General features: G+C 67.6%; 117 protein-coding genes and 1 riboswitch (2 of these 118 only partly in view). Of the genes, 66 read left to right on the top strand and 51 right to left on the bottom strand.

Annotated features, from left to right (window positions below):
* A protein-coding gene (gene zwf, locus MFM001_RS12840; protein ID WP_116375646.1) for a glucose-6-phosphate dehydrogenase crosses the window boundary here: on the top strand, positions 1–606 show its 3' end. 864 nt of this gene lie to the left of the window's left edge; the window shows 606 of its 1,470 coding nt (coding positions 865–1,470); its start codon lies beyond the left edge, outside the window; its stop codon occupies positions 604–606.
* Positions 607–670: 64 nt separating this feature from the next.
* Here the strand turns inward: zwf and MFM001_RS12845 are convergent, their stop codons facing one another.
* Both MFM001_RS12845 and MFM001_RS12850 read right to left on the bottom strand, forming a co-directional pair.
* The gene (locus tag MFM001_RS12845) at positions 671–2,674 is read right to left on the bottom strand and encodes a glycoside hydrolase family 15 protein (RefSeq protein ID WP_116375647.1); all 2,004 of its coding nucleotides are present in this window, start codon (positions 2,672–2,674) and stop codon (positions 671–673) included.
* 80 nt (positions 2,675–2,754) lie between these two features.
* Positions 2,755–3,492, bottom strand: coding sequence for a FadR/GntR family transcriptional regulator (locus MFM001_RS12850; protein WP_116375648.1), 738 nt, complete (start codon positions 3,490–3,492; stop codon positions 2,755–2,757).
* A 23-nt stretch (positions 3,493–3,515) separates the two neighbouring features.
* Here MFM001_RS12850 and MFM001_RS12855 point away from each other — a divergent pair, with 23 nt between their 5' ends.
* Together MFM001_RS12855 and MFM001_RS12860 are read left to right on the top strand one after the other, a co-directional pair.
* Positions 3,516–5,003 carry a carotenoid oxygenase family protein gene (locus MFM001_RS12855; protein ID WP_202864138.1) on the top strand — a complete coding sequence of 496 codons (1,488 nt, stop codon included), beginning with the start codon at positions 3,516–3,518 and terminating at the stop codon, positions 5,001–5,003.
* Positions 5,000–6,148: an acyl-CoA dehydrogenase family protein gene (locus MFM001_RS12860; RefSeq protein ID WP_116375649.1), complete on the top strand. Its 1,149-nt coding sequence runs from the start codon at positions 5,000–5,002 to the stop codon at positions 6,146–6,148. Before MFM001_RS12855 ends, MFM001_RS12860 begins: the two co-directional genes overlap by 4 nt.
* Before the next feature lie 75 nt (positions 6,149–6,223).
* Here the strand turns inward: MFM001_RS12860 and MFM001_RS12865 are convergent, their stop codons facing one another.
* On the bottom strand, positions 6,224–6,958 hold the full coding sequence (locus MFM001_RS12865) for a hypothetical protein (RefSeq protein ID WP_116375650.1): 735 nt from the start codon (positions 6,956–6,958) through the stop codon (positions 6,224–6,226).
* A gap of 80 nt (positions 6,959–7,038) precedes the next feature.
* Here MFM001_RS12865 and MFM001_RS12870 point away from each other — a divergent pair, with 80 nt between their 5' ends.
* The 5 genes from MFM001_RS12870 (at position 7,039) to MFM001_RS12890 (ending at position 11,077) form a co-directional block, all read left to right on the top strand.
* Complete coding sequence (locus MFM001_RS12870) at positions 7,039–7,851, top strand: MBL fold metallo-hydrolase (RefSeq protein ID WP_116375651.1); 813 nt, start codon at positions 7,039–7,041, stop codon at positions 7,849–7,851.
* Positions 7,852–7,891: 40 nt separating this feature from the next.
* The gene (trxA, locus tag MFM001_RS12875) at positions 7,892–8,257 is read left to right on the top strand and encodes a thioredoxin (RefSeq protein WP_116375652.1); all 366 of its coding nucleotides are present in this window, start codon (positions 7,892–7,894) and stop codon (positions 8,255–8,257) included.
* On the top strand, positions 8,254–9,087 hold the full coding sequence (locus MFM001_RS12880; protein ID WP_371685534.1) for an enoyl-CoA hydratase: 834 nt from the start codon (positions 8,254–8,256) through the stop codon (positions 9,085–9,087). The genes trxA and MFM001_RS12880 overlap by 4 nt, the downstream gene beginning before the upstream one ends.
* Positions 9,088–9,161: 74 nt before the next feature.
* Positions 9,162–10,790, top strand: a complete 1,629-nt coding sequence (locus tag MFM001_RS12885; protein WP_116375786.1) for an ABC-F family ATP-binding cassette domain-containing protein — start codon at positions 9,162–9,164, stop codon at positions 10,788–10,790.
* 92 nt (positions 10,791–10,882) lie between these two features.
* Positions 10,883–11,077 carry a helix-turn-helix domain-containing protein gene (locus MFM001_RS12890; RefSeq protein ID WP_116375654.1) on the top strand — a complete coding sequence of 65 codons (195 nt, stop codon included), beginning with the start codon at positions 10,883–10,885 and terminating at the stop codon, positions 11,075–11,077.
* Positions 11,078–11,154: 77 nt separating this feature from the next.
* On the opposite strand, the gene MFM001_RS12895 is transcribed toward MFM001_RS12890, so the two are convergent.
* Together MFM001_RS12895 and MFM001_RS12900 are read right to left on the bottom strand one after the other, a co-directional pair.
* Entirely contained in the window at positions 11,155–11,718 is a 564-nt protein-coding gene (locus MFM001_RS12895; RefSeq protein ID WP_116375655.1) for a TetR/AcrR family transcriptional regulator, read from the bottom strand.
* On the bottom strand, positions 11,718–14,528 hold the full coding sequence (locus tag MFM001_RS12900; protein WP_192886926.1) for an aconitate hydratase: 2,811 nt from the start codon (positions 14,526–14,528) through the stop codon (positions 11,718–11,720). The genes MFM001_RS12895 and MFM001_RS12900 overlap by 1 nt, the downstream gene beginning before the upstream one ends.
* Positions 14,529–14,691: 163 nt before the next feature.
* On the opposite strand from MFM001_RS12900, the gene MFM001_RS12905 reads away from it, so the two are divergent.
* The 9 genes from MFM001_RS12905 to MFM001_RS12945 all read left to right on the top strand — a co-directional run bounded on the left by MFM001_RS12905 (position 14,692) and on the right by MFM001_RS12945 (position 23,497).
* Positions 14,692–15,273 carry a DUF6676 family protein gene (locus tag MFM001_RS12905; RefSeq protein WP_116375656.1) on the top strand — a complete coding sequence of 194 codons (582 nt, stop codon included), beginning with the start codon at positions 14,692–14,694 and terminating at the stop codon, positions 15,271–15,273.
* Between the two features lie 223 nt (positions 15,274–15,496).
* The gene (gene ripA, locus MFM001_RS12910; protein WP_116375657.1) at positions 15,497–16,900 is read left to right on the top strand and encodes an NlpC/P60 family peptidoglycan endopeptidase RipA; all 1,404 of its coding nucleotides are present in this window, start codon (positions 15,497–15,499) and stop codon (positions 16,898–16,900) included.
* A 14-nt stretch (positions 16,901–16,914) separates the two neighbouring features.
* The gene (gene ripB, locus MFM001_RS12915) at positions 16,915–17,613 is read left to right on the top strand and encodes an NlpC/P60 family peptidoglycan endopeptidase RipB (RefSeq protein ID WP_116375658.1); all 699 of its coding nucleotides are present in this window, start codon (positions 16,915–16,917) and stop codon (positions 17,611–17,613) included.
* A 94-nt stretch (positions 17,614–17,707) separates the two neighbouring features.
* Positions 17,708–18,832: a MoxR family ATPase gene (locus tag MFM001_RS12920; protein WP_116375659.1), complete on the top strand. Its 1,125-nt coding sequence runs from the start codon at positions 17,708–17,710 to the stop codon at positions 18,830–18,832.
* A complete protein-coding gene (locus MFM001_RS12925; RefSeq protein ID WP_116375660.1) occupies positions 18,829–19,782 on the top strand; it encodes a DUF58 domain-containing protein in 954 nt (317 codons plus the stop codon). Before MFM001_RS12920 ends, MFM001_RS12925 begins: the two co-directional genes overlap by 4 nt.
* Complete coding sequence (locus MFM001_RS12930; RefSeq protein ID WP_116375661.1) at positions 19,779–20,786, top strand: VWA domain-containing protein; 1,008 nt, start codon at positions 19,779–19,781, stop codon at positions 20,784–20,786. The genes MFM001_RS12925 and MFM001_RS12930 overlap by 4 nt, the downstream gene beginning before the upstream one ends.
* A gap of 86 nt (positions 20,787–20,872) precedes the next feature.
* On the top strand, positions 20,873–21,625 hold the full coding sequence (fabG1, locus tag MFM001_RS12935; RefSeq protein WP_116375662.1) for a 3-oxoacyl-ACP reductase FabG1: 753 nt from the start codon (positions 20,873–20,875) through the stop codon (positions 21,623–21,625).
* A gap of 16 nt (positions 21,626–21,641) precedes the next feature.
* Positions 21,642–22,451 (top strand): NADH-dependent enoyl-ACP reductase InhA, encoded by an 810-nt coding sequence (gene inhA / locus MFM001_RS12940; RefSeq protein WP_116375663.1) that lies wholly within the window; start codon positions 21,642–21,644, stop codon positions 22,449–22,451.
* Positions 22,451–23,497: a ferrochelatase gene (locus MFM001_RS12945; protein WP_116375664.1), complete on the top strand. Its 1,047-nt coding sequence runs from the start codon at positions 22,451–22,453 to the stop codon at positions 23,495–23,497. The genes inhA and MFM001_RS12945 overlap by 1 nt, the downstream gene beginning before the upstream one ends.
* On the opposite strand, the gene MFM001_RS12950 is transcribed toward MFM001_RS12945, so the two are convergent.
* Positions 23,463–24,317 carry a hypothetical protein gene (locus MFM001_RS12950; RefSeq protein ID WP_116375788.1) on the bottom strand — a complete coding sequence of 285 codons (855 nt, stop codon included), beginning with the start codon at positions 24,315–24,317 and terminating at the stop codon, positions 23,463–23,465. The genes MFM001_RS12945 and MFM001_RS12950 overlap by 35 nt on opposite strands.
* Positions 24,318–24,375: 58 nt before the next feature.
* Between MFM001_RS12950 and MFM001_RS12955 the strand changes: the two genes are divergently transcribed.
* From MFM001_RS12955 to MFM001_RS12965, 3 genes are read left to right on the top strand one after another with little or no spacing between them, the layout of a single operon-like run.
* Positions 24,376–24,810: an NfeD family protein gene (locus MFM001_RS12955; protein WP_116375665.1), complete on the top strand. Its 435-nt coding sequence runs from the start codon at positions 24,376–24,378 to the stop codon at positions 24,808–24,810.
* Between the two features lie 15 nt (positions 24,811–24,825).
* Positions 24,826–25,968, top strand: a complete 1,143-nt coding sequence (locus tag MFM001_RS12960) for an SPFH domain-containing protein (protein WP_116375666.1) — start codon at positions 24,826–24,828, stop codon at positions 25,966–25,968.
* Positions 25,969–25,977: 9 nt separating this feature from the next.
* Positions 25,978–26,328 (top strand): DoxX family protein, encoded by a 351-nt coding sequence (locus MFM001_RS12965; protein ID WP_116375667.1) that lies wholly within the window; start codon positions 25,978–25,980, stop codon positions 26,326–26,328.
* Here the strand turns inward: MFM001_RS12965 and MFM001_RS12970 are convergent.
* The 5 genes from MFM001_RS12970 to MFM001_RS12990 form a co-directional block, all read right to left on the bottom strand.
* Complete coding sequence (locus MFM001_RS12970; protein ID WP_116375668.1) at positions 26,325–26,876, bottom strand: hypothetical protein; 552 nt, start codon at positions 26,874–26,876, stop codon at positions 26,325–26,327. The genes MFM001_RS12965 and MFM001_RS12970 overlap by 4 nt on opposite strands.
* Positions 26,873–27,346: a nitroreductase family deazaflavin-dependent oxidoreductase gene (locus MFM001_RS12975; protein ID WP_116375669.1), complete on the bottom strand. Its 474-nt coding sequence runs from the start codon at positions 27,344–27,346 to the stop codon at positions 26,873–26,875. The genes MFM001_RS12970 and MFM001_RS12975 overlap by 4 nt, the downstream gene beginning before the upstream one ends.
* A gap of 25 nt (positions 27,347–27,371) precedes the next feature.
* Entirely contained in the window at positions 27,372–27,983 is a 612-nt protein-coding gene (locus MFM001_RS12980) for a TetR/AcrR family transcriptional regulator (protein ID WP_116375670.1), read from the bottom strand.
* Positions 27,984–28,159: 176 nt separating this feature from the next.
* The gene (locus MFM001_RS12985; RefSeq protein ID WP_371685532.1) at positions 28,160–28,906 is read right to left on the bottom strand and encodes a hypothetical protein; all 747 of its coding nucleotides are present in this window, start codon (positions 28,904–28,906) and stop codon (positions 28,160–28,162) included.
* A gap of 27 nt (positions 28,907–28,933) precedes the next feature.
* A complete protein-coding gene (locus tag MFM001_RS12990; protein WP_116375672.1) occupies positions 28,934–29,242 on the bottom strand; it encodes a helix-turn-helix transcriptional regulator in 309 nt (102 codons plus the stop codon).
* A gap of 108 nt (positions 29,243–29,350) precedes the next feature.
* On the opposite strand from MFM001_RS12990, the gene MFM001_RS12995 reads away from it, so the two are divergent.
* Positions 29,351–29,764: a hypothetical protein gene (locus MFM001_RS12995; protein ID WP_142760695.1), complete on the top strand. Its 414-nt coding sequence runs from the start codon at positions 29,351–29,353 to the stop codon at positions 29,762–29,764.
* Between the two features lie 113 nt (positions 29,765–29,877).
* On the top strand, positions 29,878–31,494 hold the full coding sequence (locus MFM001_RS13000; protein ID WP_238159143.1) for a hypothetical protein: 1,617 nt from the start codon (positions 29,878–29,880) through the stop codon (positions 31,492–31,494).
* A 37-nt stretch (positions 31,495–31,531) separates the two neighbouring features.
* Here MFM001_RS13000 and MFM001_RS13005 read toward each other — a convergent pair whose 3' ends face one another.
* Positions 31,532–31,990: a hypothetical protein gene (locus tag MFM001_RS13005; protein ID WP_116375674.1), complete on the bottom strand. Its 459-nt coding sequence runs from the start codon at positions 31,988–31,990 to the stop codon at positions 31,532–31,534.
* A 99-nt stretch (positions 31,991–32,089) separates the two neighbouring features.
* Here MFM001_RS13005 and MFM001_RS13010 point away from each other — a divergent pair, with 99 nt between their 5' ends.
* The gene (locus MFM001_RS13010) at positions 32,090–32,779 is read left to right on the top strand and encodes a response regulator transcription factor (RefSeq protein WP_116375675.1); all 690 of its coding nucleotides are present in this window, start codon (positions 32,090–32,092) and stop codon (positions 32,777–32,779) included.
* Entirely contained in the window at positions 32,776–34,242 is a 1,467-nt protein-coding gene (locus MFM001_RS13015; RefSeq protein ID WP_116375676.1) for a HAMP domain-containing sensor histidine kinase, read from the top strand. Before MFM001_RS13010 ends, MFM001_RS13015 begins: the two co-directional genes overlap by 4 nt.
* Here MFM001_RS13015 and MFM001_RS13020 read toward each other — a convergent pair.
* Genes MFM001_RS13020 through MFM001_RS13030 form a run of 3 tightly spaced genes read right to left on the bottom strand, consistent with a single transcriptional unit; the run spans position 34,227 to position 35,613 of the window.
* Complete coding sequence (locus MFM001_RS13020; protein WP_116375677.1) at positions 34,227–34,508, bottom strand: type II toxin-antitoxin system RelE/ParE family toxin; 282 nt, start codon at positions 34,506–34,508, stop codon at positions 34,227–34,229. The genes MFM001_RS13015 and MFM001_RS13020 overlap by 16 nt on opposite strands.
* Positions 34,505–34,804 (bottom strand): type II toxin-antitoxin system Phd/YefM family antitoxin, encoded by a 300-nt coding sequence (locus MFM001_RS13025; protein ID WP_116375678.1) that lies wholly within the window; start codon positions 34,802–34,804, stop codon positions 34,505–34,507. Before MFM001_RS13025 ends, MFM001_RS13020 begins: the two co-directional genes overlap by 4 nt.
* 47 nt (positions 34,805–34,851) lie before the next feature.
* Positions 34,852–35,613: a TVP38/TMEM64 family protein gene (locus tag MFM001_RS13030; RefSeq protein ID WP_116375679.1), complete on the bottom strand. Its 762-nt coding sequence runs from the start codon at positions 35,611–35,613 to the stop codon at positions 34,852–34,854.
* A 157-nt stretch (positions 35,614–35,770) separates the two neighbouring features.
* Between MFM001_RS13030 and mutA the strand changes: the two genes are divergently transcribed.
* The 4 genes from mutA to MFM001_RS13050 are packed head-to-tail and all read left to right on the top strand — an operon-like array spanning position 35,771 to position 42,176.
* A complete protein-coding gene (gene mutA, locus MFM001_RS13035) occupies positions 35,771–37,609 on the top strand; it encodes a methylmalonyl-CoA mutase small subunit (RefSeq protein ID WP_116375680.1) in 1,839 nt (612 codons plus the stop codon).
* A 5-nt stretch (positions 37,610–37,614) separates the two neighbouring features.
* Positions 37,615–39,864: a methylmalonyl-CoA mutase gene (gene scpA, locus MFM001_RS13040; RefSeq protein WP_116375681.1), complete on the top strand. Its 2,250-nt coding sequence runs from the start codon at positions 37,615–37,617 to the stop codon at positions 39,862–39,864.
* A 4-nt stretch (positions 39,865–39,868) separates the two neighbouring features.
* Positions 39,869–40,858 (top strand): methylmalonyl Co-A mutase-associated GTPase MeaB, encoded by a 990-nt coding sequence (gene meaB / locus MFM001_RS13045; RefSeq protein ID WP_116375682.1) that lies wholly within the window; start codon positions 39,869–39,871, stop codon positions 40,856–40,858.
* A 52-nt stretch (positions 40,859–40,910) separates the two neighbouring features.
* Complete coding sequence (locus tag MFM001_RS13050; RefSeq protein WP_116375683.1) at positions 40,911–42,176, top strand: serine hydrolase domain-containing protein; 1,266 nt, start codon at positions 40,911–40,913, stop codon at positions 42,174–42,176.
* Here MFM001_RS13050 and MFM001_RS13055 read toward each other — a convergent pair.
* Positions 42,173–42,385 (bottom strand): dodecin, encoded by a 213-nt coding sequence (locus MFM001_RS13055; protein WP_116375684.1) that lies wholly within the window; start codon positions 42,383–42,385, stop codon positions 42,173–42,175. The genes MFM001_RS13050 and MFM001_RS13055 overlap by 4 nt on opposite strands.
* A gap of 6 nt (positions 42,386–42,391) precedes the next feature.
* Positions 42,392–42,727 (bottom strand): hemophore-related protein, encoded by a 336-nt coding sequence (locus MFM001_RS13060; protein WP_116375685.1) that lies wholly within the window; start codon positions 42,725–42,727, stop codon positions 42,392–42,394.
* 226 nt (positions 42,728–42,953) lie between these two features.
* Between MFM001_RS13060 and MFM001_RS13065 the strand changes: the two genes are divergently transcribed.
* A complete protein-coding gene (locus MFM001_RS13065; RefSeq protein WP_116375686.1) occupies positions 42,954–43,325 on the top strand; it encodes a hypothetical protein in 372 nt (123 codons plus the stop codon).
* Positions 43,326–43,328: 3 nt separating this feature from the next.
* Here MFM001_RS13065 and MFM001_RS13070 read toward each other — a convergent pair whose 3' ends face one another.
* On the bottom strand, positions 43,329–44,069 hold the full coding sequence (locus MFM001_RS13070; RefSeq protein WP_116375687.1) for a hypothetical protein: 741 nt from the start codon (positions 44,067–44,069) through the stop codon (positions 43,329–43,331).
* A gap of 205 nt (positions 44,070–44,274) precedes the next feature.
* Between MFM001_RS13070 and MFM001_RS13075 the strand changes: the two genes are divergently transcribed.
* Positions 44,275–45,363, top strand: coding sequence for a zinc-binding dehydrogenase (locus MFM001_RS13075; RefSeq protein ID WP_116375688.1), 1,089 nt, complete (start codon positions 44,275–44,277; stop codon positions 45,361–45,363).
* Positions 45,360–45,923 carry a carboxymuconolactone decarboxylase family protein gene (locus MFM001_RS13080; protein ID WP_116375689.1) on the top strand — a complete coding sequence of 188 codons (564 nt, stop codon included), beginning with the start codon at positions 45,360–45,362 and terminating at the stop codon, positions 45,921–45,923. The genes MFM001_RS13075 and MFM001_RS13080 overlap by 4 nt, the downstream gene beginning before the upstream one ends.
* Before the next feature lie 69 nt (positions 45,924–45,992).
* On the opposite strand, the gene MFM001_RS13085 is transcribed toward MFM001_RS13080, so the two are convergent.
* Positions 45,993–46,418: a PaaI family thioesterase gene (locus tag MFM001_RS13085; RefSeq protein ID WP_371685533.1), complete on the bottom strand. Its 426-nt coding sequence runs from the start codon at positions 46,416–46,418 to the stop codon at positions 45,993–45,995.
* Between the two features lie 57 nt (positions 46,419–46,475).
* Here MFM001_RS13085 and MFM001_RS13090 point away from each other — a divergent pair, with 57 nt between their 5' ends.
* The 3 genes from MFM001_RS13090 (at position 46,476) to MFM001_RS13100 (ending at position 48,977) form a co-directional block, all read left to right on the top strand.
* Complete coding sequence (locus MFM001_RS13090) at positions 46,476–47,591, top strand: nitronate monooxygenase family protein (RefSeq protein ID WP_116375691.1); 1,116 nt, start codon at positions 46,476–46,478, stop codon at positions 47,589–47,591.
* The gene (locus MFM001_RS13095) at positions 47,588–48,214 is read left to right on the top strand and encodes a TetR/AcrR family transcriptional regulator (RefSeq protein WP_116375692.1); all 627 of its coding nucleotides are present in this window, start codon (positions 47,588–47,590) and stop codon (positions 48,212–48,214) included. The genes MFM001_RS13090 and MFM001_RS13095 overlap by 4 nt, the downstream gene beginning before the upstream one ends.
* A gap of 107 nt (positions 48,215–48,321) precedes the next feature.
* Positions 48,322–48,490: riboswitch (M-box (ykoK) riboswitch) on the top strand.
* A gap of 253 nt (positions 48,491–48,743) precedes the next feature.
* Complete coding sequence (locus MFM001_RS13100; RefSeq protein ID WP_116375693.1) at positions 48,744–48,977, top strand: Rv1535 family protein; 234 nt, start codon at positions 48,744–48,746, stop codon at positions 48,975–48,977.
* Positions 48,978–49,082: 105 nt separating this feature from the next.
* On the opposite strand, the gene MFM001_RS13105 is transcribed toward MFM001_RS13100, so the two are convergent.
* Positions 49,083–49,784, bottom strand: coding sequence for a TetR/AcrR family transcriptional regulator (locus MFM001_RS13105; RefSeq protein ID WP_192886927.1), 702 nt, complete (start codon positions 49,782–49,784; stop codon positions 49,083–49,085).
* A 102-nt stretch (positions 49,785–49,886) separates the two neighbouring features.
* On the opposite strand from MFM001_RS13105, the gene MFM001_RS13110 reads away from it, so the two are divergent.
* Complete coding sequence (locus MFM001_RS13110; protein WP_116375695.1) at positions 49,887–50,165, top strand: hypothetical protein; 279 nt, start codon at positions 49,887–49,889, stop codon at positions 50,163–50,165.
* On the opposite strand, the gene MFM001_RS13115 is transcribed toward MFM001_RS13110, so the two are convergent.
* Positions 50,156–50,917, bottom strand: coding sequence for a lipase family protein (locus MFM001_RS13115; RefSeq protein WP_116375696.1), 762 nt, complete (start codon positions 50,915–50,917; stop codon positions 50,156–50,158). The genes MFM001_RS13110 and MFM001_RS13115 overlap by 10 nt on opposite strands.
* A 63-nt stretch (positions 50,918–50,980) precedes the next feature.
* On the opposite strand from MFM001_RS13115, the gene MFM001_RS13120 reads away from it, so the two are divergent.
* Entirely contained in the window at positions 50,981–51,355 is a 375-nt protein-coding gene (locus MFM001_RS13120; protein WP_116375697.1) for an amino acid-binding protein, read from the top strand.
* A 6-nt stretch (positions 51,356–51,361) separates the two neighbouring features.
* On the opposite strand, the gene MFM001_RS13125 is transcribed toward MFM001_RS13120, so the two are convergent.
* Positions 51,362–52,210, bottom strand: a complete 849-nt coding sequence (locus MFM001_RS13125; RefSeq protein ID WP_116375698.1) for an SAM-dependent methyltransferase — start codon at positions 52,208–52,210, stop codon at positions 51,362–51,364.
* 61 nt (positions 52,211–52,271) lie between these two features.
* Between MFM001_RS13125 and MFM001_RS13130 the strand changes: the two genes are divergently transcribed.
* Both MFM001_RS13130 and ileS read left to right on the top strand, forming a co-directional pair.
* Complete coding sequence (locus tag MFM001_RS13130) at positions 52,272–52,730, top strand: helix-turn-helix domain-containing protein (protein WP_116375699.1); 459 nt, start codon at positions 52,272–52,274, stop codon at positions 52,728–52,730.
* 102 nt (positions 52,731–52,832) lie between these two features.
* Entirely contained in the window at positions 52,833–56,057 is a 3,225-nt protein-coding gene (gene ileS, locus MFM001_RS13135) for an isoleucine--tRNA ligase (RefSeq protein ID WP_116375700.1), read from the top strand.
* A gap of 2 nt (positions 56,058–56,059) precedes the next feature.
* Here the strand turns inward: ileS and MFM001_RS13140 are convergent, their stop codons facing one another.
* Together MFM001_RS13140 and MFM001_RS13145 are read right to left on the bottom strand one after the other, a co-directional pair.
* The gene (locus MFM001_RS13140; RefSeq protein WP_116375701.1) at positions 56,060–56,533 is read right to left on the bottom strand and encodes a hypothetical protein; all 474 of its coding nucleotides are present in this window, start codon (positions 56,531–56,533) and stop codon (positions 56,060–56,062) included.
* Between the two features lie 8 nt (positions 56,534–56,541).
* A complete protein-coding gene (locus MFM001_RS13145) occupies positions 56,542–57,111 on the bottom strand; it encodes a class I SAM-dependent methyltransferase (protein WP_116375702.1) in 570 nt (189 codons plus the stop codon).
* Between the two features lie 49 nt (positions 57,112–57,160).
* Here MFM001_RS13145 and MFM001_RS13150 point away from each other — a divergent pair, with 49 nt between their 5' ends.
* Entirely contained in the window at positions 57,161–58,522 is a 1,362-nt protein-coding gene (locus tag MFM001_RS13150) for a DNA polymerase IV (RefSeq protein ID WP_192886939.1), read from the top strand.
* Here MFM001_RS13150 and MFM001_RS13155 read toward each other — a convergent pair.
* Positions 58,487–59,392 (bottom strand): asparaginase, encoded by a 906-nt coding sequence (locus MFM001_RS13155; protein WP_116375704.1) that lies wholly within the window; start codon positions 59,390–59,392, stop codon positions 58,487–58,489. The two genes, MFM001_RS13150 and MFM001_RS13155, sit on opposite strands and share 36 nt — an antisense overlap.
* Before the next feature lie 17 nt (positions 59,393–59,409).
* On the opposite strand from MFM001_RS13155, the gene lspA reads away from it, so the two are divergent.
* Together lspA and MFM001_RS13165 are read left to right on the top strand one after the other, a co-directional pair.
* Positions 59,410–59,982 (top strand): signal peptidase II, encoded by a 573-nt coding sequence (gene lspA / locus MFM001_RS13160; RefSeq protein ID WP_116375705.1) that lies wholly within the window; start codon positions 59,410–59,412, stop codon positions 59,980–59,982.
* Positions 59,982–60,908 carry an RluA family pseudouridine synthase gene (locus tag MFM001_RS13165; RefSeq protein ID WP_116375706.1) on the top strand — a complete coding sequence of 309 codons (927 nt, stop codon included), beginning with the start codon at positions 59,982–59,984 and terminating at the stop codon, positions 60,906–60,908. The genes lspA and MFM001_RS13165 overlap by 1 nt, the downstream gene beginning before the upstream one ends.
* Here the strand turns inward: MFM001_RS13165 and MFM001_RS13170 are convergent, their stop codons facing one another.
* Together MFM001_RS13170 and MFM001_RS13175 are read right to left on the bottom strand one after the other, a co-directional pair.
* Positions 60,909–61,667 carry a methyltransferase domain-containing protein gene (locus MFM001_RS13170; protein WP_116375707.1) on the bottom strand — a complete coding sequence of 253 codons (759 nt, stop codon included), beginning with the start codon at positions 61,665–61,667 and terminating at the stop codon, positions 60,909–60,911.
* 35 nt (positions 61,668–61,702) lie between these two features.
* Positions 61,703–62,110: a group 1 truncated hemoglobin gene (locus MFM001_RS13175; RefSeq protein ID WP_116375708.1), complete on the bottom strand. Its 408-nt coding sequence runs from the start codon at positions 62,108–62,110 to the stop codon at positions 61,703–61,705.
* Positions 62,111–62,230: 120 nt separating this feature from the next.
* Between MFM001_RS13175 and MFM001_RS13180 the strand changes: the two genes are divergently transcribed.
* Positions 62,231–63,247: an SDR family NAD(P)-dependent oxidoreductase gene (locus MFM001_RS13180; protein WP_116375709.1), complete on the top strand. Its 1,017-nt coding sequence runs from the start codon at positions 62,231–62,233 to the stop codon at positions 63,245–63,247.
* Positions 63,248–63,253: 6 nt separating this feature from the next.
* A complete protein-coding gene (locus MFM001_RS13185) occupies positions 63,254–64,045 on the top strand; it encodes an SDR family oxidoreductase (protein ID WP_116375710.1) in 792 nt (263 codons plus the stop codon).
* Here MFM001_RS13185 and MFM001_RS13190 read toward each other — a convergent pair.
* On the bottom strand, positions 64,042–64,257 hold the full coding sequence (locus MFM001_RS13190; protein ID WP_116375711.1) for a dodecin family protein: 216 nt from the start codon (positions 64,255–64,257) through the stop codon (positions 64,042–64,044). The genes MFM001_RS13185 and MFM001_RS13190 overlap by 4 nt on opposite strands.
* A 112-nt stretch (positions 64,258–64,369) precedes the next feature.
* Here MFM001_RS13190 and dnaE point away from each other — a divergent pair, with 112 nt between their 5' ends.
* Entirely contained in the window at positions 64,370–67,900 is a 3,531-nt protein-coding gene (dnaE, locus tag MFM001_RS13195) for a DNA polymerase III subunit alpha (protein ID WP_116375712.1), read from the top strand.
* 83 nt (positions 67,901–67,983) lie between these two features.
* On the opposite strand, the gene MFM001_RS13200 is transcribed toward dnaE, so the two are convergent.
* Positions 67,984–68,415: a PPOX class F420-dependent oxidoreductase gene (locus MFM001_RS13200; protein ID WP_116375713.1), complete on the bottom strand. Its 432-nt coding sequence runs from the start codon at positions 68,413–68,415 to the stop codon at positions 67,984–67,986.
* Positions 68,416–68,467: 52 nt separating this feature from the next.
* Between MFM001_RS13200 and MFM001_RS13205 the strand changes: the two genes are divergently transcribed.
* Positions 68,468–68,857: a helix-turn-helix domain-containing protein gene (locus tag MFM001_RS13205; protein ID WP_116375714.1), complete on the top strand. Its 390-nt coding sequence runs from the start codon at positions 68,468–68,470 to the stop codon at positions 68,855–68,857.
* Here MFM001_RS13205 and MFM001_RS13210 read toward each other — a convergent pair.
* Positions 68,836–70,089 (bottom strand): amidohydrolase family protein, encoded by a 1,254-nt coding sequence (locus MFM001_RS13210; protein ID WP_116375715.1) that lies wholly within the window; start codon positions 70,087–70,089, stop codon positions 68,836–68,838. The two genes, MFM001_RS13205 and MFM001_RS13210, sit on opposite strands and share 22 nt — an antisense overlap.
* A gap of 68 nt (positions 70,090–70,157) precedes the next feature.
* Here MFM001_RS13210 and fadD11 point away from each other — a divergent pair, with 68 nt between their 5' ends.
* On the top strand, positions 70,158–71,981 hold the full coding sequence (fadD11, locus tag MFM001_RS13215) for a fatty acid--CoA ligase FadD11 (protein ID WP_116375716.1): 1,824 nt from the start codon (positions 70,158–70,160) through the stop codon (positions 71,979–71,981).
* Here the strand turns inward: fadD11 and MFM001_RS13220 are convergent.
* Positions 71,978–72,169: a hypothetical protein gene (locus MFM001_RS13220; protein ID WP_192886928.1), complete on the bottom strand. Its 192-nt coding sequence runs from the start codon at positions 72,167–72,169 to the stop codon at positions 71,978–71,980. The two genes, fadD11 and MFM001_RS13220, sit on opposite strands and share 4 nt — an antisense overlap.
* Positions 72,170–72,250: 81 nt before the next feature.
* Between MFM001_RS13220 and MFM001_RS13225 the strand changes: the two genes are divergently transcribed.
* Together MFM001_RS13225 and ilvA are read left to right on the top strand one after the other, a co-directional pair.
* Entirely contained in the window at positions 72,251–72,688 is a 438-nt protein-coding gene (locus MFM001_RS13225) for a nitroreductase family deazaflavin-dependent oxidoreductase (protein ID WP_116375718.1), read from the top strand.
* A 28-nt stretch (positions 72,689–72,716) separates the two neighbouring features.
* The gene (gene ilvA, locus MFM001_RS13230) at positions 72,717–74,006 is read left to right on the top strand and encodes a threonine ammonia-lyase (RefSeq protein WP_116375719.1); all 1,290 of its coding nucleotides are present in this window, start codon (positions 72,717–72,719) and stop codon (positions 74,004–74,006) included.
* On the opposite strand, the gene MFM001_RS13235 is transcribed toward ilvA, so the two are convergent.
* From MFM001_RS13235 to MFM001_RS13275, 9 genes are all read right to left on the bottom strand, one after another.
* A complete protein-coding gene (locus tag MFM001_RS13235) occupies positions 74,007–74,414 on the bottom strand; it encodes a PIN domain-containing protein (protein WP_116375720.1) in 408 nt (135 codons plus the stop codon).
* Positions 74,401–74,640: a hypothetical protein gene (locus MFM001_RS13240; RefSeq protein ID WP_116375790.1), complete on the bottom strand. Its 240-nt coding sequence runs from the start codon at positions 74,638–74,640 to the stop codon at positions 74,401–74,403. The genes MFM001_RS13235 and MFM001_RS13240 overlap by 14 nt, the downstream gene beginning before the upstream one ends.
* 35 nt (positions 74,641–74,675) lie before the next feature.
* Positions 74,676–75,101 carry a hypothetical protein gene (locus tag MFM001_RS13245; RefSeq protein WP_116375721.1) on the bottom strand — a complete coding sequence of 142 codons (426 nt, stop codon included), beginning with the start codon at positions 75,099–75,101 and terminating at the stop codon, positions 74,676–74,678.
* Positions 75,102–75,137: 36 nt separating this feature from the next.
* Positions 75,138–76,868 (bottom strand): malto-oligosyltrehalose trehalohydrolase, encoded by a 1,731-nt coding sequence (gene treZ, locus MFM001_RS13250; RefSeq protein WP_116375791.1) that lies wholly within the window; start codon positions 76,866–76,868, stop codon positions 75,138–75,140.
* Entirely contained in the window at positions 76,861–79,158 is a 2,298-nt protein-coding gene (treY, locus tag MFM001_RS13255; protein WP_116375722.1) for a malto-oligosyltrehalose synthase, read from the bottom strand. The genes treZ and treY overlap by 8 nt, the downstream gene beginning before the upstream one ends.
* Positions 79,159–79,161: 3 nt before the next feature.
* On the bottom strand, positions 79,162–81,339 hold the full coding sequence (gene glgX / locus MFM001_RS13260; RefSeq protein WP_116375723.1) for a glycogen debranching protein GlgX: 2,178 nt from the start codon (positions 81,337–81,339) through the stop codon (positions 79,162–79,164).
* 29 nt (positions 81,340–81,368) lie between these two features.
* Entirely contained in the window at positions 81,369–83,534 is a 2,166-nt protein-coding gene (locus MFM001_RS13265) for an acyltransferase family protein (RefSeq protein WP_116375724.1), read from the bottom strand.
* A 58-nt stretch (positions 83,535–83,592) separates the two neighbouring features.
* Positions 83,593–84,174 (bottom strand): NlpC/P60 family peptidoglycan-binding protein RipD, encoded by a 582-nt coding sequence (ripD, locus tag MFM001_RS13270; RefSeq protein ID WP_116375725.1) that lies wholly within the window; start codon positions 84,172–84,174, stop codon positions 83,593–83,595.
* Positions 84,175–84,362: 188 nt separating this feature from the next.
* Positions 84,363–84,743 (bottom strand): hypothetical protein, encoded by a 381-nt coding sequence (locus MFM001_RS13275; RefSeq protein WP_116375726.1) that lies wholly within the window; start codon positions 84,741–84,743, stop codon positions 84,363–84,365.
* Positions 84,744–84,839: 96 nt separating this feature from the next.
* Between MFM001_RS13275 and MFM001_RS13280 the strand changes: the two genes are divergently transcribed.
* From MFM001_RS13280 to MFM001_RS13295, 4 genes are all read left to right on the top strand, one after another.
* Positions 84,840–86,126: an adenosylmethionine--8-amino-7-oxononanoate transaminase gene (locus MFM001_RS13280; protein WP_116375727.1), complete on the top strand. Its 1,287-nt coding sequence runs from the start codon at positions 84,840–84,842 to the stop codon at positions 86,124–86,126.
* A 94-nt stretch (positions 86,127–86,220) separates the two neighbouring features.
* Positions 86,221–87,363, top strand: a complete 1,143-nt coding sequence (locus MFM001_RS13285; RefSeq protein WP_116375728.1) for an 8-amino-7-oxononanoate synthase — start codon at positions 86,221–86,223, stop codon at positions 87,361–87,363.
* A complete protein-coding gene (bioD, locus tag MFM001_RS13290) occupies positions 87,360–88,040 on the top strand; it encodes a dethiobiotin synthase (RefSeq protein ID WP_116375729.1) in 681 nt (226 codons plus the stop codon). Before MFM001_RS13285 ends, bioD begins: the two co-directional genes overlap by 4 nt.
* The gene (locus MFM001_RS13295; RefSeq protein ID WP_116375730.1) at positions 88,040–88,549 is read left to right on the top strand and encodes a 2'-5' RNA ligase family protein; all 510 of its coding nucleotides are present in this window, start codon (positions 88,040–88,042) and stop codon (positions 88,547–88,549) included. Before bioD ends, MFM001_RS13295 begins: the two co-directional genes overlap by 1 nt.
* On the opposite strand, the gene MFM001_RS13300 is transcribed toward MFM001_RS13295, so the two are convergent.
* The 7 genes from MFM001_RS13300 to MFM001_RS13325 all read right to left on the bottom strand — a co-directional run bounded on the left by MFM001_RS13300 (position 88,546) and on the right by MFM001_RS13325 (position 96,630).
* A complete protein-coding gene (locus tag MFM001_RS13300; RefSeq protein WP_116375792.1) occupies positions 88,546–89,931 on the bottom strand; it encodes a mechanosensitive ion channel family protein in 1,386 nt (461 codons plus the stop codon). The two genes, MFM001_RS13295 and MFM001_RS13300, sit on opposite strands and share 4 nt — an antisense overlap.
* Before the next feature lie 5 nt (positions 89,932–89,936).
* On the bottom strand, positions 89,937–91,994 hold the full coding sequence (locus MFM001_RS13305; RefSeq protein WP_116375731.1) for an adenylate/guanylate cyclase domain-containing protein: 2,058 nt from the start codon (positions 91,992–91,994) through the stop codon (positions 89,937–89,939).
* Between the two features lie 108 nt (positions 91,995–92,102).
* Entirely contained in the window at positions 92,103–93,434 is a 1,332-nt protein-coding gene (locus tag MFM001_RS13310) for a hypothetical protein (protein ID WP_116375732.1), read from the bottom strand.
* A 49-nt stretch (positions 93,435–93,483) separates the two neighbouring features.
* Complete coding sequence (locus MFM001_RS13315; RefSeq protein ID WP_116375793.1) at positions 93,484–93,846, bottom strand: hypothetical protein; 363 nt, start codon at positions 93,844–93,846, stop codon at positions 93,484–93,486.
* An 8-nt stretch (positions 93,847–93,854) separates the two neighbouring features.
* Positions 93,855–95,663, bottom strand: coding sequence for a hypothetical protein (locus MFM001_RS13320; protein ID WP_371685535.1), 1,809 nt, complete (start codon positions 95,661–95,663; stop codon positions 93,855–93,857).
* Between the two features lie 155 nt (positions 95,664–95,818).
* Positions 95,819–95,995, bottom strand: a complete 177-nt coding sequence (locus tag MFM001_RS24625) for a hypothetical protein (RefSeq protein ID WP_192886930.1) — start codon at positions 95,993–95,995, stop codon at positions 95,819–95,821.
* A 17-nt stretch (positions 95,996–96,012) separates the two neighbouring features.
* Positions 96,013–96,630 (bottom strand): TetR family transcriptional regulator, encoded by a 618-nt coding sequence (locus tag MFM001_RS13325; RefSeq protein WP_116375734.1) that lies wholly within the window; start codon positions 96,628–96,630, stop codon positions 96,013–96,015.
* Positions 96,631–96,673: 43 nt separating this feature from the next.
* Between MFM001_RS13325 and bioB the strand changes: the two genes are divergently transcribed.
* The 3 genes from bioB to MFM001_RS13340 are packed head-to-tail and all read left to right on the top strand — an operon-like array spanning position 96,674 to position 98,572.
* The gene (gene bioB, locus MFM001_RS13330) at positions 96,674–97,708 is read left to right on the top strand and encodes a biotin synthase BioB (RefSeq protein WP_116375735.1); all 1,035 of its coding nucleotides are present in this window, start codon (positions 96,674–96,676) and stop codon (positions 97,706–97,708) included.
* Positions 97,709–97,721: 13 nt separating this feature from the next.
* The gene (locus tag MFM001_RS13335) at positions 97,722–97,949 is read left to right on the top strand and encodes a hypothetical protein (RefSeq protein WP_116375736.1); all 228 of its coding nucleotides are present in this window, start codon (positions 97,722–97,724) and stop codon (positions 97,947–97,949) included.
* The gene (locus MFM001_RS13340; protein WP_192886931.1) at positions 97,946–98,572 is read left to right on the top strand and encodes a DUF2567 domain-containing protein; all 627 of its coding nucleotides are present in this window, start codon (positions 97,946–97,948) and stop codon (positions 98,570–98,572) included. The genes MFM001_RS13335 and MFM001_RS13340 overlap by 4 nt, the downstream gene beginning before the upstream one ends.
* On the opposite strand, the gene MFM001_RS13345 is transcribed toward MFM001_RS13340, so the two are convergent.
* Positions 98,538–99,875: a lipase family protein gene (locus tag MFM001_RS13345; RefSeq protein WP_116375738.1), complete on the bottom strand. Its 1,338-nt coding sequence runs from the start codon at positions 99,873–99,875 to the stop codon at positions 98,538–98,540. The two genes, MFM001_RS13340 and MFM001_RS13345, sit on opposite strands and share 35 nt — an antisense overlap.
* A 42-nt stretch (positions 99,876–99,917) precedes the next feature.
* Entirely contained in the window at positions 99,918–100,610 is a 693-nt protein-coding gene (locus MFM001_RS13350) for an NUDIX domain-containing protein (RefSeq protein ID WP_116375739.1), read from the bottom strand.
* Between the two features lie 50 nt (positions 100,611–100,660).
* Here MFM001_RS13350 and nadA point away from each other — a divergent pair, with 50 nt between their 5' ends.
* Genes nadA through nadC form a run of 3 tightly spaced genes read left to right on the top strand, consistent with a single transcriptional unit; the run spans position 100,661 to position 104,135 of the window.
* A complete protein-coding gene (gene nadA / locus MFM001_RS13355; protein WP_116375740.1) occupies positions 100,661–101,713 on the top strand; it encodes a quinolinate synthase NadA in 1,053 nt (350 codons plus the stop codon).
* Positions 101,710–103,278, top strand: a complete 1,569-nt coding sequence (locus tag MFM001_RS13360; RefSeq protein ID WP_116375741.1) for an L-aspartate oxidase — start codon at positions 101,710–101,712, stop codon at positions 103,276–103,278. Before nadA ends, MFM001_RS13360 begins: the two co-directional genes overlap by 4 nt.
* On the top strand, positions 103,278–104,135 hold the full coding sequence (gene nadC, locus MFM001_RS13365; RefSeq protein ID WP_116375794.1) for a carboxylating nicotinate-nucleotide diphosphorylase: 858 nt from the start codon (positions 103,278–103,280) through the stop codon (positions 104,133–104,135). The genes MFM001_RS13360 and nadC overlap by 1 nt, the downstream gene beginning before the upstream one ends.
* Here nadC and MFM001_RS13370 read toward each other — a convergent pair.
* Positions 104,092–104,916, bottom strand: a complete 825-nt coding sequence (locus tag MFM001_RS13370; RefSeq protein ID WP_116375795.1) for an AraC family transcriptional regulator — start codon at positions 104,914–104,916, stop codon at positions 104,092–104,094. The two genes, nadC and MFM001_RS13370, sit on opposite strands and share 44 nt — an antisense overlap.
* A gap of 91 nt (positions 104,917–105,007) precedes the next feature.
* On the opposite strand from MFM001_RS13370, the gene MFM001_RS13375 reads away from it, so the two are divergent.
* On the top strand, positions 105,008–105,454 hold the full coding sequence (locus MFM001_RS13375) for an SRPBCC family protein (protein ID WP_116375742.1): 447 nt from the start codon (positions 105,008–105,010) through the stop codon (positions 105,452–105,454).
* A gap of 23 nt (positions 105,455–105,477) precedes the next feature.
* Here MFM001_RS13375 and MFM001_RS13380 read toward each other — a convergent pair whose 3' ends face one another.
* Positions 105,478–105,888, bottom strand: a complete 411-nt coding sequence (locus tag MFM001_RS13380; protein WP_116375796.1) for a nitroreductase family deazaflavin-dependent oxidoreductase — start codon at positions 105,886–105,888, stop codon at positions 105,478–105,480.
* 62 nt (positions 105,889–105,950) lie between these two features.
* Here MFM001_RS13380 and hisD point away from each other — a divergent pair, with 62 nt between their 5' ends.
* The 7 genes in view from hisD to hisF are tightly spaced (at most 5 nt apart) and all read left to right on the top strand, a layout consistent with a single transcriptional unit that may run on beyond the window.
* On the top strand, positions 105,951–107,252 hold the full coding sequence (gene hisD, locus MFM001_RS13385; RefSeq protein WP_116375797.1) for a histidinol dehydrogenase: 1,302 nt from the start codon (positions 105,951–105,953) through the stop codon (positions 107,250–107,252).
* Entirely contained in the window at positions 107,249–108,373 is a 1,125-nt protein-coding gene (locus MFM001_RS13390; RefSeq protein ID WP_116375743.1) for a histidinol-phosphate transaminase, read from the top strand. The genes hisD and MFM001_RS13390 overlap by 4 nt, the downstream gene beginning before the upstream one ends.
* Entirely contained in the window at positions 108,370–108,978 is a 609-nt protein-coding gene (gene hisB / locus MFM001_RS13395; RefSeq protein ID WP_116375744.1) for an imidazoleglycerol-phosphate dehydratase HisB, read from the top strand. The genes MFM001_RS13390 and hisB overlap by 4 nt, the downstream gene beginning before the upstream one ends.
* Complete coding sequence (gene hisH / locus MFM001_RS13400) at positions 108,975–109,589, top strand: imidazole glycerol phosphate synthase subunit HisH (RefSeq protein WP_116375745.1); 615 nt, start codon at positions 108,975–108,977, stop codon at positions 109,587–109,589. The genes hisB and hisH overlap by 4 nt, the downstream gene beginning before the upstream one ends.
* A gap of 2 nt (positions 109,590–109,591) precedes the next feature.
* Entirely contained in the window at positions 109,592–110,320 is a 729-nt protein-coding gene (priA, locus tag MFM001_RS13405; protein WP_116375746.1) for a bifunctional 1-(5-phosphoribosyl)-5-((5-phosphoribosylamino)methylideneamino)imidazole-4-carboxamide isomerase/phosphoribosylanthranilate isomerase PriA, read from the top strand.
* Positions 110,321–110,325: 5 nt separating this feature from the next.
* On the top strand, positions 110,326–111,126 hold the full coding sequence (locus MFM001_RS13410) for an inositol monophosphatase (protein WP_116375747.1): 801 nt from the start codon (positions 110,326–110,328) through the stop codon (positions 111,124–111,126).
* A 1-nt stretch (position 111,127) separates the two neighbouring features.
* On the top strand, positions 111,128–111,168 hold the 5' portion of the coding sequence (gene hisF / locus MFM001_RS13415; protein WP_116375748.1) for an imidazole glycerol phosphate synthase subunit HisF. The gene runs 733 nt beyond the window's last position; the window shows 41 of its 774 coding nt (coding positions 1–41); its start codon is at positions 111,128–111,130; the stop codon falls past the right edge of the window.

Raw genomic sequence — 111,168 nt, forward strand, 5'->3', positions numbered from 1 at the left:
GTGGTGCGCGGGCAGTACAAGGGCTATCTGGACGAACCCGGGGTGTCGTCCGAGTCCGACAACGAGACGTTCATCGCGCTCAAATGTGAGATCGACAACTGGCGCTGGGCTGGCGTTCCGTTCTATCTGCGCACCGGAAAGGCCATGGCGGAGGGACAGCGGATCATCTCGATCGCATTCCACGAGCCGCCGAAGAGCATGTTCCCGCCGGGATCCGGTGTGGGACAACATGGTCCGGATCATTTGACGTTCGACCTGGCCGACGTGGCGAAGATGTCGCTGTCGTTCTACGGCAAGCGGCCCGGCCCGGGAATGAAGCTGGACAAACTGAGCCTGCAGTTCGCGATGCAAGAGACCGGCCACGCCCAGGAGGTGCTCGAGGCCTACGAGCGGCTGATCCTCGACGCCATGCGCGGCGACCGGACGCTGTACACCACCGCGGAGGGCATCGAGCGACTGTGGGAAGTGTCAGCGCCGTTGTTGGACGATCCGCCGCCGGTGCGCAGTTACGACATCGGCTCCTGGGGACCCAATTCGATCCACCAGCTGATCGCGCCCCGGGCATGGCGGCTGCCCTTCGAACGGGTCTGGCGCGGCAAAGACTAAGGCCGAGCAGACGCAGAATCGCATGCCGCCCCGGCATTTCGCGCGATTCTGCGTCTGCTCGCCATCAATAGGCGGGCTGGAATTCGCCCGCGGAGATCATCTCCTGCTCCGCGCGGATGATGTGTACGACGGCGTTGATCAGCGCCAGGTGGGTGAACGCCTGCGGGAAGTTGCCCAGATGACGCCCTGTGCGGGTGTCGATTTCCTCGGCGTAGAGCTTGAGTGGGCTGGCGAATGCCAGCAGCCGTTCGCAGAGCTGCTTGGCCCGGGTGAGTTCGCCGATCTCGACCAACGCGGACACCAGCCAGAACGAGCAGATCGTGAACGTGCCTTCCTCGCCGACGAGTCCGTCGTCGGTCTCTTCGACCTTGTAGCGCAACACCAACCCGTCGACGGTCAGTTCGTCGGCGATTGCGAGCACGGTGGCCCGCACGCGCGGATCATCCGCTGGTAGGAACCGGAGTATCGGAATCATCAACGCCGACGCGTCGAGTGCGGGATCACCGTATCGCTGGGTGAACACGCCGCGCTCGTCGACGCCGTGCGTCAGCACGTCGGCCTTGATCTCGTCGGCGATGCTGCTCCACTTCGTGGCGTACTCCTTCTCGTTGTGCATCGCGGCCAGCTTCGCGCCGCGGTCCAGCGCCGCCCAGCAGAACACCTTGGAGGACACGAAGTGCTGCGGTTCGCCGCGCACTTCCCAGATCCCGCGGTCGGGGAGCCGCCAGTTTTCGATCGCTTCCTCGACTTGCCTTTTGAGGATCGGCCACAGCCGTTCCGGCACGTGCGCGCGCGGCCGCACATGCAGATACACCGAGTCGAGCATGGTGCCCCAGACGTCGTGCTGGCGCTGGTTGTAGGCGCCGTTGCCGATTCGCACCGGCCGCGCGCCGTCGTACCCGGACAGGTGGGGGAGTTCCTCCTCGGTGAGCGTTTTTTCACCGCCCACGCCGTACATCACTTGCAGTGTCTGCGCGTTGCCGTCTTCGTCGACCGCGGCGTCCGACAGGAAATGGAAGAAGTTGTTGGCTTCCCGGTCCAGGCCGAGCGAATGCAAGCCCCACAGGGCGAACGTCGAGTCCCGCACCCACGCGTAGCGGTAGTCCCAATTCCGCACGCCCCCAGGCGTTTCCGGCAGCGACGTGGTCGCTGCGGCCATCAGCGCACCGGTCGGGGCATAGGTCAGGCCCTTCAACGCCAGCGCGCTCTGCTGCAGGTAACCACGCCACGGGTGATCCGGGAACTTGCCGATGGTGATCCACTGCCGCCAGCATTCGGAGGTCTGCCACATCTTCTTGGCCGCCTCCTCCTGCGTTCGCGGAGCCGGCAGCGGCGACCACGACAGCGCGACGAAGGCCTCGTCGCCCTCGACCATCCGGGTGCGGGCATTGGCCTCCGGGCCTTCGATGCCGAGCCGCAGATTGGTGGTGAGTTTGAGCGTGGGATAGGAATCGTCAAGGCCGCCCGCGCATGTCGCCGTCGCCTCCTCGTACACCTGCCCGGTGTAGGCCCACTTGGCTTCGTTGCGGTGGTAACCGAAGGCCGGCTCGCAGCTCACCTCGACTTCGACAGTTCCGCTCACGCACTTGATCACTCGCAGCAGGATGTGCTCGGCGTCCCAGTCGGTCGGGGCGCGCCGATGCGTCTTGGACCGCTTGTCGGTGTTGTGCCAGGCGCCCATGACCAACGCGTCGTGCACGGTCAGCCACCCCGTCTCGGTCTGCCACGTCGTCTCCACGATCAGGCCACCGGGGCGGTACACTCGCAGCGACGGAACGTTCTGGCCGTACGGGCCGACCCGGAAATGGCCGGCGCTGCGGTCGAGAATGGCGCCGAACACACTCGGCGAATCCGGCCGCGGCAGACACATCCACTCGACGGCGCCGTTCGGGGCGATCAGACAGGTGTTCTCGCAATCGGACAGAAATGCGTACTCGTCGATCGGCGGGAACGGACTGCGGGTCGAATTCGCGACGTCCAGCGCGCCCGGCTCGTCGTTCGGGTGGAAGTCGATGCGTTTCTTGTCGGCCTTCGGGTGCTTCGGCGCCGACTTCGTGGTGCTGCCCATCTGCACATCATCGTCCGCCGAGCCTGGCCTGTCTGCGAATTCGGGCGTCTGACCTGCGCAGACTGTTGGGCACAGGTCTATTAGCGCCAGGGCAGGTCGCTGCCCGCGCCGCGCCAACGCGACGGCGGGATCATCGGCGCGCCAAGCAGTCCGGACGCCTCGACGTGCTTGAGAGCGGCGTCGAGATGCCGGCGCATCCGGTGTTCGGCGCGACGGGGGTCGTTGTCGCTGATCGCTTTGGCGATCGCGCGATGTGACTTGGCGGCTTCGTCGCGGTCGAATTGAGTGATGTCCTGCTCGGCAGCAGCCCAGCGGACAGCCTGCTCGACGGCAGCCAAAACCGTTGTCAGCAAAGGGTTTCCACTCGCCCGCACCAGCAGCTCGTGAAATTCGTGATAGCCGGTGCCGTCCGGGGCGATACCGCGGTCGGCGACGGCGGTGAGCGCGGCCCGTTCGTCGGGGGAGGCGTACTCGGCGACGTGTGCCGCGGCGGCCGGCTCGAGCATCTTGCGGAATGCCAGCAAGTCACCCCACGTCGCGCCGGTGAGGGTGAGCAGCTGCACCAGCGAGCGGGCGACCCGCTCGGGTTCGGGATGGCGGATGCGCACACCGCTGCGGCCCTGGCTGGTGGCGGTGAGCCCCTCAGCGTCGAGCAGCCGCAGGGCCATGCGGACGGTTTCGCGGCTGGCTCCCAGCTGGCTGACCAGCTCGGCTTCCGGCGGCAGGGAGTCGCCGGGGGCCAGCTCGCCGGACAGGATGCGGCGACGCAGGGTAGCGGCGACCAGGTCGGGTGCGCGGGAGGCCTTGGCTGTGGTCACGCAACTTAGTATACTAAGTCGCCATGGTCATGGTGCCCGACGCCGCGGTGCTTCGCGGCGCGTTTCGGCCGATGCGATTCGAGGCGACCGTCGAGGACTGCGTGGTGACCTCCGGCGAGATCCCCGCCGACCTGTGCGGCGGCTTCTATCGGGTCGGGCCGACGTTCAAACGGCCCACCAAGCAGGGCGGCAACGGCCTGCTGGCGATGGACGGCATGGTGCAGGGCCTGACGTTCGACGGCGGTCGCGCCGATTTCCGCAACCGTTGGGTCCGTACACCCAAGTACTTGCTGGAGCAGCGGCACGGCCGCGGGATGTTCTGCTGGACCGACGGCGAGTGGACCGACTGGCGCAACATCGGCTTCGGCGCCGCGGTCCCCGACGAGTACACCCGCGGAATTCCGCAGGGCACCAACAACATCAACTGCTTTCCGTTCGGCGGCGAAATCCTCGCGTCGGGCGAACAGGGCAGCCCGCCCGTCGCGCTGGATCCGATCACGCTCGAAACCCGCGGGATCGTGCCGTGGTCGCCGCAGCTGTCCCGCGGCATCTTCGAGCAGGCCGGCTATGGCGATGCCGCGTTCACCGCACATCCGAAGTGGGACAACGGCACCTTGTACGGCTGGGCCTACAGCAACCGCAAACCGTACGTCACCGTGCACGTGGTGCGGGCCGACGGCACGGTGGTTTCCCGTGAGCTGTGGGACGCGCCGTATTCCTCCGAAGTCCACGACATGTGGCTCACACCGGAGTGGATGGTGTTGCCGTTTCAGGGTTTCGTGTTCGACCCAGACCGGATCGAGCGCGGGCTGCCGGTGCACGGCTGGAACCCCGAACTGCCGACCATGCTGGCGCTGGTGCCCCGCGACGACGTCGAGCACGGCGAAATCCGCTGGATCACTGCCGAAATCGAGCCGCAGTACATGATGCACACGCTGGCCGCCGACGTCACCGACAACACCCTGACCCTCGACGCGCCGGTCTTCCAGCGGCCACCGTTCCCGCTCGACGTCGACCGATTCGAGGGCGAGGACGTCTCGTTGTTCTTCAATTTGGCACGCAGCACGCTCGGCCGCTGGACGGTGGACTTGTCCACCGGCAGCGTCAAATCCGAGCTGCTCGATGACCGCCCCTGCGAGCTGCCCAAGGTCGACGAACGCTTCTACGGGCGCGGGCATCGATGGGGATACCTGATCGGTGGCGACGCCAAGGGCAACGGCATGCGCATGCACAGCCTGGTGGTGCGCGACCTGCACAGCGGCGACGAGCAGGAGTACCGGCTGCGCCACGAGCGCCCGGCCGTCGTGATGGAGCCGACCTTCGTGCCCCGCACACCCGATGCGCCGGAGGGCGACGGCTACTTGATGGTGCCGGTGTCCCGGTGGACCGAAAACCTCGGCGAATACGTCATTTTCGACACTGACGACATCACCGCCGGACCCGTGTGCCGCATCGAGATACCGTTCCTGCTGGGTTTCACCCCACACGGCCATTGGATGGATTTCCGGTGACGCTCAACGCTTTCGAAGAGCAGGAGTTACGGGCGTCGGTGCATGGCATCGTGGCCGGCTTCGGCAATGACTACTTCACCCACTGCAGCGAAACCCTGCAGCATCCCACCGAGCTGTGGGACGCGCTGGCCGCCGGCGGATTCGTCGGCGTGAACCTGCCCGAGGAATACGGCGGCGGCGGAATGGGACTGTCCGCCATGAACATCGTCGCCGAGGAAGCCGCCGCCGCGGGCTGCCCGCAGATCATGCTGATGATCTCGCCGGGCATCGTCGGCAGCCTGCTGGCCAGGCACGCCACCGACGAGCAGAAGCGGCAGTGGCTGGCGCCGATGGCCGCCGGGAGCGTCAAGATCGCATTTGCGATCACCGAACCCGACGCCGGCTCCAACTCCCATCAGCTGGCCACCACCGCCCACCGCGACGGCGACAAGTACTACATCAGCGGGCAGAAGACCTTCATCACCGCCGCCGACCAGGCCGACGCGCTGCTCGTCGTCACCCGCACCGGCACCGACCCGCGCGGCCGCGCACAGCTGTCGTTGTTCTTGGTCGACCGCGACACACCGGGCATCGATATGCACCGCATCCCAATGACTTTCGAGATCACCGACAAGTCGTTCACGGTATTCTTCGACAACGTGGCCGTGCCGGCCGACCGGCTCGTCGGCGGTGAGGGCAACGGTCTGCGCGTCGCATTCGACGGCATGAACCCCGAACGGGTGATCATCGCGGCGATCTGCAACGGCGTCAGCCGCTACGCACTGGACAAGGCGGTGGCCTACGCCCGCGAACGCCAGGTGTGGCAGGTGCCGATCGGCGCGCATCAGGGCGTCGCACATCCGTTGGCGGAAGCCAAGATTGCGCTGGAGTCGGCCCGGCTGATGACGCGCCACGCCGCCGAGAGCTACGACGCCGGAACCGACGCGGGGGAGGCCAGCAACATGGCCAAATTCCTGGCCGCCGACACGGCGATCCGCTGCGTCGACGCGGCCATCGAAGTGCACGGCGGCAGCGGATTCACCCGCGAGGTCGCGCTGGCCAACATGTACGAGTTCGTCCGGCTGTTCAAGACCGTGCCGATCACCCGCGAGATGATCCTCAACCACGTCGCCCAGCACAGCCTCGGGCTGCCGCGGTCGTATTGACCGCGAAACAGAAGCCTGGGTCGTGATTTTGTGCGCATCACAGCCCTGGCTTCTGGCTCGCGAGACGACCACTCGCTAATGGTGATGCCCGTGCGGCAGGCGGGGAATGTGGAAGTGGTGGTGTGGGCGGCCTATCGCCGGGCACGGTTCGAGGTCGATGCTGTCCGCGTGCAGCACGCCGCCGTCCTTCGTGCCTTGCGCCGCCAGACACCTGCCGTTCTGTATCGCTTGCGCATTGGTGACTGAATGCTTTTGGTACGTGGTCGAGTCGGTGACGGTCACATCGGTGTGCGCGGTCTTGCCCGCGGCGTCGGTGCTGTCGACGCCGATGGTGTTGCCCGTAACGCTTTTGACCGTCCCGGACACACCGGCGGGCGGTTGGCCCGTCGGGGGAGGGCAATTACCACCTTCGGATGGGCTGATGATCACTGACTGCGCCGAGACGGGCCCACCCGCAGCAGTGGGCTCGACGTCGACGCAGCTGCCTGGGGTGACGTCGGTCAGCTGAGCCGGACCCAGCTCGGTGATCATCGTCGTCGGCGTGTAGTCGACCGTTGCTGCCGTTCGGTCACGCTGCGTGAGCTGAATGGTGTCGCCCGATACCGATCGGACCATGCCTTCGACGTGGGCGTGACCGACGGGAGGCGGCGGCTTGGAGGCGGAAGGCGTCGGGCTTGGTGTCGCGCTCGCCGAGGTGCTGGGTTTGCCTGCGTTTCCGTCATCGGAGCCGCCGCATGCACCGACCGCCAGAGCGGCCATCGCGACGAGCGCGAGGGTCAGTCGATGTGTGGGCGCGGCCGTGGACCCCATCACACCAGTGGAGCCCGCGATCCTGGCAATCGGCTATGAAGCCGCTGTGAGGCCCGATTCCGCCCGAATAGAGTGGGCCCATGTTCTGGCTCTGCAGGACTTGTGGTGTGGAGCATGCGACCGCGTCGGGGGTCTGCGCGATCTGCGCCGACGAGCGGCAGTGGGTGCCCCGCGACGGTCAGCAGTGGGCGACGCTGGAGGAGCTTGCCGCCGAGGGGATGCGTTCCGAGGTCAGCGTGATCGAGGACGGCCTTGTCGGCGTCGGCAGCGCGCCGGCGTTCGGTATCGGGCAAGTGGGAAAGCTGGTGTGCACCAGCGGCGGCAACGTGTTGTGGGATCCGTCCGGTTTTCTCGACGACGCCGCCGTGACGGCGATACAAGAACGCGGCCCGGTCGTCGGGATCGTCGCCAGTCATCCGCACATGTACGGCGCGCAGGTGGAGTGGAGCCACCGCCTCGGCGGGGTGCCGGTGTACGTCAACGCCGCCGACGCCCAATGGGTGATGCGCCCCGACCCGGTGATCCGGCAGTGGTCGGACACCCTGGAGCTGACGCCCTCGCTGTCGGTGGTGCGGGTCGGCGGGCATTTCCCCGGCAGCGCGGTCGCCTGCTGGCGCGACGGCGCCGACGGCCGCGGCGTGCTGCTGGTCGGCGACACCGTCTTCCCCAATCCCGACCGGCGCACGGTCGGCTTCCTGCGCAGCTACCCCAACCGGTTGCCGCTGTCGGCGGCGGTGGTGCTGCGGATGGCCGACACGCTGGCCGGGCTGCGGTTCGACCGCATCTACGGGCTGTTCACCAACTCCATCGACAGCGACGGCCAGGCCGCGGTGCGGCGATCGGCGGCGCGACACGCCGCCTGGGTCCGCGGCGACTACGACTACCTGACCTGACCCGCGGAACACCACGGCGGCCCGCGACGTTGGGCAAAGGGTGACTACCCGAGACCTCACTGCAGAAGAGTTCAACGACACCATCAGCGGCAACGACATCGTGCTCGTCGACTTCTGGGCATCCTGGTGCGGCCCCTGCCGGGCATTCGCGCCGACATTCGCCGAGTCGTCGGAGAAACACCCCGACGTCGTCTACGCCAAGGTCGACACCGAGGCCGAGCAGCAGCTCGCCGCGGCGGCCGACATCCGATCCATCCCGACCCTGATGGCCTTCAAGAAGGGCAAGCTGGTGTTCAACCAGCCGGGCGCGCTGCCACCGGCCGCGCTGGAGGAGCTGGTGCAAAAGGTGAAGGACTTCGACATCGACGCCGCGATCGCGGCGCAGGAGCCCGACGCCCAGAGCTGACCCGTTACGTTCAGCGGGTGAGCTATGTACTCGTTGAACATCCGCGGCCATCGATCGCGCTGATCACCCTCAACCGGCCCGAGCGGATGAACTCGATGGCGTTCGACGTCATGGTTCCGCTCAAGGCAGCGCTGGAAGAGATCACCTACGACAACGCGGTGCGGGCGGTCGTGCTGACCGGCGCGGGCCGGGGTTTCTCCTCGGGCGCCGACCACAAGTCGGCGGGGGAGGTGCCGCACGTCCAGGGCCTGACCCGGCCGACCTACGCGCTGCGCTCGATGGAGATTCTCGACGACGTCATCCTGGCGTTGCGGCGGCTGCACCAGCCGGTGATCGCCGCCGTCAACGGCGCCGCGATCGGCGGCGGACTGTGCCTGGCGCTGGCCTGTGACATCCGGATCGCGTCGAGTGGCGCCTACTTTCGCGCGGCGGGCATCAACAACGGGCTGACGGCCAGCGAGCTGGGTTTGAGCTATCTGCTTCCCCGGGCGATCGGCTCGTCGCGGGCGTTCGAGCTCATGCTCACCGGCCGCGACGTCGACGCCGAGGAAGCCGAACGGATCGGCCTGGTCTCGCGCCACGTTCCCGACGACCAGCTGCTGGACACCTGCTACGCGATGGCCGAACGGATCGCCGCGTTCTCCCGGCCCGGAATCGAGTTGACCAAACGCACACTATGGACTGGACTGGACGCCGCTAGCCTGGAAGGGCACATGCAGGCCGAAGGCCTGGGACAGCTATTTGTTCGTCTGCTCACCGCCAACTTCGAGGAAGCGGTCGCCGCGCGCGCAGAAAAACGCCCGCCGGTGTTCACCGACGACAAACCGTAAGCAGCCGTCCGGCGACGATGCAGAGCGCGGAGCGCGATGAGGAGCAGCCGGACAACTTAACAAGGAGAGTGACCGTGATCACGGCAACGGACCTCGAGGTCCGCGCTGGCGCGCGCACGCTGCTCTCCACTGACGGTGCGGCCCTGCGGATTCAGCCCGGCGATCGCATCGGGCTGGTCGGCCGCAACGGCGCCGGCAAGACGACGACGCTGCGCATCCTGGCCGGCGAAGCCGAGCCCTATGCCGGCTCGGTGACCCGCACCGGCGAAATCGGTTATCTGCCGCAGGATCCCAAAGAGGGCGACCTCGACGTGCTGGCCCGTGACCGGGTGCTCTCGGCGCGCGGACTGGACACCTTGCTCACCGATCTGGAAAAGCAGCAGGCGTTGATGGCCGAGGTCGCCGACGACGACGCACGCGACCGCGCGGTGCGCCGCTACGGCCAGCTCGAGGAGCGATTCGCCGCGCTCGGCGGCTACGGCGCCGAAAGCGAAGCGGGCCGGATCTGCGCGAGTCTCGGGTTGCCCGAACGGGTCCTGACCCAGCCGCTGCGCACACTGTCGGGCGGCCAGCGCCGCCGAGTGGAACTCGCGCGCATCCTCTTCGCCGCGTCGGACACCGGCGCCGGCTCGGACACCACGCTCTTACTCGACGAGCCCACCAACCACCTCGACGCCGATTCACTGGGCTGGCTGCGCGATTTCCTGCGCGCCCACACCGGCGGGCTGGTGGTGATCAGCCACAACGTCGAGCTGCTGGCCGACGTCGTCAACCGGGTATGGTTCCTCGACGCCGTGCGCGGCGAGGTCGACGTCTACAACATGGGTTGGCAGAAATACCTCGACGCCCGCGCCACTGACGAGCAGCGCCGTCGCCGGGAACGCGCCAACGCCGAACGCAAGGCCAGCGCGTTGCGGGCCCAGGCCGCGAAACTGGGCGCCAAGGCCACCAAAGCCGTTGCGGCACAGAACATGTTGCGCCGCGCCGACCGGATGATGGCCGCGCTGGACGAAGAGCGGGTGGCCGACAAGGTGGCCCGAATCAAATTCCCGACGCCCGCGGCGTGCGGGCGCACACCGCTGGTCGCCAAAGGATTGACCAAGACCTACGGGTCACTGGAGGTGTTCACCGGCGTCGATTTGGCCATCGACCGCGGCTCGCGGGTGGTGGTGCTGGGACTCAACGGCGCCGGCAAGACGACGCTGCTGCGGCTGCTGGCCGGCGTGGAACAACCCGACGCCGGCGGGCTGGAACCCGGACATGGTTTGAAAATCGGCTATTTCGCGCAGGAGCACGACACGCTCGACGACGCCGCGACGGTGTGGCAGAACATCCGCCACGCCGCACCCGATTCCGGTGAGCAGGATTTGCGCGGGCTGCTCGGCGCGTTCATGTTCAGCGGGCCGCAGCTCGACCAGTTGGCGGGCACGTTGTCCGGTGGCGAGAAGACCCGGCTGGCGTTGGCCGGTCTGGTGGCGTCGACCGCCAACGTGTTGCTGCTCGACGAACCGACCAACAATCTCGACCCCGCCTCTCGCGAGCAGGTGCTCGACGCGCTGCGCAGCTACACCGGCGCGGTGGTATTGGTGACCCACGACCCGGGCGCGGCCGAGGCGCTCGACCCGCAACGCGTCGTGCTGCTGCCGGACGGCACCGAGGATCACTGGTCCGACGAGTATCGGGATCTCATCGAGTTGGCCTGACAGCGATTTCGCGAAATCGGTCCGACGCCGACGGTCGCTTCCTACGCTTAGCCGGGAGGGGTTCGGTTCCTAAGTGAAGCGGGGAGGCGCCGATGAGGAAATCGAAGAAACCGCGCGAGCAATTGTTGGCCGAGTTGCGTCATGCCTACGAGGGTGGAGCCAGCATCCGTACCCTGGTGGCCTCCACCGGGCGATCGTACGGGTCGATCCACAGCATGCTTCGCGAGTCCGGAACGCCGATGCGCAGCCGGGGCGGGCCCAACCACCGCACCCGCTCGGTGCGGTAAGCCGCCGCCCGGCCGAGTGTGAATCTGCCGACGCTGCACCGGCGTGTCGCGTCGTGAAATTCACAGTGGGGGGAGGGTTAGCCCTGCCGCACCGAACCCTCGACGAGATCAAGCACGGCGGTAAGGCGTTCCGGGTCTTCGCCGGACGCCAGTCGTGCGACTAGCCCGTCCAGCACGAGGTCCAGGTAGCACTGCAGCACATCGCCGGGGACGTCGTCACGCAGCCGCCCCGCCTGCTTCTGCCGACGCAGCCGAGCCGTCGTCGCCGCCGCCAGTTCCGCCGAGCGCTCGGTCCACCCGCGGTGAAACGCCGGGTCGTTTCGCAGCTTGCGGGCGATCTCCAAACGCGTGGCGAGCCAATCGAACTGGTCGGGTGCGGCGAGCAAGTCGCGCATCACCTGAATCAGACCCTCCCGCGAAGCGACAGCTGCCATCCGCTCGGCATCCTCGCGGGCCAACTCGAAGAACAGCGTGTCCTTGTCGCGGAAATGGTGGAAGATCGCACCCCGCGACAACCCGATGGCCTGTTCGAGCCGCCGCACCGTCGCCTTGTCGTAGCCGTACTCGGCGAAGCAGCGGCGGGCGCCGTCGAGGATTTGACGGCGCCGGGCCGCCAGATGGTCCTGGCTGACCTTCGGCACTAGGACTTCAGCATGTTGCGCAGCACGTACTGCAGGATGCCGCCGTTGCGGTAGTAGTCCGCCTCACCCGGTGTGTCGATGCGCACCACCGCGTCGAACTCGACCGGCTTGCCACCATCCTTGGACGCCTTGACCCGCACCGTCTTCGGCGTCTTGCCGTCGTTGAGTGCCTCGATCCCGGTGATGTCGAACACCTCGGTGCCGTCGAGCCCCAACGACTCGGCCGACTTGCCGTCGGGGAACTGCAACGGGATCACGCCCATGCCGATCAGGTTGGAGCGGTGGATGCGCTCGAACGACTCGGCGATCACCGCCCGCACGCCCAGCAGCATCGTGCCTTTGGCCGCCCAGTCCCGCGACGATCCGGACCCGTATTCCTTGCCGCCCAGCACCACCAGCGGAATGCCTTGCGCCGCATAGTTTTGCGCGGCGTCGTAGATGAACGCCTGCGGGGCATCGGACTGGGTGAAGTCGCGGGTGTACCCGCCGGCCACGTCGTCGAGCAGCAGGTTGCGCAGCCGGATGTTGGCGAACGTGCCGCGGATCATCACTTCGTGGTTGCCGCGGCGTGAGCCGTAAGAGTTGTAGTCCTTGCGTGCCACGCCGTGCTCGTCGAGGTACTGCGCCGCCGGGGTGCCCGGCTTGATGCTGCCCGCCGGCGAGATGTGGTCGGTGGTCACCGAATCGCCGAGCAGTGCGAGCACCCGCGCGCCGGTGATGTCGCTGACCGGTTGCGGCTCTGCCGACATCCCCTCGAAGTACGGCGGCTTGCGCACATACGTCGAATCCGGGTTCCACTCAAAGGTGTTGCCGCTCGGCGTCGGCAGGTTGCGCCACCGCTCGTCGCCCTTGAACACGTCGGCGTAGTTCTTGGTGAACATCTCTTGGTTGATCGCCGACGCGATGGTGTCGGAGACGTCCTTCTGCGACGGCCAGATGTCTTTGAGGTAGACGTCGTTGCCGTCCTTGTCCTGGCCGAGCGGCTGCGACTCGAAGTCGAAGTCCATGGTGCCGGCCAGCGCGTAGGCGACCACCAGCGGCGGCGACGCCAGGTAGTTCATCTTCACGTCCGGGTTGATGCGGCCCTCGAAGTTGCGGTTGCCCGACAACACCGCGGCGACCGAAAGATCGTTGTCGTTGATGACTTTCGAGATCTCCTCGGGCAGCGGGCCGGAGTTGCCGATGCACGTGGTGCAGCCGTAGCCGACAAGGTAGAACCCGAGCTTCTCCAGATACGGCCACAGGCCGGCTTTTTCGTAGTAGTCGTGCACCACCTGAGAGCCGGGCGCCATCGTGGTCTTCACCCACGGCTTGGACGTCAGCCCCTTCTCGACGGCGTTGCGGGCCAAAAGCGCCGCGCCCAGCATGACTTCCGGGTTGGAGGTGTTGGTGCACGACGTGACCGCGGCGATCACCACCGCGCCGTGGTCGAGCACGAATTCGCCGAGTTCCTTGGACTTCACCGGCACCGGGTTGCTGCTGCGGCCGGTCGCGTGCGCGGCGGCGGAGTGCACATGGTCGTCGGCGTGGCCGTTCGACACCTGCCCCGGGTCGCTGGCCGGGAACGTCTCGTCGACCACCTCGTCGAGCTTGGAGTACTCCTTCTTCTGCGGGTCGTCGCCGACGTAGTTCGGAAGTGTCTGGCGGAACGCCGATTTCGCATCCGAGAGCGCGATGCGGTCCTGCGGGCGCTTCGGTCCGGCGATCGAGGGCACCACGTCGGACAGGTTCAGCTCGAGGTATTCGGAGAACGCCGGCTCGTGCGCCGGGTCGTGCCACAGGCCCTGTTCCTTGGCGTAGGCCTCGACCAGCGCCAGCTGCTTGTCGCTGCGGCCGGTGAACCGCAGATAGTCGATGGTTTCCTGGTCGATCGGGAAAATCGCTGCGGTAGAACCGAATTCGGGGCTCATGTTGCCCAGCGTCGCGCGGTTGGCCAGCGGCACCTCGGCCACGCCCTCGCCGTAGAACTCGACGAACTTGCCGACCACGCCGTGCTTGCGCAGCATCTCGGTGACGGTGAGCACGACGTCGGTGGCCGTCACGCCGGGCTGAATTTCACCGGTCAGCTTGAAGCCGACCACCCGCGGAATCAGCATCGACACCGGCTGGCCGAGCATGGCGGCCTCGGCCTCGATACCGCCCACGCCCCAGCCCAATACGCCCAGGCCGTTGACCATCGTGGTGTGCGAGTCGGTGCCCACGCAGGTGTCCGGGTAGGCGACCCCGTCGCGTTCCATCACGACGCTGGCCAGGTATTCGATGTTGACCTGGTGCACGATCCCGGTGCCCGGCGGCACCACCTTGAAGTCGGAGAAGGCACCTTGCCCCCAGCGCAGGAACTGGTAGCGCTCGCCGTTGCGCTGGTATTCGATCTCGACGTTGCGCTCGAACGCATCGGCGCGGCCGAAGAGGTCCGCGATCACCGAGTGGTCGATCACGAGATCGGCCGGGGCCAGCGGGTTGACCTTCTCGGGATTGCCGCCCAACTCGCCGACGGCCTCCCGCATGGTGGCCAGGTCGACGATGCACGGCACACCGGTGAAGTCCTGCATCACGACCCGCGCGGGCGTGTACTGGATTTCAATGCTGGGCTCCGCCTTGGGATCCCAGTTGGCGATGGCCCCGATGTGGTCCTTGGTGATGTTGCTGCCGTCCTCGTTGCGCAGCAGGTTCTCGGCAAGGACCTTGAGACTGTAGGGGAGTTTCTCGGTGCCGGGCACCGCGTCGAGGCGATAGATCTGGTAACTGTCGTCGCCGACTTTCAAGGTGTTGCGGGCTTCGAACGAATTCACCGAATCTTTGTTGCTCACATCAACTCCCAGCTTTTCGAGTTCGCCGGCGGGCCGTGCCGGCGGTTGGTGCCACTTTAACAGTACGCTTGTCCTGCATTCCGGTGCCCACCCATGCGCCTCAGTCTTGTCCCGTCGCCACCGTGCTGTCAGCCGATCAGGGGAGGCGGTACGGTCTTGATCCGTGACCACCCCGCATGCGCCGTCCTACATTCCAGGCGAGATCTGCGGCACCGTTGGCCTCGATCCGTCCACCCCTCCCGATCAGTGCCTGGCGTTGGTCCGGGCGCAGGTCGACTTCGAAGGGGTCAGCGCGCCACCGGACGTCGCCCCGGCGTTACTCCAGGTGGTCAACCAGGCACGCGCCGACGGCATCGACCTCAAGATCGTCGTGCTCGACCACAACCCGCCCAACGACCCACCGCTGCGTGACGTCGCCACCGTGGTGGGCTCCGACCATCCCGACGCCACCGTGCTGGTGCTCAGCCCCTCGTACGTCGGCTCCTACAGCACGCACTTCCCGCGGTCGACGCTGGAGATCGGCGAAGACAATGCCAAGACCGGCAACCCGGTGGTCTCGGCGCAGAATTTCCTGCACCAGCTGAACACCCCGCAGTTTCCCTGGACGGCCTTCACAATCGTGCTGCTGATCGTGGTGGCAGCGGCCGCCGTTGGCACCCGAATGCTGCAACTGCGCGCCAGGCGTTCAGCAAAGGCGGCAGAAGAAACCGAAGCCCCGGCCGAGGACGTCGAACAGGGCAGCTAGCTCGCTATACGTGCTGACGGGACGTGGGCAAGCGCTCCCGGCAGCAAATCGATCAGGTCACCATTGGGTCACAATCATTTCAATTACAGACCTGTAATTTGTTACTAAAGTTTCAATAGAGACTGGTGTGACTTACGGTGCAAGTGATGCTTCCGTTCTAATCGCGCTTCCAGTGCCATCTGGGGCCGACGCCGACCGTCCCGCGTTGAGCCATAGGAGACTCATGAGACGCTTCCGCCGCGGCTCGCTATCTCGCTTGGCCGCCAGCCTGTGTGTGCTCATGGTGCTGTGCACGCCGGGGTTGGCGACGGCGGATCCGGGTGCGGGCCCGGACTCGCTGGCCGCGCTGATCGCCGACGTCGCCAAGGCCAACCAACGCTTGCAGGACCTCAGCGCCGCAATCCGGGCCGAACAGGAGAGCGTCAACAAGGCGCTGGTCGACGTGGAGACCGCACGCGACAACGTCGCCGCCGCCCAGCACGACGTCGAGGTCAGCCAGCAGGGTGTCAAAGACGCCAACGCGGCAATTACCGCGGCGCAGCAGCGATTCGACAGGTTTGCGGCGGCCACCTATGTCAACGGCCCGTCGGATGTTTACCTGACCGCCGCCAACCCGGACGACATCATTGCCACCGCCACCGCGGGCAAGGCGCTGTCTGTCAGCTCCCAGCGGGTGATGGAGAACCTGCAGCGGGCCCGCACCGAGCAGGTGAACAAGGAGTCGGCGGCGCGGCTGGCCAAGCAGAAAGCGGACAAGGCCGCCGCCGAGGCGCAGGCCAGTCAGGACGCGGCCGTGGCGGCGCTCACCAACGCGCACCGCACGTTCGCCGAACAGCAACAAGAAGTCAACCGCCTGGGCGCAGAGCGCGATGCGGCCCTGGCCAGGCTTGACGCCGCCCGCAGTTGGTCGGCGCCGGGGGGCGGAACCGGCACCGGCCCGCGGGCGGCGTCTTCCCCTGGGGACCGGTGGGATCCCGGCGCTCCGAGCGCGCCGCGCGCTCACAATCCGGGTCAATGGGACGGCGAGTGGGACCCCACCCTGCCGGCGGTGCCCAGCGCCAACGTCCCCGGCGATCCGATCGCCGTCATCAACACCATCTTGGGCATTTCGGCGACGTCATCGCAGGTCACCGCCAACATGGGGAAGAAATTCCTCCAGCAGATGGGCATCCTCAAGCCCGACGACACCGGCATCACCAACGGTCGGATCCCGCGGGTTTATGGGCGGCAGGCCTCGGAGTACGTGATCCGTCGCGGGCTGTCGCAGTTGGGGGTGCCGTACTCCTGGGGTGGGGGTAACGCGGCGGGACCGAGCCGCGGAATCGGCTCGGGGTCCGACACCGTCGGCTTCGACTGCTCGGGGCTGGTGCTGTATTCGTTCGCCGGCGTGGGCATCAAGCTGCCGCACTACTCGGGCTCGCAGTACAACCTCGGCCGCAAGATCCCGTCGTCGCAGATGCGCCGTGGCGACGTCATCTTCTACGGGCCGGGCGGTAGCCAGCACGTGACGATCTACCTCGGCGACGGCCAGATGCTCGAGGCGCCGGATGTCGGTTTGAAGGTCCGGGTCGCGCCGGTTCGCACCAGCGGCATGACGCCCTACGTCGTCCGCTACATCGAGTACTGACCGTGAAAGGACCTATGCGCCAAAGGATTTCGCGTCTCATCGGAGTGCTGTTGGTGGTGATCGGGCTGCTGCTCGGTTTGGCCGGTACCGCTGCTGCCGAGGACGGCGGCTGGGACCCGACGTTGCCGCCGGTGATCAGTGCCGGCGCGCCGGGGGACCCGGTCGCCATCGCCAACGCCTCGCTGAACGCCACTGCCCAGGCCACCCAGACCACTATGGATCTGGGGCGGCAGTTCCTCGGCGGGCTAGGGATCAACTTGGGCGGCAACAACACCAACACCACACCGGGCAAGATTCCGCGGGTCTATGGCCGCCAGGCCGTCGAATACGTGATCCGCCGGGCGTCGTCGCAGATGGGGGTGCCGTATTCGTGGGGTGGCGGCACCCCCAACGGGCCCAGCAAGGGTGTGGATTCCGGCGCCGACACCGTCGGCTTCGACTGCTCGGGGCTGATGCGGTACGCGTTCGCCGGGGTCGGGGTGTTGATCCCGCGGTTTTCCGGCGACCAGTACAACGCCGGCCGGCATGTTCCGCCGTCGCAGGCCAAGCGCGGCGACCTGATCTTCTACGGTCCCGGCGGCGGCCAGCACGTCACGATGTATCTGGGCAACGGTCAGATGTTGGAGGCGTCCAGCATCGCCGGCAAAGTCACCGTCAGCCCGGTGCGCACGCCCGGGATGACGCCGTTTGTCACCCGGATCATCGAGTACTGACTGGCCGCGTCGACGGAATCCTGGCGGCCTGGAATAGTTGGACGAGGGCACGTCGCTGCCCAGTCGCGTGGAGAGCTTCAGAAGGGTTGTATCGATGACATCAGCAGGTGGCGCCAGCGGGTACTCCGGCCCGGGCGGGCCGCCGACGACGCCGGCGCATGCGTCGTCGTCGGACGGTGGCAACGGACTGGCGGCCGAGGTGCACACCCTGGAACGGGCCATCTTCGAGGTCAAGCGGATCATCGTCGGCCAGGACCAGCTCGTCGAGCGGATGCTGGTCGGCCTGCTGTCCAAGGGCCACGTGCTGCTCGAGGGTGTGCCCGGGGTGGCCAAGACCTTGGCGGTGGAGACGTTCGCGCGGGTGGTCGGCGGGACGTTCGCCCGCATCCAGTTCACCCCCGACCTGGTGCCCACCGACATCATCGGTACCCGCATCTATCGGCAGGGCAAGGAGGAGTTCGACACCGAACTCGGCCCGGTGGTGGTCAACTTCCTGCTGGCCGACGAGATCAACCGCGCACCGGCCAAGGTGCAGTCGGCACTCCTGGAGGTCATGCAGGAACGCCACGTCTCCATAGGCGGCAAGACCTTCCCCTTGCCCAACCCGTTCCTGGTGATGGCGACCCAGAACCCGATCGAGCACGAGGGCGTCTACCCGCTGCCCGAGGCGCAGCGCGACCGCTTCCTGTTCAAGATCAACGTCGGCTATCCGTCGCCGGAGGAAGAGCGCGAAATCATCTACCGGATGGGCGTGCGGCCGCCGGAGCCCAAGCAGATCCTCAACACCGGTGACCTTTTGCGGCTGCAGGAAATCGCGGCCAACAACTTCGTCCACCACGCTCTCGTCGACTACGTGGTCCGCGTCGTCACCGCCACCCGCCACCCCGAACAACTCGGGATGAACGACGTCAAGAGCTGGATCTCGTTCGGCGCCTCCCCGCGTGCGTCGCTGGGCATCATCGCCGCCTCGCGCTCGCTGGCGTTGGTGCGCGGCCGCGACTACGTGATCCCGCAGGACGTCATCGAGGTCATTCCCGACGTGCTGCGGCACCGGCTGGTGCTGACCTACGATGCGCTGGCCGACGAGATCTCGCCGGAGATCGTGATCAACCGGGTCCTGCAGACGGTCGCCATGCCGCAAGTGAATGCCGTTCCGCAGCAAGGACATTCGGTGCCTCCGGTGATGCAGGGCGCTGCGACCGCGGCTAGCGGTCGGTGACCGAATCCAAGGCGCCGGCGGTCGTACATCCGCCGTCGATGCAGCGCGGCGACATCGACGACCCGAAGTTGTCGGCGGCGCTGCGCACGCTCGAGCTGACCGTCAAACGCAAGCTCGACGGCGTGCTGCACGGCGATCACCTGGGCCTGATCCCGGGTCCCGGTTCGGAGGCGGGGGAGTCTCGTGAGTACCAGCCCGGCGACGACGTGCGCCGGATGGACTGGGCGGTCACCGCGCGCACCACCCACCCGCATGTCCGGCAGATGATCGCCGACCGCGAACTGGAGACGTGGTTGGTGGTGGACATGTCGGCCAGCCTGGACTTCGGCACCAGCGTCTGCGAAAAACGTGACCTCGCGGTGGCCGCCGCGGCGGCGATCACCTTCCTCAACAGTGGCGGTGGTAACCGGCTCGGCGCGCTGATCGACAACGGGGCGCAGACCATCCGGGTGCCGGCCCGCTCGGGACGCCAGCATGAGCAGACCTTGTTGCGCACCATCGCGACCGCGCCCAAGGCACCGGTCGGGGTGCGCGGCGACCTGGCGGCCTCGATCGACGCGCTGCGCCGCCCGGAACGTCGCCGCGGAATGGCGGTGATCATCAGCGATTTCCTCGGCCCGATCAACTGGCAGCGGCCGCTGCGTGCGATTGCGGCCCGTCACGAGGTGCTGGGCATCGAAGTGCTCGATCCTCGTGATGTCGAGCTGCCCGACGTCGGCGACGTCGTCCTGCAAGACGCCGAATCCGGCGTCACCCGCGAGTTCACCATCGACGAGCAGTTGCGTGACGACTTCGGGAAAGCGGCGGCCGCACATCGCGCCGACGTGAAGCGCACCTTCCGCAGCTGCGGGGCGCCGCTGATGTCGCTGCGCACCGACCGCGACTGGATCGCCGACATCGTCCGCTTTGTCGAGTCCCGTCGGAGGGGCGCATTGGCGGGGCGCCAATGACACTGCCGTTGCTTGGCCCGATGACACTCACCGGGTTCGCTCACGCGTGGTGGTTTCTGTTCTTCCTGGTGGTGCTTGGCATCGTCGCGCTCTACATCATCGCGCAGGTGGCCCGGCATCGGCGGATGCTGCGGTTCGCCAACATGGAGCTGCTGGAAAGCGTTGCGCCCAAACAACCCACCCGCTGGCGGCACCTGGCAGCAATACTGCTGACGCTGTCGTTGGTGCTGCTGACAATCGCGATGGCCGGCCCGACACACGATGTGCGGATTCCGCGTAACCGCGCGGTGGTCATGCTGGTGATCGACGTGTCGCAGTCGATGCGCGCCACCGACGTCGAACCGAACCGGATGGTGGCAGCGCAGGTGGCCGCCAAGGAGTTCGCCGGCGAGCTGACTCCGGGCATCAACCTCGGGCTGATCGCCTATGCGGGCACCGCGACGGTGCTGGTGCAGCCGACCACCAACCGGGAAGCGACCAAGGCAGCGCTGGACAAGTTGCAGTTCGCCGACCGCACCGCCACCGGCGAGGGCATTTTCACCGCGCTGCAGGCGATCGCGACCGTCGGCGCGGTGATCGGTGGCGGCGACACTCCGCCGCCGGCGCGCATCGTGTTGTTCTCCGACGGCAAGGAGACGGTGCCGACCAACCCGGACAACCCCAAGGGCGCCTTCACCGCGGCGCGGACCGCCAAGGACCAGGGTGTGCCGATCTCGACGATTTCGTTCGGCACCCCGTACGGGTTCGTCGACATCAACGGCCAGCGCCAGCCGGTGCCCGTCGACGACACGACGATGAAGAAGGTGGCCGAACTCTCCGGCGGCAACAACTACAGCGCCTCGAACCTGCAGCAGCTCAAAGATGTCTACGCGACGCTGCAGCAGCAGATCGGCTACGAGACCATCCGCGGCGACGCCAGCGTCGGCTGGCTGCGGCTCGGGTCGCTGATCCTGGCACTCGCCGCGCTGGCGGCCGTGCTGATCAACCGCAGATTACCTACTTAATTCGGCGCCGAGGGTGCGCTTAATGCACACTTTCGCGCGAAAGGCGTGTCATAAGTCCACACTCGGCGATGCGATAGGTTGTCGGGGTGACTGACACAGCCACGGAAACCACCGAAGCGGGCAAGCCGCCCTTTGTCTCCCGATCGGTACTGGTCACGGGAGGAAACCGGGGGATCGGGCTCGCGATCGCGCGGCGGCTGGCCGCCGACGGCCACAAGGTCGCCGTCACGCACCGCGGATCCGGGGCGCCCGACGGACTGTTCGGCGTCGAGTGCGACGTCACCGACAACGACGCCGTTGACCGCGCCTTCAAAGAGGTCGAGGAGCACCAGGGTCCGGTCGAGGTGCTGGTGTCCAACGCCGGCCTGTCCGCGGACGCGTTCCTCATGCGGATGACCGAGGAGAAGTTCCAAAAGGTCATCGACGCCAACCTCACCGGGGCGTTCCGGGTGGCTCAGCGGGCGTCGCGCACCATGCAGCGCAAGCGGTTCGGCCGAATGATCTTCATCGGTTCGGTGTCGGGCACCTGGGGCATCGGCAACCAGGCCAACTACGCAGCCTCCAAGGCCGGCCTGATCGGCATGGCCCGCTCGATTTCCCGGGAACTATCGAAGGCCAACGTGACCGCGAATGTGGTGGCCCCGGGCTACATCGACACCGATATGACCCGCGCGCTGGACGAGCGGATTCAGGCGGGGGCACTGGAATTCATCCCGGCGAAGCGGGTTGGCACCGCCGACGAGGTCGCCGGCGTGGTCAGCTTCTTGGCCTCCGAGGACGCCTCCTACATCTCGGGCGCGGTGATTCCGGTTGACGGCGGCATGGGTATGGGCCACTAAGAGCACGAGGACGGACATGACAGGATTGCTTGAAGGCAAACGGATTCTGGTCGCCGGGATCATCACCGACGCGTCGATCGCGTTCCACATCGCCCGGGTCGCTCAGGAACAGGGCGCGCAGCTCGTCTGCACCGGGTTCGACCGGCTGCGGCTGATTGAGCGCATCCTCGACCGGCTGCCCGAGAAGCCACCGCTGCTGGAGCTCGACGTGCAGAACGAGAAGCACCTCGACACGTTGGCCGACCGGGTCGTCGAGGTGATCGGCGAGGGCAACAAGCTCGACGGCGTGGTGCACTCGATCGGCTTCATGCCGCCCAGCGGGATGGGCATCAACCCGTTCTTCGAGGCGCCGTACGAGGATGTGTCCAAAGGCATTCACATTTCGGCGTATTCGTATGCGTCGCTGGCCAAGGCGGTGTTGCCGGTCATGAATCGCGGCGGCGCGATCGTCGGCATGGACTTCGACCCCACCCGAGCGATGCCGGCCTACAACTGGATGACGGTGGCCAAGAGCGCGCTGGAGTCGGTGAACCGGTTCGTGGCACGCGAAGCCGGCCCGTACGGTGTGCGATCGAATCTTGTTGCCGCCGGGCCTATTCGGACGCTGGCGATGAGCGCAATCGTCGGTGGCGCGCTCGGTGAAGAAGCCGGCAAGCAGATGGAGCTGCTCGAGCAGGGTTGGGACCAGCGCGCGCCGATCGGCTGGGACATGAAGGACGCCACGCCCGTCGCGAAGACGGTGTGCGCGGTGCTGTCCGACTGGCTGCCGGCCACCACCGGAGACATCATCTTCGCCGACGGCGGGGCGCATAATCAGTTGCTCTGATGGACTTTGACGCGGTCCTGCTGCTGTCCTTCGGCGGACCCGAAGGCCCCGAGCAGGTGCGGCCGTTCCTGGAGAATGTCACCCGCGGCCGCAGTGTGCCGCCGCAGCGCCTCGACGAGGTAGCCGAGCATTACTTGCACTTCGGCGGGGTGTCGCCGATCAACGGCATCAACCGCGCACTAGTCACCGAACTGCAAGCCGAACTCGGCGGCAGCCTGCCGGTCTATTTCGGCAACCGGAACTGGGAACCCTACGTCGAAGGCGTCGTCGCGACCATGCGCGACAACGGAATTCGCCGTGCAGCGGTGTTCACCACATCGGCCTGGAGTGGCTACTCCAGCTGCACCCAGTATGTCGAGGACATCGCGCGGGCCCGTCGCCATGCCGGCGAGGGCGCGCCGGAATTGGTCAAGTTGCGGCCGTACTTCGATCATCGGCTGTTCGTCGAGATGTTCGCCGACGCCGTCAGCGCGGCCGCGCAGACCGTGCCGGCAGATGCCCGGCTGGTGTTCACCGCGCATTCCATCCCGGTGGCGGCCGACCAGCGATGCGGCCCACGGCTGTACAGTCGTCAAGTCGCTTACGCCGCAAGGCTGGTCGCGGAGAGGGCCGGTTACCCGCACTATGACCTGGTGTGGCAGTCGCGGTCGGGTCCGCCACAGGTGCCGTGGCTGGAACCCGATGTGGCCGACCATCTTTCGACGCTCACCGGTGCGGTGATCGTGTGTCCGATCGGCTTTGTCGCCGACCACATCGAGGTGGTGTGGGATCTCGACCACGAGCTGCGATCGCAGGCCGAACAAGCGGGCATCGAGTTCGCGCGGGCGGCCACCCCTAACGCCGACCGCCGATTCGCCCGGCTGGCCGTCGATTTGATCGACGAGCTGCGCGAAGGCCGCGAGCCGGTTCGGGTGGCTGGAGCCGATCCGGTGCCGGGTTGCGGCGCCAGCGTCAACGGCGCGCCGTGCGGGCCGCCGCACTGCGTCGCCGAATGGTCGTCGCCGGCCGGGCTCAGCCCCGCCAGGCCGACTGCAGAATCGCGCTGACCGCCGCCATTCGCGCTGAGCGCACCACCGCGGCCAACGGCCGCAGCGCATTGTTGGCGATCTGCGTCTCCGACGACGACTGTGTCGCAATCGGTGTCAGCCCGGCGCTGACGGTGACGATCGCGTCGACGTGCGCAGCAGTTTCCAGCACCCGCACCGCCCGGGTGGGCGCATGGTCCGGAATCCGATGGTGCCGCATGGATTCCAGCAATTGCTCGACGAGTCCGCGCGGATCGTCGACGTCGGCGCCGGAGAAACCGAGACCGACCGCGCTGAGCACTTCAGCGGCCGACCGTACCGCCGACCGTAGTTCGTATTCGGCTTCGCCGAGCTGATGGGCCTCGATTGCGGTCGCACCCGGCAGCGAGTAGACCGTCCACGACAACGCGGTCAATTCCGGTACCGCCGCGTCGTCGTGGTCGTCGTATCCGAACTCGGGGACCAGACCTACGGCTACGGACGAATCGTGGGGATCGGATACCAGCACCGCCTCACCGGCGGCGAGCGCCTCCTGCTCGAACCGGGTGCCGGCCGCCAGGCCGCGGACGTCGCCGGGCACCGGCAACACCAGGCTGACCGAGGGCGCCGGAATCCCCGTCCTGCCGGCCGCGGTACGCAGGGTCTGCAGCAGCGATACCACACCGGCGTCGTCGACATCCGGCCACGGCAGACCGGTGTGACCCGCCGCCACCGCATCGTAGGCGGTGACGGATTGCATTGGCGCCCAACATGATAACGCGTCGAGAACGTCGTCGGGGGCGGCCTGGCCGGCGAGCCAGGCGTTGGCCCATACCGAGAGCGTTGCGCTGGGGCACCACATGAACTCGCAGTGTAGTTGTTCGGCGCGATCGAGGCGGACCACGCGATATCCTGGCGACATGCCTGCCGCCCTGATCTGGCTGATCGTCGCGCTCGGTCTTGCCGGTGCGGAGGCGCTGACCGGCGATATGTTCTTGCTGATGCTGGGTGGCGGCGCGCTGGCCGCGGCGGGCAGCAGCTGGCTGCTGAATTTTCCGATCTGGGCCGACGGCGCGGTTTTCCTGGTGGTTTCGGTGCTGCTACTGGTGCTGGTCCGGCCGGCGCTGCGGCGACGGCTGACGCCGGCAGCGGGTGCGCGGACCGGTGTGCAGGCGCTGGAAGGCAAGAACGCGCTGGTTCTCGACCGCGTGGCCCGCGACGAGGGCCAGGTGAAGCTGGACGGCCAGATTTGGACTGCACGCCCGTTGAACGACGTCGACGTGTACGAACCCGGTGAATTGGTGACCGTCATGCATATCGACGGCGCCACCGCGGTGGTGTGGAAGAACGTCTAGAAAAAGGAGTTCGTGATGCAAGGTGCCGCCGCCGGCCTGGTATTTCTGGCCGTCCTGGTGATATTCGCCGCCATCGTGGTGGCCAAATCGATTGCGCTGATCCCGCAGGCGGAAGCCGCGGTCATCGAACGCCTGGGCCGCTACAGCCGCACGGTCAGCGGCCAGCTGACCCTGCTGGTGCCGTTCATCGACCGCATCCGCGCCCGGGTGGATCTGCGCGAGCGGGTGGTGTCGTTTCCGCCGCAGCCGGTGATCACCGAGGACAACTTGACGCTCAACATCGACACCGTGGTGTACTTCCAGGTCACCAACCCGCAGGCCGCGGTGTACGAGATCAGCAACTACATCGTCGGTGTCGAGCAGTTGACCACCACCACGCTGCGCAACGTGGTCGGCGGCATGACGCTGGAGCAGACGTTGACCTCGCGCGAGGTGATCAACCGGCAGCTGCGCGGTGTGCTCGACGAGGCCACCGGTCGGTGGGGGCTGCGAGTTGCCCGCGTCGAGCTGCGCAGCATCGACCCGCCGCCGTCGATCCAGGCATCGATGGAAAAGCAGATGAAGGCCGACCGGGAGAAGCGGGCGATGATCCTGACCGCGGAAGGCCAACGCGAGTCGGCGATCAAGCAGGCCGAAGGTCAGAAGCAGGCCGAAATCCTGGCCGCCGAGGGCGCCAAGCAAGCCGCGATTCTGGCCGCCGAGGCCGACCGGCAGTCGCGAATGTTGCGTGCGCAAGGGGAGCGGGCCGCGTCGTATCTGCAGGCGCAGGGCCAAGCGAAGGCGATCGAGAAGACGTTCGCCGCAATCAAAGCGGGCCGGCCGACTCCGGAGCTGCTGGCCTACCAGTATTTGCAGGTTCTGCCGAAGATGGCGCAGGGCGAAGCCAACAAGGTGTGGGTGGTGCCCAGCGACTTCGGTTCGGCGCTACAGGGTTTCACCAAATTGCTGGGTGCGCCCGGCGAGGACGGGGTGTTCCGGTATCAGCCGTCGCCCGTCGAGGAAGACCTGCCCAAGCCCGAGGACGACAGCGACGAGGTCGCCGATTGGTTCTCCACCGAAACCGATCCGGCGATCGTGCAGGCGGTGGCCAAGGCGGAAGCCGACGCGCGCAAGCCGGTCGAGGGAGTGCTCGGTGCACCCTCCGAGTTGACGCAATAGGGAGTGGTGATGACTGCGTTGACTTCACCCAAAACCTATGCGGCACTGGCTGCTTTCCAGGCCGGCGACGCGGTGGCCTGCGCGATTCCGATCCCTTACATCGCGAAATCCCTTGACACGCTGGGCGTTCCGCAGAACATTCGGTGGGTTCTCCCAGCGGCCAAGATAGCCTCGGTGATCGGTTTGCTCTCCGTCACCAGGTTTCCGGTGCTGGCCCGGCTGACCACCGCGATGCTGACGCTGTATTTCGTGCTCGCGGTCGGGGCGCACATCCGCGTGCGTGACCGGGTGGTGAATGCCATTCCGGCGGCATCATTTTTGGTGACCTACGCGGCGCTGACGGTGAAAGGCCCCCGCTAGTCGCGCGCCGGCACCAGGAAGCACACCAGGACCTTCACGAAGAGGAACAACGGGATCCAGGCCAGTGCGGGCGGTACCGGCAGCCAGATCAGGTTCACCAGCACCGCGGCCAGTGTCAATCCCACCGCCGCCAGCCGCTTGACGTCGGCCGGTGCGAATTCGACTGCGGCCCCGACGCTTATCAGCAGCGTGGCGTTCACGGCGGCCCACGCCCAGCCGATGTCGAAAAGAAGCGCGGCGGGAACCAGATACAGCAGCGCGTGGGCGATCACGAACGCGATCCGGAACCGGAGGGCGGCGGGGCCCGGGCGGTGATACCAGTGGTTGGCGGTCGTGCTCGAGGTGGTCACGATCCCGCCGACCAGATCGAAAACCATGACGGCAAGGACCAGAATCTGCGCCACCGACCAACCGCGCCAGCCGCCCACGTGCCGGATATAGCCCGCAAGCAATGCGATGAGCAGTGCGCCCACCACGACGCCGACGGTGCTTTCACCGCGGGTGCGCGACGGTCCGAAGAAGGTGCGCAGCAAGCCGGTGCCTGTCATGACCGGACGTCGAGGCGCAACTCGACCATCGGCAGCGGTGTATTGGTCTCGGTGATCGGACGTCCCAGCGTGTTCTCCAACACGCCCTTGAAGCCTGCCCACGCCCGGGGATGGCGGCTGATGTAGGCCGCAAGCGTCCGATCGGCCTCGTCCTGACTGAGCACGCGCGCCGTCGCCGGCGCGGGCGCGTGGCTTCCGGCGTAGACCCGCACCCGCGGGTTGGCTTGAATGTTGCGGAACCACTGCGCTTTTGCGCCGAAGCCGGAGGCCACCACGTAGCGGTCCGGTGCCGGGTGATCGATGACCTCGAGCACCACGTAGCGCCGCGCGCCGGACTTGCGGCCGATGTGTTCGAGCATCAGCAGCCGCGAGCCCAGCACCGCGCCGGCGCGTGCCTTGTAGATCCAGATCGGCGCGCGGACCAGCCGACGCGACCGCAGCAACTGTGCGGCCCCGGTTCCCAGTGACATGCTGCCTCCCTTTCGTTGTGGTGGGTCACGCGAGTCCGTCGCGGTAGATCGTGAAAACCTCGGTGGCCCAGCGGGCAATGCCGTCAGGCGAGAGCGGGTCGAAGCCGAGCAGCTCGGTCAGCCGTGGACGCAGGGTGAGCACCGCCAGGTCGTTGACCATCAAGACCGCCGCGCGCACAGCGGGATCCGTGCCGGCGCGGGCGGTTCCGGCTGCGACCATGGCGTCGAGGGTGTCGCGGCTGACGCGGTGAAGCCGCTCGAACAGCGCCGATCCGGCCGGGCCGGCGCCGATCAGCATTCGGCTCAGGTATGCCGGGATCGCCGAGTCCGGCGGCAGGTGAGTGGCCAGGCCGTCGAGCATGCTGGGCAACGCGGCCGGGTCTAACCCGGAAGTGGTTGTGCTCGTGGTCATTTCGTTCAGCACCGCCTCGATGCTTGCGACGACGTGATCGTCCACGGCCGCCACCAAGCCTTCCTTGGAGCCGTAGTGGCGGATCAGCAATGCCGGTGACACGCGCGCGGCGCCCGCGATATCGCGCATCGTGACGGCGTCGGGACCGCGCTCGGCGAACAGCCGAAGAGCTTCGTCGCGGATGCGGGCGCGCGCCGTGCGGTCATCGGACAGTGGTAAATGCACGTTTACTATTGTAAACGTTTGTTTAGTGCGCGCAAGGTGGCGTCGTTATGGGTACGCGGTCACGCTTCTGTTTACGCCCGAGGTTGCCGTCAAGCGGCTGCCCGGCTAGGGACCGTCGGTCGAAAACGAGGCTGAGGCACGCGAATTGGCGAAGGACGTGGAGTAGCTCAGGTTGCTCAAGACGAGTGCGGCGGAAGTGGTTGCGGCGGTAGCCGATAGCCGGGCGTGAACCAGTTGACCTTGCTGCGCCAGGACCGGGCCGACGCGTACGCAAAACCCGTCACGCCCAGGCATCCGCACAGCCAGACCGGCAGGGTGACGTCGATGCCCGCCCATGCTGTTGTCATCTGAATCACGTTGGCCGCCACGCCGAATCCGGCGGAGATCAGATAGAGATCCACGGTCGACTTCGAGCGGGGATCATGCCGCAGGATGAGCAGCACCCTGGCCGCGTAGCTCAGCAGGTAGATGAGCAGGCTGCCCAGCACCAGCCAGTACGCGCCCAGCCAGACCGTGCTGACGTGGGCCGGAAACAAGTCGGGGTGGTAGCGCTCGTCGGCGATGACGAACACCGAGACCAGGATCGCCACGCCGAGGCCTATGGGCCCTGCGACGTGCCGGTGTAGTAATCCCTGGACTTTCTCCTCGTCAGTGAGCCGCGCCAGCGCGTGGTCGATGATGGCCGCCACCGCGACGACCAGACACAGGTGACCCAGCAGATCCTCGACGTTCCACAGTCCCAGGATCCGGTGCAGGCGCGGCCCGAACGTGGCCGACGCCCACGGCGACATCAGTAGCACCGCGCAGCCTTGTAGCGCGATGTTGAGGGTGGCGCCTGCCTCCCAGCGTGACTGCCAGGTGTGGCGACGGATCCACAGGCTGCACACGATGGCAGCGAGGGTGGCGCTGATCAGGGCAGCCATCATCGACTCGATACGTCCGGACGGCGCTTAGACGGGCGGCTTGGTGGGATCCGGGCGAAGATCGCGCAGCTTCGGCAGGCCGGAGTCTGATTGCACGTATTCGGTGACCGCTTCGGGTTTGATCAACCCGTAGCGGACCTGCAGGTCGACCGGGTTGAGTCCGAAGTACTTCGCCACCTTGATCAGGTTGTCAGCGCTGATCAGCCTGCCCTCGCGCGCCGCCTTGTAGTAAGCGGACTTGCGGTAACCAAAGGCCTCGTAGACCTCGGTTGCGGCGAGCGGCCGGCCGACCAGATAGGGCAGCACCACCGCCGGGTCTTTGTCGCGGTCTTCCATGCTCTCGGACACTAGACCTCTTGAATGAACGCTGCGGCACCTAGCAGAAACCCGACCTGTTGTGTCGACCCCTATGGTCTACCGTGATGGACTTTTGTTCACATCACGATGCTCAGCCTGGGAGGCGTTGTTCACATGGGATCTGCTAATGCCGCGCAGTGCCTTGATTGCGGGAAGTCATTCACCGTCAGCAGCGGCGGCGGTTTCTTCTTCCACCTCCTGCGCTGCGAAGAGTGCGGTAAAACACGCGCAATCGGGTTCGACGAACTGGGCGACCTTCACCTGCGCTACCTCAAGGGCTCGACGATGCCGCACAGTGTGGCCAGCGCGAAGCACGACGAGCTCGTCCGGGAATACGTTGACGTCGAGCCCATTTCGGCGACGCAGTATTGGGCCGGCGTCGAAGCGCTGGCCGGGCATTGCGAATGCGGAGGCAATATCACCTTCGATGCGCCGGCGCGTTGCCCGGCCTGCCGCTCGCTGCAAATCGAGCAGGGCCCCGAGCTGATTCTGTACGACTGAGCCGACTGGCGAACCCTGACGCGGCCGCTAAGGTGGTAGTTAGCGTCTCTATGTTGTGACGTTGTCGTGACGTCCTGAGGCTAACTGGCAAGCAAACTCGTACTGGAGGGGCAGTGGACATCGTCCTCGGTGTGTCGATGGCACCCACGACGGTCCGCATGGTGCTGGTCGAGGGGGAAAACGCCGACGGAGTCACCGTCGACGAAGACGGCTTCGAGGTGCCCGCCGATGCCGACACGGCAAATACCGACGTGGCCGATCAGGTCATCGCCGCGATCCTGGGTACCCGCGAAAGCGCGGCCGAAGGCGATTACCACCTGGCGTCCACCGGTGTGACGTGGACCAGCCCGGCGGAAGCCGCCGCGTTGCGCGACGCGCTGGCGGCCCACAAGGTCGAAAACGTCATGCTGGTCTCGGCGTTTCTTGCGGCGGCCGCACTGGCCCAGGCCGTCGGCAGCGCTGTCGGATACGCCCACACGGGGCTGCTGTTCCTCGAACCGGACACGGCGACGCTGGCGATCGTCGACTCCGCCGACGGTTCGGTCACCGACGTGCGCCGCCGGCCACTGGCCGACGCCGATGCGCCGACCGAGTTGGCCGACATGATGGCGGGGCTCGAGTCGCTGCAGTCCCGCCCCGACGGAGTGTTCGTCGTCGGGTGCGGCGTTGACGTCACCGCGATCAAGCCGCAACTGGAGACCGCGACCGCGCTGCCGGTCAATGCCCCCGAGGAGCCGGAGACGGCACTGGCCCGAGGGGCGGCGTTGGCGGCGGCGAATGCACCGCTGTTCGCCTCCTCGACCGCGGCCGTTGCCTATGCGCAGGTTCCCGACTGGACGACGGCCGAAGTCGTGGATTCCGGTGCCGCAGCGGACTTTTCGGATTTGGGTGACCCGTACAGCGTCGACAACGAAACCGGCTCCGGGCGAAAGCCGTTCCTGGTGGCGCTCAGCGTGATGATGGTCTTTTTCGTCGGTGTGTTGGCGCTGGTCATTTCGCTGGCCGTCGCGGTCCGTCCGGCGGTCAGCCAGCGGCCGAGCTCCGGCGGCAACCTCGTCGTACCGGCCGAGCGGATGCCGGCGCCGGCTCCCAAGGCGGAGGTTCCGGCACCTCCCGCGGCGCCGCCGAACAAGGTCGAGCAGCCGGTGCCCGAGGTGCAGCAGGCCCCTCGCGAGGCGCCTGCTCCCGAGGCTCCGGCACCCGCAGCACCCGCACCCGTCGCCCCAGCACCCGTCCAGGTGCCGGCGGCAGCAGCACCCGCTCCTGAAGCCCCGGCTCCGGCGCCGCAGGCTCCACCGGCTCCGGCGCCTGCCCCGGCCCCGCCGCCCGCGGCGCCCGCACCCGTGCCTGTCCCGATACCGGTGCCCGTGGCGCCGGTCGTCCCGCAACTGCCGTCGATCTTCAATCCGCCCGGCAACAATTTGCCGTTCCAGCCGGGCGGCGGTGACCGTGACCGGGGCGGCTGGCAGCCCGGTGGCGGCGACCGCGACCGCGGTGGGTGGCAGCCCGGCGGCGGCGACCGCGACCGCGGTGGATGGCAGCCCGGCGGCGGCAACCGCGGTGGGGGCGGCTGGCAGCCCGGCGGTGGTGATCGCGGCGGTGGCGGATGGTTCCCCGGCGGTGGTGATCACGGTGGCGGCCGCGGCGGTGGCGGCGGCTTCGGTGGCATCGGGGGTGGATTCGGCGGGTTCGGCGGCGGTCACGGCGGCTTCGGCGGCCGCGGCCACTGACCCGCCGGATCCTCGGAAACCCTTGCCGCCCTGAGCCTTACGCCGGCGGCGGCGGGGGCGGCGGGCCCCACGGCGGCATCGGGCCACCAGGCGGAGGCGGCGGTACCGGCTCGCCAGGCGCGGGCGGATGCTGGTGCGGATGCGGCCCGACCGGAGCTTGCGGCGGCGGCGCGGGCGGCATCGCCGCGGGCGGAGGCCCAGGAGGGCCGGCGTGCGGCGGCGGGAGCGGCGGCGGCGGTGGTCGCAAAGGCGCGTCGGCACTGCTCTGCCAACCGGGCGGCGGAGCTACCGGAGTCGACGTGATGGCGATGACCGCGGCCGTCAGCAACGCGCCCACAATGATTCCGGCCACCCCGGCGACGGCTGCCACGCCGACCGGATGGCGTAGCGCCGATGACCCGCTCCATCGTCGGCGTGGCTGCGCTGCAACGGGTTCGGCGGCCGGCGGCGAGCTTTCTGGTTCTACAGTGACGTTCTGCTTCTCTTCGGCGTTCATGGCCGTGACGCTAAGCAGCGAAGTTGAAGTGAACCTGAAGAAACCCGCGGTCGTCGTTTCTTCAGCCTGATCTCAGATATGCAGCGTTAAGAATGAAGCATGGCGGAGTTCAGCGTCGGCACACCGCGTGTCCTGGTGGTCGAAGACTCCGAAACCATCCGCGAGATGGTCAGCGAGGCATTGACCGACGCCGGCTACCACACCGAAGCCCGGCCCGACGGCAACGAGCTCGAGGAGGTTCTCGACGGCTTTCGGCCCGACCTCGTGGTGCTCGATGTGATGTTGCCGGGCCGCGACGGGTTCGCGCTCATCGACGTCATTCTCGAATGGGGAAAGGCGGGCATCGTGTTGATCACCGCTCGCGACGGCCTGCCGGACCGGCTGCGCGGCCTCGACGGCGGCGCCGACGACTACGTCGTCAAGCCGTTCGAGCTGGCCGAGCTGGTGTCCCGGGTCGGCGCCGTGCTGCGACGACGAGGCCGGCTGCCCGAGGTCGTCCAGCTCGGCGATCTGATGCTCGACGTCGACGCCGGGGTGGCCTCGCGCGATGGTCACCGGCTGGATCTGACGGCCACCGAACTGCGGCTGCTCGCATACCTCGTCGAGCAGCGAGGCCGGATCGTCAGCGCCGGGCAGATCCTGAACGCGGTGTGGGGCTACGACGCCTACGACCCCAACCTGGTGCAGGTGCACATCAGTGGGCTGCGCCGCAAGCTCGAGGCGCACGGGCCGCGGATCCTGCACACCGTCCGCGGCATCGGCTACCGGCTGCAGCCGCAGCGATCATGACCGCCGAGGCCTCGACACCAACACCGTCGCTGCAGCGCCGGGTGACGATCATCGTGCTCGGGCTGTTGGCAGTGCTGCTGCTGATCCTGGGGGTCACCATCGACGTGACGCTGGGGGTTCAGGCGCGACGCAACCTGCACGACCGGCTGGTGGCGGCCACGGCCCGCGCCGACGCGCTGGCCACCGCGCACACTCCACCGGCGCAGCTGGCCGCAGAGCTCACCGGCGGCAGCGTGCGGGCGCTGCTGGTCACCGCCGACGGCGCCACCTACGGCGACCCGGGAATCAGCCCGGACACCACCGCCGGCCCGACCGTGCCACCGCCACCGCCACCGCCGCGCCCGCCACTGCCGCCGCCCTTCGGCGGGCCGCCCCCACCGCCCCCTCCGCCACCGCCGGGGCACCGGCCGCCTCCGCCACCGGATGCCACCGCCACCGTGGTGGTGCATCCGCTCCCGACCGGCGGACGGGTCATCCTCGTCGCCGACACCACACAGACCACCCAGGTGACGCGGCAACTGCGGCAGCTGATGATCGGTGCCGGGGTGGCCACACTGCTCGTGGCGGCGCTGCTGTTGGTGGCGGCCAGCCGGGCGGCGCTGCGGCCGCTGGATCGGTTGACCGGGTTGGCCAGAGACATCACGACCGGTGATCGTGGCCGGCGGCTTCACCCGGATCGGGTCGACACCGAATTAGGCCGGGCCGCAAGCGCTTTCGACGGGATGCTGGACGCTTTGGAGGCCTCCGAGCAGCGGGCTCAGCAGGCCGCGGAAGCCGCGCAGCGCGCCGAGACGGCCACCCGGCGCTTTCTCGTCGACGCCGCTCACGAGCTGCGCACGCCGATCGCCGGGATCCAGGCCGCCGCCGAGCAACTCGCCAACTACGCCGGCCAGGAGGATCGGGGGCAGCATCACCGCGCGACGCTGCTGCTCTCCGATGCGCGACGGGCGGGCCGGCTGGTCGCCGACATGCTCGATCTGAGCCGGATCGACGCCGGGCTGCCGCTGGACCTGCAGGACGCCGACCTGACCGCCGTCGTCGACGCCGAGGTCGATCGTGCCGCCATGTTGGCGCCGCAGCTGACCATCACCCGGACCGGCGCCGACGCGCTGACCGTTCACGCCGATCCCACGCGGGTGGCGCAAATCCTGTCCAACCTGCTCGACAACGCCCGGCGGTACACCCCGCCCGGCGGCCGCATCACCGTCGACGTCCAAACACGCGACAGGACAGCCGAAGTCATCGTCACCGACACCGGCCCCGGGATTCCCGACGGCGAACGTGAGCGCATCTTCGAACGGCTGGTGCGCCTCGATGCCGCCCGCGCCCGCGACCATGGCGGCGCCGGGCTGGGCCTACCGATCGCCCGGGCCCTCGCTCGTGCTCACGGCGGCGACTTGACGTGCCTGGCGCATGACGGCGGTGCTCGATTCCGTCTGACGTTGCCTTATGGGCGGCGGTAGATGTGCGACCGGTGATCAATATCGAGGACGTGCACAACATGGTGCTTCTCGTCGATCCGGTAAACGATCCGATAGGTCCCGCGGCGGGCCCCATGGCATCCGGCGAGAGGGCCGAATAAGGGCTTGCCGACCCGCTGAGGATTGACCGCAAGCGCAGAATCGCAAAATTCGAGCACTGCGGCGGCGACTTGTTGCGGAAGGCGCTCGGCGATCGCTCTGCGCGCCGCAGGCTGGAACCGGATTTCGTACCGCGCTGGTTCGCTCACCCTCCTGTGGCGCGGCGGCGTGCCAGCTCGCGACGAACAGTTGCCATGTCGGTGCCGGGCTCGCCCCGTTCCAGCGCTGCCAGGCTCTCCGAGATGCGCGCAACAGCGTCGCGATCAGCCAGAATTTCCAGGGTCATCTCCATGCCTTCGAGGTCATCCACCGACAACAAGACAGCCTCGGCTTCTCCGTTACGGGTCAAGGTGATGCGCTCGTGTTGCTGACGAACCCGTCTGGCGAGTTCAGACAGGCGAGCCTTCGCTTCAGACAAGGGCACTGGTGTCGAGGCGATCGTCATAGGCACGAGTGTAGACCGAATTAGTCTATATTTTGACTAAAGAGCACTTACCGTGGCAGGGCCGGCTCTGCGTCATCCTCACGGTCCGCCTGCTGAGCGCGGTGCGCTCGGCGGTGATGACGGATCTCGTAGGACAGCAGCGACAACCCGACGATCCCGGTGCACAGCGACACCAAAAACAGCAGCGGGCTGACGTCGCCGGTGAGCGCGTCACCCAAGATCACGATCGCGGCCGTCCCGGGAAACACCCCCGCCAGCGTTGCCAGCGTGTAGGGCAGCACCCGCACCGCCGACGCGCCGACGGCGTAGTTCAGCACCGAAAACGGCACCGCGGGAATCAATCGCAGCGACATGACTGCCGGCCAGCCGCGGTTACGCAGCCTCGCATCGAGTGTCTCGACCGCTTGGTGGCGGACCAGCCGGCTCAGCTGCCAGCCGGCCGCCCGGACCAGCACCAGCGCAATCACCGCGCTGGTCGTACTGGCGACCACCGCCAGCGCCACGCCCAGCACCGGCCCGAACAGCAGCCCGGCGGCCAGGGTGAACGCCGTGCGTGGAAACGGCAGCACGGTCACGACGATGTGCGTAGCCAAAAACGCCACCGGGAACCAGGGCCCCACCGACGTGGCCCAGTCACGCAGTTGCACCGCGGTCGGCAGCGGAACGAACAGCGCGACCGCCACAATCACAGCCGCCGCCGCACCTGTCACCAAAATCCGCCGCCGGGGCACCTGACGTGCCGTCGCGACCACGGCAGACGCCAGGCCGCGCAAGGTCTCGGTGATTTTCCTGGTGGCGGAGGCCGTCACGACACCCAAGCTTACGTGGCCGCCGGTGAACAACCCGTTGCGCGCACCTGGCGTTTCCCGACCGGCTCCAGAGCGCTGACGCCCATCAATTAGCCTGGTTAGCAAGTGCAAGTCCCGACCAGGGGGCTGCCGCTTGCTGCGACAACAGGAGACGCCGGTGTCTGTTGATGTGTCCGCCGAGCCTGCCGACCTGGGGCAGGGCCGGGCCCGCTGGCGCGAGGCGGTGGCCGGCGTGTTGGCCAAGAGCGCACGGCGCGACGTCGACGAGCTCGGCCCCGAGCCCGAGCGGCTGCTGGACACCCCGACATACGAAGGCTTCGCCATCCGGGCGCTCTACACCGCCTTCGACGCCCTGCCCGAACCGCCGCTGCCCGGCGAGTGGCCGTTTGTCCGCGGCGCCGACGCGCTGCGCGACGTCAACTCCGGCTGGAAGGTCGCCGAGGCGTTCCCCAAAAACGGCGCCGACGACAACTCGGCGGTGCTGAGTGCGCTCAGCAATGGGGTCAGCGCGCTGCTGCTCCGGGTCGGCTCGGACGGAGTGCCGCCGACGCGGCTCGAGCAGCTGCTGGCCGGGGTGTACCTGAACCTCGTGCCGATCGTCGTCGACGCCGGCGCCGACTACACCGCGGCCGCCGACGTCCTACTCGGCTTGCTGGCCCAGCTCGACGACGGCACCACGCTGTCGGTCGATTTGGGTGCCGACCCGCTGACCGCGCCGCTCAGCGGACGTGAAGCGCCGTCGCTCGACGACGTGGTCGGAATGACGGCGAAAGTTGCCGACAGCCAAGGTGTTCGGGCGATCACCGTGGACGGGCCCGCGTTTCACAACCTGGGCGCCAACGCAGCCTGGGAGCTCGCCGGCAGCATCGCCGCGGCGGTGGCATATCTGCGAGTCCTCGACGAGTCGGGCCTGGCGATCGGAAAAGCGTTGCGCCAGATCAGCTTCCGGTTCGCCGCCGACGACGACCAGTTCGTGACGATCGCCAAGATGCGGGCCGCGCGGCAACTGTGGGCGCGCATCGCCGAGGTGGTCGGCGAACCACGCGGCGGTGCGGCGACCATTCACGCCGAGACCTCATTGCCGATGATGACCCAGCGCGATCCGTGGGTGAACATGCTGCGCACCACGCTGGCCGCGTTCGGCGCAGGCGTCGGCGGCGCCGACACCGTGCTGGCGTTGCCGTTCGACGTCGTCATTCCCGGCGGGTTTCCGGGCATGTCGACGAGCTTCTCGCGCCGCATCGCCCGCAACACGCAGCTGCTGCTGCTGGAGGAGTCGCACATCGGGCGGGTGTTGGACCCCGCCGGCGGGTCCTGGTTCGTCGAGGACCTCACCGAACAGCTGGCCCAGCAGGCCTGGCAGCACTTCCAGGCCATCGAGGCACGCGACGGGTTCGTCGACGCCCGCGACTACGTAGCCGGGCAGATCGCCGACGTCGCAGCGCGTCGTATCGACGACATCGCGCACCGCCGCACCGCCGTCACCGGCGTCAACGAGTACCCGAACCTCGGCGAACCTCCGCTGCCGCAAGCGGATTCGCCGTCTACGATCAAGCGGTACGCGGCGGGCTTCGAGGCGCTGCGGGACCGCTCGGATGCCTATCTGGAACGTACCGGGGAGCGCCCGCAGGTTTTGTTACTGCCTCTGGGCCCGCTGGCCGAGCACAACATCCGCGCGACGTTCGCGGCCAACCTGCTGGCCTCCGGCGGTATCGAGGCGGTCAACCCGGGGCCGGTCGCTGCCGACGGTATCGCGAAAGCCGTATCGGACGCCGGATCACCGGCCATCGCCGTCATCTGCGGGACCGACAAGCGCTACGCCGCCGAGGCCGCGGACGTCGTCGAGGCGGCCCGCAACGCCGGGGTGCAGCGGGTCTACCTCGCCGGGCCCGAAAAGGCTGTGGAAGGCGCTACCCATCGACCCGACGAGTATCTGACCGCGAAAATCAATGCAGTAGAAGCATTGTCGACTCTGCTGACCCGGTTGGGAGCCTGACCACGATGACCGCGAGTATGTCCGTTGTCGGCAGCTTCGCCGATGTCCCGCTGCACGGTGAGCAAGCGGGCGAGCCCGCCACCGAAGCGGCCGTCGCCAAGCACGTCAAGGCCGCGGCGTCGGCGCACGGCTACACCCCCGACCAACTCGACTGGCACACGCCGGAAGGCATTGTCGTCAAACCGCTTTACATCGCCGCCGACCGCGATGCCGTCGTCGCCGAGGGCTACCCCCTGGACAGCTTCCCCGGTGAGCCGCCGTTCATCCGCGGGCCTTACCCGACGATGTACGTGAACCAGCCGTGGACCATCCGCCAATACGCCGGATTCTCCACCGCCGCCGAATCCAACGCGTTCTATCGGCGCAACCTGGCCGCCGGTCAAAAGGGTTTGTCGGTGGCCTTCGACCTGGCCACTCACCGCGGCTACGACTCCGATCATCCCCGCGTGCAGGGTGACGTCGGAATGGCCGGTGTAGCAATCGATTCCATCCTGGACATGCGGCAGTTGTTCGACGGCATCGACCTGTCGACGGTCAGCGTGTCGATGACGATGAACGGCGCGGTGCTGCCGATCCTGGCGCTGTATGTGGTGGCCGCCGAGGAGCAGGGGGTGCCACCGGAGAAGCTCATGGGCACCATCCAGAACGACATCCTCAAAGAGTTTATGGTGCGCAACACCTACATCTATCCGCCCAAGCCGTCGATGCGGATCATCTCCGACATCTTCGGCTACACCAGCGCGAAGATGCCCAAGTTCAACTCGATCTCGATCTCCGGCTACCACATCCAAGAGGCCGGTGCCACAGCCGATTTGGAGTTGGCCTACACGCTTGCCGACGGCGTGGACTACATCAAGGCCGGGCTGGACGCCGGCCTGAACATCGACAAGTTCGCGCCGCGGCTGTCGTTCTTCTGGGGCATCGGAATGAACTTCTTCATGGAGGTCGCCAAGCTGCGCGCCGGGCGGCTGCTGTGGAGCGAGCTGGTCAGCCAATTCCACCCCAAGAACCCGAAATCCCTGTCGCTGCGCACCCATTCGCAGACCTCCGGGTGGTCGCTCACCGCGCAGGACGTCTTCAACAACGTAGCGCGCACCTGCATCGAGGCGATGGCCGCCACCCAGGGCCACACCCAGTCGCTGCACACCAATGCGCTCGACGAGGCGCTGGCACTGCCCACCGACTTCTCGGCGCGCATCGCCCGCAACACGCAGCTGGTACTGCAGCAGGAGTCGGGCACCACCAGGCCGATCGACCCATGGGCGGGCTCGTATTACGTCGAGTGGCTGACCCATCAGCTGGCTCAGCGTGCCCGCGCCCACATCGCCGAGGTCGGCGAGCACGGCGGGATGGCCCAGGCAATCGACGACGGGATTCCCAAGCTGCGCATCGAGGAGGCCGCCGCGCGCACCCAGGCTCGCATCGACTCCGGCCGCCAGCCGGTGATCGGGGTCAACAAATATCAGGTCGACGAGGACCACGAGATCGAGGTGCTCAAGGTCGAGAACAGCCGGGTGCGTGCCGAGCAGTTGGCCAAACTCCAAGAGCTGCGGGCGAATCGCGATCAGGACGCCGCCGACCGTGCGCTGGCCGACCTGAGCCGCGCCGCCGCCGCGCACGGTACTGCCGGCGAAGACGGTCTCGGCAACAACCTGTTGGCGTTGGCCATCAACGCCGCCCGGGCCAAGGCCACCGTCGGCGAAATCTCCGACGCGCTGGAAAAGGTGTACGGACGTCATCAAGCCGAAATCCGCACGATCGCCGGGGTTTACCGTGAAGAAGCCGGAAAGGTGAGCAGTATCTCCAAGGCCACCGAACTCGTCGAAAAGTTCGCCGAGGCCGACGGCCGGCGGCCCCGCATCCTGGTGGCCAAGATGGGGCAAGACGGCCACGACCGCGGGCAGAAGGTGATCGCGACGGCGTTCGCGGACATCGGATTCGACGTCGACGTCGGCTCGCTGTTCTCCACCCCCGAAGAGGTGGCCCGGCAGGCCGCCGACAACGACGTACACGTGGTCGGGGTGTCCTCACTGGCCGCGGGTCACCTGACTTTGGTGCCTGCGTTAAGAGATGCGCTGGCCGAGGTCGGCCGGCCCGACATCATGATCGTGGTCGGCGGGGTCATCCCGCCCGGCGACTTCGACGAGCTCTACGCCGCGGGCGCCACCGCCATCTTCCCGCCGGGAACGGTCATCGCCGACGCCGCAATCGGCTTGCTGCGCAAGCTTGCCGAGCGGTTGGGGTACACCCTCTAGCTCCATGACAACCGAGAACGGCGACAGCGTCGACGAACTCGCGGCTGCTGTCCGCAGCGGCGACCGCACCGCACTGCCGCGGGCCATCACCCTGGTGGAGTCCACCCGTGCCGACCACCGGGAGCAAGCCCAGGAATTGCTGCTGGCGTTGATGCCCGACGCCGGAAATGCCCATCACGTCGGCATTACCGGAGTACCCGGAGTGGGCAAGTCCACCGCGATCGAGGCCCTCGGCATGTATCTGATCGAGCGCGGCCATCGGGTGGCGGTGCTGGCCGTGGACCCGTCGTCGACCCGCACCGGCGGATCGATCCTCGGCGACAAAACCCGGATGCCGCGGCTGGCAACCCATCCCGACGCCTACATTCGCCCCTCGCCGACATCGGGCACGTTAGGCGGGGTGGCCAAGGCAACCCGGGAAACCATCGTGCTGCTGGAGGCCGCCGGATTCGACGTGATCCTCGTCGAGACCGTCGGTGTCGGCCAATCCGAGGTCGCCGTCGCCCACATGGTCGACACCTTTGTGTTCCTGACCCTGGCGCGCACCGGAGATCAGTTGCAGAGCATCAAAAAGGGCGTGCTGGAACTCGCCGACATCGTCGTGGTGAACAAGGCCGACGGCGACCACCTGCCGGAGGCGCGATCGGCCGCCCGAGAGCTTTCCGGAGCGATCCGGCTGATCTACCCGCGCGAGACGCTGTGGCGACCACCGGTGCTCACGATGAGCGCGCTGGAGGGAACCGGCCTGGACGAACTCTGGGACACTGTCGAGCGCCATCGCCAAGTGCTGACCGAGGCAGGCGAATTCGAGAAACGCCGGCGCGCGCAGCAGGTCGACTGGACCTGGCAGATGGTCCGCGACACCGTGCTCGAGCGGGTGCTATCCAACCCGGCGGTGCGCAAGATCCGCGCCGACGTGGAACGGCAGGTCATCGCGGGAGAGCTCACGCCGGCGATGGCTGCTCAGCAAATACTCAATGTTGCATCAGGCTAACGGAAGGATAACTTCACAATTGTTTGCGGACGAGGTCGGTAAATTCGATGGTATGAGGCTTGAAGTCGTGGGCAACCGGCGGTCGATGCTACCGAGCGCGGTCCACGGCGCGGCGGACCCGCACTTCGTCTGCGCAGTCCGCAGCTTTGCCAGCATGTTCCCCGGGCGCCGATTCGGCGGCGGCGCACTGGCGGTGTACCTCGACGGCGAACCCGTCGTCGACGTCTGGACCGGCTGGTCTGACCGGCGTGGTCGGGTGCCGTGGTCGGCGGATACCGCCCCGATGGTGTTCTCGGCGACCAAGGGCATGGCATCCACCGTCATCCATCGGCTGGCCGACCGGGGACTGATCGACTACGAGGCGCCGGTTGCCGAGTACTGGCCGGAGTTCGGCGAGAACGGCAAATCGGAAATCACGGTGCGCCAAGTGATGCGGCACCGAGCCGGCCTCTCCGCGTTGCACGGCGCCAGCAAGGAAGACTTGCTGGATCACGAACTGATGGAATCGCGGCTAGCGGCAGCGCCGGCGGGAAAGCTGCTCGGCAAACCCGCGTACCACGCGCTGACCTACGGGTGGCTGATGTCGGGACTGGCCCGCGCCGTCACCGGCAAGGGCATGCGCCAACTGTTCCGCGAGGAGTTGGCGGAGCCACTGGGCACCGACGGCCTGCATCTGGGCCGCCCGCCGGCCGACGCACCGACCCGGCCGGCGCAGATCATCATGCCGCAAAGCACCATTCCCAATCCGCTGTTCAACGCGGTGGCCCCCAGGATCGCCGCGCTGGAACTGTTCGCGGGAATGGGCGCAATGTACTTCCCTGGCATGAAAGCCGTTGTGCAGGGCGATATTCCGTTCCTCGACGGTGAGCTTCCGGCAGTGAACGGGGTGGTGACGGCCCGCGCGCTGGCCAAGATGTACGGCGCGATCGCCAATGGCGGCGAGATCGACGGCACTCAATTCTTGTCTCGCGAGTTGGTCGCCGGGTTGACCGGCCGGCACAGCCTGCGGTTGGACCGCAACATCGGGGTGCCGTTGTCATTCCACCTGGGGTATCACAGCGTGCCCTTCCACGCGATGCCCGGATTCGGCCACGCCGGACTGGGCGGCTCGATCGGATGGGCCGATCCGGCAAGCGGACTGGCGTTCGCCTTCGTACACAACCGGTTGCTGTCGCCGTTCGTGCTGGTGGATCACGCCGGCTTCGTCGCGACCGCCGCCTTGCTGCGACGGGGTGTCGCCCAGGCCCGCAGGCACGGGTTCGAGCGGGTTTCCGACTTCGGGTCGCCGTTCCCCGAGTCGGGGGCCGTCGCGGGCTAGGCGTCCTCCAGCCGGAAGCCGACTTTCATGGTCACCTGGAAATGGGCGACGCTGCCCTTCTCCAGGTGACCGCGCACCGATTGCACCTCGAACCAGTCAAGGTTGCGGGTGGTCTGCGCGGCGCGGGCCAGCCCACTGCGAATCGCCGCGTCGACACTGTCGGGAGAGGTTCCGACAATCTCGATCACCCGGTACGTGTGGTTGCTCACGCCGGCTCAGTAGTTGTTACAGACGGTGGCGACCTGCGCGATGGTGCCCAGATATTGCTGAGCCTGGGGTGAGCCCTGCAGCTGCTGGATCATCTGCTGACGCTGCGGCGGGGGTGAGGCGAGGAATCGCCGCAACGCCGACTGCGCCATCGGTGACGAGTTGAACTGCGCCGCGGCCGCCGGGTCCTGCGCATTGAGCGCCGACACCACTTGCGGGTAGGTGCAGGTGGTGTTCACGGCCGGATCCAGCGGATCTGCGGATGCGACACCGGCCGCAGCGGTCAAGGACAATGCCAGCGCCCCGGCGGCGGTGGCGAGCCTGCTCAACGACAGTGTGACCATGTATGGACACCTTTCCCGGTAGTGCGCCATCGAGGTTCGATGGCATCAAGCGAACGGTTACGTCTTTTATCGAGGCTACCAGCGTGTGCGTTACAGCCCGTCGGCGTCGAGTCGAACCGGCAGCATATGGCCGGAGTCGACTTGTCGGACAACCACTCCCAAAGGGGGGAGAAGGTCTGTAGTCCACTGCCGGTTTTAAATCCGCAGAATCGGATATGATCCCGCAATGCTCCCCGACGACACGGGTAAAGATCTGGCCACCGTGCTCTCGTACATGGCCGGCCGGTCGCTCAGCAAGGAGGAGCTGTGGACGGCAATGGAGCTGCCCCGATCCACCTACTATGACCAGCTGGACAAGGGCACCCTGATCACCGCGGACAACTTGCGGAAGGCGGCGGGGAACCTCGGCGTCAACCGTGCCGAGTTGCTGGCCCGGTACAGGTTGATCGACCCCGAGGAAGTCTTGTCGCTGGCTGCAGAGCTTTGCGGAGACCACCGGGTACAGGCCGCGTCGGTGAGCACCGACGTGAAGAGCCTTCCCAAGACGCGGAAAAAGGTTTCCCAAATGAGGCCGCGGCCGGACGCGCCGCCGCTGTAAGACCTATCGGCGCACCGCGGGGCGCTGAAACCACTTGGCTTTTTGTCGCCAGGCATGCGCCGAGGCCAACGCGAACACCGCGCCGCAGGCACACGCAAACAGCCACACCAGGCTCACACCCGAAGGACCTTGCAGCGGCGGGATCAACGCAGTGGCGATCCGCACGACGCAGGCCATGATCCCGCAGCCCGAAGCAGCCAGATACACATTGGCGGTGCGCCGCGATCGAGGGTCTTTGCGCAGAACCAGCAGCGCCCGCATGCCGTAGCCGAGGAGGTATGCCAGCGTCCCGCACAACAACAGCCAGTAGACGGTCAGCCAGAAGTCGGTGGGCACCGCAAAGAAATCCGGCCGGTAGACCTTGCTGCCGTTGCCGAGCGAAAAGGTGGCCAGCAGCAACGGGATACACAGCGTGGCAGGTCGCTCGACGAACTGCTTGAACGACGACTGCAGGGTGTCGTCGTCGGCCAGGCGGCCCAGCGCGTTGTAGACGATTGCCGACGCCGCGACGATGTAACAGTCATGCCCGAGGTAGTCCTCGAGGTTCCACTTGCCGGTGAGGTCGTGCAAGGCGACCCCGAGGGTGGCCGATACCGGCGGCGACATGAGCACCACCGCGCATCCCTGCAAGGCGATGTTGAGGGTGGCGGCTACTTCCCACCGGCAGTGCCAGGTCACTCGCCGTATCCAGAGACTCCACGAGATGGAGCACAGCGTGAGGAGGATGAGGACGCCGAGAGCCATCGGAGGTCTCTACGCGGTCTCGTTCAGCAGTGTCGGGGATTCAATCACTTCGCCTCCTCGTTGCCATCGCGTTTGCCCAAGCGCATGGCATCCAGGTCATGTTAGCGCCCGGCCCGTCACCCGAATTCGTCAAACGACAAACAGATCCGGAGCCGGCGCAGGTGCATGATTGACGCATCAGTCAACAACTCTTTAGTGTGCCGGTATGGCGCGGGCACTGGTGCTGGAAGCGCCGCGGCGCCTGGCCGCGCGGGAGTTTGGGGTCCCAGTGCTCGGCGACGACGACGCGCTGATCCGGGTGGCCGCCTGCGGGCTGTGCGGCACCGACCACGAGCAATACACCGGCAAACTGTTCGGAGGCTTCGCGTTCGTTCCAGGTCACGAGACTGTCGGGACTATCGAGGCGATCGGGCCGCGAGCGGCACAACGCTGGGGAGTGGCGGGGGGCGACCTGGTGGCGGTCGAGGTATTCCAGTCCTGCCGAGACTGTCCGGCGTGTAGGGCGGGGGAGTACCGGCGTTGCGAAAAGCACGGGCTGGCCGACATGTACGGGTTCATTCCCGTCGACCGCGAGCCCGGGCTGTGGGGCGGCTACGCCGAATACCAGTACCTGGCGCCCGACTCGATGCTGTTGGCAGTGCCGGCCAGCCTCGATCCGATAGTCGCAACGCTGTTCAACCCGCTGGGCGCTGGGATACGCTGGGCCACAACGGTTTCCGGTACAAAGGCGGGCGACGTGGTCGTGGTGCTCGGTCCGGGTATCCGTGGGCTGTGCGCGGCGGCGGCTGCCAAAGAGGCCGGTGCCGGGTTCGTGATGGTGACCGGCCTCGGTCCGCGCGATGCGGGCCGGTTGGCGCTGGCTTCGGACTTCGGTGCCGACTTGGCCGTCGACGTGGGAGCCGACGACCCGGTGCGCGCGCTGACGAAGGCCGCCGGCCGACTGGCCGACGTCGTCGTCGACGTCACTGCCGGCGCCCCGGCGGCATTCGCACAGGCGATCGCGCTCGCCCGTCCCGCCGGAACCGTCGTCGTCGCCGGCACCCGCGGTTTCGGTGTTGGCGCACCGGGTTTTTCGCCCGACACGCTGGTGTTGAAGGAACTGCGGTTGCTGGGCGCACTCGGGGTGGACGTCACCGCATACCGGGCGGCGCTTGACCTGCTGGCCTCCGGCCGCTACCCGTTCGAGAGCCTGCCGCGCCGATGCGTGGGCCTCGACGATGCTGAAGACCTGCTCGCCACGATGGCAGGCGAGCGTGACGGTGTCCCGCCAGTTCACGGAGTATTGACCCCATGACGAAACCCCGCGTGCCGCTTCTGCCCGTCGACGAGGCCAAGGCCGCTGCCGACGAAGCCGGCGTCCCCAATTACATGGCCGAGCTCAACATCTTCCAGGTGTTGCTCAACCATCCCGGCGTGGCGCGCGGGCTCAACGATCTGTTGGCCACCATGCTGTGGCACGGCGCGCTCGACTCGCGGCTGCGCGAGCTGGTGATCATGCGGATCGGCTGGCTCACCGCCTCCGAATACGAGTGGACGCAACATTGGCGCGTCGCGCAGGGCCTCGGGGTGTCCGCCGACGATTTGCTGGGCGTGCGGGATTGGCGGTCTCACAACGGTTTTGGAGCGGTGGAGCGGGCGGTGCTGGCCGCCACCGACGACGTCGTGCGCGACGGCGCGGTGAGCGCCGAGAGCTGGGCGGCGTGCGAACGCGAGCTCGGTGCCGACCGGGCAGTGCTCATCGAACTGATCACCGCGATCGGCGCGTGGCGAATGGTCGCCTCGATCCTGCGCAGCCTGCAGGTGCCTTTGGAAGAGGGCGTCGCCGGCTGGCCGCCCGACGGGCAAGCGCCCTAGGTGCGCCGAGTGTGGACTTGAGGTACGCGTCCGTCGAAAAAGCGTGTCACAACTCCACATTCGGCGACGTCAAACGATCCGATACGTCTGCACGGCGTGCGCGACGACATTGCCGTCGCTGTCGGTGGCGGTGATCTCGGTGAACGTGAGCTCTTTGCGCCGCCGCGTGGTGCGCGCGTGGCAGAGCAGATCGCACTGTTTGGCTGCGCCGGTGTACTGGATGCTCATCGCGACGGTGGAGGCCCGCATGCCCTTGTCGAAGTCGTGGTTCGACCAGGCCGCGGCCGCGCCGGCGGTGTCCATCACCGACGCGATCACCCCGCCGTGAAAGTAAACCCCGTCGTTGGTGAGGTTCTCGCGAAACGGCAGCCGGACGGTGACGTCGTCGGGCTCGTAGCGGTCGAACACGATGCCCAACCCCGCCAGGAACGGCGTCGTCGGCATCAGATCGCGCACTGCCAGACGGCGCTTGTGCTGCTGCTCGTCAGTCAACATGCACCGCACCCTACGTGTGATTGACACGTCAATCAATAACTCGGTAGCGTCATCGCCGTGCGAACCAGAGTCGCCGAACTGCTCGGCGTGGAGTTCCCGATCTGCGCGTTCAGCCACTGCCGCGACGTGGTGGCCGCGGTGACCAATGCGGGTGGTTTCGGCGTCCTCGGCGCCGTCGCGCACAGCCCGCAGCGGCTGGACACCGAGCTGTCGTGGATCGAAGAACAGACCGGCGGCAAGCCCTACGGGGTCGACCTGCTGCTGCCGCCCAAATACGTCGGCGCCGAATCGGGCGGCATCGACGCGCAGCAAGTGCGAGAGCTGCTGCCCGAGGAACATCGCGCCTTTCTCGACGAGCTGCTGGACCGCTACGGAATCCACGGCGCGCCAGGGGCTTTGCCGCCGACCGCGGGACTCAACGTGTCGCCGAAGGGCTACCAGCCGTTGCTCGACGTCGCCTTCGACCACGACATCCGGCTGATCGCCAGCGCACTGGGCCCGCCGCCACCCGATCTGGTCACGCGCGCGCACGACAACGACGTCCTGGTGGCTGCGCTCGCCGGCACCACCGAGCACGCGCGGCGGCACGCCGCCGCCGGCGTCGACCTGATCGTCGCGCAGGGCACCGAGGCCGGCGGCCACACCGGTGAGGTCGCGACCATGGTGCTGGTCCCCGAAATCGTGGATGCCGTTGCCCCGACGCCCGTTTTGGCCGCTGGCGGTATCGCCCGCGGGCGGCAGATCGCCGCGGCGCTGGCCCTGGGCGCCGAAGGGGTGTGGTGCGGATCGGTGTGGCTGACCACCGAGGAAGCTGAGACGCCGCCGGTGGTGAAAGACAAGTTCCTGGCCGCGTCGTCGTCGGACACGGTGCGGTCGCGGTCGCTGACCGGCAAGCCCGCCCGCATGCTGCGCACTGCGTGGACCGACGAGTGGGAGCGGCCCGAAAGCCCTGCGCCCCTTGGCATGCCGTTGCAGAGCGCGCTGGTCGCCGATTCGCAGCTACGGATCAACCGGGCCGCCGGCCAACCCGGCGCCAACGAACTGGCGACATATTTCGTCGGTCAGGTCGTCGGCTCGCTGGACAAGGTGCGGCCGGCGCGGTCGGTGGTGCTCGACATGGTGTCGGAATTCATCGACGCCGTCACGCGCCTCGACGAGTTGGTCGAGAAGTGAGCCCGGCGGGCACCCGCACCCGCCGGCGCCGTGCGGTCAGCGACGAGGACAAGTCGGCCCGGCGCGACGAGATCATGGCCGCGGCCAAGAAGGTCTTCGCGCGCAAGGGTTTTCACGCCACCACGATCGCCGACATCGCCAAGGAGGCGGGGCTGGCCTACGGGTCGGTGTACTGGTACTTCGACTCCAAAGACGAGCTGTTCCACGCGCTGATGGCCGTCGAGGAGCAGGCGCTGCGCGCTCACGTGTCGGCCGCTGTGGCTGCGCCAACCGACGGCGAGGAACCGTTCCGCACCGCCGTGCAGGCGACTTTGGAGTTCTTCGAAGCCGACAAGGCCACCGTCAAGCTGCTGTTCCGCGACGCCTACGCGCTGGGTGACCGGTTCGAAAAGCACCTCGGCGGCATCTACGAGCGGTTCATCGACGACATCGAAACGTTCATCGTGGTCGCTCAGGAGCGCGGCGAGGTGGTGGCCGCTCCGCCGCGGATGGTGGCCTACACGCTGGCGGCGCTGATCGGCCAGCTGGCGCATCGGCGGCTGTCCACCGATGACGGCGTCACCGCGGCCGAAGTCGCGGACTTTGTTGTCTCGCTGGTCCTCGACGGGCTGCGCCCGCGCTGACCGCCTACGACCTGGTATAAGCCCTGGTAAACCTACAGCGGCCATTCAGTGAATTCACAGGCGTGGTGAATTGACCCGTTCCAGTTCTTCGTGCATCATCGGATTTGTAAGCACCTCGTTAGGCGAGGCGTCTACACGGATACAGGCCACTGACCCCGAACGTCGAGAGACGCCCAGGGTCAGGACAGCTCCTCCCGGCTTAAGGGTTGAGCCCAAGTGGCTTCCGGGTTCCGGATACGCCGTGTAGTGCCGAAGCTCTGACGAGTGGGGTGCGGCCACCCGATCTATTCGGGTTCTGTACTCCTGCTTGCGTGCAACCAGCGCGGATCACCGCGCGTGACGTGCCGCGAGGAGGTGAGGGACGCATGAGTTCCAGTGACAGTCCGGACCGATATCCGGGCTTTGTTTCGTCCCGATCCGGCCTCCGGCACGCCGCTCTTTTCTGAGCCAGCGTTCGCCTTAACGGTCCGTTTCGGACGGGACATACGAATCCTGTTGTGCCCGTTTGATTTCCGCCTAGGAGGCGACCATGACCGCTGTACTGTACGACGACGTGGTAACCGCGACGCCGACGCCCACGCTGCGGGTAGTTCCTGCCCCCAAGCCGACGTCTGCGCCGGCGTCGAAGCAGACCTCCAGGCGGCCCGATCGTCCGTTCGGCGGCGACCCGCTGGTCGACGGGGCTGCCCGGCTGTTGTGTGTGCCGCTGCGGCAGCTCTACGCCGCGCTGTGGCGGGCGGGCATCCTGGAAGTCAGCGCCTGACATTCCGGTGGCGACCCGCTGCGCCCGGCCGTGCCGCGCTTGCGATCGCCACGAACCATCCGTCGCTCCCGGTGCCGAGATTCAACCTCGGTGCCGGGAGCGCTTTTATGCCCGGGCCGCGGCGATCTCCGCGGGCGTCGCGAGCGGCTCGTGGGGGTCCAGGTGCACTCCGCCGGCCTGCAGCGTGGTGTCCAGCAGCAGCCAGACCCACTCGGCCAGCTGGTTGATGAACTCCTCCTGCGAATACGCCCCGGGCTGCTGTAACCATTGCCGTGCGGCCGAATCGACGAAGCCGACGATCCCGAACCCCAACGGCTCGCCCGGCCGCACGTCGAGCTCGAACGCCTCCAGATAGTCGGCCAACAGTTGGGCCAGCAGGGCGCCCACGGTGGTTCGGATATAGCTGATCGCATCGGGTGCGTCGGCCTCGTCGGTCAACAAATGGCAGGCCAGGTACAGATACAGGTTGGTGTGGGTCGTCAACCAGCGGATATGCGCCCCGACACCGATCGACACCATTTCCAGCGGGCTGCCCCTCGGCTTCCACACCGGCTCCAACTCGGTGATCAGCATCCCCGCCGCCCGTCGCGCCACCTCACGATGCAGGTCCCCCGCCCCGTCGAAGTAGCGGTACAGCTTGGTCCGGGTGACCCCCACCTGCGCGGCGATCTGCTCGATGGACGTCGCGGGCCCGCATTCGGCGATCGTTTGCAGTGCCGCCTCGACGAATTCGGCGCGACGCCGTTCGCGTTGCCCGGCCCAGCGGGCCACCCGGCCGTCGACGGCTTCAGGCACTGAACGGCTCACGCCCGAGCCCGCCCTTTACATGGGACATGATGTACCTCTATTCTTCGGGGTACTGCGTCTACCAGGGGATTCGAGGATGCATCAGCTGGGGGTGAGTCTGCCATGACCGACAAGACACCGACATTGTATTCGTTGCTCGCCTCCGATTTCGGCGACAACACCGTCGCCGGCGAGTGCGCCGCGGCACGAACTCACCTTCAGGGCGCCGGTGTCGCGGTGATGACCGACACCGACGGTGCTTATGTCCACCGGTGCGACGGCAACGCCTTGGTTCAGGACCTCTCGGGCGTGGGTTACCTTGGCATGCAAGGCATTCGGGCGTTGCTGGCGCTGGCCGAAGACCGTGCGAAAGCCGGTGTGGGATGGCTGCGTCACACCTGAGCCGCGATGAGTGCGGATAGCCCGTCTTTGTAGGCGGCGAGGCTGTGCCGCCAGCCGACGTCGATCGGGCCGCCGCTGTCGACCAGGATTTCGGTGCCGACATGTACGTAAGGCGACGGCGGTACGTGCGGCACGATGTCGAGGAAATTGACGACCCGAAAACAGCTTTCGATGGCGGCGTTGAACGCGGCGGCAAAGTCGGAGAGCCCGACCCGCGGGCCGGCGAACGTGACGAGCCGCGGCTCGATCGTGTTCGGCGGCATCCCGCGGAAGATGTCCGGCGCGGCGAGCACGGCCAGCGCCGCACCGAGGCTGTGCCCGGTGATCAGGATCTGATCGCAGCCAGTAGTTGCGGCAGCCAGGTTCGCGGCGATGCTGGCGCGGACAAGCTCGTAGACCTCCTGAAAGCCGCTGTGCACCTGACCGAACCCGCTGATCGGGCGGTAGTCCTCAGGGATCGCGTCGAAGTCGGCCACCCAGTCGGCAACATCGGAGCTGCCCCGAAACGACACGAATGCAGTACGCGTGGCCGCGCTGTGTCCCATCAACCCGAAGATGTTGGTGTCCTTGGTCATTGCCGTGACGGCGGGATGCGGGTCGGTCATCGCGGCAAGCACCGCGGTCTGGACCTGAATCAGCGCGGTCTGAGTGAATCCCGACGGCAGCACGGCGGGGCTGCCGTCCATCACGGTGTAGGCCGCCGTCGCCAGCGGGAGGACCACGTCGCGAGCAAACGACGCATCGAATGCCACAGCGGCAGTCTAAGGACGACCTCGCAGGTTCCGCGCGGCTTTGACGGCGACTAGCGTTAGCCCATGGCGACCGATCTGACGCTGTATGTCGACGACGACCCCGGCGAGCTCGCCCGGGTGGGCGACGTGCTGGGCGACGCAGGCGTGAACATCGCCGGTCTGTGCGCCGTCACCAGCGGCGGGGGACAGGCCAAGATCCACATCCTGGTGCACGACGCGACGCCCGCGTTCGAGGCACTGCAGGGCGCGGGGATCGAAATCGCCGAGGAGCAAGAGGTGATCGTGCTCGACGTGGAGGACCGCCCCGGCGGGCTCGCGGAGGTTGTGCACAAGCTGGGCGCTGCGCAAGTCAACCTGGAGACCGTGTATCTGGCGACCAACACCCGGCTGGTGCTGGCCGCCGACAACCTCGCCGACGCCAAGGCCGCGCTGGGCTGAGCGCCTCTACGGGGCCAGCCGGGTGACGGCACTCCAGCGCTTGGTTCCCGGATTGCGGGGGTCAGGCGTGGGCAGGTACGCGGCAAAGCGGTACGGGAATTGCAGCCTGCCGAAGCGCTGTGCGGCCTGCAGTATCGGCTCGGTCTCGACGGGTTTCCAGCCGAGGTCCTCGAAGTGGGCCACACCGTTCGCTGGCCCGAACTTGAACGGCGCGTTCCCCATGACGGCCCGGGTCTTCCTGACCATCCATTTCTTCAAGCCCGCGCCCCAGAGATCGAGCACCCACCAGGCGACGCCCGGACGCCGGAAGGCCTGCGACAAGGTGGCGACGTCCCGTTCGTCCAGGTACATCAGCAGCCCCTCGGTCAAGATCAGCGCCTTGCCCGCGCCTTCCAGCGCCTCCGTCAAGAACGCGTCGCGGGCCGCGGGGTCGGCGAGGTCGACGGCCCAGCGGCTCAATTGGCACCGCGGTGTCTGGTCGGCGAGCGACTGCTCCTTCTCCGCCAGCAGTGCCGGCAGGTCCGCTTCTATCCAGGTGAAATCCGGTGGCAGGTCCAGGCGGTACGGCCGGGTGTCGAGGCCGGCGGCCAAGTTGAGCACCCGATCGCAACCCTCGCCGATGGCCTTGACGACGATGTCGTCGATCAGCTTGGTCCGCGCCACCAGGGCCCAGCTGACTCGCGGGGCTGCGGCGACGATGGCGTGGCCGCGCTCACCGGCGAGCCGCTGGGCGAGGTGATCACAGAACAGGGCGTCGGGGCGGGCGGACTCGGTGGCGCGGTAGGCCGCGATCCAGCGGGCCGTGTCGGAGACATTCGCGATAAGGGTGTCGGCGCCAGCCTCGAGTCGTGTCATGCGACTGACCTTACGGCTATCAGTCGCATCACACAACTAACCCGGCTAGCATGGACTGATCATGTTGGACCGCGACTATCCCGACCAGGTCTGCTCCATTGCACGCGCTTTGGAGGTGATCGGGCAGCGGTGGTCTGTGCTGATCATCCGTGACGTCTACCTGGGCCGGCATCGGTTCGACGAGCTGTGCGCCGGCACCGGCATCACCCGCAGCATGCTTGCCGCACGGCTGGCGCACCTGGTCGAGGAGGGTGTGCTGGAACGGCGGCGCTACCAGAGCCGGCCCGAGCGATTCGAGTACCACCTCACCGAGAAGGGCCGCGCGCTGTTGCCGGTGCTCGCACATCTGATGCTGTGGGGAGACCGCTACTACGGCGAGCCCGATGGGCCGCCGATGGCGTTGGAACACCACGACTGCGGCGGGCATCCCCAGGACCGCCTGCACTGCGACCGGTGTGGCGGCGCGCTCACAGCCGACGACGTCCGGGCTCGCCGGGCTCGATTTGCGCGCCGCCCGTAGAATCGGGCCAGCGGCGTCGATCCGGCCATCACCGGGGAGCCTTCGGAAGAACGGCCGGTCAGGCTCAGTAGAACCGAACGGGTAGGCCCGTCACAGCCTGAAATGAGCGGCCACGCCTCGGTGTGGCAAGCGGGGTGGTACCGCGGCGCTCGCGCTACAGCGCGTTCGTCGTCCCCGGCCAGAGAAGTGGCACAGGGAGACGACGCTTTGACTTACCCGAAGCTGGCCGGCGGCGCGCCCGACTTTCCGGCGGCCGAACTCGAGGTCCTCGACGACTGGCACCACGACGACACCTTCCGCGCCAGCATCGCCCGTCGCGCCGACGCCGAAGAGTACGTGTTCTACGACGGGCCGCCGTTCGCCAACGGCCTGCCGCATTACGGGCATCTGCTCACCGGCTACGTCAAAGACATTGTGCCGCGGTATCGCACGATGCGCGGCTACAAGGTGGAGCGCCGCTTCGGCTGGGACACTCACGGGTTGCCGGCCGAACTCGAGGTCGAGCGACAGCTCGGCATCACCGACAAATCCCAGATCGACGCGATGGGCATCGCCGCGTTCAACGAGGCCTGCCGCGAATCGGTGTTGCGCTACACCGACGAATGGCAGGCATACGTCACCCGCCAGGCCCGTTGGGTGGACTTCGAGCACGACTACAAGACGCTCGACCTGCCTTACATGGAGTCGGTGATCTGGGCGTTCAAGCAGTTGTGGGACAAGGGTTTAGCCTACGAGGGCTACCGGGTGCTGCCGTATTGCTGGCGCGACGAGACGCCGTTGTCCAACCACGAGCTGCGGATGGACGACGACATCTACCAGAGCCGGCAGGATCCGGCGATCACGGTCGGATTCCTTGTGCCCGAAGGGGAATTGGCCGGGGCGTATCTGTTGGTGTGGACGACCACACCGTGGACGCTGCCGTCCAACCAGGCTGTCGCGGTCAATCCGGACGTCACCTACGTGCAGGTGCGCGTCGGGGATCGTCGCTATGTGCTGGCAGAAGCGCGGCTGGCCGCGTATGCCCGCGAGCTCGGCGACGAGCCGGAGGTGCTGGGCCGCTACCGCGGCGCCGACTTGCTGGGCTTGCGGTATCTGCCGCCGTTTCCGTATTTCATGGACTCGCGCTTCAACGATTTGGCTAAAGCCTTTCAGGTGCTTCCCGGCGAGTTCGTGACCACCGAGGACGGTACCGGGATCGTGCACATGGCGCCGGCCTACGGCGAAGACGACAAGGAAACCGGCGACCGCGCGGGCATCGTGCCGGTGACGCCCGTCGACGCCAAGGGTCGCTTCGACGCCACGGTCCCGGATTATGCGGGCCAGCACGTCTTCGACGCCAACCCGCACATCATCCGCGATCTGAAGAACGGCACCGGTCCGGCCGCGGCCAACGGCGCGGTGCTGTTGCGTCACGAAACCTACGAGCACCCCTATCCGCACTGCTGGCGCTGCCGCAACCCGCTGATCTATCGGGCGGTGTCGTCGTGGTTCGTCAAGGTCACCGAGTTCCGGGACCGCATGGTCGAGCTGAATCAGCAGATCACCTGGTATCCCGAGCATGTCCGGGACGGGATCTTCGGCAAGTGGCTGGCCAACGCGCGCGACTGGTCGATCTCACGAAACCGCTACTGGGGCACGCCGATTCCGGTGTGGGTCTCCGATGACCCGGCGTATCCGCGGATCGACGTGTACGGCAGCCTCGACGAGCTGGAGCGCGATTTCGGGGTGCGCCCCGACAACCTGCATCGGCCCTACATCGACGAGCTGACCCGGCCCAACCCGGACGACCCCACCGGACGTTCGACGATGCGGCGCATCCCGGATGTGTTCGACGTGTGGTTCGACTCCGGGTCGATGCCGTACGCGCAGGTGCACTACCCGTTCGAGAACCGCGACTGGTTCGACGGCCACTATCCGGGTGACTTCATCGTCGAATACCTGGGCCAGACCCGCGGCTGGTTCTACACCCTGCACGTGCTGGCCACCGCGCTGTTCGACCGGCCGGCGTTCAAAACCTGTGTGGCGCATGGCATTGTGCTGGGCAGCGACGGGCAGAAGATGAGCAAGTCGCTGCGCAACTATCCCGACGTGACCGAGGTATTCGACCGCGACGGATCGGATGCCATGCGGTGGTTCCTGATGGCCTCGCCGATCCTGCGCGGCGGCAACCTGATTGTCACCGAGCCCGGCATCCGTGAGGGCGTGCGCCAGGTGATGCTGCCGTTCTGGAACGCCTACAGCTTCCTGGCGTTGTATGCACCGAAAGTCGGTACCTGGCGCACGGATTCGCCGCACGTGCTGGACCGCTACATTCTGGCCAAGCTGGCGGCTCTGCGCGACGACCTCACAGCGGCCATGGACGTCTGCGACATCTCCGGCGCGTGTGAGGAGTTGCGTCAATTCACAGACGCGCTGACGAACTGGTACGTGCGACGGTCCCGGCAACGGTTCTGGGAGGAAGACGCCGACGCGATCGACACCCTGCACACTGTGCTGGAGGTCACCGCCCGGCTGGCCGCGCCGCTGCTGCCGCTGACCACCGAGATCATCTGGCGCGGTGTCACCGGCGAGCGTTCGGTGCATCTGACCGACTGGCCGACCGCCGGCGATATCCCCGCTGATGGCGAGCTGGTGGCCGCGATGGACCAGGTTCGCGAGGTGTGCTCGGCGGCGTCGTCGTTGCGTAAGGCCAAGAAGCTGCGGGTGCGCCTGCCGTTGCCGAAATTGACGGTAGCCGTGGAGGATCCGCGGCGGCTTGAGCCGTTTACCGACCTGATTGCCGACGAGCTCAACGTCAAGAGCGTCGACCTCACCGACGACATCGCCCGCTATGGCCGCTTCGAGCTCACCGTCAACGCCCGCGTTGCTGGGCCACGGCTGGGCAAGGATGTGCAGGCAGCCATCAAGGCAGTCAAAGCCGGCGAGGGCGTCGTCAACGACGACGGCACGCTGACGGCGGGTCCGGCGGTCCTGCAGCCCGACGAATACAGCTCGCGGCTGGTGGCCGCCGAGCCGGAGTACACCGCCGCGCTGCCGGCAGGCGCCGGGTTGGTAGTCCTCGACGGCACGGTCACTCCCGAGCTGGAAGCCGAGGGCTGGGCCAAGGACCGCATCCGCGAACTGCAGGAGTTGCGCAAGTCGACCGGCCTCGACGTGTCCGACCGCATCAGCGTGGTGATGTCGGTGCCTGCCCAGTACGCGCCGTGGGCGGCAACGCATCGCGACCTGATCGCGGGCGAAATCCTGGCCACAAGTTTCGAGTTCGATGAACCCGCCGATGCCGTCGAAATCGGCGACGGCGTACGGGTGGCGATCGCCAAGGCCTAGGGTTAGCGGGCCGGTCGCAGCGCGTGCCGCGCGTACGGCCAGAACGGCATACCCGCAAGGAGCGTCGCGCCGGCGGCGATGAGACCGACTGCAGCGTCGACGCTTTCGCGCCCCTCCGACTTCCAGTACACGTCCTCGAGGTCGAGCAGCAGCGCCAGCTCGTCGACGATCATCGCGTTGGCCGCCCCGAAGGCCACCGCCGCGACAGGGTGGCGTCGTTGCCTGTCCGACCCGCGCAGGCCCACCGCGCCAACTGCCGAGAGCAACGCGATCCCGATGTTGTAGTGGTGAAAATGCCTGTCGCCCAGCTTTATCCCGCCGCCTGACGGACCGTGGCCGGCGTGAATCCAGTGGGTCAGCGCGCGCAGCCCGGTGAACGTGATGGTGAATGACGCCCAGGCCAACACGGCGGAGCGTTCGTCGGATTCCAGTCGTTGCAGCCATTCCTGACGCACCCGCGACCATGCCGTCGACATGTCGTTCCTCAGCCGGGCTTGACCGCGCGCCAGCGGAGCTTGCCGTCGTGCGTGTCGACCTGAATGTCGCCAAAACCCGCCGCGCGCAACCGATCCGGCAGCATTGCCGGCGAGACGGGGTTGCAGGTGTCGCGGAAATGCACGATCCGGAATCGAAGCGACCCCACGCTGTCGCTGCCCGCGAATACACCGCCGGGCCGCAGCACCCGGAACGCCTCGGCGAACAGCTGGTCCTGCAGTGCCGGGGTGGGAACGTGATGCAGCATCGTGAAACACACCACCGAGCTGAACTCGTCGGCGGGCAATCCGGTGGCGGTACCGTCGCCGTTGATGATCTGCGCCCGGTCGCCGTAGCGGGCCGCCAACCGCTGCGCCATCGGGGGGTCGATCTCGACGGCGGTGTAGTGCGGCGCCTTGTCGATCAGCACCCGGATGTTGGCGCCGTAGCCGGGCCCGATTTCGAGCACGTTGTCGCCCAGCTCTACATCGGCGAGCGCCCATGGCAGCAGCTGGCTTTCGACCGCCTTCGCCCACCGGTCGGAACTGCAGCACAACCGGTGACACAGGTTCATGGCCATGGACCAAGACGTTAGCGCAATACCATCGGCGATTGTGGACTCGCGGTGGGTGCTGCACTTCGACATGGACGCGTTCTTCGCGTCCGTCGAGCAGCTCACCCGGCCCACTTTGCGGGGCCGGCCGGTGCTGGTCGGCGGGCTGGGCGGTCGCGGCGTGGTGGCCGGCGCCAGCTACGAGTCGCGGGTGTTCGGTGCCCGGTCGGCGATGCCGATGCATCAGGCGCGCCGACTTGTCGGTATCCACGCGGTGGTGCTGCCGCCGCGCGGCGTGGTCTACGGGGTGGCCAGCCGCCGGGTTTTCGACGTGATCCGCAGCGTGGTGCCGGTCGTCGAACAGCTGTCGTTCGACGAGGGATTCGCGGAGCCGCCGGAGCTGGCCGGAGCCTCGCCGGGCGACGTCGAGCAGTTTTGCGAGCAGCTGCGGCGACGGGTGCGCGGCGAGACCGGCCTGGTGGCGTCCGTCGGCGCCGGGTCGGGCAAGCAGATCGCCAAGATCGCCTCGGGCATGGCCAAACCCGACGGCATTCGGGTTGTTCGGCGCGCCGAGGAAACACAGCTGCTCGCCGGCCTTCCGGTGCGAAGACTGTGGGGGATAGGGCCCGTCGCCGAGGAGAAGCTGCATCGGCTCGGCATCGAGACCATCGGCCAGCTCGCGGCGCTGAACGAGGCCGAGGTGGCCAGCATCCTGGGCGCCACGATCGGGCCGGCGTTGCACCGGCTGGCCCGCGGCATCGACGAACGCCCGGTCACCGAACGTGCCGAGGCCAAGCAGATCAGCGCCGAATCCACCTTCCCGGCCGACCTGACCACGCTGGAGGAACTGCAGGAGGCCGTCGGCCCGATCGCCGAGCACGCCCACCAGCGGCTGACCCGTGACGGCCGCGGCGCGCGCACCGTCACGGTGAAATTGAAGAAGTCCGACATGAGCACGCTGACCCGCTCGGCGACCCTGCCGTACGCGACCGCCGACGCGGCCGCGCTGATCGTGCTGGCTCGCCGGCTGCTGCTCGACCCCCGCCAGATCGGGCCGATTCGCTTACTCGGCGTGGGGTTTTCGGGGTTGTCCGATGTGCGTCAGGAGTCGCTGTTCCCGGATTTGGACGCCTCGGCCGACACGTCGCACTCCGACCACGCCGCGGAGGTGCCGGCGCAGCCGGACACCGCGGCGTGGCGGATCGGCGACGACGTCACCCACCGCGACTTCGGGCACGGCTGGGTGCAGGGCGCCGGCCACGGCGTCGTCACCGTGCGGTTCGAAACCCGCAGCACCGGTCCCGGCCCGGCCCGCACCTTCGCGTCCGACGCCGGCGACCTGGCCGCCGCCAACCCCGTCGACAGTCTCGACTGGCCGGATTACGTTGCGGGACTTGTCGAATCAGCCCCAGCGGCCGAGGACATCGCCGACCGGTAGACCGGCCGCCAGCGCCGCCATCACCAGCACCCGCACCTGGCTCGGCGGCAGTGTCGGCACCATCACCGCACCCGCGTCGGCCAGCTCGCGGCCCGGCCCGTAGCCCGGGCTGACCCGCGCGCCCGCGACCCGGCTCGACACCGCGACCACCACGCCGTCGGCGCAATGCCGGCGCACCCCGTCGATCACCGCCGCCCCGGCGTTGCCCGAGCCGAGCGCCTCCAGCACCACGCCGCGGGCGCCGGCGGCCACGCAGGCATCCAGCGCCACCGCGTCGTCGCCGGGATAGGTCGCGACGATGTCGACGCGCGGCGCGCCGGCCGCACTGAGCTTCCCCAGGTAGGGCCGGACTTTGTCGCGGACGATTTCCTCGACGGTCCCTAGCGGCTCGCCGGCGAATCCGGTTGCCACTTTGCGCAGGCCCAGCGGCTGCAACAGCCGGCCGCCGAAGGACACCAAGACGCCCAGCTCGCGGGCATCGGCGCTGGCAGCCACCGACAGCGCGTCGCGCAGGTTGGCCGGGCCGTCGGCGTCGGGCGCGTCCGCGCTGCGCAAGGCCCCGGTGACCACGACCGGCGCCGCGCCGTCGTAAGTGAGGTCGAGCCACAGCGCGGTCTCCTCGAGGGTGTCGGTGCCGTGCGTGACGACCACGCCGCGGGCGCCGACGTCCACCGCCGTACGCACCGCCGCGCCGATCACGTCCCAGTCGGCCGGCGTCAGTTGCGAGCTGTCCAGGGAAAGCACGTCGAGCACGTCCACGTCCAGACCGGCGGTCAGTTCGGCGCCGCCACGGGTCGGCCGGCGTACCCCGTCGGCGTCGGTGCTGGTGGCGATCGTTCCGCCGGTGCTGATCACCGTGACGCGGCTCATGCTGGGATGATAGGGGCGTGACTGACGAATCCCCTGTGGGGACGCCGCAAACCCCTGCGCCGCCGCGACGGCTGCGCCTGCTGCTCTCTGTCGCGGCGGTGGTGCTGGCGCTCGACATCGTCACCAAGGTTCTCGCCGTCAGACTGCTGACCCCGGGCCAACCGGTGTCGATCATCGGCGACACCGTCACCTGGACGCTGGTGCGCAACTCCGGGGCCGCGTTCTCGATGGCGACCGGATACACCTGGCTGCTGACCCTCATCGCGACAGGTGTGGTGGTGGGGATTTTCTGGATGGGGCGCCGCCTGGTGTCGCCGTGGTGGGCGATCGGGCTGGGCATGATCCTGGGCGGCGCGATGGGCAACCTGGTCGACCGGTTCTTCCGGTCGCCGGGCCCGCTGCGCGGCCACGTCGTCGACTTCCTCTCGATCGGCTGGTGGCCGGTGTTCAACGTCGCCGACCCGTCGGTGGTGGGCGGGGCGATCCTGCTGGTCGCGCTGTCGGTGTTCGGCTTCGACTTCGACACCGTCGGCCGGCGCAAACCGGGCGACGACCTGTTGGAGACCGCCGGCAAGCCCGACGAGCGCTGATGCCCGACCGGTCGATGCCCGTCCCGGAGGGCTTGGCGGGCATGCGTGTGGACGCCGGGCTGGCGCGGCTGCTGGGCCTGTCCCGCACCGCCGCCGCGGCGCTGGCCGAAGGCGGCGACGTCGAGTTGGACGGCGTGCCGGCCGGCAAGTCCGACCGGCTCAGCCCGGGTGCGTTGCTGCATGTGCGGCTGCCCGATGCCCCGGCGCCGCTGGAGAACACGCCCGTCGAGATCAAAGGCATGAAAGTCCTGTACTCCGACGACGACATCGTCGCCGTCGACAAACCCGCCGGGGTGGCCGCGCACGCCTCGGTCGGCTGGACCGGGCCGACCGTGCTGGGCGGACTGGCGGGCGCCGGCTACCGGATCACCACTTCGGGTGTGCACGAACGCCAGGGCATCGTGCACCGTCTGGACGTCGGGACGTCGGGGGTGATGGTGGTGGCCATCTCCGAGCGTGCCTACACCGTGCTCAAGCGGGCGTTCAAGCAGCGCACCGTCGACAAGCGGTATCACGCTCTGGTGCAAGGACATCCGGACCCGTCCAGCGGAACCATCGACGCGCCGATCGGCCGCCATCGTGGCCATGACTGGAAGTTCGCCGTCACTGCCAATGGCCGGCACAGCCTGACTCACTACGACACCATCGAGGCGTTCGTCGCTGCCAGCCTGCTCGACGTGCACCTGGAAACCGGTCGCACACATCAGATTCGGGTGCATTTCGCGGCGCTGCACCATCCCTGCTGCGGCGACCTGACCTACGGCGCCAATCCGAAACTGGCGAAAAAGCTTGGGCTGGAACGGCAATGGCTGCACGCCCGGTCGTTGGCGTTCGCTCATCCGGCAGACGGCCGGCGCATCGAGATCGTCAGCCCGTACCCCGATGATCTGCAGCACGCGCTGGATGTGCTGCGGGCCGAGGGGTGATCAGCCGGGTTTACGCGCCTCGACCAAAGTTCGGGTGGCGTGTGCGACGAACGGGCCGTCGGTCTGGATTCGTTGATGGAGTTCGCGCAGCCGGTCCCGGTAGCGGTCGATGCTGAAATCGGGCACGGTCCAAATCACCTTGCGCAGAAAATAGATAACCGCACCGACGTCGAAGAACTCAGCACGCAGCTGCTCCATGCGCATCTCCACGACGTGCAAGCCGGCCGCAATCGCCTGTGCCCGCTCGGCATCCGGGTGTCGCTCGGCCCCGGCTTGCGGCCTGGGGCCGAGGAAGAACTCGATCAGTTCGAGCATCGTTGCCGGACCGACGTGCTGCGCAAAGTAGGTTCCGCCCGGCCGGAGCACGCGGGCGATCTCGGTCCACCACAGGGTGTTTGGGTGCCGGCTGGTCACCAGGTCGAAGGCCTCGTCGACGAACGGTAGGGGCGGCTGATCTCCGGTTGCGACGACGACCACGCCGCGCGGATGCAACCGCTTGGTGGCCTGAGCACAATTGGGCGCCCACGACTCGGTGGCGGCCATCGTCGGCGGAAACTTTTCCGCGCCCGCCAGCACCTCGCCGCCACCGGTATGCAGGTCCGCCGCGGCCGAGACGGTCGCCAACCGCCGGCTCATCAGCCGCTGATAGCCCCACGACGGTCGCTGCTCGGTCGCGCGGCCGTCCAGCCAGGAGAAGTCCCAGCCTTCGACCGGCGCCGCGGCGGCTTCCGCAACAAGCTCGTCGAACGTGTGTGACATGCATGCATTGTCACGCTCGGCGACCTGTGTGCGGCTTAGACCCGCGCGGTCTCGGCGTCCGAGGCGATGTCGCCGGCCAGCGGCGCCAGAACGCCGAGTATCTCGTTGACCGTCTCGGGCGGCACACCGGCCGCCGACAGCGAGTCGGTCAGGTGCCCGGCCACCAGGTTGAAGTGGTGCATGGTGATGCCCCGGCCCTGATGTACCTGCTTCATCGGCGCGCCGGTGTATGCCTCCGGGCCGCCCAGCGCCGCGGCCAGGAACTCGGCCTGCCTGCCTTTGAGCCGGTTCATGTTGGTTCCGGCGAAGAAGCCCGCGAGCTCGTCGTCATCGAGCACCCGCATGTAGAAGTCCTCGACAACCATTTCGAGCGCCTCGTGGCCGCCGATCTTGTCGTAGATACTGGTCGCATTGCTCTTGCGAAACGGTGAAAGCATTCCCATGCGTCTAGGCCATCATCGGGCGGTTGCACGGCAGTTAGACCGTCGTCACGGGCGGATTACTCGATGTAACAAGCCGATTGCCCACGATTCACCCGCTGTGGTGTAGGACACTGTAGACCCATGAATCTTGGTGACCTCACAAGCTTTGTCGAAAAGCCGATCGCGGCCGTCTCCAACATCGTCAACACGCCCAACTCGGCCGGGCGATATCGGCCGTTCTATCTGCGGAACCTGCTCGACGCGGTCCAGGGCCGGACCCTGCACGACGCCGTCGACGGCACGATCACCCTGATCACCGGGGGATCGTCGGGCATCGGCGAAGCCGCTGCCAAGAAAATCGCCCGGGCCGGCGGCGAGGTGGTGCTGGTCGCCCGGACCCCCGAGAAGCTGGAGAAGGTCGCCGGCGCAATCCGTGCCGACGGCGGAACCGCCCGCGTCTATCCGTGCGATCTGTCCGACATGGACGCGGTTGCCGCGATGGCCGACCAAGTGCTGGCCGACCTCGGTCGTGTCGACATCCTGATCAACAATGCGGGCAAGTCGATTAGGCGCTCACTGGCGTTGTCCTACGACCGAATTCACGACTACCAGCGGACCATGCAGCTGAATTACTTCGGCGCGGTGCAACTCATTCTCAAGTTCGTTCCCGGCATGCGGGAACGCGGTTTCGGCCAGATCATCAACGTGTCGTCTGCCGGTGTGCAGACCCGCGCACCGCGCTTCGGCGCCTACATCGCCAGCAAGGCCGCGCTCGACACGCTGTGTGACGCGCTTCAGGCCGAAACCGTCAACGACGACGTCCGATTCACCACCGTGCACATGGCGCTGGTACGCACACCGATGATCAGCCCCACGACGATGTATGACCGGTTCCCGACGCTGACGCCCGATCAGGCGGCGGGTGTGCTCGCCGACGCGATCGTGCACCGGCCGCGGCGGGTCAGCCCTCCGATCGGGCAGTTCGCCGCTGTTGCCGATGCGGTCAACCCGTTGGTGATGGACTACGTCCGCACCCGCGCCTTCGCCATGTTCGACGACTCCGCCGCGGCGCAGGGCGGCGAAAGCGCCGAGGAGACAAGCACATTCGACAAGCGCAGCGAAACCTTTGTGCGGGCCACCCGCGGAATTCATTGGTGAGACGTCATGAGCCTGCCTAAACCGAGCAACCAGGCAGCCGTCGTCGTCACCGGCGCCTCGTCCGGCATCGGCACCGAATTGGCCCGCGGCCTGGCGCGCCGCGGCTACCCGCTGCTGCTGATCGCGCGCCGCAGGGAACGCCTCGACGACCTCGCCGCCGAACTCACCAAGAGATACTCCGTCGGCGTCGACGTCATGCCCCTGGATCTGGCCAAGACCCGGGGGCGTGCCGCGCTGGCCGACCTGGTCGGCCGCGAGCCGATCGCGGGGCTGTGCAACAGCGCCGGCTTCGGCACCAGCGGAGCTTTCCACGAGCTGCCGATCGAACGGGAAACCGAGCAGGTCACGCTGAACGCGTTGGCGCTGATGGAACTGACCCACGCCGCGCTGCCCGGCATGGTAGAGCGCGGCGCTGGAGCGGTGCTCAACATCGCCTCGATCGCGGCGTTTCAGCCGTTGCCGGGCATGGCGGTGTACTCCGCCACCAAAGCGTTCGTCCAGACGTTCTCCGAAGCCGTGCACGAGGGGCTGCACGGGACGGGAGTCTCGTGCACCGTCCTGTGTCCGGGACCGGTGCCCACCGAATGGGCGCAGATCGCCGACGCCGAACACGTGAATGTCGGCTTTGCGCAAGTCTCGCCGCACGACGTCGCCGAAGCCGCGATCGCCGGGATGCGGGCCGGTAAGCGCAGCGTCGTGCCCGGACTGGTGCCGAAAGTCGCCAGTATGGGCGGCCGGTTTGCGCCGCGCAGTGTGCTGCTGCCCGCGCTGCGGATCGTCCGGGACCTGCGCCGTTAGGACTTCTGCCGCGGCCTGATCTTGAACGAGATCCGCAGCTTCGTGCGGTAGGTGATCCCCCCACCCGAGTCCAGGGCCAGGTCCTGCTCGACGACCTCGGCGACCCGGATGTCGTCGATGGTCTCCTGCGCCCGGCGCACCGCCTCTGCCGCGGCATCCTCCCAAGACACGGTGCTCGTCCCGATCAAGTCGGTGACCCGGTACACGCTCATGCCTGTCAAGCTAGAACAGCCGGCCAGCGACTGTGGCGAAAAACGGGACTTTCCAGACACGGATCGCGACACGCCGAGACTCGTCGGTGCCCGGTCATAGACTGGCGTCTCTATGAACCAGTCCTTCGTGCACCTGCATAACCACACCGAGTATTCGATGTTGGACGGTGCTGCGAAGATCACGCCGATGCTCGCCGAGGCGGAGCGGCTGGACATGCCCGCGATCGGGATGACCGACCACGGAAACATGTTCGGCGCCAGCGAGTTCTACAACGCAGCCACCAAAGCGGGCATCAAGCCGATCATCGGCGTCGAGGCGTACATCGCGCCCGCGTCCCGATTCGATACCCGTCGCGTCTTCTGGGGCGACCCAGGCCAGAAGAGCGACGACGTGTCCGGCAGCGGGTCGTACACCCACCTGACCATGGTCGCCGAGAACGCCACCGGCCTGCGCAACCTGTTCAAGCTGTCGTCGCTGGCGTCCTTCGAGGGTCAGCTGAGCAAGTGGTCCCGCATGGACGCCGAGCTGATCGCCGAGCACGCCGAGGGGATCATCGCCACCACCGGCTGCCCGTCCGGTGAGGTGCAGACCCGGTTGCGGCTCGGGCAGCGCCGCGAAGCGCTGGAAGCCGCCGCCAAGTGGCGGGAGATCTTCGGTCCGCAGAACTACTTCCTCGAACTGATGGACCACGGGCTGGACATCGAACGCCGGGTCCGCGACGGGCTGCTGGAAATCGGCCGCACCCTGAACATCCCGCCGCTGGCCACCAACGACTGCCACTACGTCACCCGCGACGCCGCGCACAACCACGAGGCGCTGCTGTGCGTGCAGACCGGCAAGACGCTGTCGGACCCCAACCGGTTCAAGTTCGACGGGGACGGCTACTACCTGAAATCCGCGGCCGAGATGCGCACCATCTGGGACGACCAAGTGCCCGGCGCCTGCGACGCGACGCTGCTGATCGCCGAGCGGGTGAGCTCCTATGCCGACGTGTGGGCGCCGCGCAACCGGATGCCGGTCTTCCCGGTGCCCGAAGGCCACGACCAGGCGTCGTGGCTGCGCCACGAAGTGGACGCCGGGCTGCGGCGGCGCTTCCCCGACGGGCTGCCCGACGGCTATGCGCAGCGCGCTGCCTACGAGATCGAAGTCATCTGCGACAAGGGATTTCCGTCGTACTTCCTGATCGTCGCCGACCTGATCAACTACGCCCGCTCGGTCGACATCCGGGTGGGGCCGGGCCGCGGCTCGGCGGCCGGCTCGCTGGTCGCCTATGCGCTTGGCATCACCGACATCGACCCGATCCCGCACGGGCTGCTGTTCGAGCGCTTCCTCAACCCGGAGCGCACGTCGATGCCTGACATCGACATCGACTTCGACGACCGCCGCCGCGGCGAGATGGTGCGCTACGCCGCCGAGAAGTGGGGGCAGGACCGGGTCGCCCAGGTCATCACCTTCGGCACCATCAAAACCAAAGCGGCGCTGAAGGATTCAGCGCGGATCCACTACGGCCAGCCCGGCTTTGCGATCGCCGACCGGATCACCAAGGCGCTGCCGCCGGCGATCATGGCCAAAGACATTCCGCTGGCCGGCATCACCGACCCCAACCACGAGCGCTACAAGGAAGCCGCCGAGGTCCGCGGCCTGATCGACACCGACCCCGACGTGCGCACCATCTACCAGACCGCCCGCGGGCTGGAGGGCCTGATCCGCAACGCCGGCGTGCACGCCTGCGCGGTGATCATGAGCAGCGAGCCGCTGACCGAGGCCATTCCGCTGTGGAAGCGGCCGCAGGACGGGGCGATCATCACCGGCTGGGACTACCCGGCCTGTGAGGCCATCGGCCTGCTGAAGATGGACTTCCTCGGGCTGCGCAACCTGACGATCATCGGCGACGCGATCGAGAACATCAAGGCCAACAGGGGAATTGACCTCGACCTCGAATCGGTGCCGCTGGACGACAAAGCGACCTACGAGCTACTCGGTCGCGGCGACACGCTCGGGGTGTTCCAACTCGACGGCGGGCCGATGCGCGACCTGCTGCGCCGCATGCAGCCCACCGGGTTCGAAGACGTGGTCGCTGTGATCGCGCTGTACCGGCCCGGGCCGATGGGGCAAAACGCCCACAACGAGTACGCCGACCGCAAAAACGGCCGCCAGCCGATCAAGCCGATCCATCCTGAGCTCGCCGAGCCGCTCGAGGAGATCCTCGCCGAGACCTACGGCCTGATCGTCTACCAAGAGCAGATCATGCGCATCGCGCAGAAAGTGGCCGGCTACTCGCTGGCCCAAGCCGACATTCTGCGTAAGGCGATGGGCAAGAAGAAGGCCGACGTGCTGGCCGCCGAGTACGAAAGCTTCTCGGCGGGAATGCAATCCAACGGTTTCTCGGCCGCTGCCATCAAGGCGTTGTGGAACACCATCCTGCCGTTCGCCGACTACGCGTTCAACAAGTCGCACGCCGCCGGCTACGGCATGGTGTCCTACTGGACCGCGTACCTGAAGGCCAACTATCCCGCCGAATACATGGCGGGGCTTTTGACGTCGGTCGGCGACGACAAGGACAAAGCCGCGGTTTACCTTGCCGACTGCCGCAAGCTCGGCATCACCGTGCTGCCGCCGGACGTCAACGAGTCCGGGCTCAACTTCGCCTCGGTGGGCGCCGACATCCGCTACGGGCTCGGGGCGGTGCGCAACGTCGGCGCCAACGTCGTTGCCTCCCTGATCAATACCCGTACCGAGAAGGGCAAGTTCACCGACTTCTCGGACTACCTCAACAAGATCGACATCGCGGCGTGCAACAGGAGGGTCACCGAGTCGCTGATCAAGGCCGGCGCGTTCGACTCGCTGGGCCACCCGCGAAAAGGCTTGTTCCTGGTGCACACCGACGCGGTGGATTCGGTGCTGGGCACCAAGAAGGCCGAGGCGATGGGTCAGTTCGACCTGTTCGGTGGCGAAGACGCCGGCACCGACGCGGTGTTCACGATCAAGGTGCCGGACGAGGAGTGGGACGACAAGCACAAGCTGGCGCTGGAGCGCGAGATGCTGGGCTTGTACGTGTCCGGGCATCCGCTCAACGGTGTCGCGCATCTGCTGGCCACCCAGGTCGACACGCCCATCCCCGCGATCCTCGACGGCGACGTCCCCAACGACACCGCCGTCAAGGTGGGCGGCCTTCTCGCCTCGGTCAACCGGCGGGTGAACAAGAACGGGATGCCTTGGGCATCAGCGCAATTGGAAGACCTCACCGGTGGCATCGAGGTGATGTTCTTCCCGCACACCTATTCCGCCTACGGCGCCGACATCGTCGACGACGCGGTGGTGCTGGTCAACGCGCGGGTGAAGATCTCCGACGACAGGGTCTGCCTGATCGCCAACGAGCTTGTGGTGCCGGACTTTTCCAGCGCACAGGTGGACCGGCCGCTAGCGGTCAGCCTGCCGACCCGCCAATGCACCATCGACAAGGTCAGTGCGCTCAAGCAAGTGCTGGCGCGTCACCCCGGAACGTCGCAGGTGCATCTGCGGCTGGTCAGCGGTGACCGGATCACCACGCTGGAGCTCGACTCGTCGCTGCGGGTGACGCCGTCGCCGGCGTTGATGGGCGACCTCAAAGCCCTACTCGGCCCCGGTTGCCTGAGCGGGTAAGCCCCAAGCAGACGCCGAATGGCCACTTAATGCACGCGTCCGTCCAAAAGCCGTGTCACAACTGGCCACTCGGCGAGGGCGGGTTAGCCCACCTCCACCCGGACGATGACGCTGTCGCTCCACACGCCGCGAGCGCGGGCGCGCCGCAGCTTCTCGCGGATCGACAAGTCGCGGTGCACGTTGGTCACGCCCGGGACTTTGATCAGCGGGACGATGTTCCACTGCCAGCTGTACCGCTCGTGCAGCACGCGATTGCCGGCTTCGGCCTCGGTACCCGACAGGATCGTCGCGCGGCCTGCCAGCGTCCTCGCGCCCGGAACAACGCGGCCGCGGTAGTCACAGGCGGTGAGCTCGACGTCGGGACGCGCCGCCAGCCGGCGCGTCTTCGGGCCCACTTTGGTCCGAAATAGCAGCGCATTTCGATCGAGGGCAAACCAGATGGGGGTGTCGACAGGTGTGCCATCGTTCCGGAAGGTCCGCAGTAGGGCATAGCGCGCGCCGCGCAGTTCCTGCATGGCATCCAGTCAACGACTTAGAGTTGGCTCTAAGTCAAGACCGGGAGGGCCGATGCCTGCAGCATTGACGATTTCCGAGGTGGCCCGCCAAGCCGGTGTCGCCGCGACCACGCTGCGCTACTACGAGAAGATCGGCCTGGTTCCGCCACCGGCGCGGATGGGCGGTCAGCGCCGCTACGACGACGCGGTGCTGGCTCGCCTCGAGGTGATCCGGCTCTGCAAATCCGCCGGGTTCGCGCTGGACGAAATCCAGGTGCTGTTCGCCGACGACGAGCCCGGACGCCCGGTAAGCCGCGCTCTGGCCAAGGCCAAGCTCGCCGAGATCGACGCTCAGATGGCGTCGCTCGCCCGGGCCCGGGCAGTCATCGAATGGGGCATGCGGTGCACCTGCCCGTCAATCGACGCGTGCACATGCGGCATTCACACCGCCTTGCCCGCCTGAACCGGATCCTTGTAGGCCACACCGTCTTTCATCACAAAGTCCACTTGACCGGTGACCTCGATGTCGGTGAACGGATCGCCGGGCATCGCGATCAGATCGGCGATCTTGCCGTCGGCGATCACACCGAGGTCGTCGAGCCGGAGTAGTTCGGCGGCGACGCTGGTGGCGGCTTGCAGGGCACGCAGCGGAGTGATGCCGGTGGACACCATCGCCGGGAACTCGCGCCAGTTCTCGTGATGCGGAAACATCCCGGCGTCGGTGCCGAACGCGATGCGCACGTTGCTGGCAGCCAGCCGCTCGGCGGCATCCAGCAACGGGCCGCGGTATTTGCGGAACTTGCGCAGCGCGTACTCGGGAACACCGGCCAACAGCGGATCGTCTTCGCCGCGGCGGGCGCCGGACAGGATCGCGTACTGCGTCGGGACCATGAAAACCCCGGCGTCCTCCATCATTCGCAATGTCTCGGCCGAGGCGAGGTTTCCGTGCTCGATACTGCGTACGCCGGCGCGGACGGCGCGCTGGATACCTTCGTCGCCGTAACTGTGCGGTGTGACCGGGATATCGAGGTCGGTGGCCGTCGCGACCAGGACGTCCATCTCCTCCTGGCTGTAGGTGGCGCTGCCGGGATCGTCCGACGGCGAGGCGAAGCCGCCGGTCGCGGCGAACTTGATCCAGTCGGCGCCGGCCCGGATCTCCTGCCGGACCCGGGAGCGGATCTCGTCGCCGCCATCGGCGGCAGCCAATTCCAGTGGCCGCGCCGGCCCTTGATACTCGTCGGCGAGGAATCCGCTGAAGTCGCCGTGGCCACCGCGCGCCGAAATCATGTGTGGTGCCACCACCATCCGCGGCCCCTCGACCAGGCGGGCCGCCACCGCGTCGCGCAGGTCGATCGTCGGGTAGTCGACGTCGCCGCAACCCAAGTCGCGGATCGTGGTGAATCCGTTGCTCAGCAGGACCCGCAATACCGGCAGGGACATCAACGCCTTGGCGGTGCTCGAGTGTGCGGCCAGCTGCGGGCCCAGCGGCGGCGCCAATGTCACGTGGGTATGGCAGTCGATGAATCCCGGCGTCAGCGTGTGCCCAGACAGGTCGACTACCCGCGCATCGCCCGGCGGTTCGAGCGTCTCGGCGACCCGCTGGATTCGGCCGTCGGCGACGAGCACCTGTCGTGGAAGTGCGGACTCCGCGATCCCGTCCCACACGTTCGCACCGGTGATCAGCGTCGCCGCCATGTCGGCGAACCTACTCCTGCGCCGGTCGGGTTTGTGCTCTGATCGGGTAGGTAGCAAAGGAGAACGAGATGACGACAGCCGAGCGGCCGCGCACCATGCCCGCGGCATTTCAGCGCACTGCGGCCATCGATCCGGATGCCGTGGCGCTGCGCACGCCCGGTGACACCCAGACCTTGACCTGGCGCGAATACGCGGCGCAGGTGCGCAGGGTCGCGGCAGGGCTGGCAGGGCTTGGAGTGCGCCGTGGCGACACGGTGTCGCTGATGATGGCCAACCGGATCGAGTTCTACCCACTCGAGGTGGGCGCACAGCACGTCGGCGCCACGTCGTTCTCCGTCTACAACACTCTGCCCGCCGAGCAACTGACCTACCTTTTCGACAATGCCGGCACCAAGGTGGTGATGTGCGAGGCGCAATACGTCGACCGGATCCGCGCCAGCGGCGCGCCGATCGAGCACATCGTGTGCATCGACGGCTCACCGCCGGAAACGCTGTCGGTCGACGAGCTGTACGCCGCCGGTGCCGACGACTTCGACTTCGAATCCACCTGGCGGGCAGTGCAACCCGACGACGTCGTCACCCTCATCTACACGTCGGGGACCACCGGCAACCCCAAGGGGGTGGAGATGACGCACACCAACCTGCTGTTCGAAGGGGAAGCTCTGGGCGCCGTTCTCGGTGTCGAATTCGGTGACCGGATAACCTCGTTCCTGCCTTCGGCGCACATCGCCGACCGGATGATGGCGCTGTACGACCAGGAAGTTTTCGGCACGCAGGTCACCGTGGTGTCCGACGCCCGGGCGATCGCGGCTGCGCTGCCGGAGGTGCGACCCACGATCTGGGGTGCTGTGCCCCGGGTGTGGGAAAAGCTCAAGGCGGCAATCGAATTCGCTGTGGCCAACGAGCCGGACGAAGAGCGCCGTCTCGCGTTGCAGTGGGCGCTGGCACTGGCCGGGAAACGGGCCGAGGCGTTGATTGCCGGGAACCCGGTGCCGGATGATGTGGCGGCGGAATGGGCGACCGCGGACGAGTTGGTGCTGTCCAAGCTGCGCGCCAGGCTGGGGCTGGACCAGCTGCGCTGGGCGGTGTCGGGGGCGGCCCCGATTCCCAAGGAAACTCTGGGCTTCTTCGCCGGAATCGGTATTCCGATCTCGGAGGTGTGGGGCATGTCGGAGCTCAGTTGCGTTGCGAGCGTGGTGCATCCACGCGAAGGCCGGCTCGGGACGGTGGGCAAGCTGTTGCCGGGGCTTCAGAGCAAAATCGCCGACGACGGCGAGTTCCTGGTGCGCGGGCCGCTGGTGATGAAGGGCTACCGCAAGGAACCGGCGAAGACCGCCGAGGCGATCGACCCCGACGGCTGGCTGCACACCGGCGACATTCTCGACGTCGACGCCGACGGCTACCTGCGCGTGGTCGACCGCAAAAAGGAACTGATCATCAACGCGGCCGGAAAGAACATGTCGCCGGCCAACATCGAGAACGCGATCATGGCCGCCTGCCCGATGATCGGCGCCATGGTCACGATCGGTGACGGCCGGCCATACAACACCGCGCTGCTGGTCTTCGACGCCGATTCGGTGGGGCCGTACGCCGCCCAGCACGGTCTGGACCCGTCGGCTGCGGCGTTGGCCGCCGACCCACAGGTGATCGCGCGGATCGCGGCGGGGGTGGCCGAGGGCAACACCAAGCTGTCGCGGGTCGAACAGATCAAGCGCTTCCGGGTGCTGCCCACGTTGTGGGAGCCCGGCGGCGACGAGATGACGTTGACAATGAAGCTCAAACGGCGCCCGATCGCGGAGAAGTACGCCGCCGAAATCGAGGAGCTCTACGCCGCCGAGCCGGGGCCCGACGTGCACGAACCCAGGGCCGCCTCGACGGCGCAACCCGCTTAGGCGCGGGAGAGGGCCTTGAACGTCAGGCCGGACACGACGGACACCGCCGCGGCGGCCAGCACCGACGGCGCGGCGCTGGTGGTCAGCAGGCCGACGATCAAGAAGGTGACCAGGCCGGCGAGCAACGCGACCAGCTTGTAGCGCGGCCAGGGCACCCCGGCCAGCAGTACAGGTTGCCGCGTCGTCACAAAGTTCAGGATACCGGGCACTTGAGTTTTCGGCCAGCCGAAACACCGGATCCGGGGCGCCTTGCCTCTAAGGTGGGTGGCATGCCGCTATCAGGTGAATACGCCCCCAGTGCCTCTGATTGGTCCCGCGAACAGGCCGAGAAGTATATGGAGTCCGGCGGGACCGAGGGCACCGAGATGCAGGGAAAGCCCGTCATCCTGCTGACCACGGTCGGAGCCAAAACCGGCAAACTCCGCAAGACGCCGCTGATGCGGGTCGAGCACAACGGCGAGTACGCGATTGTCGCGTCGTTGGGCGGTGCCCCGAAGAACCCGGTCTGGTACTACAACGTCAAGAAGAACCCGCGGGTCGAGTTGCAGGACGGCGCGGTCAGCGGCGACTACGAGGCGCGCGAGGTCTTCGGCGACGAGAAGGCCGTCTGGTGGGAGCGGGCCGTCGAGGCGTGGCCGGACTACGCCAACTACCAGGCCAAGACCGACCGGCAAATTCCGGTGTTTGTGCTGACCCCTGTGCACTGAACTGCCTGTTAGGTGGCACCATTGACCGGTGTCCGCCGAACCGAGCCAGACGCCGAGCACCCCGGTCCCCGGTCCGCTGACCGCGGGCGACATCGACGCGGCGGCTGACCGGATTGCCGGCGTGGTCACACCGACACCGCTGCAGCTCTGCGAGCGGTTGTCGGCGATCACCGGCGCCAGGGTGTACCTCAAGCGAGAAGATCTGCAGTCGGTCCGGTCGTATAAGCTGCGCGGCGCCTACAACCTGCTGGTACAGCTGTCGCCGGAGGAGGTCGCCGCGGGCGTGGTGTGCTCGTCGGCGGGCAACCACGCGCAGGGCTTCGCGTTTGCGTGCCGGGCCTTGGGCATCCACGGGCGGGTCTACGTGCCGGCCAAGACGCCCAAGCAAAAGCGTGACCGCATCCGCTATCACGGCGGGGATTTCATCGAGCTGATCGTCGGCGGGACCACCTATGACCTGGCCGCCGCGGCCGCGCTCGAGGATGTGGCGCGAACCGGCGCCACCCTGGTCCCGCCGTTCGACGACGTGCGGACCATCGCCGGGCAGGGCACGATCGCGGTCGAGCTGCTCGACCAGCTCGACGGCGAACCGGATCTGGTGGTAGTCCCGGTGGGCGGCGGCGGCTGCATCGCCGGCATCACCACGTATCTGGCGGAGCGGACGACGAACACGTCGGTGCTGGGCGTCGAACCGGCAGGGGCGGCCGCGATGATGGCGGCGCTGGCCGCCGGTGAGCCGGTAACCCTGGACTATGTCGACCAGTTCGTCGACGGTGCCGCGGTGAACCGGGCCGGCACCCTGACGTACGCGGCGCTGGCCGCCGCCGGGGACATGGTGTCGATCACGGCGGTCGACGAGGGCGCCGTCTGCACTGCGATGCTTGATCTGTACCAGCACGAGGGCATCATCGCCGAGCCGGCCGGTGCGCTGTCGGTGGCCGGGCTGCTGGAGACCGACGTCGAGCCGGATTCGACTGTGGTGTGCCTGATTTCGGGCGGCAACAACGACGTGTCCCGCTACGGGGAAGTGCTGGAGCGCTCGCTGGTCCATCTCGGCCTCAAGCACTACTTCCTGGTCGACTTCCCGCAGGAGCCGGGCGCGCTGCGCCGATTCCTCGACGACGTGCTCGGGCCCAACGACGACATCACGCTGTTCGAGTACGTCAAGCGCAACAACCGGGAGACCGGCGAGGCGCTGGTCGGCATCGAGCTGGGATCGGCGGCCGACCTCGACGGGCTGCTGGAACGGATGCGGGCCACTGAGATTCACGTCGAGGCCCTCGAGCCCGACTCGCCGGCCTACCGCTACCTGCTGTAACTAGCGAAAGGGATTCTCCACCCGCACCCCGGCGTAATCCTCACCGTCGCTGAGATCCTCAGAAAGGGCGACATTGCAGCCCAGCGACCGCCCGGCCTCGATGATTGCGGCGTCCCAGTAAGAGATGCCCCACTCCCGCCGTGTTGCAAGGGCGGCCTGCATCAACCCGACCGTGATTGGTGCAACCGGAAATCGCATGAACGATTCCACCAACTCGACGGCCTGCTCATGTGTGATGGGATCCGGCTGGCTGCTTCGGGTCGCCTGGACGTAGAACTCCTGCAGCACTTGGACAGACAGTGCCAGGTCACGCGAAGCCAGAATCTCGTTGGCGCGTTTCGCTTTATCCCGCTCCTGCCGATCGCGTGATATCGCGTACAGCAGAACGGTGGTGTCAACGAACCGCACGCTCGTGGACGTCGTCGCGGCTCAGGCGGTCACTCGCACGGAAGCGCCGGATTTCGCTCTGGACTCGCCGCTGCTTTGCCTCAAGGCGAGCGAATTCCGCCTCGTGCTCGGAAAGCGAGTTAAGGAATTCTGCAACGAGGGCGCTGAGGGACTTGCCGAGCTCCGCGGCCCGAATCCGCGCCTGGCGATACACATCGTCCGACACCGAGACGGTGATGTTCTTCACAGATTCACAGTAACGCATTTTCTGTGATACGCGGTTTATACGACCTGGACCAGCAATTCGTCGTTGGCGCGAAAGATCGGTTCGAGCGGCACGTCGAATTGCGCGGCCATGGCCGTCAGCTCTTTCGACCAGACCAGCTCGGCCGACGAAACCGGGCCCCGGCCCGGTCCAGTCAGCAGCAACGCCACCGTGGTGCCCGGGGCGACGTCGTCGAGCAGCGTGCGCAGTGCTGACATCAGGTCCTTCAGGATTCGAGCCTGCGGTCGCGGTCGGATCGGCAGGTGGCTGAGGACCTTTGCCAAGCAACGATCCGGCCCGACAAAAGCGAACCACAGCATCCGCTCGCCGAATCCCAGTGGCCCCATCAGCGCACGCCACCGCTGACGCAGATCCTCCGCCGAATACACCGGGTCGGTAGCGGACTCGACCGGCGGAATTGGCAGCAGCTCGTGATGACTCATACGCGAATCATTCGCGGGTCCCGGGCCGGCCGGTAGTCAGCTATCCACAACCCGCAAGATCGCGAACGAATGGCCGGGCAGTTCGGTCGTTGTGTCGCCGACGTGCGGCGGGTCCCAGGCCAGCACCACCTGACCGGCGACCGGAATCTGCGCGGCGTCGGCACCGAGGTTGCAGGCGATCGCGAACCGGCCGCGGCGCATCACGATCCAGCGCCGGTCCTCGTCGTAGTCGATGGCCAGGTCGTCGAGCCACGGATCGGCCAGGTCGGATTCCTTGCGCCGCAACGTGGCCAGGTCCCGGTACACGCCGAGCAGCCGCGCGTGTTCGCCGGTCTCGACCTCGCTCCAGTCCAGTTTGGACCGCTGGAACGTCTGCGGATCCTGCGGATCGGGAATCTCGTCGGCGTCCCAGCCATGCTCGGCGAACTCTTTTTTGCGGCCTTCGGCGGTCGCGCGGGCCAGCTCAGGTTCGGGGTGCGAGCTGAAGAACTGGAACGGGGTGGACGCACCCCATTCTTCGCCCATGAAAAGCATTGCTGTGTAAGGAGATCCGAGCACCAGCGCCGCTTTGACGGCGAGCTGGCCGGGGGAGAGGTTCTGCGACGGGCGATCCCCGAGCGCCCGGTTGCCGACCTGATCGTGCGTACACGTGTAGGCCAGCAGCCGGGTGGCCGGAATCTTCGACGTGTCCAGCGGCCGGCCATGGCGCCGGCGCCGAAACGACGAGTAGGTCCCGGCGTGGAAGAAGCCGTTGCGCAACGTGGTGGCCAGCGTGGCCATCGAGCCGAAATCGGCGTAGTAGCCCTGTCGTTCGCCGGAGACCGCGGTGTGGATCGCATGGTGGATGTCGTCGTCCCACTGCGCGGTGAGCCCGTAACCGCCCTGGTCGCGGGGCGTGATCAGCCGCTGGTCGTTGAGGTCGCTTTCGGCGACCAGCGACAGCGGTCGGCCGAGTTGCGCTGCGAGGCCGTCGGTTTCGGCTGCAAGCTCCTCGAGGATGTGGATCGCGGTGGTGTCCACCAGCGCGTGCACGGCGTCGAGCCGCAGCCCGTCGGCGTGGAAGTCGCGCATCCAGCGCAGCGCACAGTCGATGATGTAGCGGCGCACTTCGTCGGAGTCGGCGTCGGCGATGTTGATGCCCTCGCCCCACGGGTTGCTGCCCGACGACAGATACGGGCCGAACCGCGGCAGGTAGTTGCCCGACGGCCCCAAATGGTTGAACACGGCGTCGATCAACACCCCGAGGCCCCTGCTGTGGCAAGCGTCGACGAACCGCACCAGCCCGTCGGGCCCGCCGTAGGGTTCGTGCACCGCATACCACAGCACGCCGTCGTATCCCCAACCGTGCGTCCCGGAGAACGCGTTGACCGGCATCAGCTCAACGAAGTCGACACCGAGATCCACCAAGTAGTCCAGCTTTTCGACAGCGGAGTCGAAAGTGCCTGCGGGCGTGAAGGTCCCGAGGTGCAGTTCGTAGATCACCGCGCCCTCGACCGACCGGCCGGCCCAGTCGCCGTCGGTCCAGGCCACCGTCGACGGGTCCCACAGTTGCGAGCGCTCGTGCACGCCGTCGGGCTGGCGGGCCGATCGCGGATCTGGCAGCACTGTGGGGTCGTCGTCGAGCAGATAGCCGTAACGGGCGTCGGGCGCGGTGTCGACGGTGGTGCGCCACCACCCGTCGGCTGAGCGGGTCATCGGATGCACCGCACCGCCGACGTCGAGGCGCACCTGCTCGGGCTTGGGCGCCCAGACCGCGAATTCAGTCACCGGCACGCTCCAGTAATACGACGGGCAACTCGGCGAACAGGTCGGCGGCCGCCGTCGATCCGCTCCAGCGCTTGCCTGTCAGCGTGTCGGTCCACGAGCCCGCCGGCAGCGGCACCACGGTGTCGCCCCAACCCGTGTCTTCCAGCCGGAACGTCCATCGGGTGACCGCGACCAGGACGTCGTCGCCGCGCCGGAACGCCACCAGATGATCGGCGGCGTTCCCCGCGGCGAGCACCGGGTGATAACCGCCCTGCAGGAAGGTGTCCGGGCGAGCGCGCCGCAGCCGCAGCGCCGCCGCGACCACCCGGATCTTGGGGTGCTGCAACGTTTTCAGCGCCTCGCGACGCGCGGTGTAGTCGACCGGCCGCCGGTTGTCAGGGTCGACCAGGCTGTCGTCCCACAGTTCGGTGCCCTGGTAGATGTCGGGGACGCCGGGGACGGTCAACGCCAGCAGCTTCTGGCCCAGTGCGTCGCTTTCGGCATGCGAATTCAGCTGGGCCAGCAGGCTAGTCAGCTCCCGGGCCGCCGGACCGTCCAGCACACTGTCAAGCCAGCGGTGCACGGCCTCTTCGAAGTCGGTGTCCGGGTCATGCCAGGAGGTGTGCCAGGCAGCCTCGCGGATCGCCTTTTCGGTGTAGGCGTGCAGCCGCTCTCGCAGCTCCGCGGTGACCTCGCCGTCGAGCGGCCACACCCCGAAGATGTTCTGCCACAGGAACAGCCCGGTGGCGGGATCAGGGGAGGGCGTGCGGGTCTCCCAGCGGGCGACGAATTCGGCCCACAGCGACGGCACCTGCGACAGCACACCGATGCGCGCGCGGACGTCCTCGCCGCGTTTGGTGTCGTGTGTAGTCAGCGTCGTCATGGTCTGCGGCCACAACCGGGCCCGAGTGGCGGCGCTGTGGTGGAACTCGGCGGCGCCGACGCCGAACCGTTGCGGGTCGCCGCCGACCTCGTTGAGCGACACCAGCCGGGCATCGCGGTAGAACAGGCAGTCCTCAACGGATTTGGCGGTCACCGCGCCGCACAACTGCTGCAGTCGCACCGCCGGCTCACCGCCGCCGGCCAGAGCGGCGGCGATCAGCTGCAGCGGCGGACCGAGTTCCGGTGTCGAGGCTTGCGTTTCGGCGAAAGCGGTCGGCAGTATCGATGCCAGTCCGCGGTAGTCGCTGCGGTACACGTCGATGTGGGCGAGCAGCGCAGCTACGGCGTCGGGCAGCAGCGGATGGTCGGCGCCGGCGGCCGCGACGATGCAGCGACGCAGCCGGGCCAGCTCGCTGGCCAGGGTGACGGTGGTGGCGACACCTTTGAGTTCGCCGAGCAGCGCCGGCATCGCCTGGTAGTCGACGCCGGCGGACTCGAACAGCGCTGTCAGCGCAGGTGCCCCGGCGGGGTCGACGAACAGCCCTCCGATTTCCCGCAATACGTCGTAGCCGGTGGTGCCGGCCACCGGCAGTGTCGGCTCCAGCGCCTCGTCGACGGCCAGGATCTTCTCGATCACGATCCAGGGCTGCGGTCCGAGCAGCTGGCGTAGCCACTCCAAATAGCCTGCCGGATCGGATAATCCGTCGGGGTGGTCGATCCGAACGCCGTCGACGAGTCCCTCGGTGACCCATCGGGCCACTTCGGCATGCCAGGCGTCGAACACCGCGCGGTCTTCCTGACGCAGCCCGGCCAGCGAGGTGATCGAAAAGAACCGGCGATAGCCGCAGACGCCGTTGCGCCAGCCGACCAGCCGGTAATGCTGTCGATCGTGCACCTCGGTCCCGGTACCGTTGCCGGTGCCCGGGGCGATCGGGAACGCCAGGTCGCCGAGTCGGAGCAGGTCGCCGTCCACGGCGAGGTCGGCGACGTCGTCGTCGGAACCCAAGACCGGCAAGATGATTCGGCCGTCACCGAGATCCCAGTCGATGTCGAAGAACGACGCATAGGCCGACGACCGGCCATGCTGCAGCACATCCCACCACCACGGGTTCTGCTGCGGCTGGTCGATGCCGACGTGGTTGGGCACGATGTCGACAACCAGGCCCATGCCGCGCTTGCGCGCCGCCGCTGAGAGCCGGGCCAGCCCTTCCGAGCCGCCGAGTTCTGCCGACACCGTCGTCGGATCGGTGACGTCGTAGCCGTGCGCGGACCCGCTGACGGCGGTCATGATCGGCGACAGGTACACGTGTGACACCCCGAGGTCGTCGAGGTAGTCCAGCAGGTTCTCGGCGTCGGCGAACGTGAACCCGAACCCACTGGATGCGCCGCGCAACTGCAACCGGTAGGTCGCGAGTATCGGATAAGCCATGCGTTACAACGTCTTACGCAAGACGAGCAGAGCACGGGCGGGCAGCGAGATCTCGTCGCCGTCGTTGACCACCAGCTCCACGTCACCGGTGGGATCGGTGGTGTCCAGCACCGCCGTCCACTCCCGCGCGTAGTCGTCGTGCGGCATCACGAAGTCGACCTCGTGGTCGTGGGCGTTGAAACACAACAGAAACGAGTCGTCGACGATCCGCTCGCCGCGGCGGTCCGGCTCGGGGAGCGCCTCGCCGTTGAGGAACACCGCGATGCTCTTACCGAAGTCGCTGTCCCAGTCCTCGGGTGTCATCTCCGCGCCGGCGGGCGTCAGCCAGGCGATGTCACGGACCTCGTCGCCCCTGCGGATCGGCTGGCCGGCGAAGAACCGGCGACGGCGAAACACCGGGTGATCGGTGCGCAGGGCGGTGACCTTGCGGGTGAAGGCCAGCAGATCGGCGTTCTTGTCGGCCAATGACCAGTCCATCCAGGACAATTCGGAGTCCTGGCAGTACACGTTGTTGTTGCCCTGCTGGGTGCGGGCCATCTCGTCGCCGTGCGCGATCATCGGCGTGCCTTGCGAGACCATCAGCGTGGCCATGATGTTGCGCATCTGGCGGGCGCGGAGCGCCAGGATGTCGGGGTCGTCGGTGGGTCCCTCGACGCCGCAGTTCCACGACCGGTTGTAGCTTTCGCCGTCGCGGTTCTCTTCGCCGTTGGCCTCGTTGTGTTTCTCGTTGTAGGACACCAGGTCGTTCAGCGTGAACCCGTCGTGGGCGACGACGAAGTTGATGCTGGCGGACGGGCGTCGCCCGGTTGCTTCATAGAGGTCCGACGACCCGGTCAGCCGGGACGCGAACTCGCCCAGGGTTGCGGGCTCGCCCCGCCAGTAGTCACGCACAGTGTCGCGATATTTCCCGTTCCACTCGGTCCACAAACCTGGGAAGTTGCCGACCTGGTAGCCGCCCTCGCCGACATCCCACGGCTCGGCGATCAGCTTGACCTGACTGACCACGGGGTCCTGCTGCACCAGATCGAAGAACGCGCTCAACCGGTCGACGTCGTAGAACTCGCGGGCCAGGGTGGACGCCAGGTCGAAGCGGAAGCCGTCGACGTGCATCTCGGTCACCCAGTACCGCAGCGAGTCCATGATCAGCTGCAGGGTGTGCGGGTTGCGGGCGTTGAGGCTGTTGCCGGTGCCGGTGAAATCCTTGTAGAACCTCAGGTCTTCGTCTTCCAGCCGGTAGTAGGCGGCGTTGTCGATGCCGCGGAAGTTGATCGTGGGACCAAGATGGTTGCCTTCGGCGGTGTGGTTGTACACCACGTCGAGGATCACCTCGATGCCGGCCTCGTGGAAGGTGCGGACCATGGTCTTGAATTCGGCCACCGCCGCGCCGGCCTGCCGGTTGGCCGCGTACTGGTTGTGCGGGGCGAAGAAGCCGAAGGTGTTGTAGCCCCAGTAGTTTCGCAGCCCCAGCTCGACCAGTCGGTGGTCGTGCAGGAACTGGTGCACCGGCATCAGTTCGATCGCAGTGACATTCAGCGACTTGAGGTGCTCGATGATCGCCGGATGAGCCAGGCCGGCGTAGGTGCCGCGCAGTTCTTCGGGGATACCGGGATGGGTCTGGGTCATCCCCTTGACGTGCGCCTCGTAGATGATCGTCTCGTTGTACGGCGTGCGCGGCGCGCGGTCCGACGCCCAGTCGAAGTACGGGTTGATCACCACGGAAGTCATCGTGTGCCCGAGCGAGTCGATCCTCGGGGGAGTGCCGGTGTCTGCGGGGTCCTTGGCCGCGGCGGCCATGTCGTAGGAGAACAGCGCCTGGCCGAATTTGAAGTCGCCGTCGAACGCCTTGCCGTACGGGTCGAGCAACAGCTTGCTGGAGTCGCAGCGATGTCCGGCTGCCGGCTCGAACGGCCCGTGCACGCGAAAGCCGTAACGCTGGCCGGGGCCGACGTTCGGCAGATAAGCATGCCAGACGTATCCGTCGACCTCCTCGAGGTTGACGCGGGTTTCGGCACCGTGCTCGTCGATCAGGCACAGCTCGACTTTTTCGGCGATCTCGGAGAACAACGCGAAGTTCGTCCCGCCGCCGTCGTAGGTGGCCCCGAGCGGATAGCTGTTGCCCGGCCACACCGTGGTCAGAGTGGGCACGCTGTCCGATTGCAGGCCTGAGCTATTCGATGCCATCAGATAAACCTATCCGTGCCGCAGATGGGTCACCACCAACCGGTTGCCGCAGCGATCTGCCGGCCGAGTTCGCCCGCCAGCGTCCGCATGTAGGTGGCGGACAAATGGTGAGCGTCGTGGTATATCAGCACGTTTCCCTCGACCGCGCGGCACATGTCGGCCCGGCAGATCGCATCGCTTAAGTCCAGTGGCTTCAGTAGCGGGAACTGCCCGACGAAATCGAGGGTCGGGTTGTGCTCGGACAGCACCTCGGAACGCTTGATCCCGCACGACTGCGCATTGCCGCCCTTGGCCAGGCAGTCGGCCGGCTGGAACGGGTTGCCGTCTTTGACGAGCCACGGCGTATCCCGCATGGCCAGAACCGGAATGTTGTTGTCGGAGAACGCTTGCCAGATGCCGATGTAGGTTGCCGGCATCACGTCTCCGGGTTTGATGTTCCACGGCCGGGTGGACGTGGTGAACACGTAGTCGGGACGGTCCGCGATCACCTTGGCCATGGTCTTACCCACCCACTCGTGGCACTGCGGGTAGGCCTCGTTGTTGCCCATGATCAACGGGACTTCCTCGGTGGACAGCGGGCAGCCCATCTTCAGGTAGGTCACCACCTTGAAGTGGTGCATGCGGCCCAGCAAGTCGAGTGCGGTGAGCCAGTGTTCGGCGTGCGAGCCGCCGGCCAGTGCGATGGTGCGGGTGGCGTCGTGGTCGCCGTAGGTGCAGTTGATCAGCGCGGGGTTGTTGAAGTCACTGATGCAGCCGTCCCGGGTCGACGGCGGCAGGTCGTTCTCGGCTTCCAGCACGGTGGGCCGCATCCGCAGCTTGGGCACCCGCACGTGTTTGACCAGCGCCCGCGCCCCCGGATAGTCGCGTGCGGAAAGCCCGCTGAGCTCCTTGCCGTCAGCGCGTTGCACGGTGACGTGCTCGCGCCAGGTGAACGACGTGGCGGTCAGCGTCACGCCGAGCAGCGCCACCACCGACCCGAGCGCGATCGTCGGCCGGCGCAGTCGTGTGCGCCACGGGATCACGGGGTGCGGCGTGGGATTGGCCGGCGCCCGGTACCGCAGCGGATCCTCGACGTGGCGCATGGTCAGGTAGGCCAGCACACCGGAGATCAGCAACACCGCGCTGCCCTCGAGGAAATTGGCCCGCCGGTGGCCGGTATAGGACAGCCAGAAAATCAGCAGCGGCCAGTGCCACAGGTACAGCGAATACGCCATCGACCCCAGGGTCACCAGTGGCCCGGTGGCCAGCATCCGGTTGGGCAGGGGCAGCCGGTCGCGGGTGCCGGGATCCGCCTGGCGGTTGGCCCCGGCCAGGATGAACAGCACAGTGGCGCCGACCGGGACCAGTGTCCACGGCCCGGGGAACTCCCGGACGCCGTCGATCAGCGCACCGCAGGACACGATCGCCGCCAGGGCGACGGTCGCCGCCAGCGTGCGCAGCCACATCGGCCAGCGGATGTAGGGGACCAGCGCGCCGGCCAGCGCCCCCAGCAGCAGCTCCCAGCCGCGGGCGAAGCTGTTGTAGTAGGCGGTCGCCTGGTTGGCCTGGTGAGCGAAGATCGCGAACACGAACGACGCCGTCGTCAACACGCTCAGCACCACGATGAACGTGGCCCGCAGCCGGTGCCCGAACCGGCGCCGGCACACATACGCCAGGCCGAAGACCAGCGCCAGGAACGCGATATAGAACTGGCCCTGCACCGACATTGACCAGATGTGCTGCAGGGGGCTGACCGCCTCGCCCGCGCGCAGATAGTCGGCCACGGTGTGCGCCAACTCCCAGTTCTGGTAGTAACCCAGGCTGGCCAGGCTCTGGTTGGCGAAGGTCTCCCAACGGGTCTGCGGCTGCACCAGGATGGTCAGCACCGCACATCCGGCCAGCACCACCACCAGCGCCGGCAGCAGCCGGCGGATCAGCCGGGTCACCTCGGGCAGCAGCGACAACGACGACGCGGGGTTGAGCGCGCTGCGAAGTACCTTGCCGCCGAAGAAGAATCCGGACAGTGCGAGGAACACGTCGACGCCGCCGGAGACCCGCCCGAACCAGACGTGGAACATTGCGACCAACGCGATCGCGATGCCGCGCAGGCCGTCGAGATCGTGGCGGTAGAACCCTGTCTTGCGGTTCCCCATCGCGGCTGGTGCAGAATCCGGGACGGCCACAGGCGCCGGGCGGGTCGGGGACAGGGCAATCATGATCGACAGTCAATTTACCTAACCTGTCGACCGTCCCCGGCCCCACACGGAGCGCGAATTACTCGATGATCCGGGTCAGGTAGGGAACCATGTTGGTGGTGCGGGCGGCCGAGACCGTGACGGCAGGCTCGGTCGCTTCGATCATCTGCCCGTTGCCCAGGTAGATTGCGACGCTCTGGCTGCCGCCGGGTCCGTAGCACATCAGGTCGCCGCGACGGGCCTGCGCGGGCGGGACCTTACGCCCGACGTTGCATTGCTCGCCCGAGGTCCGCGGCATCTTGATCCCGGCGCCGGCGAAGGCGTACTGGACCAGTCCGGAAGCGTCGAAGCCGACGGTTCCCGCGTTAGGGACGGTGACAGCGCCCGGCAGGGTGGGCGTACCCGGGTAGGTGCCGGCACGCGGAACCGTGCTGATCCCCGGGACGGAGTTTCCGCTTTGGCGGACGCCGTTGGTGGGCCCGGCAGCGTTGCCGCCGCCGTAGACGTACGGTACTCCGCGCTGAGACAGTGCGCGCTGGATCACGATGTCGATGGGCTGCCCATACCCTGTTCGCTGGTCGGCGGTCGCGAGCCCAGGGGCGACGACCGCGGGGGCCGCCAATACCGCCAGGCTGGCCGCGACGGCGTAAACGCGTTTCATGGGATTCCACCCCTCTCGACCGCTGCTTTCACAGCAGCCACTTAAATCACTCCTGTAACAGAGGGTACCGCTGGCCGGGGTGCCGGCTGACCTGCAGCGGATAAATTTGTCGGACCGTGACCGAACGGTGACCGCTGCTGTGCCGCGGCCAATTTCGCGGGGCCCGTTGTGATTTGGCTCTCAGCGCCTCAACGCCAATACGGTTCGCTGAACGCGGTGATCGCCGAGCCGGCCAACGAGCTGAGCATGACGATGGCGACCGCCAGCAGCGGCCAGAAGAACAGGTACCAGCCCTTCACGACGGACACGAACGGGCCGATCACCGCCGCGGCCGCCGCCGCACCGATCCCGCCCCACACGACCGGGTAGATCCACTGGTCGATCCCGAACGGCGCCGGCGGGCAATTGTCCGCCGGGCACACCTGGGCGAGGAAGCCGAAAAGATGCGACGGCAAACCCGTCGTGACGGCCACGACCACGACCACCACCCATATCGCGGCGGTGCAGATCAGGTCCCAGAGCGCCAGGCGCACCCGTGGCCTCGGCGGTTGGTCGGGGTCGGTGGTCATGTCGCCAAGTGTTGACGAGCAGACGCAAAATCCCCCAATTTCGTGCCGAAAAGGGGGATTTTGCGTCTGCTCGCCATGGACCTACCCTCGGTCTCCATGCCCGCGTTGACGCCACAGCAGATCAGCGCGATCGATGCCGCGCATCTGTGGCATCCCTACAGCACGATCGGCGCGGAAGCCGTGGCGCCGGTGGTGGCCGTCGGCGCCCGCGGTGCATGGCTGACACTGGTCCGCGACGGCGAGCCGGTCGAGGCCCTGGACGCGATGAGCTCCTGGTGGACCGCGATCCACGGCCACGGCCATCCGGTGCTGGACAAGGCGCTGGCCACCCAGCTGGACACCATGAACCACGTCATGTTCGGCGGGCTGACCCACGAGCCCGCCGCCCGGCTGGCCCAGCTGCTGGTCGACCTGACCCCGGCCGGCCTGGAGACGGTGTTCTTTTCCGACTCCGGGTCGGTGTCGGTGGAGGTCGCGGTCAAGATGGCGCTGCAGTACTGGCGCAGCCGCGGCGAGTACGCCAAACGCCGGCTGATGACCTGGCGCGGCGGCTACCACGGTGACACCTTCACCCCGATGAGCATCTGCGACCCCGACGGCGGCATGCACAAGCTGTGGACCGACGTGCTGGCGCCGCAAGTGTTCGCCCCGCAGGTGCCTCGCGACTACGACCCGGACTACAGCGCCACCTTCGAGGCCCAACTGGCCGAACACGTCGCCGAACTGGCGGCGGTGGTGGTCGAACCCGTCGTGCAGGGCGCCGGCGGGATGCGCATTCACGACCCGCGCTACCTGACCGACCTGCGCGACATCTGCAGCCGGCACGGGGTGCTGCTGATCTTCGACGAGATCGCTACCGGCTTCGGCCGCACCGGCGAGTTGTTCGCCGCCGACCACGCCGGGGTCAGCCCCGACATCATGTGCGTGGGCAAGGCGCTCACCGGTGGCTACCTCAGCCTGGCGGCCACGCTGTGTACCGCCGAGATTGCGCAGACCATCACCGCCTCGGGCCCGTTGTTGCACGGGCCGACGTTCATGGCCAACCCGCTGGCCTGCGCGGTGTCGGTGGCCAGCGTGGAACTGTTGCTCGGCCAGGACTGGCAGAAGACGGTTGCCGGCATCAGCGCGGGGCTGGCCGCCGGGCTCGAGCCGGCCCGCGGTTTGCCCGCGGTGACTGACGTGCGGGTGTGCGGCGCGATCGGCGTCATCGAATGCGACCGGCCGGTCGACCTGGCCGTGGCCACCCCGGCGGCGCTGGACCGCGGGGTGTGGCTGCGGCCCTTCCGCAACCTGATCTACGCGATGCCCCCGTTCATCTGCACACCCGCGGAGATCGCGCAGGTCACCTCGGCCATGGTCGACGTCGCACGCCTCGTGGGCTAGCAGTGGCGACCCGTCCCCCTCGCCGCTCCGCGGTTGGGGGTGCCCCCAGCGCCCGGCTCCGCCGCGCTGGCGATCGCCACTAGGCTCTTAGCCGATGACGCAGATCGACGTGTCGCCGCTGGCGTGGCTGGAGGCGGTGGAACAGCAGCGCCGCGCGGCCGGGTTGCGGCGCTCGCTGCGGCCGCGCCCGCCGGTGGCCACCGAGCTGGATCTGGCGTCAAACGACTATCTGGGTCTGTCGCAGCATCCCGCCGTCATCGAGGGCGGAGTCGACGCGCTGCGCACCTGGGGGACCGGCGCAACCGGGTCGAGGCTGGTCACCGGTGATACCGAGCTGCACCAGGAGTTCGAGACCGCGCTTGCCGAATTCGTCGGCGCCGCAGCGGGTTTGGTGTTCTCGTCGGGATACACCGCCAATCTCGGTGCGGTCGTCGGGCTGTCCGGTCCGGGATCGCTCGTGGTGTCCGACGCGTTCTCGCACGCGTCGCTGGTCGACGCGTGCCGGCTGTCGCGGGCCCGGGTGGTGGTGACCCCGCACCGCGACGTCGACGCCGTCGAGGCGGCGTTGGCGGCGCGCGACGAGGAGCGCGCCGTCGTCGTCACCGACTCGGTGTTCTCCGCCGACGGCGCACTGGCACCGCTGCGACAGCTGCACGAGGCGTGCCGCCGGCACCGCGCGCTGCTGATCGTCGACGAGGCGCACGGCCTCGGGGTACGCGGCGGCGGTGGCCGTGGGCTGCTGTACGAGCTCGGGCTGGCCGGCGCGCCGGACGTGGTGATGACGACGACGCTGTCCAAGGCGCTCGGCAGCCAGGGCGGCGCGGTGCTCGGCTCGACCGCCGTGCGTGACCACCTGATCGACGCCGCCAGGCCCTTCATCTTCGACACCGGGCTGGCACCCGCGGCGGTGGGCGCGGCGCTGGCGGCGCTGCGAGTTCTGGCCGCCGAGCCGTGGCGGCCGAAGGCGGTATTGCAGCACGCGCGCACGCTGGCACAGATCTGCGACGTCCCCGAGGTGCCGGAGTCGGCCGTCGTCTCGGTGATCCTGGGCGACCCCGAGGTGGCGCTGGCCGCCGCCACCACCTGCCTGGACGCAGGGGTGCGGGTCGGGTGTTTCCGGCCACCGACGGTGCCCGCCGGCACCTCGCGGCTGCGGCTGACCGCGCGCGCGTCGCTGGACGCCGACGAGCTCGACCTGGCCCGCCGCGTGCTCACCGACGTGCTGTCAGGCCGTTGACGGTCCTGGTCGTCACCGGCACTGGGACGGGGGTCGGCAAGACGGTCGCCACGGCGGCGCTGGCCTGCCATGCCCGCCAGGCCGGCCTGGACGTCGCGGTGTGCAAACCCGTGCAGACCGGCACCGATGCCGGCGACGACGACCTCGCCGACGTGGCCCGGTTGTCCGGCGCCACCAAACTGGTTGGGGTGGCGCGCTATCCCCGGCCGCTGGCCCCGGTGGCCGCCGCCGAGCTGGCCGGGATGAGCCTGCCCACCCGGGACGACGTGCTCAGCGCGATCCGCAGTATCGACCAGCCCGGCCGGTTGACCCTCGTCGAGGGCGCGGGCGGTTTACTGGTCGAGCTGGTGCGGGACGGAATCACGTTGCGCGACATCGCTATTGGTCTGGGTGCGGCGGTGCTGGTGGTGGCAACCGCCGAGCTGGGCACCCTCAACCACACCGCGCTCACGCTGGAAGCCCTTAGCACACAAGGACTTTCGTGCGCCGGACTGGTGATCGGCAGCTGGCCGGCGCAGCCGGGAACGGTTGAGACCACCAACCGCTGCGCGCTGGAGCGGCTGGCGCCGGTGCGGGCCGCGTTGCCCGCGGGGGCCGGATCCATGGGGCCCGCGGAATTCTCGGCAATGAGCGCGCAGGCGTTCGACCGCGACTGGGTGACGTCATTGGCCGGCTGATGGTTCACTCGATCGAGCTGGTCTTCGACCACGACAGCGAGACGGCCATCCGCCGGATCTGGGAAAGCCTGGCCGCCGCCGGCATACCCAGCCAGGCGCCGGCGTCGCGCCCGCACGTCACGCTGGTCGTGGCCGAGCACATCGCGCCGGACGTCGACGCGCTGCTAGCGCCCGTCGCGCAGCGGCTCCCGCTGACGTGCACCGTCGGGGCGTCGCTGCTGTTCGGCAAGAGCAGTGCCATTCTGACCCGGCTCGTCGTGCCGACAGCCGACCTGCTGGCGCTGCATGCGGAGGTGTACCGGCACTGCCTTCCGCACATGACGCCGGCACCCATGCCCAACTGCCTGCCCGGGCAGTGGACCGCGCACACCACGCTGGCCCGCCGGGTCGGCGGGCATCAACTGGGCCGGGCGTTGCGCATCGCGGGGCGCCCGGCGCAACTCGACGGCCGCTTCGTCGGGCTGCGCCGCTGGGACGGCAAGCAGCGCGCCGAACATCTGATCGGCTAAGCGGGAACCCGCGCCTGTTGCACCCGGGCGCGGCGCTCGTCGATCGCGCGACCCAGGTCCTGCAACAGCAGCGGTTTGTGCATCACCAACTCGACGAGGTGATCGCGGTCGATTTCAAGCGCCGTCACCTCGGTCACGGCATGCGCGTCGGACAGGTTGGGTTGGCGGGTCAGCGCGGTCACGCCGAGGAACGCGCCTTCGTCCAAAGTGCCGACCACGACGACCGATTCGTCCTCGGCGACCGCGGTCAACCGGATGCTCCCGGCGATCAAGAAGGTCATCTTGGCCGGCACACGACCGGCCTGCTCGACGATCTCGCCTTCCCCATAGCGGACGATTTTCGCGTGCGACCGCAGTGCCTGCTGATCGGTTTGATTGAGCCGCAATGCCGGAGCCACCACTGTCTGCAGCGCCTGTTCGATGCGCTCGGTTGTCGAGATGTCGTCGTCGGCGCCGTCGAGGTGAAGGCCCTCGCGCCGCGAGGCATACCAGAGCCACCGCAGAAACGTGGCCTGCGCCGCGGAGTCGTCTGCGGGCGACTTCAAGCCGATCGTTATGCGGTACTCGGCGCCGCCCGCGGGCATCGACGTTGCGGCAACGTCGGTTCGGCGTTGCGGCAATGCGGTGGCGACTCGCGTCAGCAGCGCGCACACCCGGTCGGGCGGGTCGGCTTCGGAGAACGTGGCCGTGATCACCAGGTGGTGTCCGCCCGGTGGACGGCTGAGATTGGTGAAGGAGGTAGTGGCGAGCACCGAGTTCGGGGTGATCTGCAGCCCGCGGCCCGTCTGGATGTGCACGGCACGCCAGTTGGCCTCCACGATCTGGCCCCGGGCGGCGGGGGTGTCCAGCCAGTCGCCGATCCGGAACGGCTGCTCGAACAACATGAACAGGCCAGAGACGATCTGCCCCACGGAATTTTGCAGCATCAGGCCGATGACCACCGACGTCACACCCAACGCGGTGAACAGGCCGCCGACCCGCACGCCCCAGACGTAGGACAAAATGACCGCCAGGCCCGCGCCGATCAGCAAGAACCGGGTCACGTCAAGGAAGATGCCGGGAATCCGCTGCCGCCAGGATCCTTGCGGTGCGCCCTCGAAAACCGTTGCGTTCAGCCCGGATAGCAACAGCACAAGCACCACAAAGCCGAACACCGTCGCGAGTACACGTACCGACGTAAAGTGGGCGGGCATCTTCGCCACCTGGACGAGCAGGACCAACAGCGCACCCAACGGCACCAGATACGTGCGCAGCAGCATGACGGGCCGAGCGAGGTGACTGCTCTTGCGGACAAGGCTCTGATGCCACTCGGTAAGGCCGATCAGCAGCAGCGGCAAGCCGAATACCAGGCCCGCGGCCCAGTAAAGCGTTGACGCGCCAATGCTGTTCACTGTTCCTCCGACAATTGCCAGATCTGCTGTTCGACGCCCCCGACGGTGATGCTGCCTGCCGGCACGAACTGGCGGATGTCGCGCATCGCCTCGTACACCTCTGCGGTGACATAAACTCCTGATTGCCCCGATTGTGTTGTGCCGCTGCGCATCTGGTACGCCAGGTTGACTGCTGCGCCCCACATGTCGTAGACCATGCTGGATCGCCCGACCAGTCCGCTGATGACGTTGCCGGTGTTGACACCGGCTTTCAGGGCCAGATGGTAGCCCGTGCGGCTGTTGAATCGCCGGATGATTCCCTGCATCTCGACGGCGAATTCAACGGTGCGGTGGATGCTGTCCAGGCGGGGAACGTTCAGCCCACAGCTGGCGAGGTAGCCGTTGTGCAGTGTGCGAATCGGTTCGACGCCAAGTGCTTCCGCGGCGGAGTCGAGCTCCTGGATCAGCTCGTCGACGATGCCCACCAATTCGTGGCCCGGTAGCCGGTTCGATATCTCGTCCAGGCCGATGATGTCGGCGAAGATGACGGTGACGTCGTGGTGTTCTTGGGCAATCTGTTCGCCCTCGCGGTAACGCTGCGCCACCGGCTCGGGCATCAACGACCCGAGCAGGCGGTCATTCTCTTTCCGCTGTTCGGTCAGCAGATCTTCTTTGATCTGCAAGTTCCTGCTCATCTCGTTGAAAGCGGCAGTGAGGTCACCGATTTCATCGTGTGAGGTCACCGGGATCGTGACGTCGTAGTTCCCCGAGCTGATCTCCTGCGTGCCGGCCTGCAACCGCCGGATGGGCCGGACGAATATCTGGGCCACCAGTAGCGCCGCGACGCAGACGGCGAAAACCATTGCCGTGGTGGTCACCACGAGTGTGCGGGTCAGCGACTCGATCCGGGCGTTGGCCTCGTCGGTTTCCCTGGTTGCCAAGATCGACCAGTGCAGGTCAGAATTCGGCAGGCTCAGCGGAGCGTAGGCGACCAATTCCCGACGGCCGAGATAGCTGGTGTCGATTGTGGTTCCGGACTCGCCGCGTTGGGCGGCGGCCACCGCCGCGGTCGCGACGGGTTGCACCAGTGTGGTGCCGCCCCACCTGATCGCCTTGTCGACGGTATCGGGCCGGGTCCCGGCCGCGACCGCCTCACGCTTGTATCTCTGGGGGTCTTCGAGGAATAGCCGTGAATCGGAACGCATTACGTTGTCGGGCCCGGCGAGATAAGTCTCGGCGGTGCGGCCCATGCCGGCGGCCTCCCAGTGCTTGTCGGCCGTCATGATGCGGTTCACCTTGGCGATCGGCAACGGCAGCGCCAGCACTCCCGCCGCTTTACCGGGCGGGCCGATAGGCGCGACCAGCCACGCGATGGGCGCGCCGAGTTGAGGCTGGTACGGCTGAAAGTCGGTGATCCACACGAAATCTGTGGAGTTCGCGGCCATTGCCTTCTGGTAGGCGTCGCGCAGGTTGGATTGCCGATAGGGGCCGTTCAAAATGTTGGTGCCCAGCGACGGGCTTTTCCGCACGCTGTAGACCACGTTGCCGCGGGTGTCGAGCAGCAACGCGTCCCGATATTCGAAACGGACGGCGATCTCGCGGAAGTAGTCGTTGAAGCGGGCATTCGCGGCCGACCAGGCGCTGCCGTCGCCGGCGTCGGAGGACGTGCCCGCGACGGTGTAGTGCGCTTGCAGATATTTCTGCGAATTGCTGTTGGGCAACAGCGCACCCAGATCCAGCTTGGTGCCGGTGTCGCGCTCGACCGGTTTGATCAGCTTGTCGGTGTAGTAGTTCACCAGCGCCTGCTGCTGGCCCGGATCGATCGTCGCGTTGGACAGTTGGTCGAAGCCGGCGGTGAAGGCCTGCACGGCATCCATTGCGGTGGACCCGCGGCTGTAGATGACAAGCGAATTCGTCAGGTCGGAGAACAGTGTTTCCACCGCCCGCTTCTGTGCCTCGCGCATTTGCGTCATCCGCTCGGATGCGGCGGGCACCAGCGCGTTACGCGCTGCGACATATTCGACCACGCCGATCACACCCAACGATGTGAGGCTGGACAGCAGCAACAGCACCATGACCTTGGACTGAATGCTGATCCGGGACAGGGTGCGCGGGCGACGCTTACGTTTAACCGGGCTGGTCGAGTGCGGCGACGTCAATTCGCTTCCTTTCGCCCCGGCGACCTACCCGCCGAACAGCAGATACAAACCGGTGAACGTGTAGCCCACCATAACCAGCATCATCGTGAGTTGCCCAGTGAGTTGATGGCCGGCCGGCAACAACCGCAGCGCTTTGTCATGGGCGGCGATCACCGCCACGATGTGGCCGGTCACCACGCAGGTCACCTTGACCGCGGCCAACGCCGAAGGATGCATCGACAGCGCATACGCCACGTGTAAATGGGCCAGCCCCAACAGGTTCCAGCCCCGTCCGAGCGGATCGGCCAGCGCGAAGACGGCCTGCTGGCCGCGCTCCACGAGATAGGACAGGTAGTGGGCGAAGATGTAGCCCACCACGATCGGGATCAGCGAGTGCGCCATCTGCCCGGGCAGCGCGCGACGCTGGTCGCGGTCCACCCCGCCCGTCGCCCGTGCAGCAAGCGAAAAGGTCAGCGCCACAACGCAGATGAATACCGCAAGCCCGATGGTCCGCAGCGCCGGCGACGGCACGGTCGGCGCGAGTCGGTCGGCGAAGTTGCGCCAGGTCGGCGACGCGGAGTAGCTGTCGAATGCGGTCGACCCGAGCAGCACCGCCACCATGGCGACCACCCCCGGCCGAACCGGCAGCGACGGCAGATGGTCGAACGGGTTGCCGATCACGATCTGCCCCGACACCGTGTTGCGGCGAAACGGCGAAAGCCGCGACACCGCCATGCTGTACACCCCGAACGGGTCGACTCGGGCCAGCCAGCGCTGCCCGCACAGCCATGCTCCGCCCAGCAGCACCACGGCATAGATCAGCAGCCACCACCTGACCCACGGCAGCGACGCCGGGTTGGGGCTGGCCAATTCCATCCAGACGAACGCGAACAACCCCGCCGCGGCGGGTCGATAACCCCAGCTTTCGGGATAGCACAGCCGCGGTCGGGCCAGCCGTTCCGGTACGACGCGCCGCAGCAGCAGATACACCGTGCGCACCGGCGAGATCACCCGCCACACCGGCCCGCACAGCAGCGACACCGCCACCAAGCCGACCCACAGCAGCACGTAGAACACTCCGAGGAGGGCGTTGCTCGGGTTTTGCCGCCCCCACAGCCCGGCCATCACGACCCAGGCGGTGAACAACAGCGTCGCGCCGGCCGCGATCGCGCGAGTCGCCCGGGCGTCCACCAGCGCGGTGACCACTTCCGGTAACGGGCGGCCAGGCTTATCCGGATCGAATCTCGGCTTGCGCCAAGCGAATGCGACCAACGCGAAGGTGAATGTCAGTGCCCAGGCGGCGCCGACCATCGCATAGGCATAGGGGACCGGAAGGTCGCTCGAGCCGCCCAGGCCGTGCGCCAGGACGGATGTCATTGGCGCCTCTCCTCCTCATCGCTTCGCTCTGCATCGTCGCCGGCGCGCGTCACGGCCGCACTTGGATGGTCGCGATCGTCCGGTCCAGGTGATGTAGTTCGACGTCGACGTTGCCCGGCACGTCGACGCTGAACTGGAAGGTCTGGTTAGGTGCGGCCGCAACCTGGAACTCGTGGTCCGGCACGGAGTGCACGTGCAGTTCGTCGGGGGCGTCGCTGGTGACCCGGAACGTGATCGGCTGGCGGACTTTGGCCTGCAGTGTGGCGTTAGCCGGGGTGACCTGGCCATGGGCGATGGTGACGTCGACGACGAGGGCGTTCGTCGATGAGCCCTTGTCCGGCGAACCGCCGCAGCCGACGAGACCGCACATCAACACCGCAGCCACCGTGACCAGCGCGCTGCGAACCGTCATCGACCCCATCACGCGGCTTGCGGTGGTGAACGGTCGGCCGCTGCTTCTTCGGGTTGGGTAGGGGCGGTGTCCGCGGCGTTGATGCGGCCGGCACCCCAGGTCAGCCCCGAGATGACCATCAGCGTGAAGATCAGCACCACGATGCCGCCGGCGGTGAACAGCCACGCGGGCACGTTCGGGTCACGTTCGCGCTGCAGGATCGACACCTCGAGCACGAACGGCCGCGTGCTGGAGCCCAGCGCGGGAATCTCCGGCGCGGGGATGGCGTCGTCGGCCGGGGCGTAGATGGGCACCGCGGTCATCGTGTAGCCGTCCTGGACACGCAGCAGGGTTTTCCAGCTGCCCCACACCGGGACGGGCTGAGTCGACTTGTAATGCCCCGGCCCGACCCGATCGAGCCAGTCGATGTACAGGCCGCGGTGGTGTTCCATCCGGCCCTGCCAGGACAGGATCGTCACCCAATCCGGGTGGTCACTCACGAGGGTGGGCGGGTTGATCTGCACGTCGGCGGAGACCATCCGCTGCCCGGGTGGGCTGGGCACGTCGGTCAGGGTGATGGTGGCCGTGTCTTGTTTGGGCACCCGGATGTGCAGTCCGTTGGCCACCGCACCGCCGATCACCAGCACGGTCAGCGCCACCACCGCGATGCCGATGCCCCGCCCGGGCAGGGGTTGACTGGTCAGCACCATGCCCAGCATCGCCCCGCACAGTCCTGTCAGCACCGCCGCCGGCACCGCCATGGCCAGCGCTTGGCCCCACAGGCTTACCGGCCACGGGTAGTGATAGACGGCGCCGATCCACAGCGACTCCAGCCACAACCCGATGGTGGCCACCAGCAAGCCGCCGACGGCGCCGAAGAGGAGCGGGCGTCGGATAAGCGGTGTGAGGGCCAGCAATTCCACTACTACTGCCGGACCCAGATACAGCGGGAACCAGTTGATCGGCGCGCCCAAAATCGGGCCGACGACGAGTGCGACGGCACCACGCAAGGCGATTGCGAACAGCGCCGCGATGATCGCCGCGCCGCGGCCCATGGTCAACCGCGCGGCCACGGTACCGACCGCGGCCGCCGCGGCGATCAGCATCGGCTGAAACGCCAGCCGGAACTGCGGCACACCGAAGTCGAATTCGATCTGCCACACCGACATCCCGATCAGCAACCCGCCGAACGACAAATACCGCAGGAACTTGATGAGCGAGCGCTCATCTCGCGCGTAGGTACCTTCGGCGGGCGTATCCGGCAGCGCCCGTCCGCCTTCATACTCGAGCATCAACACCGCAAACAGGGAGAACCCGGCGCCGCCGATCATCATCAGATGCGTTGGGCCCCATAGTGTTACGTCTTGGCCGAAGATGCGATGCCAGATATCGTCGAGCGGGAAGCCGATCAGTGCGTACAGCCCGCAGCCGGCCATCAACACGCCTCCGACCGGTGCATACCAGTCGCGGGTGATCCGTACTGCGGCCGGACCGGGCTTGTCGAACGGCAAGACGACAGCGATCGCGCCGGCCAGGAAGATGCCGAACAAACCGATCACGATGAAGTAGTGCGCGGGGTTGGCCAGCGGGCCCGGGTCGCGGCCATTGCCGATATGCCAGCTGACGTCCCAGATGAACCCGAACAGCGCACAGATGATCGACGTGGTGAACACCAATACCGGCAGCGCGACCCACGACGGCCGATTGAACTTGTCTGCCAACCGGTCCGAGATTCGGGCCAACCAGCTGATGCGATGTGTGCGATGCGCATAACCCACCCACAGCATGGCCAGCGCGATCACCATTGCGGCGATCGACAGACCGATCACCTGGTTCAGCCCGGCGCCACGCGCCGGCGCCTCCGCAACAACCGATAGTCCCACTGTTATCCCCTCCAGGGCCGGGAGATCCGATCGCGAGCGTCAAACTTACTTCACAGTAGGTTGCCGATCGGCGGTGAGTTCAAACTTCGGCTGAATTGGTTACGCAGCGCTCAATCTCGCTTGTCGCCAACCGGCGTGCGCTCGCCCTGGCCGGCGCTACGCCGGTCTCGCAGTGCGACGTACAGCACGACCGCGGCGACGATCACGGCCGGCAGGAACGCCGGCAGCGCCAGCAAGAGATAGTGGTGCGCCAGATAATCGACGTGTGCAGTGCTGAGTGTGGTCATGTCCGCTACCACTCAAGCTACCCCGACAGCCGCATCGCGCCCGGCTGGCGCGGGCGGGCCGATTGGGCTGCTATGCCGTCGATGAGCAACCGCAGCCCGAAGTGGAATCCGCCACTGGGATCGGCGGATGGCTCGATCACCGACTGCGTTTCGGGTATGGCGCCCGCGGCATCCCACTGCATGCGGGACTGCTCGTCGACGGTGGCGCCCAGTACGTAATACACGATGGTGCGGGCCGCCAGCTCCGACTGCTCCGGGGGCAGCCCAGCTTCGGCGGCCGCGTCGGCCAGCGACGTCAGGATCTGGGTGACTGCGTGGGATTGTCCTGCGGCGAAGCTCGCCGAGACCAGTTCGGCGCCGTCGGTGTGCGAGAGCAGGGCGTCGCGCAGGCGCGCGCAGATCGTGCGCACCCGGAGCGGCCAGGCGGCGTCCGGCCGGGCTTCGGTGCCGGCCGGCTGCAAGATCCGGTCGGCGACGGCGCCCAGCAGCTCTTGTTTGCTGGGGAAATGCCAATACAGCGCGCCGGGTGTGATGCCGAGCTCGCGCGCGAGCCGGCGCATGGTCAGATCGGCGATCCCGTACTGGTCGAGGATCGCCGCGGCCGCTTCGACGACGTCAGGTTTGTGCAGTTGCACGCCGTTACCCTAACCTGAACACCGTTCAAGAAGGGAGCACCACGTGACTCAGGCGGCGACTCGGCCCAGCACCGACACCGACAGCACGGACATCTTGGCCGTCGCACGTCGGCAGGTGTTGGAGCACGGCGAGGGACTGAACCAAGACCAGGTGTTGGCCGTGCTGCAGCTGCCCGACGACCGCGTCGAGGAACTGCTGGCACTCGCCCACGAGGTGCGGATGGCCTGGTGCGGGCCCGAGGTCGAGGTCGAGGGCATCATCAGCCTCAAAACCGGTGGCTGTCCGGAGGACTGCCACTTCTGTTCGCAGTCCGGGCTGTTCGCCTCGCCGGTGCGCAGCGCCTGGCTGGACATTCCCAGCCTGGTGGAGGCGGCCAAACAGACCGCAAAGACGGGCGCGACGGAGTTCTGCATCGTGGCCGCGGTGCGCGGACCCGACGACCGGCTGCTGGCCCAGGTCGCGGCCGGCATCGAGGCCATCCGCGACGAGGTCGACATCCAGATCGCCTGCTCGCTGGGCATGCTGACCGCCGAGCAGGTGGAGCGGCTCTCGGCGATGGGCGTGCATCGCTACAACCACAACCTGGAGACCGCCCGCTCGTTCTTCACCAACGTCGTCACCACCCACACTTGGGAAGAGCGCTGGCAGACGCTGGAGATGGTGCGCGACGCCGGCATGGAGGTGTGCTGCGGCGGCATCCTCGGGATGGGCGAAACCCTCGAGCAGCGCGCCGAATTCGCCGCCAACCTGGCAGAGCTGAATCCCGACGAGGTGCCCCTCAATTTCCTGAACCCGCGGCCGGGCACCCCGTTCGGCGATCTGGAGGTGCTGCCGGCCAGCGAGGCGCTCAAGGCGGTCGCCGCGTTCCGGCTGGCCTTGCCGCGCACCATGCTTCGCTTCGCCGGTGGCCGCGAGATCACGCTGGGCGACCTGGGCGCAAAGCAGGGCATCCTGGGCGGCATCAACGCCGTGATCGTCGGCAACTACCTGACCACGCTGGGTCGCCCGGCCGAGGCCGACCTGGAGCTGCTCGACGATCTGCAGATGCCGATCAAGGCGCTCAACGCCAGCCTGTAGAAACACTGGTGTGATGGTCGCCGATCTGCCGGCCCCGATCGGAGCCGGTGTGTACAACGTCTACACCGGCGCGCCGGCGGGCTCGTCGTCGCCGACGGCGGCGCAGCTCGGTTTGGAGCCGCCGCGGTTCTGTGCCGAATGCGGCCGCCGCATGGTGGTGCAGATTCGCCCGGACGGCTGGTGGGCGAAATGTTCCCGGCACGGTCGCGTGGATTCGGCCGACCTGGAGGCGCAGCGATGACCGCGACTACGCCGCGCTTCTCGCGCAAACGGGCGACGATCGCGGTGGTCGCCGGGTTGGTGGCCACCGGTGTGCCGGTGGGTGCACTGTGGGCGTGGCTGGCGCCGGCGGTGCACGGCGTGGTGGCGCTGACCCGCGACGGCGATCGCGTGCACGACTACCTCGGCAACGAATCCGAACACTTCTTCGTCGCCGCGTTCCTGATGCTGGGATTGCTGAATGTCGTTGCCGTGGTGGCGGCGGTCTTGGTGTGGCAGTGGCGCGCCCACCGCGGGCCGGCAATGGTGTTCGCGATCTGCATCGGCATCGCGGGCGCCGCGTCCGTCGCCGCCGCGACGGGTGCGCTATTGGTGCACTTGCATTACGGCACAACCGATTTCGATGCTGCGCCGGTGACCGAGCACAACCGCGTCTACTACTTCACCGAGGCGCCGCCGGTGTTCTTCGGTCAGGCGCCGCTGCAGGCCGCCTGCACCCTGCTGCTTCCGGTGGCCACCGCCGCGCTGGTCTACGCCGTGATGGCCGCCGCGACCGCACGCGACGACCTCGGCGGTCATCCCGCCGTCGAACCGCCTGAGCCGGAGTCGGTCACAGCGGACGTCGGTGCACCGTCCGTCCCGTGATCACCTTTGCCGCGATCACGGCCAGCCGGGCCATGCCGGTATAAGTCGCGGGGTTGAACATCGTCGGCCATTTGGTCCTGGCGCGACGAGTGCTCACCGGGCGACCCGCGAACCGGTCCTGCAGCCAGCGCAGCGCCATCGGCGCGGACAGCGGATGCAGCAGGATGTGCTCGCAGAATGCGTCGCGGTGATAGGTGACATCGGTGCCGCCGGCCGAATAGGCGTCGGCCAGCTCGTCGATGTCCTCGACGGCGATCAGGTAGTCGTGGACCGCCTGCACGATCAGCACCGGCGGTGTCGGCACCGTGGTGCCGAGCTTGATGTTGTCGAAGACGTACTGGACCTCCGGCATCGCCAGAACCTGGTCCAGCGGGCGGTCGAGGTAGTCGCCCATGTCTTTGCGGGCCATCCGGATCACCGCTTGCGCGGTGGTCATCGACTCCAAGTCGCAGAGCAGCGCGCGGCCCTCGTCGTTGGTGTGCTCCTTGATGACCCGGTCCAGGTCGGGGTAGAGGTGAGCGAGGGCGGCCACGACCAGCGCGGGCAAACCGGAGAACAAACTGCCGTTGAGCTTGCGGAAGGTGTGGCCGAGGTCGCCGACGGGTGAGCCGAGCACCGCGCCGACGATGTCCAGCTCGGGCGCGTAGTCGGCGCAGACCTCGGCGGCCCAGGCGCTGGCCAGCCCGCCGCCGGAGTACCCCCACAACCCGACCGGCGCCGTCGAGGACAACCCCAGACGCTCGGAGTTGAAGGCCGCCCGGACGCCGTCCAGGATGCAGTAGCCCGGCTGGTAGGGGGCGCCCCAGATGCCGTGCGGACCCTCGTGGTCGGGGACCGACACCGCCCAGCCCTCCGCCAGCGCGGCGTTGACCAGCAGGAACTCCAGTTGAGCCAATGCGCCGACGGCTTTTGCGCCTCGCCGCAGCGCGTAGGACGGGAAGCAGCGGGATGCGACGGCATCGATGGCGCACTGGTACGACAGCAGCGGACACGCCTTGGGGTCCGCGTCTTGCGGCACGATCACGGTCGTCACCGTCGCCTCGGGCTGCCCGTTCATGTCCGTCGTGCGGTAGAGCAGCTGGGTTGCGGTGACACGCTGGGGGATCAGGCCCAGATACGCCAGCTCGACGTCGCGGGAGCGCAGCACGGTCCCGGGCACGGCGTGCTCGAAGCCGGGCGGCGGTTGGTAGAACGGGTCCTCGGACGGCAGGACGGGCCGGGCCTTGCGTTGCAGCTCCTCGTGAGGCGGGCGACCGATCCATTCGGCGCCGGTTGAGGTAGTCGCGAGGCTGGCAATGTCCATCGGGGCATTGTTACTTAAGAGGGCCCTAAGAATCCAGTCGACTCACCCGGGAGGTCGCAGCGCGGCGAACTCGTCGGTGACCCGCAGCTGCGAGTCGGTGAAGCGGTACAGCGCCGCCGGGCGTCCGCCGCTGCGCCCGGATTGCGCGATGGTGCCGGTCTGGGTGATGACGCGGCGACGGGCCAGCACCCGCTGCAGGTTGGTCGCGTCGACTTGGTAGCCGAGTGCGGCGCTGTAGATGTCGCGCAGCGTCGAGACCGCGAATTCCCTTGGCGCCAGCGCGAACCCGATGTTGGTGTAGGACATCTTGGCGACCAGCCGGGTGCGGGCGTGGGCCACCATCGGGCCGTGGTCGAACGCCATGGAGGGCAATGCGGTCACCGGATGCCAGCGGGTGTCGGGCGGCAGCTCGGGGGTGGCGGGGGAGGGCACCAGGCCCAGGAAGGTCGACGCGATCGTGCGGATGCCGGGCACCCGCGCCGGGTCGGAAAACACGGCGAGCTGCTCGAGGTGAGCGACCTCACGTAGATCCACCTTCTCGGCCAGCTGCCGCCGAACCGAAGTGGTCATGTCCTCGTCGTGGCGCAGCTGTCCGCCCGGCAGCGACCACGCGCCGCGGTACGGATCGCGCGCGCGCTGCCACAACAGCACGCTGAGCTGCGGTTTCCCGCTGTCGAGCTCGCGAACCTGGAACACGACGGCAAGCACCTCGTGCGCGGTGCTACCATGAATCACGTTTTCGATTGTAAGTCGAAAACCCGCCCGGGGCGAAAGGAACGGCGTTCATGACCGAAATCCTGAATCGCACTGATGCGCCGGCGGACGGCCTGATCGCCCGTGTCAGCGACTCACCCACTGGTTACACCGGCGTTGACGGCGACGAGCAATGGGCGGCGGAAATCCGCCGGCTGGCCGACCTGCGTGGCGCCACGATCCTGGCGCACAATTACCAGCTGCCCGCCATCCAGGACGTCGCCGACCACGTTGGCGACTCGCTGGCGCTGTCGCGGATCGCCGCCGCCGCGCCCGAGGACACCATCGTGTTCTGCGGCGTGCATTTCATGGCGGAGACCGCCAAGATCCTGAGCCCGGACAAGACCGTGCTGATCCCGGACCAGCGGGCCGGCTGCTCGCTGGCCGACTCGATCACTCCTGCGGACCTGCGGGCCTGGAAAGACGAACACCCCGGCGCCGTCGTCGTCTCCTATGTCAACACCACCGCGGCGGTGAAGGCGCTCACCGACATCTGCTGCACCTCGTCGAACGCCGTCGACGTCGTCGCGTCGATTCCCGAGGACCGCGAGGTGCTGTTCTGCCCCGACCAATTCCTCGGGGCGCACGTGCGACGGGTGACCGGCCGGCAGAACCTCCATGTGTGGGCCGGCGAATGCCACGTGCACGCCGGGATCAACGGCGACGAGCTTGCCGAGCAGGCCCGCGAGCATCCCGATGCCGAACTGTTCGTCCACCCCGAATGTGGTTGCGCCACTTCGGCTTTGTATCTCGCCGGAGAAGGAGCGTTCCCGGCGGACCGGGTGAAGATCCTGTCCACCGGCGGCATGCTCGACGCCGCCCGCGCCACCCGCGCCCGCGAGGTGCTGGTGGCCACCGAGGTCGGGATGCTCTATCAGCTGCGGAATGCGGCGCCCGGCACCGACTTTCAGGCGGTCAACGATCGGGCGTCGTGCAAGTTCATGAAGATGATCACGCCCGCGGCGTTGCTGCGGTGCCTGGTGGAGGGCGCCGACGAAGTCGACGTCGACCTCCAAACCGCTGCGGCGGCGCGACGCAGCGTGCAGCGGATGATCGAAATCGGTCAGCCGGGCGGCGGCGAATGACCCGCCTCTGGCAGCAACGGGCCGACGTCGTCATTGTCGGCACCGGGGTGGCCGGCCTGGCCGCCGCGCTCGCCGTCCATCGGGCCGGGAGGCGAGTCGTGGTGCTGAGCAAGGCCGACCGCAGGCCCGGCGTCACCGCCACCCACTACGCGCAAGGCGGCATCGCGGTGGTGCTGCCCGACAGCGACGACTCGGTGGACACCCACGTCGCCGACACGCTGGCGGCGGGGGCGGGCTTGTGCGATCCCGATGCGGTGACGTCGATTGTGGCCGACGGCTACCGCGCGGTGAGCGAATTAGTCGGTGACGGAGCACGATTCGACGAATCACAGCCCGGCCGATGGGCACTGACCCGAGAGGGCGGACACTCGCGGCGGCGGATCGTGCATGCCGGCGGCGACGCCACCGGCGCCGAGGTGCAGCGGGTGCTCGACCATGCGGCCGCGGCGCTGGATATCCGCACCAACCACGTCGCGCTGCGGGTGCTGCACGACGGCGTTGCGGTGACCGGCGTGCTGGTGAGCAACGCCGAGGGACTCGGCATCGTGCACGCGCCGTCGGTGATCCTGGCCACCGGCGGGCTGGGGCATCTCTACAGCGCGACCACCAACCCCGACGGTTCCACCGGCGACGGTATTGCGCTGGCGCTGTGGGCCGGCGTCGCGGTCAGCGACATCGAATTCATCCAATTCCACCCGACCATGCTGTTCGACGGCCAGGCCGGTGGGCGTCGACCGCTGGTCACCGAGGCGCTTCGCGGTGAGGGCGCGGTTTTGCTTGACGCGCACGGTGATTCGGTGACCTCCGGCGTTCACCCGATGGGTGATCTGGCACCGCGCGACGTCGTCGCTGCCGCCATCGACGCGCGGCTGCGCATGACCGGCGACGCCTGTGTCTATCTCGACGCCCGCGGCATTCCCGACTTGGCCACTCGGTTCCCCACCGTTACCGCGGCATGCCGGGCCGCCGGGATCGACCCGGTGCGCCAACCGATTCCGGTCGTGCCCGGCGCGCACTACAGCTGCGGCGGCGTCGTCACCGATGTCGAGGGGCAGACGGAACTGCCCGGCCTGTACGCCGCGGGAGAGGTGGCGCGCACAGGGATGCACGGCGCCAACCGGCTGGCGTCCAACAGCCTGCTGGAAGGTTTGGTCGTCGGCGGCCGCGCCGGAAAGGCCGCGGCTGCACACGCGGCGGCTGCCGGGCATCCGCACGCCACGCTGCCCGATGTGGCGCCCGCAACTGCGCTGGCGCGCAACGACTTACAGCACGTCATGAGCCGCGATGCGTCGGTGGTCCGCGACGCCGACAGCCTGCGGATGCTGACCTGCGCGCTCTCGACGGCACCGGTGCGGAACGTGGAGTGCCGCACCGACCTCGAAGACGTGGCATTGACCGTGACCGCCCGCGCGGTGGCGGCGGCCGCGCTGGCCCGCGACGAAAGCCGTGGCTGCCATCACCGCGCCGAATACCCCGATGCCGATCCCGTGCAGGCGCGCAGCGTCGTCGTTCGGGCGACCGAGGACAACACGGTGGCCGTTGAGGCGCCGGTTCCGGTGTGCTGATGGCCCTTTCGAACGCTGAGCTTGCCGAAGCCCGCGCCACGATCAGCCGCGCGCTCGACGAGGACCTGCGCTACGGCCCGGATGTCACGACGTCGGCAACCGTCCCGGCCGGCGCGACGACCACCGCGGCCCTGGTGACCCGAGAGCCGGGCGTGATCGCCGGCGTCGACGTCGCGCTGCTGGTGCTCGACGAGGTGCTCGGCGCGGACGGCTACCAGGTGCTCGACCGCGTCGACGACGGCGTGCGATTGCAGCCAGGGGCGCCGCTGCTGATGCTGAAGGCCGATACCCGTGGCCTGTTGACCGCCGAGCGGACCATGCTCAACCTGGTGTGCCACCTGTCGGGGATCACCACCGCGACCGCTGCCTGGGTCGACGCCGTGCACGGCACCAACGCGAAAATCCGAGACACCCGCAAGACGCTGCCCGGTTTGCGCGCTCTGCAGAAGTACGCGGTCCGCGTCGGCGGAGGAGTCAACCACCGGCTCGGCTTGGGCGATGCGGCGTTGATCAAGGACAACCATGTCGCGGCGGCCGGCTCGGTGGTGGCAGCGCTGCGGGCGGTGCGCGCCGCGGCACCAGATCTGCCGTGCGAGGTCGAGGTCGACTCGCTCGAGCAGCTCGACGAGGTCCTGGACGAAAAGGCCGAATTGGTGCTGCTGGACAACTTTCCGGTATGGCAGACACAAATTGCCGTGCAGCGCAGGGACTCTCGTGCACCGGAAACCAAGCTGGAATCGTCGGGCGGGCTGTCGCTGGAGAACGCGGCGGCTTACGCCGGCACGGGCGTGGATTACCTCGCGGTGGGTGCGCTCACTCACTCTGTCCGCGTGCTCGACATCGGTCTGGACATGTAGTTAGCGCCGCTCGGAGCTCCCGCGGCGTCTGGCCGACGTGCTCGCGCACCACACGGGTGAAATGCGGCTGGTCGGCGAATCCGAGAGTCGCGGCGATATCGGCCAGCGACAGGGCGTCGCGTCGCATCAGTTCGAGCGCTTGGCCGACCCGCACCCGGTTGCGATAGCGCGTCAGCGACACGCCCAGCTGTCTTGGGAAAGCCCTACTCAGCCGGTACGTCGATGTGTCGAGCAGCTCGGCGAGGGTGAACAGCCCACCGGCTGCGGGATGGCCGTCGTGGACGGCCGCCCGTGCTCGCTCCACCAGCCGCGCGTCGGAGGGAACCGGGCGATCGGTCAGCGGCGTGGACCGGTCGGTTGTCTGCCGCAGCGCGGCAGCGATCAACGCCAGCAGTTCCTCGGCGAGTTGGTAGTCGACGTCCGATCGTCGAGAAGCCAGCAGGCGGCGGTGCGCAAGCTCCATTTTGGCGTCGACGTACACCGTCGCACGGCGCGGTTCACCGACCAGCTGGCGCCACGATGCGGGGCTCAATTGCACCGAGGTACACACGTCGCCACCGTGCGGATGGGCGAACTGGTCGGTCTCGCCAGGCGCACCGAGGTATCCGACCGTCGGGTCGAGGTCGGCCGGCCCGTCGGCGCCACGCCGCCGAAACCGGCCGGACCGAACCACCACCAGCCGCCCGTCGACCGGTGACTCCATCGGCGACCATCCCGCATGGTCGGGCCGGCAGGTCCAGGCATGCAGGCTGAACTGCGGTCGGGCCGCGAGGGTCACCATCGACAGCACGGCGTGAGGTTAGCGCGCCAGTCCGACAACAACGCGCAAGAATCGTCAAGACCCGACGGCTGCGCGGCCCGAAACTGGCCGCATGGCATCCATAACCACGCAGATCGAGCTCGACGTCGACCCCGACCGGGCCTGGCAGGTGATCGGCGACTGGGCCGACGGGCCGGTTCGCATGGCGCGCGGCCACGTCGTCTCATCGGAGGCCGACGGCGCGCTGCGGGTGGTCACCTTCGCCAGCGGCACTGTCGCCCGGGAGCGCCTGGTCGCGCGCGACGACGCCGCGCGGCGGATCGTCTACTCCCTGATCGGCGACACCGTGCGACCCGAGCACGACAACGCCGTCATGCAAATCGTGCCGGACGGCGACGGGCGTTGCCGGTTCGTCTGGTCGCGCGACGTGTTGCCCGACGAGCTGGCCGCGCCGCTACATGCCGCAATGACGAACGCCGCCCCAATCATCAAGCGCACGCTGGAAGCTAGGCGCGAGTCAGAAGCCAGGGTCGTGATCTCCCGCGAACAACAGCCCTAGCTTCTGGTTGGCGGGCCGACTGGCTAGGCGATGTCGGCGACGAAGACGCCGACCCGACGCGCCTGCAGCCTCGCCAGCCACGGCAGGTCAGCGCCGTCGGAGCCGGCGGGCAGGATCCGCGGGTTGGTGAGGTGCACTGTCTTGCGGACGAAGCGCACGTCGGCCTCGCCGGCGGCCAGCACGTTCTTGACCCAGTCGGTCTTGCCGTGGCCCAGCGCGATCGCCAGCACATTGCCTTTGCGGTAAGCGGTCACGATCGTCTCGTACGGCTTACCCGACTTGCGGCCGCGATGCGTGATCGTCGCCATGCCCGGCAGATAGCGCGCGAACGGTCTGATCGCCGGGTTGAAGTACTTGACCTGAAAGCGTTCCAGCCAGGGCGGAAAGATCATCGGCACGCCCGGCGCACTGTTGGGTCGATCCTGTACGGACATGGCCGTCACTGTACCGGTCCGATAACCATTTGGCCTGCTCTGGGACAATGGTCCGTGTGAACGTGATGGCCCGCATCGACCTGCGCGGCACCGAGCTGTCGGCTGCTCGGCTGCGCACGGCGTTGCCGCGCGGTGGCGCCGACGTCGACGCCGTGCTGCCGACCGTGCGGCCCATCGTCGAGGCGGTCGCAGAGCGGGGCGCCGAGGCCGCGCTGGAGTTCGGTGAGTCGTTCGACGGTGTGCGGCCCGCGGCGGTGCGAGTAGCGGCCGCCGAGCTGGACGCCGCGTTGGCCGGACTGGACCGCGACGTGCTGGCCGCGCTCGAGGTGGCGATCGAGCGGACCCGGGCGGTGCACGCCGATCAGCGCCGCACCGACTCGACGACGGTGCTCGGCCCCGGCGCGACGGTCACCGAACGCTGGGTTCCCGTCGAGCGGGTTGGCCTGTATGTGCCCGGCGGCAACGCGGTGTACCCGTCGAGCGTGGTGATGAACGTGGTGCCGGCGCAGGCCGCTGGTGTCGGGTCGCTGGTGGTGGCCAGCCCGCCGCAGGCTGCGTACAACGGCCTGCCGCACCCGACGATCCTGGCCGCGGCCCGGCTGCTGGGGGTCGACGAGGTGTGGGCCGTCGGCGGTGCGCAGGCGGTGGCGTTGCTGGCCTACGGCGACACCGAATTGGATCCGGTCGACATGATTACCGGGCCGGGCAACATCTACGTCACCGCGGCCAAGCGGCTGTGCCGCTCGCGGGTAGGCATCGACGCCGAGGCCGGGCCGACCGAGATCGCCATCCTCGCCGATGACCTTGCCGATCCGGCACACGTCGCTGCTGACTTGATCAGTCAGGCCGAGCACGACGAGATGGCCGCCAGCGTGTTGGTGACCCCGAGTGCCGAGTTGGCCGATGCCACCGACGCCGCGCTCGCATTCCAACTGGAAACCACCGTGCACCGGAAAAGAGTGGATGCCGCGCTTCGCGGACCGCAGTCGGCGATCATCCTGGTCGACGACCTCGACGCCGGCATCCGGCTCGTCAATGCCTACGCCGCAGAACATCTGGAGATCCAGACCGTCGACGCGCCGGCTGTGGCGGCCCGGATCACCTCGGCCGGAGCGATTTTCGTCGGACCGTTTTCGCCGGTCAGCCTCGGCGACTACTGCGCCGGCTCCAACCACGTGTTGCCGACGGCGGGCTGCGCCCGGCACTCCAGCGGGCTGTCGGTGCAAACCTTCCTGCGCGGCATTCACGTCGTCGACTACACGGAGGCCGCGCTCAAAGACGTGTCCGGCCATGTCATTACGCTGGCCAAAGCAGAAGACCTGCCCGCGCACGGCGAGGCGATACGGCGGAGGTTCGAGCAATGACCGACCGCCCGACCCTCGACGACCTACCGCTGCGCGACGACCTGCGCGGCAAATCACCCTACGGTGCACCGCAATTGGCGGTCCCAGTGCGGCTCAACACCAACGAGAACCCGCACCCGCCGACCAAGGCGCTGGTCGACGACGTCGTGCGCTCAGTGCGTGACGCTGCAGGGGACCTGCATCGCTATCCCGATCGCGACGCGGTGGCGCTGCGCACGGATCTGGCCGCGTACTTGACCACGCAAACCGGTGTTGACCTCGGCGCCGAAAACCTCTGGGCGGCCAACGGTTCCAACGAGATCCTGCAGCAGTTGTTGCAGGCGTTCGGCGGGCCGGGTCGCAGCGCGATCGGGTTCGTGCCGTCGTATTCGATGCACCCGATCATCGCCGACGGCACCCGCACGGAATGGTTCCAGACGGTGCGTGCCGAGGACTTCAGCCTCGATGTCGACGCCGCCGTGGCCGCCGTCACCGAACGGCGGCCCGACGTGGTGTTCGTCGCCAGCCCCAATAACCCGTCCGGGCAAAGCGTTTCGCTGTCGGATTTGCGGCAGCTGCTGGACGTGACACCGGGGATCCTGATTCTCGACGAGGCCTACGGCGAGTTCTCGTCGCGGCCCAGCGCCGTGCAGCTGGTGCAGGAGTATCCGACCAAGCTGATCGTCACCCGCACGATGAGCAAGGCGTTCGCGTTCGCCGGCGGCAGGCTCGGCTACCTGATCGCGACGCCGGCGGTGATCGACGCCATGCTGCTGGTGCGGCTGCCCTACCACCTGTCGTCGATCACCCAGGCCGCCGCCCGCGCCGCGCTGCGGCACGCCGACGACACGCTGGGCAGCGTCGCCACGCTGATCGCCGAACGGGAGAGAGTCTCGGCGGCGTTGAGCGACATGGGTTTTCGAGTAGTGCCCAGCGACGCCAACTTCGTGCTGTTCGGTCAGTTCGCCGACGCGCCGACCGCCTGGCAGCACTACCTGGACGCGGGCGTGCTGATCCGCGACGTCGGCATCCCCGGATACCTGCGAGTGACCACCGGACTGGCCGAGGAGAACGACGCGTTCCTGGTGGCCAGCAAACAGCTCGCCGCCACCGAACTCGCCCAAACTTTAGGAGCGTCATGAGTCGTCACGCGCGGGTGGAGCGCAGCACCAAGGAATGCGACATCGTCGTCGAACTCGACCTAGACGGCACGGGCAAGGTCGAAATCGACACCGGCATCCCGTTCTACGACCACATGCTGACAGCGCTCGGCAGCCACGCCAGCTTTGACCTGAGCGTGCGCGCCAAGGGTGACGTCGAGATAGAGGCGCACCACACGATCGAGGACACCGCGATCGTGCTCGGGCAGGCGCTGGGTCAGGCTCTGGGCGACAAGAAGGGCATCCGGCGATTCGGGGACGCCTTCATCCCGATGGACGAGGCGCTGGCCCACGCCGTGGTCGACGTCTCCGGGCGGCCCTACTGCGTGCACACGGGCGAACCGGATCACTTGCGGCACTTCACTATTGCCGGCAACACCGTGCCGTATCACACCGTCGTCAACCGGCACGTCTTCGAAACGCTGGCCAACAACGCCCGCATCGCATTACATGTGCGGGTGCTGTACGGCCGCGACCCGCACCACATCACCGAGGCCGAATACAAGGCCGTCGCGCGCGCGTTGCGCCAGGCCGTCGAGCTTGACTCTCGGGTGACCGGAGTGCCGTCGACCAAAGGCGCCTTGTGAAATCTGTTGTCGTCCTTGACTACGGCTCGGGCAACCTGCGGTCGGCGCAGCGCGCGCTGGAGCGGGTCGGGGCCGCGGTAGAGGTCACGAACGATCTCGGTGCCGCCGCCTCGGCCGACGGCTTGTTCGTCCCGGGTGTGGGTGCGTTCGAGGCGTGCATGACGGGACTGCGGGGCATCGGCGGCGAGCGGGTGATCGCCGAACGCGTCGCTGCCGGCCGGCCGGTGCTGGGTGTGTGCGTCGGGATGCAGATCCTGTTCGCTCGCGGCGTGGAGTTCGGGGTGGAGTCCGTGGGCTGCGGCCAGTGGCCGGGCGCTGTCACCCGCATCGAGGCGCCGGTGATCCCGCACATGGGCTGGAACGTGGTGGCCGCCGCGCCCGGTACGGCGCTGTTCAAGGGGCTGAGCGCCGACGCCCGTTTCTATTTCGTGCACTCCTATGCCGCACAGCGCTGGGAGGGTGGACCCGACGCGCTGTTGACGTGGGCTACGCATCAGGTACCGTTCCTGGCCGCCGTCGAGGACGGACCGCTGGCCGCTACCCAATTCCACCCGGAGAAAAGTGGCGACGCCGGAGCAGCCGTGTTGAGCAATTGGGTTGAAGGACTTTAGTTATGCCATTGATTTTGTTGCCTGCCGTCGACGTGGTCGACGGGCGCGCGGTGCGACTGGTGCAGGGCCGCGCCGGCAGCGAGACCGAGTACGGCTCGGCGCTTGATGCCGCGCTGGGCTGGCAACGTGACGGTGCCGAATGGGTACACCTGGTCGATCTCGATGCGGCATTCGGGCGGGGCTCCAACCGTGAACTGCTCGCGGAGGTCGTCGGCAAGCTCGACGTGAACGTCGAACTGTCCGGCGGTATCCGCGACGACGACTCGTTGGCCGCTGCGCTGGCAACCGGATGCGCGCGTGTCAATCTCGGCACGGCGGCGCTGGAAAATCCGCAGTGGTGCGCGGCCGCGATCGCTTCGTATGGCGAGCGGGTGGCTGTCGGCTTGGACGTACAGATCATCGACGGCGAACACCGGCTGCGCGGCCGCGGCTGGGAAACCGACGGCGGCAACCTCTGGGATGTCCTGGAACGCCTTGACAGCCAAGGATGTTCGCGGTTCGTCGTCACCGACGTCACCAAGGACGGCACACTGACCGGCCCCAACCTAGATTTGCTGCGGGCCGTCACCGAGCGCACCGACGCCCCGGTGATCGCGTCCGGTGGAGTGTCCAGCCTCGACGACCTGCGCGCGATCGCCGGCCTCGGATGTGTCGAGGGCGCAATTGTCGGAAAAGCGCTCTACGCCGGCCGATTCAGCCTGCCGCAGGCACTGGCGGCGGTGGCGGAGTAGCCGCGATGGACCTCGAAGCGTTGGTGGCCCAGGCATCGGAGATCCTCGATGCCGCCACCGAGCCGTTCCTCGAGGGGCACCGGGCCGATTCGGCCGTCAGCAAGAAGGGCGACGACTTTGCGACCAAGGTGGATCTCGCCATTGAGCGCCAGGTCGTCGACGCGTTGACCAAGGCCACCGGAATCGAGGTGCACGGCGAGGAATTCGGCGGCGCGGACGTCGACTCGTCGTGGGTGTGGGTGCTCGACCCGGTCGACGGGACATTCAACTACGCCGCGGGGTCGCCGCTGGCGGCGATCCTACTGGGGCTGCTGCACGACGGCGATCCGGTTGCGGGCCTGACCTGGCTGCCGTTCACCGGCGAGCGTTACACCGCGGTCGTGGGCGGGCCCTTGATGAAAAACGGTGTGCCGCAACCGCCCTTGGAGCACACGGAGCTGGCCGAGTCGGTCATCGGCATCGGCACCTTCAACGTCGACTCGCGGGGCCGATTCCCGGGACGCTACCGGCTGGCGGTGCTGGAGAACCTGAGCCGGGTGTCGTCGCGGTTGCGCATGCACGGCGCCACCGGCATCGACCTGGCCTATGTCGCCGACGGGATCCTCGGCGGCGCAATCAGTTTCGGCGACCACGTGTGGGACCACGCAGCCGGGGTGGCGCTGGTGCGGGCCGCCGGCGGCATCGTGACCAACCTGGCCGGCGAACGGTGGACCCCCGAGTCGCGCTCGGCGTTGGCCGCCGCACCCGGCGTGCACGCCGAGATGCTCGAAATCCTGCGCCGCACCGGCAAACCCGAGGACTACTGAGATGAGCTTGGCGGTCCGGGTGATTCCCTGTCTTGACGTCGA

It is taken from the genome of Mycobacterium sp. MFM001, from assembly GCF_003402475.1.
GTDB lineage: Bacteria > Actinomycetota > Actinomycetes > Mycobacteriales > Mycobacteriaceae > Mycobacterium.

Excerpts from the sequence above, each read along its gene's own strand:
- MFM001_RS12845 (WP_116375647.1), bottom strand. The coding sequence starts at position 2,674 with ATGGGCAGCACCACGAAGTCGGCGCCGAAGCACCCGAAGGCCGACAAG.
- MFM001_RS12855 (WP_202864138.1), top strand. The coding sequence starts at position 3,516 with ATGGTCATGGTGCCCGACGCCGCGGTGCTTCGCGGCGCGTTTCGGCCG.
- MFM001_RS12865 (WP_116375650.1), bottom strand. The coding sequence starts at position 6,958 with ATGGGGTCCACGGCCGCGCCCACACATCGACTGACCCTCGCGCTCGTC.
- MFM001_RS12870 (WP_116375651.1), top strand. The coding sequence starts at position 7,039 with ATGTTCTGGCTCTGCAGGACTTGTGGTGTGGAGCATGCGACCGCGTCG.
- MFM001_RS12890 (WP_116375654.1), top strand. The coding sequence starts at position 10,883 with ATGAGGAAATCGAAGAAACCGCGCGAGCAATTGTTGGCCGAGTTGCGT.
- ripA (WP_116375657.1), top strand. The coding sequence starts at position 15,497 with ATGAGACGCTTCCGCCGCGGCTCGCTATCTCGCTTGGCCGCCAGCCTG.
- ripB (WP_116375658.1), top strand. The coding sequence starts at position 16,915 with ATGCGCCAAAGGATTTCGCGTCTCATCGGAGTGCTGTTGGTGGTGATC.
- MFM001_RS12920 (WP_116375659.1), top strand. The coding sequence starts at position 17,708 with ATGACATCAGCAGGTGGCGCCAGCGGGTACTCCGGCCCGGGCGGGCCG.
- MFM001_RS12930 (WP_116375661.1), top strand. The coding sequence starts at position 19,779 with ATGACACTGCCGTTGCTTGGCCCGATGACACTCACCGGGTTCGCTCAC.
- inhA (WP_116375663.1), top strand. The coding sequence starts at position 21,642 with ATGACAGGATTGCTTGAAGGCAAACGGATTCTGGTCGCCGGGATCATC.
- MFM001_RS12945 (WP_116375664.1), top strand. The coding sequence starts at position 22,451 with ATGGACTTTGACGCGGTCCTGCTGCTGTCCTTCGGCGGACCCGAAGGC.
- MFM001_RS12950 (WP_116375788.1), bottom strand. The coding sequence starts at position 24,317 with ATGTGGTGCCCCAGCGCAACGCTCTCGGTATGGGCCAACGCCTGGCTC.
- MFM001_RS12955 (WP_116375665.1), top strand. The coding sequence starts at position 24,376 with ATGCCTGCCGCCCTGATCTGGCTGATCGTCGCGCTCGGTCTTGCCGGT.
- MFM001_RS12960 (WP_116375666.1), top strand. The coding sequence starts at position 24,826 with ATGCAAGGTGCCGCCGCCGGCCTGGTATTTCTGGCCGTCCTGGTGATA.
- MFM001_RS12965 (WP_116375667.1), top strand. The coding sequence starts at position 25,978 with ATGACTGCGTTGACTTCACCCAAAACCTATGCGGCACTGGCTGCTTTC.
- MFM001_RS12970 (WP_116375668.1), bottom strand. The coding sequence starts at position 26,876 with ATGACAGGCACCGGCTTGCTGCGCACCTTCTTCGGACCGTCGCGCACC.
- MFM001_RS12975 (WP_116375669.1), bottom strand. The coding sequence starts at position 27,346 with ATGTCACTGGGAACCGGGGCCGCACAGTTGCTGCGGTCGCGTCGGCTG.
- MFM001_RS12985 (WP_371685532.1), bottom strand. The coding sequence starts at position 28,906 with ATGGCTGCCCTGATCAGCGCCACCCTCGCTGCCATCGTGTGCAGCCTG.
- MFM001_RS12990 (WP_116375672.1), bottom strand. The coding sequence starts at position 29,242 with ATGGAAGACCGCGACAAAGACCCGGCGGTGGTGCTGCCCTATCTGGTC.
- MFM001_RS12995 (WP_142760695.1), top strand. The coding sequence starts at position 29,351 with ATGCTCAGCCTGGGAGGCGTTGTTCACATGGGATCTGCTAATGCCGCG.
- MFM001_RS13005 (WP_116375674.1), bottom strand. The coding sequence starts at position 31,990 with ATGAACGCCGAAGAGAAGCAGAACGTCACTGTAGAACCAGAAAGCTCG.
- MFM001_RS13010 (WP_116375675.1), top strand. The coding sequence starts at position 32,090 with ATGGCGGAGTTCAGCGTCGGCACACCGCGTGTCCTGGTGGTCGAAGAC.
- MFM001_RS13015 (WP_116375676.1), top strand. The coding sequence starts at position 32,776 with ATGACCGCCGAGGCCTCGACACCAACACCGTCGCTGCAGCGCCGGGTG.
- MFM001_RS13025 (WP_116375678.1), bottom strand. The coding sequence starts at position 34,804 with ATGACGATCGCCTCGACACCAGTGCCCTTGTCTGAAGCGAAGGCTCGC.
- scpA (WP_116375681.1), top strand. The coding sequence starts at position 37,615 with ATGACCGCGAGTATGTCCGTTGTCGGCAGCTTCGCCGATGTCCCGCTG.
- meaB (WP_116375682.1), top strand. The coding sequence starts at position 39,869 with ATGACAACCGAGAACGGCGACAGCGTCGACGAACTCGCGGCTGCTGTC.
- MFM001_RS13050 (WP_116375683.1), top strand. The coding sequence starts at position 40,911 with ATGAGGCTTGAAGTCGTGGGCAACCGGCGGTCGATGCTACCGAGCGCG.
- MFM001_RS13060 (WP_116375685.1), bottom strand. The coding sequence starts at position 42,727 with ATGGTCACACTGTCGTTGAGCAGGCTCGCCACCGCCGCCGGGGCGCTG.
- MFM001_RS13065 (WP_116375686.1), top strand. The coding sequence starts at position 42,954 with ATGCTCCCCGACGACACGGGTAAAGATCTGGCCACCGTGCTCTCGTAC.
- MFM001_RS13070 (WP_116375687.1), bottom strand. The coding sequence starts at position 44,069 with ATGGCTCTCGGCGTCCTCATCCTCCTCACGCTGTGCTCCATCTCGTGG.
- MFM001_RS13075 (WP_116375688.1), top strand. The coding sequence starts at position 44,275 with ATGGCGCGGGCACTGGTGCTGGAAGCGCCGCGGCGCCTGGCCGCGCGG.
- MFM001_RS13080 (WP_116375689.1), top strand. The coding sequence starts at position 45,360 with ATGACGAAACCCCGCGTGCCGCTTCTGCCCGTCGACGAGGCCAAGGCC.
- MFM001_RS13085 (WP_371685533.1), bottom strand. The coding sequence starts at position 46,418 with ATGTTGACTGACGAGCAGCAGCACAAGCGCCGTCTGGCAGTGCGCGAT.
- MFM001_RS13100 (WP_116375693.1), top strand. The coding sequence starts at position 48,744 with ATGACCGCTGTACTGTACGACGACGTGGTAACCGCGACGCCGACGCCC.
- MFM001_RS13110 (WP_116375695.1), top strand. The coding sequence starts at position 49,887 with ATGACCGACAAGACACCGACATTGTATTCGTTGCTCGCCTCCGATTTC.
- MFM001_RS13120 (WP_116375697.1), top strand. The coding sequence starts at position 50,981 with ATGGCGACCGATCTGACGCTGTATGTCGACGACGACCCCGGCGAGCTC.
- MFM001_RS13125 (WP_116375698.1), bottom strand. The coding sequence starts at position 52,210 with ATGACACGACTCGAGGCTGGCGCCGACACCCTTATCGCGAATGTCTCC.
- MFM001_RS13130 (WP_116375699.1), top strand. The coding sequence starts at position 52,272 with ATGTTGGACCGCGACTATCCCGACCAGGTCTGCTCCATTGCACGCGCT.
- ileS (WP_116375700.1), top strand. The coding sequence starts at position 52,833 with ATGAGCGGCCACGCCTCGGTGTGGCAAGCGGGGTGGTACCGCGGCGCT.
- MFM001_RS13140 (WP_116375701.1), bottom strand. The coding sequence starts at position 56,533 with ATGTCGACGGCATGGTCGCGGGTGCGTCAGGAATGGCTGCAACGACTG.
- MFM001_RS13145 (WP_116375702.1), bottom strand. The coding sequence starts at position 57,111 with ATGGCCATGAACCTGTGTCACCGGTTGTGCTGCAGTTCCGACCGGTGG.
- MFM001_RS13155 (WP_116375704.1), bottom strand. The coding sequence starts at position 59,392 with ATGAGCCGCGTCACGGTGATCAGCACCGGCGGAACGATCGCCACCAGC.
- MFM001_RS13165 (WP_116375706.1), top strand. The coding sequence starts at position 59,982 with ATGCCCGACCGGTCGATGCCCGTCCCGGAGGGCTTGGCGGGCATGCGT.
- MFM001_RS13170 (WP_116375707.1), bottom strand. The coding sequence starts at position 61,667 with ATGTCACACACGTTCGACGAGCTTGTTGCGGAAGCCGCCGCGGCGCCG.
- MFM001_RS13175 (WP_116375708.1), bottom strand. The coding sequence starts at position 62,110 with ATGGGAATGCTTTCACCGTTTCGCAAGAGCAATGCGACCAGTATCTAC.
- MFM001_RS13180 (WP_116375709.1), top strand. The coding sequence starts at position 62,231 with ATGAATCTTGGTGACCTCACAAGCTTTGTCGAAAAGCCGATCGCGGCC.
- MFM001_RS13185 (WP_116375710.1), top strand. The coding sequence starts at position 63,254 with ATGAGCCTGCCTAAACCGAGCAACCAGGCAGCCGTCGTCGTCACCGGC.
- MFM001_RS13190 (WP_116375711.1), bottom strand. The coding sequence starts at position 64,257 with ATGAGCGTGTACCGGGTCACCGACTTGATCGGGACGAGCACCGTGTCT.
- dnaE (WP_116375712.1), top strand. The coding sequence starts at position 64,370 with ATGAACCAGTCCTTCGTGCACCTGCATAACCACACCGAGTATTCGATG.
- MFM001_RS13200 (WP_116375713.1), bottom strand. The coding sequence starts at position 68,415 with ATGCAGGAACTGCGCGGCGCGCGCTATGCCCTACTGCGGACCTTCCGG.
- MFM001_RS13205 (WP_116375714.1), top strand. The coding sequence starts at position 68,468 with ATGCCTGCAGCATTGACGATTTCCGAGGTGGCCCGCCAAGCCGGTGTC.
- MFM001_RS13210 (WP_116375715.1), bottom strand. The coding sequence starts at position 70,089 with ATGGCGGCGACGCTGATCACCGGTGCGAACGTGTGGGACGGGATCGCG.
- fadD11 (WP_116375716.1), top strand. The coding sequence starts at position 70,158 with ATGACGACAGCCGAGCGGCCGCGCACCATGCCCGCGGCATTTCAGCGC.
- MFM001_RS13225 (WP_116375718.1), top strand. The coding sequence starts at position 72,251 with ATGCCGCTATCAGGTGAATACGCCCCCAGTGCCTCTGATTGGTCCCGC.
- MFM001_RS13245 (WP_116375721.1), bottom strand. The coding sequence starts at position 75,101 with ATGAGTCATCACGAGCTGCTGCCAATTCCGCCGGTCGAGTCCGCTACC.
- treY (WP_116375722.1), bottom strand. The coding sequence starts at position 79,158 with ATGGCTTATCCGATACTCGCGACCTACCGGTTGCAGTTGCGCGGCGCA.
- glgX (WP_116375723.1), bottom strand. The coding sequence starts at position 81,339 with ATGGCATCGAATAGCTCAGGCCTGCAATCGGACAGCGTGCCCACTCTG.
- MFM001_RS13265 (WP_116375724.1), bottom strand. The coding sequence starts at position 83,534 with ATGATTGCCCTGTCCCCGACCCGCCCGGCGCCTGTGGCCGTCCCGGAT.
- ripD (WP_116375725.1), bottom strand. The coding sequence starts at position 84,174 with ATGAAACGCGTTTACGCCGTCGCGGCCAGCCTGGCGGTATTGGCGGCC.
- MFM001_RS13275 (WP_116375726.1), bottom strand. The coding sequence starts at position 84,743 with ATGACCACCGACCCCGACCAACCGCCGAGGCCACGGGTGCGCCTGGCG.
- MFM001_RS13280 (WP_116375727.1), top strand. The coding sequence starts at position 84,840 with ATGCCCGCGTTGACGCCACAGCAGATCAGCGCGATCGATGCCGCGCAT.
- MFM001_RS13285 (WP_116375728.1), top strand. The coding sequence starts at position 86,221 with ATGACGCAGATCGACGTGTCGCCGCTGGCGTGGCTGGAGGCGGTGGAA.
- MFM001_RS13295 (WP_116375730.1), top strand. The coding sequence starts at position 88,040 with ATGGTTCACTCGATCGAGCTGGTCTTCGACCACGACAGCGAGACGGCC.
- MFM001_RS13305 (WP_116375731.1), bottom strand. The coding sequence starts at position 91,994 with ATGGTGCTGTTGCTGCTGTCCAGCCTCACATCGTTGGGTGTGATCGGC.
- MFM001_RS13310 (WP_116375732.1), bottom strand. The coding sequence starts at position 93,434 with ATGACATCCGTCCTGGCGCACGGCCTGGGCGGCTCGAGCGACCTTCCG.
- MFM001_RS13315 (WP_116375793.1), bottom strand. The coding sequence starts at position 93,846 with ATGACGGTTCGCAGCGCGCTGGTCACGGTGGCTGCGGTGTTGATGTGC.
- MFM001_RS24625 (WP_192886930.1), bottom strand. The coding sequence starts at position 95,995 with ATGACCACACTCAGCACTGCACACGTCGATTATCTGGCGCACCACTAT.
- MFM001_RS13335 (WP_116375736.1), top strand. The coding sequence starts at position 97,722 with ATGGTCGCCGATCTGCCGGCCCCGATCGGAGCCGGTGTGTACAACGTC.
- MFM001_RS13340 (WP_192886931.1), top strand. The coding sequence starts at position 97,946 with ATGACCGCGACTACGCCGCGCTTCTCGCGCAAACGGGCGACGATCGCG.
- MFM001_RS13345 (WP_116375738.1), bottom strand. The coding sequence starts at position 99,875 with ATGGACATTGCCAGCCTCGCGACTACCTCAACCGGCGCCGAATGGATC.
- nadA (WP_116375740.1), top strand. The coding sequence starts at position 100,661 with ATGACCGAAATCCTGAATCGCACTGATGCGCCGGCGGACGGCCTGATC.
- MFM001_RS13360 (WP_116375741.1), top strand. The coding sequence starts at position 101,710 with ATGACCCGCCTCTGGCAGCAACGGGCCGACGTCGTCATTGTCGGCACC.
- nadC (WP_116375794.1), top strand. The coding sequence starts at position 103,278 with ATGGCCCTTTCGAACGCTGAGCTTGCCGAAGCCCGCGCCACGATCAGC.
- MFM001_RS13370 (WP_116375795.1), bottom strand. The coding sequence starts at position 104,916 with ATGGTGACCCTCGCGGCCCGACCGCAGTTCAGCCTGCATGCCTGGACC.
- MFM001_RS13375 (WP_116375742.1), top strand. The coding sequence starts at position 105,008 with ATGGCATCCATAACCACGCAGATCGAGCTCGACGTCGACCCCGACCGG.
- MFM001_RS13380 (WP_116375796.1), bottom strand. The coding sequence starts at position 105,888 with ATGTCCGTACAGGATCGACCCAACAGTGCGCCGGGCGTGCCGATGATC.
- MFM001_RS13390 (WP_116375743.1), top strand. The coding sequence starts at position 107,249 with ATGACCGACCGCCCGACCCTCGACGACCTACCGCTGCGCGACGACCTG.
- hisB (WP_116375744.1), top strand. The coding sequence starts at position 108,370 with ATGAGTCGTCACGCGCGGGTGGAGCGCAGCACCAAGGAATGCGACATC.
- priA (WP_116375746.1), top strand. The coding sequence starts at position 109,592 with ATGCCATTGATTTTGTTGCCTGCCGTCGACGTGGTCGACGGGCGCGCG.
- MFM001_RS13410 (WP_116375747.1), top strand. The coding sequence starts at position 110,326 with ATGGACCTCGAAGCGTTGGTGGCCCAGGCATCGGAGATCCTCGATGCC.